Here is a 112,032-nt window from a genome sequence, read left to right on the forward strand (position 1 = left end):
TCAGCTCCCACACTTGAATGTATTCACAATTCCAAATGTGGGAGCTGGCTTGCCTGCGATAGCGTCATCAGCCTCACACAAAACAAGAGGCTACCTCAGTATATGGCGAATTTTCAGCCACTCTCCAGCCCTGCACAATCGGTGCATGAATACCTTCCTCGCGTTCTACCAAAACCTCGGCCCCGCCCTGACAGCGCTGGTCATCACCACCTTCCTGCTGGCCGGTACGGTGAAGGGCGTCATCGGCCTGGGCTTGCCCACTGTAGCCATGGGTATGCTTGGCCTGGCTATGCTGCCGGCGCAGGCTGCGGTATTGCTGATCATTCCTTCGACGGTGACCAACCTCTGGCAACTGTCCTTTGGCGGGCACTTGGGTGCCTTGCTCAAACGCCTGTGGTCGATGCTGTTGCTGATCTTCCTCGGCACCGGGCTGGGCACCTTGTGGCTGGGCATGGGTAGCGGACCTTGGGTGGTGCGTGCCCTGGGCGCGGCTTTACTGGTGTATGCGCTGAGCGGGTTATTCCTGCCAACCTTCAAGGTCGCGCCCCGAACCGAGCGTTGGCTGGGCCCCTTGTGCGGGGTGATCACCGGCATCATTACCTCGGCCACCGGTGTCTTCGTGATCCCGGCGGTGCCGTACCTGCAGGCGCTGGGCTTGAGCCGTGATCAGTTGGTGCAGGCGCTGGGGCTGTCGTTCACCGTGTCGACGTTGGCACTTGCCGCCGGGCTGGCCTGGCGCGGGGCACTGGGCGGCGGTGAAATGGGCGCGTCATTGCTGGCGTTGGTGCCGGCATTGCTGGGGATGTGGCTGGGTCAGGTGGTGCGCCGACGCATCAGTGCGCTGTGGTTCAAACGTGGATTTTTCACCGGCATGGCGTTGCTGGGAGGCCATTTGTTGCTGGCTGGTTAATAATGGCCGTGCCTGTGTCAGCCGACAAATCAAGGACCGCCCGTGAAAGCCCGTTCCGATGAGCTACAGATCTTCGTCAGCGTGATTGAATGCGGCTCGATTTCCGCCGCCGCCGAAAAGGTCGGGCAAACGCCATCGGCAGTCAGCCGTACCTTGTCGCGCCTGGAAGCCAAACTCGACACCACCTTGATCAACCGCACCACGCGGCGCATGGACCTGACCGAAGAGGGCAAGTACTTCTTCGAGCAGGCCAAGCTGATCCTTGCGCAGATGGATGAGCTGGAAGAGCGCCTGTCATCGCGCCAGAAAAAACCGGCCGGCCGCCTGCGTATCAATGCCGCCGTGCCGTTCATGCTGCATGGGGTCGTGCCGTATATCGCCGAATTTCGCAGCCTTTACCCGGATATCCAGTTGGAGCTCAACAGCGATGATTTGATCATCGACCTGCTGGAGCAAAGCACCGACATCGCCATTCGCATCGGCGCCCTTGCCGACTCGACCCTGCATGCGCGTTTCCTGGGCAGCACGCCGCTCCATGTTCTGGCCAGCCCCGGCTACCTCAAGCAATACGGCACGCCGACGACCGTTGCCGAGTTGGCTGATCACACCTTGCTGGGCTTCACCCACACCGAGACCCTCAACCACTGGCCGCTGCGTCACGGCGAAGGTGACCGCTGGCTGATTCAGCCCAGCGTCAGCGCCTCCAGTGGCGAAACCGTGCGCCAGTTAGCGCTGCAGGGGCAGGGCATTTGTTGCCTGTCGAATTTCATGACCGTCGCTGACATCGACGCCGGCCGCCTGGTGCCCATGTTGGAGGTGTTCAACAGCGGTTATCGCCAGCCGATCCACGCGGTGTTCTATCGCAACTCGCAATTGGCGCTACGCATCCAGTGCTTCCTGGACTTTATTCAGGCCAAGCTGGCGCGGTATGCGCGCTGATTCGTGACCTGAGCGCAAGAGTGAATTGGGCCGCACGGGCTTATTCGGCAGCCGTGGGGGCTGGATACTGGGCGCATCACTTACCCAGTCAGGAGCAACCTCCATGAATGTATTCGTTACCGGTGCAGCAGGGTTTATCGGCGGTTCGATCGCCACCGGCCTGGTCAACGCCGGCCATCACGTCACCGGCCTGGTGCGCAGCGCCGAACAAGCCGCTGAACTGACCGCGCTGGGCATCACGCCGGTGGTCGGCACCCTCGACGACGCAGCGGTATTGACCGAGCAGGCGCAGAAGGCCGATGCGGTGATCAACGCCGCCAGCAGCGACCACCGCGGCGCCGTGCAAACTTTGCTGGCCGCCTTGAAAGGCTCGAACAAGCCGTTCCTGCATACCAGCGGTTCGAGCATCGTCGGCGATGCGTCGGGCGGTAAAGCCAGTGAAGTCATCTACTTTGAAGACAACCTGCCTGAGCCGACCGTCGACAAGGCTGCCCGCGTGGCCATCGACAACCTGATCCTCGCGGCGGCCAATGACGGCGTGAATTCGGCGGTGATCTGCAACACCCTGATCTACGGCCACAGCCTGGGCGTGAAGCGTGACAGCGTGCAATTGCCGCGCTTGCTCAAGCAGGCGCGCAAAAGCGGGGTAGTGCGCCATGTGGGCAGCGGGCAAAACATCTGGTCCAATGTGCATATTGAAGATGTGGTCGCCCTGTATCTGCTGGCGCTGACCAAAAACGTCCCGGGTACTTTCTACTTTGTGGAAAGCAGCGAAGCAGCATTCATCGACATGACCACGGCGATTGCCCAAGCGCTGAACCTGGGCGAGCCGCAGGATTGGCCATTGGCCGAGGCTGAGGCCGAGTGGGGGTATGAAATGGCCAACTATGGCTTGGGCTCCAATAGCCGAGTGCGCGGCAAGCACGCTCGTGAGCTGTTGGGTTGGGTGCCCAAGCGTACTTCGGTGGTGGAGTGGATTCGCGACGAGATGGTGTGATGTTTGCTTAGCACCGCAGTGCGGTCATCGCAGGCAAGCCAGCTCCCACACTTGAATGTATTCACAATTCCAAATGTGGGAGCTGGCTTGCCTGCGAAAGGGGCGGCTCGGTACATCAGACCTGACACTTCACTAGCCCCACCCGCCGCAATTCCGTACCATCCCCCGCCTAATTCCCCGCAATTCCCTGGTACTCCATGAACCTCACCCGTCTGCGCGCCGACGCCTTGGCCGGCCTCACCACGTCTTTCGCCTTGCTGCCCGAATGCATCGCCTTTGCGCTGGTGGCTCATCTCAACCCGCTGATGGGCCTCTACGGTGCTTTCATCATTTGCACCCTCACCGCGTTGTTCGGCGGCCGCCCGGGCATGGTCTCGGGCGCCGCCGGTTCGATGGCGGTGGTGATCGTCGCGCTGGTGGTGCAACACGGCGTGGAGTATTTGCTGGCGACGGTACTGCTGGGCGGGTTGATCATGGTCGCTTTCGGCCTGCTGCGCCTGGGCAAGCTGGTGCGCATGGTGCCGCATTCGGTGATGCTCGGCTTCGTCAACGGCCTGGCGATCATCATTGCGCTGGCGCAACTGGAGCATTTCAAGAGCGGTGAAACCTGGCTCAGCGGCACGCCGTTGTACGTGATGACCGGGCTGGTGGCGGCAACCATGGCCATTGTGTATCTGTTGCCTCGTCTGACCCGTGCTGTACCGCCCGCGCTGGTGGCGATTCTCGGTGTGGGCCTGGCGGTGTACCTGCTTGGCCTGCCGACGCGCACCTTGGGCGATATGGCGCACATCGCCGGTGGCTTGCCGACTTTCGCCCTGCCGCAGATCCCCTGGACCCTGGAAACCCTCGGCATCATCGCGCCCTACGCGTTTTTGATGGCGATGGTTGGCCTGTTGGAAACCTTGCTGACCCTCAACCTCACCGACGAAATCACCGAGACCCGTGGTTATCCTGACCGCGAAAGCGTGGCCCTGGGCGCGGCGAATATGGTCTCGGGCCTGTTTGGCGGCATGGGGGGTTGCGCGATGATCGGGCAAACCGTGATCAACCTCAGCTCCGGCGGGCGTGGGCGCTTCTCCGGGGTGTTTGCCGGGGTGATGATTCTATTGTTCATTCTGTTTCTGTCGCCACTGATCGAGCGGATCCCGCTGGCGGCGTTGGTGGGCGTGATGTTCGTGGTGTCGCAACAGACCTTCGCCTGGGCGTCGTTGCGGGTGATCAACAAGGTGCCGCTCAATGATGTGCTGGTGATCATGGCGGTGACGATCATTACGGTGTTCACCGATCTGGCCACCGCCGTACTGTGCGGTATCGTCATCGCCGCGCTGAACTTCGCCTGGCAGCAGGCGCGGGAACTGTACGCCGATGAACACCTGGAGGCCGATGGCAGCAAGCTCTATCGGCTGCATGGCACGTTGTTCTTCGCCTCGACCACGCCGTTTTTGAATCAGTTCGACCCGGCCAACGACCCGGCCCAGGTCACACTGGATTGCCGTCACCTGAGCTTTGTCGACTATTCGGCGATTGCCGCCCTGATGACCCTGCGCGAGCGCTACACCAAGGCTGGCAAGCACCTGCGGGTGCTGCATTTATCCGAGCGCTGCAAAAAACTGCTCAAGCGCGCCAAGGTTCATCACGACTGATTGAGCCCCTGTGGCGAGGGAGCTTGCTCCCGCTGGCGTGCGAAGCGCGCCCAGGATTTTGGGGCCGCTGCGCAGCCCAGCGGGAGCAAGCTCCCTCGCCACAGGGGGAGAGCTGTAGCAGTTACGGGCCGACCAGGTCTTCCAGCTCCTGGGCGCGGGTCTGGGTCATGTCCAGCACGCAGCCTGAGCCGTTTACCTGATCAATCGTGCCGCCGGTGGCGCTGCCTGCGAAGGCGCAGTTGGCGTCGCGGTATTTGATCCACAGGCGCTGCAGGTCTTGCAGTTGCTGTTTGCGCGGCCCTTCCTGGGCGGCGAGGGCGGTCTTGTAGGCGCGGTTCAGGCGGTCGTCCTGCACCTTGGTTTGCCGGGCGTTGCAATTGACCATGTCTGCGGTGGTATTGGCGCTGTCCATGCATTTTTTCAAGGCAGGGTTGTCGGCGGCATAAGCGCTGCTGCACAAGAGCAGGACGCTGGCGGCAATTGTGGTGCGAATCATGAGCGGGTTCCTGGGCAATGGATGCGCATTCTATGACTCAAGGGCAGCGACTGAGTTTCCGCCTTCTCTGATCTTCATGTAAGAACACCCCCCGAATTTTCATCCACCCATGTCGGGCATATCCCCAAGCGACAGCGCTTATCCGTGGGCGAAAATTACTTTCATGAAAATTGAAAATGCTCCTCGGGAATGATTTATGAGTTTCACAACCAATTCGACGTGACCCTTTCCGAGGAGTACCGCATGGCCGCATCACCGGGCTTCGGGCTGTTGGCATACGCTGCCATCGCCATCATTGCATTGATCGTGCTGATCGCACGCTACCGACTCAACCCCTTTATCGTGATTACCCTGGTGTCCATCGGCCTGGCGCTGATGGCCGGGATGCCGGCGGACACCATCATGGGCTCGTACGAGGCGGGTGTCGGCAAGACCCTGGGGCATATCGCCCTGGTGGTGGCGCTGGGCACCATGCTCGGCAAGATGATGGCCGAGTCGGGCGGCGCCGAACAGGTGGCGCGCACGCTGATCAACCGCTTCGGTGAGCGCAATGCCCACTGGGCGATGGTGTGTATTGCGTTTCTGGTGGGGCTGCCGCTGTTTTTCGAGGTCGGCTTTGTACTGCTGGTGCCGATTGCCTTTACCGTGGCGCGACGCGTGGGCGTGTCGATCCTGATGGTTGGGCTGCCGATGGTCGCCGGCCTGTCGGTGGTGCATGCGTTGGTGCCGCCGCACCCGGCGGCGATGATGGCGGTGCTGGCCTATAACGCCTCGGTCGGGCAGACGGTGCTGTATGCGATTTTGATTGGCATCCCCACGGCGATCATTGCCGGGCCCGTCTACGCCAAGTTCATCGTGCCGCACATTCATTTGCCAGCGGAAAACCCGCTGGAGCGCCAGTTCATCGAGCGTGAACCGCGTACGCGCCTGCCCAGCTTTGCACTGACCATAGGCACCATCCTGTTGCCGGTGGTGCTGATGATGATCGGCGGCTGGGCCAACGTGATTTCTACGCCGGGCAGCGGTTTCAACCAGTTCCTGTTGTTTATCGGCAACTCGGTGATCGCCCTGTTGGTGGCGACCCTGGTGAGTTTCTGGACCTTGGGCCTGGCCCAGGGCTTCAACCGCGAGTCGATCCTCAAGTTCACCAACGAATGCCTGGCGCCGACCGCCAGCATTACCTTGCTGGTGGGCGCGGGCGGTGGTTTGAATCGCATCCTGGTGGACGCAGGCGTGACCAATGAAATCCTCGGCCTGGCCCATGCGTTTCACTTGTCGCCGCTGGTAATGGGCTGGCTGTTCGCGGCGTTGATGCGTATCGCCACGGGCTCGGCCACGGTTGCCATGACCACCGCGTCCGGAGTGGTCGCGCCGGTCGCCTTGGGCCTGGGTTATCCACACCCTGAATTGCTGGTGTTGGCGACCGGTGCAGGCTCGGTGATCTTTTCCCACGTGAACGACGGCGGCTTCTGGCTGATCAAGGAATACTTCAATATGACGATCATCCAGACCTTCAAGACCTGGACCGTACTCGAGACCCTGATTTCGCTGGTCGCCTTCGGCCTGACCTACGGTCTGTCCCTTGTGTTATGAGCCTGTAACCCGGAGCCCCCATGGACATCCTCTATCAGATCCGCGCCCGCCAGGACACTTTCAGTGCCGGCGAAGGGCGTATTGCCAAGCTGATGCTTGAGGATGTGGGCTTTGCCGCGTCCGCCAGCCTGGAGGAACTGTCGCAACGGGCTGAGGTGAGTACCGCCACCTTGTCACGCTTCGCCCGCAGCGTGGGCTGCCGTGACTTGCGCGATTTGCGCCTGCAGTTGGCCCAGGCCAACGGCGTGGGCAGCCGCTTCCTGGACCCGGCGGGCAAGCCAGAACAGTCAGCGTTTCATCGGCAGATTCTGGGGGATATCGAGGCGACGTTGCGTCAGCACCTTTCGGGTTTCAATCAGCGCAGCTTTGGCGATGCGGTCAAGCTATTGGGTAAGGCCCGGATGATCCATGCGTTCGGCATGGGCGGGCCGTCGAGCCTGTGCAGCGATGAGTTGCAGGTGCGCCTGGTGCGTCTGGGCTATCCGATTGCCGCCAGCCACGACCCTGTGATGATGCGTGTCACGGCGGCGACCCTGGGGCCCGAACATGCCGTGATCGCCTGCTCACTCACGGGCCTGACCCCGGAGTTACTGGAGGTAGTGACGCTGGCGCGCAACTACGACGCGCGGATCATTGCCATCACCCTTGCCGATTCGCCGCTGGCGCAGTTGGCGGATGTCGTGCTGCCGCTGCAATCGGCGGAAACCAGTTTTATCTACAAGCCCACTGCGGCCCGCTACGGCATGCTGCTGGCTATCGACCTGCTCGCCACCGAGTTGGCGCTGGCCCTGCCGGACGACAACCAGGAACGCCTGCGCCGGATCAAACTGGCGCTGGACGATTACCGCGGCGGCCCTGGTAGCCTGCCGCTTGGAGATTGATATGAAGTACGACACGCTGATTCGCCAGGCGCTGATCATCGATGGCAGTAACACCCCAGGGTATGTCGCCGATGTGGGCGTGCAGGCAGGGCGCATCCGTACGATTGGCGACTTGTCCACAGCCCAGGCCGAGCAGATCATCGACGGCCATGGCCGGGTATTGGCACCGGGTTTTATCGACGTGCACACCCACGACGACACGGTAGTGATTCGCCAGCCGCAGATGCTGCCCAAGCTCAGCCAGGGCGTGACCACGGTGATTGTCGGCAACTGTGGTATCAGCGCTTCGCCGGTCAGTTTGCGCAGCGACCCGCCGGACCCGATGAACTTATTGGGCAACCGTGAGCAGTTCTGTTATCCGCGGTTCAGCGATTATCGCAACGCGGTGCAGGGCGCCCATCCGGCAGTGAACGTCGCGGCATTGATCGGTCACACGGCGCTGCGCAGCAACCATATGGACGACCTGCATCGCACCGCCACACCGTATGAAATCGCGGCCATGCGCGTGCAGTTGCAAGAGAGCCTGGAGGCCGGTGCCCTGGGGTTATCCACAGGCCTGGCCTACGCCAGCGCCTTCAACGCCAAGACCGATGAAGTGCTGCAGCTCGTTGAGGAGCTGACGGCCTACGGCGCGGTGTACACCACGCATTTGCGCAGTGAGTTCGAACCAGTGCTGGAAGCAATGGATGAGGCGTTTCTGATCGGTCGACACGCCAGGGTGCCGGTGATCATTTCCCACCTTAAATGCGCCGGTGCCGGTAACTGGGGGCGCAGCCCGCAGCTGTTGGCGGCCCTGGAAGCAGCGGCAAAAGACCATCCGGTGGGTTGTGATTGCTACCCCTATGCCGCCAGCTCCTCGACCCTGGACCTCAAGCAGGTGACTGACGCGTTTCGCATCACCATCACTTGGTCCACACCGCACCCGCAAATGGGCGGGCGTGATTTGCAGGAGATTGCCGCCGAGTGGGGCGTTTCGCTGATGGATGCCGCCCGCCGTTTGCAACCTGCGGGGGCGGTGTACTACGGCATGGATGAGGCGGATGTGCGGCGCATTCTTGCGCACCCATTGTCGATGGTGGGGTCGGATGGGTTGCCTGAAGATCCGTTTCCTCATCCGCGCTTGTGGGGCGCTTTCCCACGAGTGCTAGGGCATTTCAGCCGGGATGTCGGATTGTTCCCGTTGTACACGGCGATACACAAAATGACCGGGCTGTCGGCGGCGCGTTTCGGCTTGGCCCAAAGAGGAGAAATTCGCGAGGGGCACTGGGCTGACCTGGTGCTCTTCGACCCTGCGCGGGTGCGTGACATGGCGGATTTCAAGACGCCTCAGCGTGCGGCCGAAGGGATTGAGCGTGTGTGGGTAAACGGCGTCTTGAGCTACAGCGAAGGGCAGTCGAACACACGGCGTGCGGGTCGTTTTCTGGCGCGCAGCGGTGATTTGCGCCGAGGTTTTCAGCTTGGTGCGCGGGATGCGATCTGACAGTGCTCGGCCCGATAGCGTGTCTGAATATGGCCAATCAGCGCTTACAAAAAGCTAATTGATTGCAAAGGACGGCTCTCTAGCATGTGCAGGTCTTATTACGGAGAGCCTGTATGAACACTCAGCCTGTAAGCCCCAGCCAACTCGCTAACCGGGCCGGCAACGCCGTCATTTCATCTACCGTCACGCCGCCTGACGCCGCGGTGAATGAGGGCGTCGATGCGATGTCGGCGTTCCCTTTTCCGCGTGACACGATCAAAGGCTGGATCCAGGAAAAAGTCTGGAACCTGACCAATCAATGGATCGACCCCGACAAGGTATACCTGCATCAGTTTTCTCCTGCCAACAGTACCCACACTGGCAGCGCCGTGACCGGGTGGGAACATCGCGGAGTTCCCGAGTCGTCCATGACGCTGACCGATGCCGTGGCCAGTGATTTTTTCTCGGCGGAACGCTACGGCACGGCCGGCAAGGCTCAGGCGCTGGCGCATTTCGTGTCTTCGAATACCAGCCCGTTTTCGTTGCTGGACAGCGAAAGTGTGCCGGATTTTTTCAGCCGGCTGGGCAAGTTCATTTTCGACCGGACGGGGCCGGGATACCTCTACTCGAAAATTCACGATGACGTGCCCAACGCCGTGGAGACCTGGCGTGATCTGGACGCCGCCTATGGCCTGTACCTGGATGGGCCGGGAAGGGGCACCTACGACGCCGGCAACCAACTGCGCATGAAGCCCAGCGAGCTGTTGAACCTGGTGCGTGAGGGGGACCTGCAGAAAAAGGTGATGACCAGGCTGGACAATTTTTGGATGCAGCACGGCGACGAGTGGCGGATGCTGGCCAAGCAACAGTTCGTGATGGAGGCCCGGGCCGCGCGCGCCCTCAACCAACAAGACTCCAGCCAGGGCCTTAGCCCGCAGGCTTATGCCGAGGTGATGAAAGCGGCGGCGTCAGGTGTACCGCTCGAGGGGCCGATGTCCAAGGCCCAGTTACAGGCGCAGACGACGCCGGGTCCGGACACCAGGGTGTTTTGCTTCGATATCAATGGTTATAAGTCCAATGACATCCTGCGCTTCATCTCCAAGAGTGGTACCGAAACCCTCTATGTCCCCGGCGCAAAACCCGCGATCCAGACTTTCAAGGACCGAGCCGCCGTGGACCAGTGGGTGCTCGAACAAAGCAAGGACCCCGCCAAAGCCAAGGTGCTGGAGGAACATTTCTCGCTGCGTGATCGTCAGCAGGGCGTGTTTGGCGCCCTGAGTGCCAACGGCGTGGACGTCACCCTGGCCAAGCTGGGTGCAGGCACCCAGGCAGCGAATGACAGTGTTATCGATACTTTGAATTATCCAATCGGCGGGGACGTGTTTTCCTTCATGGCCAGCCAGACACGCCAACGCATCGACAATGATGCAGACACCGAAATGAAATCCAACGCCGAAGTGCGCAAGGACGACGCACTGGCTCTGTTGCAAGCCGGCAACGCAATATTCTCCATCCCCATGGCCTTGCTCGGGCCTATTGGTCTGGCGCTTGGCGCCGTCTCTTACACGGCACAGGTAGGAATGGAAATCGACCAGGCCGTGGAGGGTGACACTCAGGCCGAGCGCAAGAATGGGCTGCATTCGGCTGTGATGGACGTCGCGACGATGGCTTTTTTTCACGCCCTCGGCAAGGCCGGCCCTTCCACGGCCGATCCCGCTGTCGAGTCCGGCGCTCAACCGACGACGGCGCAAAAGCCGTTTTTCAACTATCGCCGCGTGAACGGGCAGATCGGTGTGCTGATGAGTCCGACCGAACCTGCGCGGCTACCCGAAAAACCAGCAAACGGGTTGAATCCTGCGTGGGACCCATCCATGGAGATTTACCTGCAAGGTGGGGCCAAGCGTCCCTCAGTGCAGCCCCGTTATGAGATCGTCGAGGAGGGCCCGTCTACGGCGAAGAAGCCCAAACTCGAGGACTCGGAAAACGAACTGTCGCAGAATGAGGAGTCGCCGTCTTCGGTGGTTTCCGATGCCACGTCCTCCGGGGATTACGAGCCGTACGACGATAGCAACGTGCTCAAGGTCAATCCGTTCAAGGCCGGCGTCCAGGTGCCTGATGGTGGGTATTTCAACAGTCGAGGCATGATTGAACGTACCGATATACCCAAGTTGTACCGCGTCGAAAAGGCGGATCGCGTAGAGCGTCGCGGTGATCCGGCAAATTATGGTTTTCGGGACTCAAACTTCTTTTCCGGGCCTGCAAAAATGATGGACGGCAATGTCGTGATGGCGTCTCGCTCAAAGGCGGCGGCGATACATTTTGGTGATGCTGCACTCGGCGGCAAGTACCACCTTTACGAAATCGACAGTCGCGGTGTTCCCGTCGTCTCTTTCAACGAAAATATCGAGGTAAACCCGCAGTTCGTCGAGGCTCGCCAGTGTGTGGCGCCTGGCACCATCGAGCGGATGCGCAAGTCGGGCCACTTGAATCAGTTTGAAGAAAGTTCCTATGAGTTCGATGAAGTGCATGTGGACAATAATCAACTGTCGAGCGCAAGGATCAGGGAAATTCACAACCATTGAGCGTGTTCACTTTGAGCGCTTGCTGAGCTAGGGTGGTCGCTCGCCAGCAACGAGCGACCGGCACTTGGAGAGTTAAATGCACTTAGGAAAAGTCACCCCCATCCTGCGGATTTTCGACGAGGCCAAGGCGTTGGAGTTCTACGTCGATTTCCTGGGGTTCAAGGTCGATTGGCAGCATCGCTTCGAGGCGAATTTTCCGTTGTACGTGCAAGTGTCGCTGGGGGAGTGTGTGCTGCACTTATCCGAGCATCATGGCGATGCTTCGCCAGGGGCGGCTGTGCGGGTCCAGGCCCAAGGGGTCGATGCGTATCAGCAGCAATTGCTGGGCAAGGAATACCGGTATGCCAAGCCTGGGGTGGAAGACACGCCGTGGGGGACGCGGGAGATGAGCATCAGAGACCCGTTTGGGAATCGATTGGTGTTTGTTGAGGAGAGCGAGGGCTGATTCTCCCATTGGCCTGTTCGCAGGTAAGGCCCTTGTGGCGAGGGAGCAAGCTCCCTCGCCACCATGGTTGTGGTGCTACACCCGGAAATGACTGACCATCTGCTGCAACTGGCTACCCAGGCGTGCCAGTTCAACACTCGACTTGGCTGTCTCATCACTGGCCGTAGCGGTCTGCTCAGACACGTCACGCACGTTCACGATACTGCGGCTGATCTCTTCCGCCACGGCGCTCTGTTGTTCGGCGGCTGCGGCAATCTGCTGGTTCATCGACTGGATATTCGACACGGTGCGGGTGATGTTTTCCAAGGATACCCCGGCCTTGCGCGTCAGTTCGACGCTGCTGTCGGTGAGGCTGCGGCTGTTGTTCATCACGCTGGCGACTTGTTGGGTGCCGTTCTGTAAGCCGGCCACCAGGCCTTCGATTTCCTCGGTGGACTTCTGTGTACGCTGCGCCAGGCCACGCACTTCGTCGGCGACCACGGCAAAGCCTCGACCAGCTTCCCCGGCACGCGCAGCTTCAATGGCGGCGTTAAGTGCCAGCAGGTTGGTCTGTTCGGCCACGGCCTTGATCACGTCCATCACGCTGCCGATCTTGTTGCTCTCTTGTTGCAGGTGCGTCATGGCGTCGGTGGAGCGCGCCACTTCGGCCGCCAGGCGTTCGATCTGGGCGATGGCTTCAGCCACCACTTTATCGCCTTCGCGGGCCTGGCCGTCAGCGTCGGAAGCGGCTTGGGAAGCCTGTTCGGCATTGCGCGCAACTTCCTGCACGGTGGCGGTCATTTCATGCATGGCGGTGGCGACCTGATCGGTCTCGATCTTCTGGCTGTTCACGCCGGCGCTGGTTTGCTCGGTCACGGCTGACAACTCTTCGGCGGCGCTGGCGATCTGAGTGACGCCGTCGCGAATGCCGCTGATCAGCTCGCGCAGGGTGGTGCCCATGCGCTGGATGCCTTGCTGCAACACGCCCAGTTCGTCGCGACGGGTCACCTGGATATTGTGGCTCAAGTCGCCCGAAGCGATGCGCTCCACCACGGCCAGGGTGTCCTGGATCGGGCGGGTGATCTGGCGGGTGATCACCCACGCGGCAATCACGCCGACCAACAGGGCCAGCAAGGTGCTGATCAGTTGCAGGCTGCGGGCCTGGGTGCTTTCGGCGTCGCGACGTTCCAGTTGGATGTCGTACAGCTTGTCGCTGATCGTCACGATGTCGGCGCCCTGAATGGTCATTTCGGCACGGGCGGTGACAATATTGGCATTGGCCGCCTTGTAGCTCTGCACGGCGCTGCGGTAGGCGCCTAGCGCGGTTTCCAGTGCGGACAATGCGCTTTGCTGGCCAGTACCGAAGGCAACGCTGAGGCCTTTCAAACCGGCGACAGCTTTTTCCAGCTGTGTAGCCGCACGGGCTTCGGTTTCTGCGTTGGGGCTATTGGTATAGCCGCGCACTTCGTAACGAGCCTGCATGAATTCGTTCTTGGCCTGGGTCACGGCCAGGAACTGCGTGAAGCGTTCCGGGCTGTCGGATGACTGCTGCACACTGGTTTCCAGCGCATTGATTTGCGCGTTGGCAATGTCGGCCTTGGCGCCCATGACATCGCGCGCAGCGTTGCCATTGCGGTACGCCTCGCGCATTTTGTTCAGGGACTGGCGGTAAGCGGTAATGACGGCTTTCTGCTCATTGAGCAGCTTGAGGTTTTCCGGGCTCTTGAAGCTGTCGAGCAGCTTCTGTTGCTGGGCGGCGAATGCATCGAGGCTGGTCTGCACGTTCTGCGCCACAGCTTCGTCGCCATTGGCCAGCATGTATTGCAAGCGCACGATACGCAGCTTGGTCAGCGAGGCATTGAGCTGGGTGATGTCGCTCATCCAATTGCTACGGTCGATCAAGCCTCCCAGGCTGGTCCAGCCAGTGAGTGCCAGGATCGAGGTGAGGACCAGCACCAGGCCGAAGCCCAGGCCGAGTTTGAGATTGACGCTGATGTTACCGAACCAGCTGTTCATCGAAAGCTCCTTGAAGAGTGATGTCTGTCTGCTGGACGGTGTGTTTTTGTTTGAGCCAGCCAAGATGTGTAGGGCTGTATCGGCGGGAAAGGATGATTCTGAAATACTTTTATTGTTCGTCGACGAAGGGTCGCCGGCGCGCAACCGCGATGCCGGGGTGGGGCTGATCACGGCCCGCTCATGTGTGCTAGTCTGCGGGCCCTTTTAGTTCTGGGCGGCGCGGGAAACCGTGGCGTCCTACAGCGGAGCCTCTTCATGTCCGAAGTTAATCTGTCCACCGACGAAACCCGCGTCAGCTACGGTATCGGCCGTCAGTTGGGCGACCAACTGCGCGACAACCCGCCACCGGGCGTCAGCCTGGACGCGATCCTGGCCGGCCTGACCGACGCATTCGCAGGCTCGCCAAGCCGTGTTGACCAAGAACAAATGGCGGCCAGCTTCAAGGTGATCCGCGAAATCATGCAAGCCGAAGCCGCTGCCAAGGCCGAAGCTGCAGCGGGCGCTGGCCTGGCTTTCCTGGCGGAAAACGCCAAGCGTGATGGCATCACCACCCTGGCTTCCGGCCTGCAATTTGAAGTGCTGACGGCCGGTACCGGCGCCAAGCCGACCCGTGAAGACCAAGTGCGTACTCACTACCACGGCACCCTGATCGACGGCACTGTGTTCGACAGCTCCTACGAGCGCGGCCAGCCTGCAGAATTCCCGGTGGGTGGCGTGATCGCCGGCTGGACCGAAGCCCTGCAACTGATGAATGCCGGCAGCAAATGGCGCCTCTACGTGCCGAGCGAACTGGCTTACGGCGCTCAAGGCGTTGGCAGCATCCCGCCGCACAGCGTTCTGGTATTCGACGTCGAGCTGCTCGACGTTCTGTAAGGCCTGCTGGTTACCTGTTGGGACGAACGCGTTCGCCCCAACAGGTATTTGCCAGTTTCTTCATGGATGGAACTTGCCATTCAAGTCGGTCGCCGGGCGCAACGCTCGTGCATAGCAGAACAGAAACAGATTCCTCACCACTTCCTTCAGCACACCAGGCTCACTGGAACTCAGGCCATTCACGTCCAGATCGCCTTGGTCCTGCAGCTCGTTCAGCGCTTCTTCCTCAAGCACCGCACAGACTTCACCGGTTTCCCGATGCAGGATTCGCAGGTAAGGGTGGGGGCGATCCAGCCAGGCATCTATCAAATAAGTCATGGTCGTTCTCCTTGATGGGTTTCAATGAGAATAATTCTTATTCGTAGAATAGCAAGCGTCTATTGGCAATTTCTGGGTTTTTCTGAGTGGGTATTGCGTTCGATCAACGCAGAGGGCGAAACGCCATCCCGCGGCGGGCGCGGGATGGAATGCAGCAGGTTCAGACTTTGCGCACGAACTCGGACTTGAGTTTCATCGGGCCGATCCCGTCGATCTTGCAGTCGATATCGTGGTCGCCGTCGCACAGGCGGATGTTCTTGACCTTGGTGCCGACCTTGACCACCAGGGAAGTGCCCTTGACCTTGAGGTCCTTGATCACGGTGATGGTGTCGCCATCCTGCAGGACGTTGCCCACAGAGTCTTTCTTCACGGTCTCATCGCCGACCACTTCGGCCTCGCCGTTGGCGGACCACTCATGGGCGCATTCCGGGCAGACCAGTTGGGCGCCGTCTTCGTAGGTGTATTCGGAATTGCATTTTGGGCAGGGTGGCAACGTGCTCACTAAAGCTCCTAGAAAGTCAGGGATGGCTAAAAGTCGCACATTATATAGGGTTTTAAACGCGGGTGGGGTTGGACTCGTCCTAATGTGGGAGCTGGCTTGCCTGCGATAGCGGCAGTGAATTCACTCCCGTCATCGCAGGCAAGCCAGCTCCCACATTAAACAGCGCGGAATCAGTGAGTACGGGCGACCGCAAACTCACTCAGCTCAACCAGGGCATCCCGGTATTCACTGGCCGGCAGCGCTTCCAGGCATGTGATCGCCCGCGCCACGTAGTCACGCGCCAGTTGCGCGGTGTACTCCAGGGAGCCCGAGGCTTCTACGGCGGCACGGATGGCTTCCAGGTCTTCGATCCCGCCTTTCTGGATCGCCTTGCGCACCAGGGCAGCCTGTTCCGGCGTGCCTTCGCGCATGGTGTAGATCAGCGGCAAGGTCGGCTTGCCCTCGGCCAGGTCGTCACCGACGTTCTTGCCCAGGGTTTCAGCGTCGCCCTTGTAGTCGAGCAGGTCATCCACCAGTTGGAACGCCACGCCCAGGTGATCACCGAACGTGCGCAGGGCCTCGGCCTGTTCGGCGGTGGCGCCACACAGCGCGGCGGCACTGTGGGTAGAGGCTTCGAAGAGCATCGCGGTTTTGCCGCGAATCACTTCCATATAGGTTTCTTCAGTGGTGCTGGCATCGCGGACTTTGGACAGTTGCAACACTTCGCCTTCGGCGATGATGCGTGTGGCCTGTGAAAGAATCTTCATCACGGGCATCGAGCCCAGTTCCACCATCATTTCGAACGAGCGCGAATACAGGAAGTCGCCCACCAACACGCTGGGCGCATTGCCCCACATCGCGTTTGCGGTCTCGCGACCACGGCGCATACCGGACATGTCGACCACGTCGTCATGCAGCAGGGTGGCGGTGTGCAGGAATTCGATCGTGGCGGCCAGTAGGCGCAGGTCATCGCCTTGACGGCCCAGGGCCTTGCCGCACAGCAACACTAATAAAGGACGCAGGCGTTTGCCGCCCGCCGACGTAATGTAGTCGCCAATTTTGGAGACCAGCGGCACTTTAGACGTCAGCTGCTGCTTGATGATGCCGTCGACGGCGCTAAAATCGTCCGCGACCGCGCGGTAGAAAGCTTGGGGTTGCATCAGCGACAGTCGCTCCAGAAGGGTTGCGCGGCATGCTAGGACCCTCACCCCCGGGTGTCAAGGCGCGATAGACGGCCCCTTGCAAGCCTCCCATAGCTTGCGTACAATCGCGCACCCTGAACTTCCTGGGCAGCACCTGCCTTACGCAATTGCATTCGGGACGTCCATCCCATGCAGCCATGCCAGCCAATACCTCTTCTTATAAAGCGCTGGGTGAGCAGGATTATCGGAGAAATACCATGTCGTACGCAGTAATTGTTACTGGTGGCAAGCAATACAAAGTCGCCCCAGGTGAATACCTGAAGATCGAGAAACTGGAAGTCGCTACTGGCGAATCCGTTACTTTTGATCGCGTTCTGTTGGTCGCCAATGGCGATGACGTGAACATCGGCGCTCCAGTTGTTGCTGGCGCTACCGTTGTGGCTGAAGTGATCTCCCAAGGTCGTCACGATAAAGTCCGCATCATCAAGTTCCGTCGTCGTAAGCACCACATGAAGCGTATGGGCCACCGCCAGTGGTACACCGAGATCAAAATCACCGGTATTCAGGCTTAATTTCAGCCTAATTCCTCACTAGGAGAATTGACTCATGGCACACAAAAAAGCTGGTGGTAGTACCCGTAACGGTCGCGACTCAGAAGCCAAACGCCTTGGCGTGAAGATGTATGGCGGCCAGAAAATCATTCCGGGCAACATCATCGTGCGTCAGCGCGGCACCCAATTCCACGCCGGTTACGGTGTTGGCATGGGTAAAGATCACACCCTCTTCGCTAAAATCGAAGGCGTGATCAAGTTCGAAGTAAAGGGCGCGTTCAACCGCCGTTACGTGAGCGTTGTCGCAGCTTAATTGCGAGATCGCTGGAAAAGCCCTGTCTTGCGACGGGGCTTTTTCGTTTGTGGAGTGAGTCTCTTGCAAAGCTGTTTGTGATGAGCTCAGGCGCAGGTTTGCGGTCGCTGATTGAGGTCGCTGCGCTCATTTTTGCAAGAGTCTTATGTCTTGGTTTCTTAAGCTCGTCCATGCGGCGAGAGGCGTTTTGTTATGAAGTTCGTTGATGAAGTTTCCATCCGAGTAAAAGCAGGCGACGGCGGTAACGGTTGCATGAGTTTCCGTCGCGAAAAATTCATCGAAAACGGTGGTCCAAACGGCGGTGACGGCGGTGACGGCGGTTCCATCTACATGATGGCCGACGAAAACCTCAACACCCTGGTCGACTACCGTTACACCCGGCACTTCGATGCCGAGCGTGGCTCCAACGGCGGCAGCACCGACTGCACCGGTAAAAAAGGTGAAGATCTGGTACTGCGCGTACCGGTCGGCACCACGATCATCGACTCTGCGACCCAGGAAGTGATTGGCGACCTGACCAAGGCCGGCCAGAAGCTGATGGTTGTGCAGGGCGGTTGGCACGGTCTGGGTAACACCCGATTCAAGTCCAGTACCAACCGTGCACCGCGCCAGACCACGCCGGGCAAGCCGGGCGAACAGCGCGACCTGAAGCTGGAAATGAAAGTACTGGCGGACGTGGGCCTGCTGGGTCTGCCGAACGCGGGTAAAAGTACCTTCATTCGCTCGGTGTCGGCTGCCAAGCCGAAAGTCGCCGACTACCCGTTCACCACCCTGGTGCCAAACCTGGGCGTGGTCAGCGTCGACCGCTGGAAAAGCTTCGTAGTCGCCGACATTCCTGGCTTGATCGAAGGCGCTTCCGACGGCGCGGGCTTGGGTATTCGCTTCCTCAAGCATTTGTCCCGCACCCGTTTGCTGCTGCACCTCGTCGACATGGCGCCGCTGGATGACACCAGCGCCGCAGACGCCGCCGAAGTCATCGTCAGCGAGCTGACCAAGTTCAGCCCGGCCCTGGCCGAGCGCGATCGCTGGTTGGTACTGAACAAGTGCGACCAGATTCTTGAAGAAGAGCACGAAGAGCGCGTCAAGGAGATCGTTGATCGCCTGGAGTGGGAAGGTCCGGTCTACGTCATCTCGGCCATCGCCAAAGAAGGCACCGAGCGCCTGACCCGCGACATCATGCGTTACCTGGAAGACCGTGCCGACCGCCTGGCGGCCGACCCGGTGTACAAGGCCGAACTCGCCGAACTCGACCAGCAGATCGAAGACGAAGCCCGCGCCCAGTTGCAGGCCCTGGACGACCAGCGTGCTCTGCGCCGCAGCGGCGTGAAGTCGGTCCACGACATCGGCGACGATGATTGGGACGAAGAAGACGTGGATGATGAAGACGGTCCGGAAATCATTTACGTGCGTGACTGATCCGTTGCGATAAACTTGAACGCCGCTCCCTGGAGCGGCGTTTTGGTATCCGGGTATAACGTTATGGGCAGCGCTGGGTCGCGCGGCCCTCACTCTAAGGTTGAAGATGATGCGGAGCAAAGTGACAGGTGCGCAGCGCTGGGTCGTGAAAATCGGCAGTGCGCTGTTGACGGCGGATGGCAAAGGTCTGGATCGCGCAGCCATGAGCGTCTGGGTCGAGCAGATGGTGGCCTTGCATGAAGCAGGCGTTGAGTTGGTGCTGGTGTCGTCCGGAGCGGTTGCCGCCGGGATGAGCCGCCTCGGCTGGACCGCGCGACCCAGCGCGATGCATGAACTGCAAGCCGCTGCCGCCATCGGCCAGATGGGCCTGGTGCAAGCCTGGGAGTCCAGCTTTGCCGAGCACGGCCGCCACACGGCGCAGGTGTTGCTGACCCACGACGACCTGTCCGACCGCAAGCGTTACCTCAACGCCCGCAGCACCTTGCGCGCGCTGGTGGAGCTCAAGGTCATCCCGGTCATCAACGAGAACGACACTGTGGTCACCGACGAAATCCGCTTCGGTGACAACGACACCCTGGCCGCCCTGGTGGCCAACCTGGTAGAGGCTGACCTGTTGGTGATCCTCACCGACCGCGATGGCATGTTCGACGCCGACCCGCGCAACAACCCCGATGCCCAGCTTATCTATGAAGCCCGCGCCGACGACCCGGCGCTGGATGCGGTCGCCGGCAGTGTCGGTGGTGCCCTGGGCCGTGGCGGCATGCAGACCAAACTGCGCGCCGCTCGCCTGGCCGCGCGTTCGGGGGCCCACACCATCATCGTCGGCGGGCGCCTGGAGCGCGTGCTCGATCGCCTCAAGGCCGGTGAGCGCATCGGTACGCTGCTGTCGCCGGAACGCGGCATGCTGGCGGCGCGCAAGCAATGGTTGGCCGGGCACCTGCAAACCCGTGGCACGCTGGTGCTGGATGCGGGGGCCGTATCGGCCTTGTCCCAAGGCAACAAGAGCTTGCTGCCGGTGGGTGTGAAGTTGGTGCAGGGCAGCTTCCGCCGTGGCGAGATGGTGGTGTGCGTTGCGCCAGACGGTCGCGAGATTGCGCGCGGCCTGGCCAATTACAGCGCCCTGGAAGCACAGAAGATTATTGGACAATCTTCCGACGCCATTGTCGGACTCTTGGGCTATATGGCGGAACCGGAACTGGTTCACCGCGACAACCTGATCCTGGTTTAACCATAGGAAATACACGATGCGCGTGATGAAGGGATTGCTCGGCCTGCTGTTGGCCATGCCGCTGCTGGCTTCGGCCGAAGAAGTCGGCCAGGTGTCGACGGTGTTCAAGTTCGTCGGCCCCAACGACCGGATTGTGGTTGAAGCGTTTGACGACCCCAAGGTCGATGGCGTGACCTGCTACTTGTCGCGTGCCAAGACCGGCGGGGTAAAGGGCGGCCTGGGCCTGGCCGAAGACCGTGCCGAAGCCTCGATCGCTTGCCGCCAGGTGGGCCCGATCCACTTCAAGGGTGAGCTCAAGGACGGCGACGAAGTGTTCAAGGAGCGCACCTCGCTGGTATTCAAGACCATGCAGGTGGTGCGTTTCCTCGACAAGAAGCGCAACACCTTGGTGTATCTGGTCTATAGCGACCGTTTGATCGAAGGCAGCCCGCAGAATGCGGTGACGGCAATTCCGATTCTGCCCTGGCCGACCGCTCAGTAACCTGCAGGCGAGTTTTGTCACGGGCGTCTATGATTGCAGCTTTGCCGGTTGTAAGCTCCGAAGGGCTGCAATGCAAAGAACATGGGATATCTGGAGTTCGTCATGAGTGCTTTCCACGATCTGAAACTCAAAGCCCTGGACGGACAAGCGCTACCGCTGGCGCCTTTCAAGGGCCAAGTTGTGCTGGTGGTCAATGTTGCGTCCAAATGTGGTTTGACCCCGCAATATGCGGCGTTGGAGAACCTCTATCAGCAGTACAAGGACCAAGGGTTTACCGTGCTTGGCCTGCCCTGCAACCAGTTTGCCGGTCAGGAACCGGGCAGCGAGGAAGAAATCCGCGAGTTCTGTAGCCGGAACTACGGCGTGACTTTTCCACTGGGCAGCAAGATCGAGGTCAACGGCCCTGATCGGCACCAGTTGTACCGCTTGCTGGCGGGCGAGGGCGCTGAATTCCCCGGGGATATCACCTGGAACTTCGAGAAATTCCTGTTGGGTAAGGATGGCCGTGTACTTGCGCGCTTCTCACCACGCACGCCCCCGGAAGACCCCTCCATCATCCAGGCCATCGAAAAAGCCTTGAGCTGACGTCAGTGAAGGCCTGATCGTTCCTACGCTCTGCGTTGATCGTTGATCGTTCCCACGCTCTGCGTGGGAATGCCACCCTGGGCGCTCCGCGTCCCGCTTTTACTCCTTAATCATTTAGATCAATAGTGCTACTCAGCGCTGCAGGCTCTCCATATTATCCGCATCATAAATTCACTCTCCCGTGGAGCGTTCCATGCCCGTCCAAGCCTTGTTCAAACCCTTCCAGCTCGGTGCATTGCAACTGTCGACCCGCGTGGTCATGGCGCCCATGACCCGCTCGTTCTCCCCTGGCGGCGTACCCAATTCCAAAGTCATTGAGTACTACCGCCGCCGTGCCGCTGCCGGTGTGGGCTTGATCATCACTGAAGGCACCGTGGTCGGGCACCCAGCCTCCAATGGCTACCCCAACGTGCCGCATTTCTACGGTGAAGCCGCCTTGGCTGGCTGGAAGAAAGTGGTCGATGCAGTCCACGCCGAAGGCGGCAAGATTGTTCCGCAGCTGTGGCATGTGGGCAGTGTGCGCCGTATGGGCACTGAGCCTGATGCCAGCGTGCCGGCTTATGGCCCGATGGAAAAGCTCAAGGACGGCAATGTCGTTGTGCACGGCATGACCAAACAGGACATCAAGGACGTGATCAACGCCTTCGCCCAGGCCGCCAAGGATGCCCAGGCCATCGGCATGGACGGCGTGGAAATCCACGGTGCCCACGGCTACCTCGTGGACCAGTTCTTCTGGGAAGGCAGCAACCAGCGCACCGACGAATACGGTGGCAGCCTGGCCAACCGTTCGCGCTTCGCCATTGAGCTGATCCAGGCCACCCGCGCCGCTGTCGGCCCGGACTTTCCGATCATCTTGCGTTTCTCCCAGTGGAAGCAACAGGACTACACCGCGCGCCTGGTGCAAACCCCTGAGGCGTTGGGTGAGTTTCTCAAGCCACTGTCTGACGCTGGCGTGGATATTTTCCACTGCTCCACCCGTCGTTTCTGGGAGCCGGAATTTGAAGGCTCCGACCTTAACCTCGCCGGTTGGACGCGTCAGCTAACCGGTAAGCCAACCATCACGGTAGGCAGCGTGGGCCTGGATGGCGAGTTCCTGCAGTTCATGGTCAACACCGACAAAGTTGCCCAGCCTGCCAGCCTGGAGAAACTCCTGGAGCGCCTGAACAACGATGAGTTCGACCTCGTGGCAGTGGGCCGTGCCTTGCTGGTGGACCCGGATTGGGCGGTGAAGGTGCGCGAAGGGCGCGAGAGTGACATCTTGCCCTTCAGTCGTGAGGCGTTGATGACTCTGGTGTGAGCGGTAAGAGGGCGGGCACCGGTTGGCCGTCCTCGCATACCCCGCGCAACTGGCGCTCGAACTGCTCGATAATCGCCGGCCAGCCCTGACGGCTGGCATGTTGTCGGGCATTCAAGCGCACTCTGCGCAACGTTTCGCGCTCCTCCAGCAGCCAGATGGCCGCGTCGCAAAATGCGTCTTCATCCCCAGGCATCGACAGTGCGCCGCTATAGCCATGGCGCAGATGCTGGCTCGCGGCGGCCTGGTCGTAAGCCACCACGCCCAGGCCAGACGCCATCGCTTCAAGCACCACATTGCCGAAGGTTTCGGTCAGGCTGGGGAACAGGAACAAATCCCCTGAGGCGTAATGCCTTGCCAGCTCTTCGCCGCGCTGCGTTCCGCAGAACACTGCATCGGGCAAATCGTGTTCCATCGACGAGCGCTGGGGGCCATCACCGACCACAATCAGCTTCATCCGCCGCATTGGATAGGCAGCCTGCAAGGCATCAAAGCAGCGCTTGAGCAGCCTCAGGTTCTTCTCTTGGGCCAGGCGTCCCACATGCAGCACGGCAATATCGTGGTTCTCCAACCCCCAATTTTCACGCATGGCGTTATCGCGTTTGGCCGGGTGGAACAATTGGCTGTCGACACCCCGGGATAACATATCCAGACGCTCAAAATGCCGGCGCTCCAGCTCCAGGCGCTGGCTGGCGCTCGGTACCAGGGTCAGGCTCGAGCGGTTATGAAACCAGCGCAGGTAATGGGTGACCACGCGGCTCAACAGGCTCAAGCCATATTGGTTCGAATACTGCTGAAAGTTGGTATGAAAGCCGCTGACTACGCCGATCCCCAGGCGCCTCGCAGCGCGCAGCGCCGAGAGCCCCAGCGGCCCTTCCGTGGCGATATACAGCACATCCGGGCGTTGGCGCGTCCAGCGGCGCAGCAACTTGCGCATTGACGATTGGCCCCATTGCAAGCCTGGATAGCCCGGCAGTGGCCAGCCGCGGCACAGCAGCAGTTCATCGTCGCTGGAGCGGTTTTGGTCGGCACTCTGGCGTGGGCGTACCAGCTCGACCTGATGGCCGCGTGAACGCAAACCCTCGCACAGGCGGCCAAGGGTATTGGCCACCCCGTTGATTTCCGGCGGGAAGGTTTCGGTAATGAGGGTGATGTGAAGCGAGGCTGTCGTCATGACCCACAGTGTCGGCGTGGGCCATGTCGCCATTGTGTCAGTGCGATGATGGATTTATGACTTGGCCGCCGCCGGCTGCGCCATCGCCTCGGCGCCTTGCTCCCGCACCCAGAACAACGTCGCCCCGGCCACCGCCGCTGGCATCATCAACAGGTTGACCACCGGCACCAGCAATACCAGGTAGACAATGCCGCCAAAACTCATGCTCTGCCAGCGTTTCTGGCGCAGCCACGCGAGCATTTCGTTCCAGCCCAGCTTGTGGTTGTCGGCCGGGTAGTCAATGTACTGGATCGCCATCATCCACACGCCAAACAGCAGCCACAACGGTGCCGCGATCAGGTTGACCACCGGGATGAACGACAGGATGAACAGGCCGATGGCACGCGGCAGGAAGTAACCCAGCTTGCGCATCTCCCGCGCCAGGGTTCGCGGGACCATGGCAGCCAGCTCACCCCAACTGAACGGCGGGAAGTCGTCGGTGCCACGTACCACGACCTCGACCTTCTCGGCGAGAAACCCGTTGAACGGCGCGGCGATAATATTGGCGAGCATGGTGAAGGTGAAAAACACCATCAGCACCACCAGCACGACAAACAGCGGCCACAACAGGTAATTCAAAAAGCCTAGCCAGTGGGGCAGCGTCGGCATCAAGCTGTCGACCCACAGGCTGAACTGATGGCCGGCGAAATAGATCAACCCGACGAACAGCACCAGGTTGATCGCCAACGGCAACAGCACAAACAGACGCAGGCCTGGGCTCAACACCAGTTTGAGGCCTTCACGCAGGTATTGCGGGCCGGAAAGAGCAGGGGCGGGCATGGAGTACTCCGAGCAGAATGGCGAACGCGCCGACCTTACCGGCTTTGCACCCGATGTGAAAGCGCGGGCAGGTAGGCGACATCCAGGGTTACAAAGGTGTCGATTAACTTGATTGCACGCATAGAGAACACCTATGAGCTGGATTGTTATTGCGTATTTCCTTAATCTTGCCCCCCTCGATACGCTGCACCCATTATTTTCAGGACCTGGCGAGTCAAAGCCTTCCCCAAGTGCTTCGCCGTCCTTTTTTATTCCCGCCGCCCTGTGGTCCGGGCGGTCGGTAGGAGTGAGTCATGTCTGATACCCGTCATTCCCGAGTGATTATTCTCGGTTCCGGCCCTGCCGGTTACAGCGCCGCTGTCTACGCTGCCCGGGCCAATCTCAAGCCGTTGCTGATCACCGGCATGCAGGCGGGCGGTCAGTTGACCACCACTACTGAAGTCGACAACTGGCCGGGCGATGTCCATGGCTTGACTGGCCCGGTGCTCATGGAACGCATGAAAGAGCACGCCGAGCGCTTTGAAACCGAGATCGTCTTCGACCATATCAACCAGGTCGACTTCTCGAAAAAGCCTTACAGCCTGACCGGTGACAGCGGTGTGTACACCTGCGATGCACTGATCATTGCCACTGGTGCCAGTGCGCGTTACCTGGGCCTGCCGTCGGAAGAAGCGTTCATGGGCAAGGGTGTTTCGGCCTGCGCCACTTGCGATGGTTTCTTCTACCGCAACAAGCCGGTTGCCGTGGTCGGCGGTGGCAACACTGCCGTGGAAGAGGCGCTGTACCTGGCCAACATCGCCAGCACCGTGACCCTGGTTCACCGCCGCGAGACCTTCCGCGCCGAGAAGATCCTGATCGACAAGCTGCACGCCCGTGTCGCTGAAGGCAAGATCATCCTCAAGCTCAACGCCACCCTGGATGAAGTCCTGGGCGACAACATGGGTGTGACCGGTGCCCGTCTGAAAAACAACGACGGCAGTTTCGACGAGCTGAAAGTCGACGGCGTGTTCATCGCTATCGGCCACACTCCGAACACCTCACTGTTCGAAGGCGTACTGGAAGCCAAGGACGGGTACCTGGTGGTGCAGGGCGGCCGTGAAGGCAATGCAACTGCGACCAACATCGAAGGTATCTTCGCTGCCGGCGACGTGGCAGACCACGTTTACCGCCAGGCCATCACCTCGGCCGGCGCCGGTTGCATGGCGGCCCTGGATGCCGAGCGTTACCTCGACGGTTTGAAGGACGCTTCGTTCTAAACCCGTTGACTCAAAAAACCGGCGAAAGCCGGTTTTTTTATGCCTGCGATCTAACCTACACCGCTAAACAAATGTGGGAGCTGGCTTGCCTGCGATAGCGGTGTGATAGTCACCACCGCCATCGCGGGCAAGCCCGGCTCCCACATTGAGCGGGGTTGGTTATTAAATCAGCGGCGAGTCAGAGGCTGTTCAGCAAACTTCACTGCGGCCAGTCCATGGGCAATCAACGCTCGGATATTGCCATGGTCACTGCCCTCAGGCGTCGCCACCACCGACCGGTAATGCTCACCAAACGCCAGCAGTGCTTCCTTATCACTCAACCCTTCCAGCAGCGCCAAACCCAGGGTCTTGCACGACCCTTCATTCTGCCCAGCGGCATTTTCCACACCGCCGTTGATGAAAGCTTGCGGCTGGTAGTCGTAACCCGCCGCGACGAACGCCAAGGTATCGGCAAAGGCGTGTTCGCCGCTGTTGAGGCTGGCGCGCAGGGTGTTCAAATCAGTCATGAGGCTTTCCTTTGGCGAACGCGGCCTGTTGGTCTGCGTTGGCTTCTTGCTGGTATTGGGCTTTCCACTCGGCGTACGGCATGCCGTACACCACTTCACGGGCGTCATCGAGGCTGACCTCGATCTGGCGTTCGTCGGCCTCGGCCTTGTACCACTTGGACAGGCAGTTGCGGCAGAAGCCGGCGAGGTTCATCAGGTCGATATTCTGCACATCCTTGCGGCTGTCCAGGTGGGCCACCAATCGGCGAAAGGCGGCGGCTTCGAGTTCGAGGCGTTGTTGGTCGTTCATAGGGCTCACTTAGTATCAGCGGCTGGCGGCCAGAGTGATCGAAACCGACTCGGCAAAGCGCAGCGCGTGGGGCTTGTCCACTTCGACTTCGGCGTACAGCACCGATTCGTTGCTCATCACCAGGTCCAGCAATTCCTGGGTCAGGCGCTCCAGCAGGGCAAAGCGATTGCCTTCGACGTGAGCGATGATGGCCTTGGTGATGGTGCGGTAGTTCAGGGCGTGGTCGATGTCGTTGTCACGCACGGCTTCCTGGGCGGCATACAGGATGGTCAGGTTGATCAGCACATCCTGCTTGTTGAGGATTTCGTCCTCGTTGATGCCGATAAAGGTGCGCAGGCACAGGTCCTTGACCCGGATACGCGCCATGCCTGGTTGAAGTTGTGGCATTGCTACTTGCTCCGTCCAATCAGTTGCAGGAACTCCATGCGGGTGGTGTTCGACTCGCGAAAGGCGCCGAGCATCACCGAGGTGTTCATGGTTGAATTCTGTTTCTCCACGCCGCGCATCATCATGCACATGTGTTTGGCTTCGATCACCACCGCCACGCCGGCGGCCTGGGTCACATCCTGGATGGCGTCGGCGATTTGCCGCGTGAGGTTCTCCTGGATCTGCAGGCGCCGGGCGAACATGTCGACAATGCGCGCCAGTTTTGACAGGCCCAGCACCTTGCCGGTCGGAATATAGGCCACATGGGCCTTGCCGATGAAGGGCAGCAAGTGATGCTCGCACAACGAGTACAACTCGATGTCCTTGAGGATCACCATCTCGTCATTGTCTGACGCGAACAGCGCGCCGTTGACGATTTCCTCCAGATTCTGCTCATAGCCATGACACAGGTACTGCATGGCCTTGGCGGCACGCTTGGGCGTATCGAGCAGGCCCTCGCGCTGCGGGTCTTCGCCCAGGCCCTTGAGGATCTCGCGGTAGTGGTGGGGCAGGGATAAGGTCATACAACATCCTCGTAAACGGCTTACTTGATATGCCGCCCACCGTTGACGGTCAGGGTGGTACCGGTGACATAGGGATTGTCCAGCAGGTAACGCACGCTCTGGTAGATCACCTCGGGTCCGGGTTCGATGCCCAGGGCCGACTTGGCCAGGACCTTGGCGCGATAGGCCGCGTCATCGCCTTCGTTGAACATCACCATCGCCGGTGCGATACCGTTGACCTTGATCAGCGGCGCGAACTGTGCGGCAAACGATAACGTGAGGCTGTCGAGCCCGGCCTTGGTGGCGCAATAGGCGATGTGCTGCTGGCTGCCCTTGCGCACCACGTCATCGCTGATATGCACGATATCGGCGGGTGTCGAGCGTTGCAGCAAAGGTGAACAATGCAGGTTGATCAGGTACGGCGCAAGCATGTGCACGCTGAACATGTCGATAAAGGCACGGCTTTCGTCGCCCGGGGTTTCGGCGACCCAGGCTGAAGCGTTGTGGATGATTGCTCGCAGGCTTTGAGTATGGGTTTTGACTGCGGCAATGAAAGCCAGCACTCCGGCTTCGCTGGAGAAATCGGCAAACACGCCGATGGCACCGCGCTCACGCAGCGCCTGCACGCCGGGGCGTTCGCTGCGGTAGCTGAACATCACCGCTTGGCCTTCATCCAACAGGCGCTCGGCACAATGCAGGCCGACACGCTGGCCGGCACCGGTGATCAGGATCGGAGCGTTGGTTGCATTCATGGGAGGCTCAAGTCGCTGGCAGGCTCAAACTATACCAGCGCGCCGGCCTCCCTGTACTCAAGCGGCGGCTTCAGTGACTTTGCGAGGGGGCGAAGGGTGCAGCCAGTTCGCCAGCAGATGGGTCGACAGCGGTATAAAGAAATAAACCATCAACGGGGTCAGGGCTGCGGTGCTCACCAGTACGCGGCTGAACAGGTCCAACTCGCTGAGCAGCGGCCCCAGGCCGAAGTTGAACAGCAACGATACCGGGAAAAAAGCCAACCAGATGGCCACCGCCTGTTTCCAGCGTGGCGGGCGGGCACCCGCTGCGCCGAACCAGCCATCGATACCGCTGACACGGTGTTCCGACGGGTTGGCAAATAGCTCGCTGCCACGGCTCAGCCACGCGCTGCGCGAAGCGGAGAACTCCCATGCGTGCAGGGTTTTTTCATCGGCGAAGCGGAAGATGATCTGGAATTCATCATCATGGGGTGGTGGCGCCAGCACGCCGGAGCCCAGGTAACCGGGGAAGTCAGTCGCCAATTGCTCGCCTTCGCGCAGCCAGGCCATCAGTTCTTCGTAGCGACCTTTGGCCACGCGGCGCGCAACCATCAGGGTGACGGGTGAGGTAGACATCGTATATCTCCAAATCAGCAAGTGCGCCGAGCCGGGTAGGCGGCGCACGAACGAAGCTGCGGGGTGGTGCAGCGACGCAAAAGAACAGGCAAGGATTATTCCGGTTTTGCCCAAATACGCCAGAAACTTCGGATGGATCGCCGTAGATCTTGAATCATGCAGTTCAATCGGCGTTAAATAGGATCCAAATTCATACAAGTTTTTTGACTGCTGATGCCTGAAATCACTGCGCCTCTTCGCGAAACGACACCCGACAGCCACACTGACTGCGAGGGCCTGTTTCCGATTCGTGAAGTGGCAAGACTCACAGGCGTGAACCCGGTAACGCTACGTGCCTGGGAGCGTCGCTACGGTTTGATCCAGCCTGTACGCACCGAAAGTGGGCACAGGCTTTACTCAAGCACCGATATCGAAACCGTGCACCGCATCCTCGACTGGATCGAGCGTGGCGTAGCGGTGAGCAAAGTCGGCAAGCTTTTGGCGCGCGACCCACAGCCCAACGAGCCGGCTACAGCGTCACGCAGCGATACCGAGCTGGAGTGGCGCCAATGGCAGGCGCAACTGCGGCAGGCCATCAGTGCCTTTGATGATCGTGAGCTCGACCGGTTGTACGGCCAGATCTTCAGCGTCTATTCGACGACCGTGGTGTTCCAGGACATTTTGGTCCCGCTGTGGCAGCAGTTGTTACGTCACCAAGGCCGCTTTGGCCAAGCCAGCGAGTGGCTGTTCTTCGACAATTTCCTGCGCTCGCGCGTCGCACGGTGCCTGCAAATGGCCTGTGCCTCGCCAGTGCCCAGGGTGTTGCTCTCAGCCATTGCCGGAGAGTGCCGTGAGCTGGAGTTGCTGGTGGCGGGCTTGTTGATGTCGAGCGAGAAACTGGCGGTCAAGGTCCTGGGCGTTGGCCAGCCACTGGATGAGTTGACGCTGATCTGCGAGCGCACTCGACCGCAAGCCCTGGTGCTGTTTTCCAACCATGCCCCTGGCGCAGAGTTGGCGTCACGGCTCAATCGCCTGGCCTTCACCCTCGATTGCCCGTTGTTGCTGGCTGGAGAGGCGTCGGACCTGGCGGGACACAGCCTGGCAGGTTCGTCGATTGGTTGCCTGGGCAATGACGGACGCTGGATGCCGCGCCGCTTACAGCAACTGCTCAGCGGCACCTGGCGTCTCAGGCATGAACGTGAGGATGCACCAGGCGATGCTGGTGCAGGATGAACTGGCGTAACCGTTCGATCTCATCAGCATTGCTTTGGCTCAGGCGGTAGGCGAACAGGCCGCGGGCGGTTACCCGCTCCAGCGTACCGCGCAGGGCGATGCGTTCGTAGCCGGAAGGGCTGAACCACAGGGAAAACGTCTTGGGCGGTTTGACCCGGCCACGCACTTCTACCAGCACCCCTTTGAATGACACTTCGTGCACCCACAGCGCGCTGGAGTAGCCCTTGATGTTTTCCAGCGCCACCGGCGTTTCAAGCGCCAGGCGCCACGGGCGGATCATCGGCCCATCTTCAAAAATGCTCGGTACGCCCAAGCGTAAATGCACAGCATGAAACTCATCTTCCACCAAGTGCAACGGGAAGGTGAGTTGCTGGTTGTCGAACTGCGCCTGGATGGTGACCTGGTCGTGAGCCGCTAGCCGCGTGAGCAGATCGCGAATCTGTGCGCCGCCATTAACCGTCAGGCTCGACCATGCATCCCGCAGGTTGAGCTGCGGGTTGTGTGTCATGTCCTGGATAAAATCCAGCTCGTCCTGCGTCAATAGCGTGTCGCGTTGCATTGATCTGGCTCAAGGCTGAGGCATTAAAAAGCCATTATCGCTCTAAAGACCGCATTTTTTACAGTTTGTTAAATCCACTCGTCGCCTTGAGTGCGGCGAGCTCGCTCTTGAGCTCGGCCAACTGAGCTTCCAGTTGGGCGACACGCTGTTGTGCCTTGACTTGAGTGGTGACGTCTTTCTGCACACCGACGAAATAGGTTTGCTTGTCGACCTCGTTGTACACGGTCGAAAGCGATAGCTCGTTCCAGAAAGGCGTGCCGTCCTTACGGTAGTTACGCAGGATCTCTCGGCAGGTGCCGCCGCTGTCGAGTGCATCACGAATGGCGATCAAGGCCGGTTGGTCGCGGTCGCCCGCCTGCAGGAAGCGGCAGTCCTGATAGAGGATCTCGTCCAGCGTGTAGCCAGTCATCCTTTCGAAGGCCGGGTTGACGTAGATCAGTGGTTTCTCCCGGCCTTCGCGCTCGGCAACAACGATTCCGTCGTTGGACGCATTGACGACCATTTGCAGCAGTTTGGCGTTAATCATAGAGCGGTCCATGGCCTGGTTTTGACCTTGCCAGTTTATGGCAAGTCTGGAATGTTGCACGGTGCGCACTGAAATATTGGCACGGGCTGCTAATATCCCACGCTTTCACTCAACTACAGGATCAGATTGATGAAAGTCGCCATCCTCTCCGGCTCGGTCTACGGTACGGCTGAAGAAGTCGCTCGCCACGCGGAAGAAATCCTCAAGGACGCAGGTTTCAACGCCTGGCACAACGCGCGTGCCACGCTGGCAGACGTGCAGGCCTTTGCTCCCGATGCATTCCTGGCAGTGACCTCGACCACCGGCATGGGCGAGCTGCCCGACAATCTGCAGCCTCTGTACTCAACCATCCGCGACCAACTGCCCGCCGCCTGGCGCGGCCTGCCGGGAGCGGTCATCGGCCTGGGCGACGCCAGCTATGGCGATACCTTCTGTGGCGGCGGTGAACAAATGCGCGAATTGTTCGCCGAACTGGGCATCCGCGAAGTGCAGCCGATGCTGCGCCTGGACGCCAGCGAAAGCGTCACCCCGGAAGCTGACGCCGAGCCTTGGCTGGCCGATTTGATCACCGCGCTGCGCGGTTGAACCCCAGGGAGCGCCGTTATTGACGGCGCTTGTTTGACACGTATTTGTACTATTCTCTTGACTGACTCGCTCAGTCATCAAGCTGGCTGCCAAGGAAACTCCTTGCGCCTCGGCGTCTGACTAGACTGGCTCTCACTTTAGACACCATAAGAAGTGCGCCAAGGAGGTCATTGCCATGAGCCTAGCCCCTGCACCATCGCCACAAAACGTCAAAGCCCAGGTCAGCGCCGCCGAATGGCAAACCCGCGTGGACCTCGCGGCCTGCTATCGCCTGGTGGCCATGCACGGCTGGGATGACCTGATCTTCACGCATATTTCGGCCAAGGTGCCGGGCACTGAAGATTTCCTGATCAACCCCTATGGGCTGATGTTCCATGAGATCACCGCGTCGAGCCTGGTCAAGGTTGACCAGGCCGGCAATAAGCAAATGGACAGCCCCTACGAGATCAACCCTGCGGGCTACACCATCCACAGCGCCATCCACGAAGTGCGCCACGACGTGACCTGCGTGCTGCACACCCACACCGCTGCCGGCGTGGCGGTGTGTGCGCAAAAGCAGGGTGTATTGCCCATCAGCCAGCAATCGCTGTTTGTGCTCTCCAGCCTGGGCTATCACGCCTATGAAGGCGTGGCGCTCAATCATGAGGAAAAGGCCCGGTTGCAAGCGGATCTGGGTCCGAACAATTTCCTGATGCTGCACAACCACGGCCTGCTGACCTGCGCCGGCACCATCGCCGACACCTTCCTGATGATGTTTACCTTCCAGCGCGCCTGCGAGATTCAGGTACTGGCCCAAAGCGGCGGCACTGAGTTGATCGCCATCGAGCCGCAGATTCTCGCCGGTGCCAAGGCGATGGTGGCAGCTGTCACAAAAAGCGCCCAAGGTATGGGCGGTGCTCTGGCCTGGCCGGCACTGCTGCGCAAATTGGATAATCAGGACCCCGGGTATAAAAGCTGATGCCACTCGCCGAGATACCGCTCAGAGCCTGGCGCAAGCGCGGCCAGGACTTCGTCTTTCGTGGCCACACCGTGCGCTATTGGGTGGCCGGGCAGGGCGAGCCGTTGCTGCTGATTCATGGTTTCCCCACGGCCAGTTGGGACTGGCACTACCTGTGGCAACCCCTGGCCCAGCGCAACCTGGTGATTGCCTGCGACATGCTCGGCTTTGGCGACTCGGCCAAACCCTTGGACCACGACTATTGCCTGTTGGAACAGGCCGATCTGCAACAGGCGCTGCTTGAGCACCTGCGCGTAGAGCAGCCGGTGCATGTGTTGGCTCATGACTACGGCGACAGTGTCGCCCAGGAATTATTGGCTCGGCATTACGAGGGCCGGTTCCAGATGGCGAGTTGTGTATTTCTCAACGGCGGGCTGTTTCCGGAAACCCATCGGCCGGCGCTGGTGCAAAAGCTGCTGCTCAGCCCGTTGGGCTGGATGATCGGTCGGGCCTTTGGGCGCAATGCCTTGGCCAGCAGTTTCAACCAGATCTTCGGCCCCCAGACGCGGCCCAGTGAAAGCGTGCTGGATGATTTCTGGAGTTTGATCAGTTGCAACGACGGCCCGCGTATCCTGCACAAACTGATCGCCTACATCCCCCAGCGCCGTCGTCTGCGCGAGCGCTGGCTCACGGCCATGCAGCGAGGCGAAGTGCCGCTGCGGGTGATCGACGGCGAAGTAGACCCGATTTCCGGGGCCCATATGGTCGAGCGCTATCGCCAACTGGTGCCCCAGCCCGACACGATAAGGCTGGCCAATATCGGCCATTACCCCCAGATCGAGGCGCCGGTCCAAGTGCTCAAGCATTACCAGGCGTTTCGTGAGCGCATCAGCCAGCCTTCACCGCGCGCGGCCTATTCCTGAGCCTGCGCATCATCCCGCTGCCTTATCAAGCACCATTCAGCCCTGGCCGTCTTTATTGTGACCAAAGGCTGCTTGCGTGACACTCTGCCTATTCCCATTGTCGCCAGCGGAGTTCGGTATGAGTGAGTCAGTGCAGTTCCAGGATAAGGTGGTGATCGTCACCGGCGCCGGTGGTGGCTTGGGCCAGGCCCATGCGCTGCTGTTCGCCAGGCACGGGGCCAAAGTGCTGGTCAACGACCTGGGGGGGTCAACCCAAGGCGAGGGCGCCAACGCCTCGGCGGCCGACCGGGTGGTGGCGCAGATCCGCGCGGCGGGCGGCATTGCGGAAGCCAACCATGACTCCGTCACCGACGGCGACAAGATCGTACAGAACGCACTGGATGTCTTCGGCCGGGTCGACGTGGTGGTCAACAACGCCGGCATCCTGCGCGACAAGACCTTCCATAAAATGGATGACAGCGACTGGGACCTGGTTTACCGGGTGCACGTCGAAGGCGCCTACAAAGTCACCCGCGCCGCCTGGCCGCATTTGCGCGAGCAGGGTTATGGCCGGGTGATCTTCACGGCGTCGACGTCCGGTATCTACGGCAACTTCGGCCAGTCCAACTACGGCATGGCCAAGTTGGGCCTGTATGGCTTGACGCGTACCCTGGCGCTGGAAGGGCGTAAGAACAACATCCTGGTCAACGCGATTGCCCCCACCGGTGGCACACGCATGACCGAAGGGCTGATCCCGCCGCAGGTGTTCGAGCGCCTCAAGCCGGAACTGGTCAGCCCACTGGTGGTGTACCTGGGCAGTGACGCCTGTGAGGAAACCGCAGGCTTGTTTGAAGTGGGTGGCGGCTGGATCGGCAAGACCCGTTGGGAGCGCAGCCTGGGTGTGGGTTTTGATCCCGAGGCCGGTTTTTCGCCGGAGGATGTGGCCGCGCACTGGCAGCAGATCTGCGATTTCGAAGGGGCTGCGCACCCCAAGGACAATATTGAGGCGCTGAAGGAAATGATGGCCAACTTGCAGAAGTTCAGCCTCTGATCATTGCCGGTAAATCAATGAATCCCACGGGGCGTCGATGACGCCCCGTTTTATTGCAGGCATAAAAAAGGCCGCCGCATAGGCAGCGGCCGAAGTAAGACGTTGGATCAAGGAGCGACAAATCAACGTCAGTGAACACCGGGAACAGACTGATTACAGGATCAATCCGTTATAAATCAGCTTTTCTCCCCAATGCGGGAGCGGGCCGTTTGCCCTGAAAGCCAGGTAAGAATAATCGGTTGTAACAGAATGAGTAATAGCAGTTCGGGACAAGGACTGTTACCAAATCGACAATAATTGCCCGGCACCATCGATGCCTCTGATAAGCCTTCATCCATCGCATGCATGGCCCGGTCCAGCGCCCGGCCAGAGAACCCCGTCATCCTTTCGAGCGACAACACGAATACCTCCTTGGTGCGCTTATCGCCCCTCAAGGGCGGCAGTAGGGTGGAGCCTTCTGTCACTCACCGGGGAAGACGCATGACAAAAACAATAATGCGCGCCATCTTCACGCCACAGGCGCTGGCCACTGCGGTTGCGCTGGGCTGCTGTGCCCAGGCGCAGGCTGTTTCGTTCAACATCGGCGAGATCGAAGGGCAATTCGACTCCTCGCTGTCGGTCGGCGCCAGCTGGGGCATGCGCGATGCCGACAAAAGCCTGGTCGGCACGGTCAATGGCGGGACGGGCCAGGCGTCCACCGGAGATGACGGGCGCCTCAACTTCAAGAAGGGCGAGACCTTCTCCAAGATCTTCAAGGGGCTGCACGACCTTGAGTTGAAGTACGGCGACACCGGGGTATTCGTGCGTGGCAAGTATTGGTACGACTTCGAGCTCAAGGACGAAGACCGCGAGTTCAAGCCCATCAGCGACCACAACCGCAAGGAAGGCGCCAAGTCCAGCGGTGCGCAGATCCTCGATGCCTTCGTCTACCACAACTACTCCCTGGGCGACCTGCCCGGCACCGTGCGCGCCGGCAAGCAGGTGGTCAGTTGGGGCGAAAGTACCTTCATCGGTAACTCCATCAACAGCATCAACCCGATCGACGTGTCGGCGTTCCGCAGGCCCGGTGCCGAGATCAAGGAAGGCTTGATCCCGGTGAACATGCTGTTTGCCTCCCAGAGCCTGACCAATCAACTGACCGTGGAAGGTTTTTATCAACTGGAATGGGATCAGACGGTGCTCGACAACTGCGGCACCTTTTTCGGCGGGGACGTAGCGGCGGATGGCTGCACCAATAACTACACCGTGGGCAGCCCGGCGATCCGACCGCTGCAACCGGTGGCGGCTGCCTTTGGCCAAGGGTTTGGCGTGACCAATGAAGGCGTGATTGTGCGGCGTGCCGGTGACCGCGATGCGCGTGACTCCGGCCAGTTCGGCGCGGCCCTGCGTTGGCTGGGTGATGACACTGAATACGGCCTGTACTTCATGAACTACCACAGTCGCACACCGACCGTCGGCACCCTGACCGCCAATACCAACCTGGCCACCATCGGGCGCATCATCAACACCGCCAACGCCCTGGCGCCCGGTTCCGGGGGCGGTTTGGCGCAAAGCACCATGCTCGGCCGCGGCCAGTACTACCTGGATTACCCGGAAGACATCCGCCTGTTCGGCGCCAGTTTCTCCACCACCTTGCCCACGGGCACGGCGTGGACCGGCGAAATCAGCTATCGGCCCAATGCGCCGGTGCAGCTCAACACCACCGACCTGACCCTGGCCCTGGTCAACCCCATTGCGGGCCAACTCGCCTCACCCATCCGCAGCAATTTCGGCGATGACAACAAAGGCTATCGCCGCAAGGAAATCACCCAGATTCAGAGCACCATGACCCAGTTCTTCGACCAGGTACTGGGCGCCGAGCGCCTGACCCTGGTGGGCGAAGCCGCGGTGGTGCACGTCGCCGGCCTGGAAGACAAAACCAAACTGCGTTACGGCCGAGACTCGGTGTACGGCGCCTACGGTTTTCAAGGTGACACCGACGGTTTTGTCACCTCCACCTCCTGGGGCTACCGGGCGCGGGCGATCCTTGACTACAACAACGCCATTGCCGGTGTGAACCTCAAGCCCAACCTGTCCTGGTCCCATGACGTCGCGGGCTACGGCCCCAACGGCCTGTTCAACAAAGGCGCCAAGGCCATCAGCGTCGGCGTGGATGCGGACTATCGCAGCACCTACACCGCAAGCCTGAGCTACACCGACTTTTTTGGCGGTGACTACAACACCCTGACCGACCGCGACTTCCTCGCCCTCAGCTTCGGCGTGAACTTCTGATCTGGCTTAAAAGAAGGACAAGACCCTATGCGTAAGATGATTGCAGTGTTGGCCCTGAGCGTATTGGCCGCCAACGTAATGGCGGCGGTATCGCCCGAAGAAGCAGCCAAGCTCGGCACTTCCCTGACCCCGGTCGGCGCCGAAAAAGCCGGCAATGCCGATGGCTCGATCCCCGCCTGGACCGGTGGCATCCCCAAAAACGCCGGCACGGTGGACAGCAAGGGCTTCCTCTCCGACCCCTTCGCTAACGAAAAACCGCTGTTCGTGATCACCGCCGCCACGGTGGACAAGTACAAGGACAAACTCTCCGACGGCCAGGTGGCGATGTTCAAGCGCTACCCCGAGACCTACAAGATCCCGGTGTACCCCAGCCACCGCACGGTCAACTTGCCGGCGGACATTTACGAGTCGATCAAGCGAAGCGCCCTGAATGTGAAGGCGATCAACGATGGCAACGGCCTGGAGAACTTCACCGGCAACCGTTACTACGCGTTCCCTATCCCCAAGAATGGCGTCGAGGTGCTGTGGAATCACATCACCCGTTACCACGGCGGCAACCTGCGGCGCATCATCACCCAGGCCACGCCCCAGACCAATGGCAGCTACACGCCGATCCGTTTCGAAGAAGAAGTAGCGGTGCCGCAAGCTATCCCGGATATCGACCCGGCCAAGGCCGCCAACGTGCTCAGCTATTTCAAGCAGTCGGTCACCGCGCCGGCGCGGCTGGCGGGCAACGTGCTGCTGGTGCATGAAACCCTCGACCAGGTGAAGGAACCGCGCCTGGCCTGGATCTACAACGCCGGCCAGCGCCGTGTGCGGCGTGCACCGCAGGTGTCTTACGACGGCCCGGGTACCGCCTCCGACGGCCTGCGCACTACCGACAACTTCGACATGTTCTCCGGCGCACCCGACCGTTATGACTGGAAACTGGTGGGCAAGAAGGAGATGTACATCCCTTACAACAGCTACAAGCTCGATTCGCCGAGCCTCAAGTACGACGACATCATCAAGGCCGGCCATATCAACCAGGACCTGACCCGTTACGAGTTGCACCGCGTGTGGGAAGTGGTCGGCACCGTCAAGCCCAGCGAGCGGCACATCTATGCCAAACGCCATATGTTCATCGACGAAGACAGCTGGCAAGTCGCCCTGGTGGACCACTACGACGGCCGCGGCCAACTGTGGCGCGTTGCCGAAGGCCATGCGCAGTTCTATTACGACCACCAGGTGCCGGCCTACACCGTGGAAACCCTGTACGACCTGATTGCAGGGCGCTACATCGCGCTGGGCATGAAGAACGAGGAGAAGAGCAGCTTCGTGTTCGGCTTCGCGGCCAAGGCGGCGGACTACACCCCGGCTGCACTGAGATCGGAGGGCGTTCGCTGATTCCACACTGAAATGAGGTTGAAAATGTGGGAGCTGGCTTGCCTGCGATAGCGGTGGGCCAGGCCGCTCATCGATTGCTGTCGCACCGCCATCGCAGCATAGATATCTACACAACTTTGTAGGCTGTAGCAGCAGACGGTAACTACGATGCGAAGCGAGTCACCCTTGATCTTGATCTGTTTTTGATCTTGATCTTAGGCGCCCCGTTAAACCACGCTGGCGGATTACGGGCACACCGAGCCAAAGCGAGGTGCCGAGTGGTGGGGCAAGAGCCCTTTTGGTTACTTTTGGCTGGGCCGGCATTCCGGGCTCTTTTCCAAAAGTGACCCGCTGTAAAAGCGGAACCCTAAGTGGCCGTTACCGCAGGAATGGATATGTACACGGTCCAACTGTGTTGACTGTCAGGCCGTCTTCGCAGGCAAGCCAGCTCCCACATTTGGACTGCGGCGCGTCAGGTATATAAGCGTCGGCTGTCAGTCCGTCACGGGAGCAAGCTCCCTCGCCACAGGTCCAGCGTCGCACCAAAGTTGTGTAGATACCTATGGCCATCGCAGGCAAGCCAGCTCCAACACTGAAGGGCGTATACCTTGGTTTTTATGGTCTTCAATCAACCCGCTGAATACTTCTTCAACAACCGCCAACCACAGGTCTAGGGTGACGCAACAATAAAAACAGCAGGATGCAGCAATGACCGCCATGACCCGCTGCCTGGACCGTCCTGGATTTATGCCACGGCTGTCCGCCCACCATGCGTTGCGTGCGCGGCTGACTGTGCCTCTGCTGACGGCGCAGGCGCGGGTAAGGTTGCTGTGCGCACCGGGAGGCAGTGGCAAGAGCGCGTTGCTCGCCGAGTGTGCGCTGCAGGCGCCGAAGGGCTGTCAGGTGGTGTGGATGCCACTCAACGGTGCCGCGCTCAGCCCCTTGGAATTCTGCGCACGGCTGGCGCAGCAGCTTGGCTTGCCGTTTGTGGATGAAGCCACGTTATTGCTCGACTTGGGCCGTTGGCCACACACCACGTGGTTGTTTCTGGATGATTTCTGTCGCTCGCCTGCGCCTGAGCTGGATGCGCTGCTGGACCGTTTGCTCGCCGCTGGCAGCCCGCAGTTGACCTGGTGGCTGGGCGCGCGACGGCGCCCGTTGTGCAATTGGCCACGCCTGTTGCTCGACGATGAGTTGCTGGAGTGCAGCGAGTTGTTTTTCAGCGCTGAGGAAGTCGAGCAACTGCTCGCCCCGGGGCATAGCGTCGACAGCGTGATGCAGTTCAGCGCCGGTTGGTGCGCCGGTGTGCGTATCGCCTTGTTGGGCGACGGCCACCCCGACAAGACCCTGCTCGATTACCTGCAGCATGAGCTGTTCAACACCTTGTCGGCACCATTGGCTGAGGCCTGGCGCGTGTTGGCCCATCTGCCGCGCTTCAACCTGAACCTGTGTGAGTACTTGTTCGGTGGTGGTGACGGCGCTGAGCATTTGCGCGAATTGCAGGCACTGGGTGCGTTTATCCAGCCCTGGGAAGACACTAGCGACTGGCTCCACATTTTCCCACCGTTGGCGCGACTGCTGCGCGACGAACCCTGGCCGGCCAAACGCTCCTGGCACCGACGCGCGTGCCAATGGTTCAGCGCCGAGGGTGACTGCCAGGCCGCGTTCGAGCAGGCGTTGCTGGCGCAGGAATATGAAGTGGCGGTGAGCCTGTTGCAGCACTTCAGTTTCGAGGATTTGTTTCGCCAGCAGAACGCCGTGTTGCTGTTGCGCCTGCATGAACAGCAGGGCGATGAATTGATGTTGGGGTCGGCGCAACTGGTGGGGCTGCTCACGGCCGCGTTGTTGTTTGCCGGGCGCTTCGAACAGGCGGCCTTGTGCATCGACCAACTGGCCCGGTTCGCCCCGCAACCGACGCCCGCCGCGCAGCGCTATCTGCTGGCGCGCTGGCAGGCGCAGTGGGGCTGGTTGCTGCATTTGAGCGGCGACGCCGAACGCTCCCGCGAGCACTTTCTCGAAGCCCTGCAAGCGTTGCCCGACAGCGCCTGGACATCGCGCCTGATGTGCCTCTCGGGCCTGACCCAGCAAGCCTTGCTGCGCGGTGAGTTGGAGGCCGCCCAACGCTTGAACCGTGAAGCGCTGTGCCTGGCCCGGGTCCACGGTTCGCTGGTATTGGAGGCCCTGCTGGAGTTGGACCACGCCCAATTGCTGGAGCAGCGTGGCGCGCCGTACCGGGCGCAAAGCCTGTTGGAAACGGTGCAAGCGATGTTGGCCGGGCAACGGCTCAACGCCGGGCCGTTGGTGGGGCGTATTGTTCTGCGCCGCGGGCATCTGGCCTTGCGTCAGGGCCAGGACGGCCTGGCCGCCGAATGTTTCGAGGCCGGCTTGAGCATGTGCCTGCAGAGCCAGGACAAGCGCGTTCTGTACGGCTTTCTGGGCCTGGCGCTATTGGCGGCCAATCGTGGCGACTACGCGCAGGCCTTCATTCAATTACGCGACGCCGAACGCCTGATGCAGCAGCGCCATGTGCCCGACACGGTGTACCGTGCGGTACTGCTGTTGGTCAGTGGGCACTTCTGGTTGCAGCAAGGCCGCGCCGAATTGACGGTGCAAGCCGTGCGCCGGGTGTTGCGCCACTTTCGCGGGCCTTGCGCCAAGCAGGCACCGCCGGCCACCTTGGAGCTGATCCCGCGCCTGGAATATTTGCTGGTACTGGCCGAGGTCAAGCTGGGCTGTGCCGAGCAACCTATCGCACGGCTCAATGCCTTGCTCGACACCTCACGGCAACGCGGCATGCTTTGCCTGGAAACCGAATTGCACCTGGTGCTGGGTGAAGTGACCTGGCAGCTTGGCGACCCGGCGTTGGCGCGTCGGTCGCTGCAAGCTGGCTTGGCGCTGGCAGAGCGTTGCCAGGTGCAGCAGGCGGTCCGCGAGTTGCGTTTACGCGCCCCGGGACTTTTGAGTGAGCTGGGCCTGGAGCCCCAGGCCGCGCCTGCCGGGGCGGCGCAGAACCCGCTGAGCCAGCGTGAGCTGGAGGTGCTGCAACTGATCGCCCTGGGCAACTCCAACCTGGAAATCGCTGATCGCCTGTATATCTCCCTGCATACCGTCAAGACGCATGCGCGGCGTATCCACAGCAAACTCGGGGTAGAGCGACGCACCCAGGCGGTGGCCAAGGCGAAGACGTTGGGCTTGATGGTCTAGGCGCAGAATGCTTGGCGGTATTGGCCCGGCGTGGCGCCCATGGCGTGGCGAAAGCGCTGGTTGAAATGACTGGCGCTGGAAAAACCGCACAGCAAGGCCAGCTCACTGATCGGCAAAACGCTGCTGCGCAGCAGGTTTTTCGCTCGCGCCAGACGCCGTGCCAGCAGGTATTGATGGGGCGGCACGCCGAAGCTTTGGCGGAACATTCGGGCGAAATGGTATTCGGACAGCGCGCACATGGCGGCCAACTGGCCGAGGCTGATGGCGTCTTCCATATGTTGATCGATGTACTCCACCAACCGCCGCCGTTGGTGCGCGGCCAACCCGCCTTTCAAGCGCAAGCCTTCGCGGGCGCCGACCTGGTTGAGCAAGGTATGGCTGAGCAGTTCGTGGGCCAGGCTGCTGGTCAGCAGGCGCTCGCCGGGCTCGTGCCAGTTGAGGCTGACCAACTGGTGAAAACGCCTGGCCTGGAACGGGTCTTCAAGGAAGGTGCCCTCACGCAAGTGCAGCTCCCGTGGCTCACGGTCCAGCAGGGTGACGCAGCCGAGGGCAAATTGTTCCGGGCTGAAATACAGGTGGGCCAGGCGAATATCGCCATTGATTACCCAGGCCGACTGATGCTCGGCCGGCAGGATGCACAGTTTGTCGGGGCCGCCCTTGAGGCCAGGCTGATCACGCCGAAAGGTGCCTGTGCCACCGCCGATGTAGCAGGACAAGGTGTGATGGCTGGGAGCCTGGTAATCCTGGGCGTCATGGTGGTTGCTCCACACAGCCGCAGCCAACCCGTCACCGAGCTCGGCGCAGGCTTGCAGGCGTGCGTGGGGCGAGCGGTTGAGGGCTTGGAAGACGTGCAGCGTTTGCAGCTCTGGCATGGTGTGTTCTCCGACACCCTGCATCCTACGCTCCACGGCTGGCGCTGTGAGCCCATCGCCCGACAAAAGCGCAAGAATGTGCAAGAGCCTGCAAGGGGTTGAAGGCCACACTGTGGCTCAATCGACGGAGCCGGCTATGAATCTTTTCCTGTATCTACTCACGGTGCTCATCTGGGGCACCACTTGGATCGCCCTCAAATGGCAGTTGGGCGTGGTCGCGATTCCTGTGTCGATTGTCTATCGCTTCGGCCTGGCCGCTCTGGTGCTGTTCGTGCTGTTGCTGCTCAGCCGCAAGTTGCAGGTGATGAACCGGCGCGGGCACATGATCTGCCTGGCGCAGGGGCTGTGCCTGTTCTGCGTCAACTTCATGTGCTTTCTCACCGCCAGCCAATGGATCCCCAGTGGCCTGGTGGCGGTGGTGTTCTCCACGGCGACCTTGTGGAACGCGCTCAATGCCCGGGTGTTTTTCGGCCAGCGGGTGGCGCGTAACGTGCTGATGGGCGGGGCGCTTGGGTTGTTGGGGCTGGGCTTTTTATTCTGGCCAGAGCTGGTTGGGCATACCGCCAGCCCGCAAACCTTGTTGGGCCTGGGCTTGGCCCTGCTGGGCACCCTGTGCTTCTCGGCGGGCAACCTGTTATCGAGCCTGCAACAGAAGGCCGGGCTCAAGCCGCTGACCACCAACGCCTGGGGCATGGCCTATGGGGCGGCGATGCTGGCGACCTATTGCGCAGTACGTGGTATTCCCTTCGAGATGGACTGGAGTGCGCGGTATATCGGCGCGCTGTGGTACCTGGTAATCCCAGGCTCGGTGATTGGTTTTACCGCGTACCTCACCCTGGTGGGCCGCATGGGGCCGGAGAAAGCGGCGTATTGCACGGTGCTGTTTCCGGTGGTGGCGCTGAATGTGTCGGCCGTGGCCGAGGGTTACCAGTGGACGGCGCCGGCGTTGATGGGGCTAGTGCTGGTGATGCTGGGGAATGTGCTGGTGTTTCGTAAGGCCCGTGCGCTCGATTGTTCCCACGCTCTGCGTGGGAATACCGCTCGGGACGCTCCGCGTCCGCTCTCGAGGCCATGATGCGGAGCGTCGGGTGAGGCATTCCCACGCGGAGCGTGGGAACGATCACCGATCACTTGAGGCCTAGCCGCTTGGCCATGCGCCCCAGGTTGGCGCGGTCCAGGCCCAGTTCGCGGGCGGCGCTGGCCCAGTTGTGCTGATGGCGTTCCAGGCAGGCGCTGATGAGTTGGCGCTGGTAATGCTCGGTGGCCTGGCGCAGGTCGCCGCTGACCACCGGGAGGGCAGGGGCCGGTGCCTCTTCGGCCGCAGCCGCAGTCACGTCGGGCAAGTCCAGGTCCAGGGCGCTCAGGCTGAGAATCTTGGGGCGCTCGCGGCAGTTGCCCAGGGCTTTCAACGCGCTGCGTCCGATCAAGTGCTCCAGCTCGCGCACATTGCCGGGCCAGTTGTAGGCCGTTAGGGCCGCCTGGGCATCTCCGGTCAGGCGCAGGCTGCCCAGGCCCATGCGTGAGCGGTTCTGTTCGAGGAAGAACCCCGCCAATAGCAGCACATCACGCCCGCGCTCGCGCAGCGCTGGCACTTGCAGTGGGTAGACGCTCAAACGGTGGTAGAAGTCGGCACGGTAGCGGCCATTGCGCACCTCTTCGGCAAGGTCGCGGTTGGTGGCAGCAACCAGGCGCACATCCACCTGGTGCTCCTTGTCCGACCCCAGGCGCTGCAACTGGCCGCTTTGCAGCACGCGCAGCAACTTGGCCTGCACGGTCAACGACAACTCACCCACTTCATCCAGGAACAAGGTACCGCCATTGGCCAGTTCGAACTTGCCCCGGCGCTCGTTCGACGCGCCAGTAAAGGCGCCGCGCACATGCCCGAACAGTTCGCTCTCTACCAAGGTCTCGGGCAGGGCGGCGCAGTTGAGGCTGATCAGCGGTTTGTCGGCGCGGGAGGAGGCGGCGTGGATCGCCTGGGCCACCAATTCCTTGCCGACCCCGGTTTCGCCGGTAATCAGCACGGTCAAGTCACTGCCGCCGACCAGGTTGATTTCCTCGACCAGGCGCTTGTGCGCTTTGCTCTGGCCGATCATTTCCTTGGGCTGCTGGCCACTGGCCTGGCGATAGATCTCGGCGCGCTGGTGCTCGTCTTCGGCCCGCAGCGCCAGGCGCTCGATGCGTTCAGCCACGTTGACGGTGGCCGCGGCGAGGCTGGCGAAGGCTTGCAGGGCGTCCAGCTCGACCCGTTCAAAGCGCTCGGTATCGAGGGCGTCCAGGGTCAGCAGCCCCCAGGGCTGGTCGTCGATAAACAGCGGGCAGCCCATGCAGTCGTGGACTTCCAACTGGCCGTGCAAACCGGCGACCAAGCCGTCATAGGGGTCGGGCAATTGGCTGTCACTGTCGAAGCGGGTAGGGCCGGGGCTGCTCAGCAGGATCTCGAAGCGCGGATGTTCGCTGACCTTGAAGCGTCGCCCCAAGGTATCGGCGCTCAAGCCGTCCACGGCCAGCGGCACCAACCACTCGCCGTCCAGGCGTAACAACGCGGCGGCGTCGCAGGGCAGCAGTGCACGCATGGCTTGCAGCAGGCGCCGGTAGCGCTCGCCTTCGGGCAAGTCCCGGGACAGGTCAGCGACCAGCGGCAGCAAGGTGGTGAGCAGGGGTTGTGCAGTCATAATAACTCCTTGTAGTCCTTATGACTATAAAGTGTAGGAGGTCATACTGACTACAAAATATTTAACTTGTTGAAAATAAAGGATTTATAAGTTGGCATGATTACTGACTGTTATAAGGCAATCAGTAAGAAGACCCAGGAGTCTCCCATGCTTAGTGCCCAAGACCGTGCAATCATCAAATCTACCGTGCCCCTGCTGGAAAGCGGCGGCGAAGCGCTGATTACGCATTTCTATCGCATGATGCTGTCCGAGTATCCCGAAGTCCGCCCACTGTTCAACCAGGCCCACCAGGCCAGTGGTGACCAGCCTCGCGCCCTGGCCAATGGCGTGCTGATGTACGCGCGGCATATCGACCAGTTGGACCAACTGGGCGACCTGGTGGCCAAGATCATCAACAAACACGTGGCGTTGCAGATTCTGCCGGAGCATTACCCCATTGTTGGCGCCTGCCTGCTGCGGGCTATTTCCGAAGTGCTGGGCAGCGAGATTGCCACCCCCGAGGTCATGAGCGCCTGGGGCGCGGCCTACGGCCAGTTGGCGGACATTCTGATCGGCGCCGAAGCGGCCATCTACGACGAAAAAGCCCAGGCGCCCGGCGGCTGGCGGGGGGCGCGGGCGTTCCTGTTGGTCAAGCGCGTGGAGGAGAGCGACGAGATCATCTCCTTCTACTTCGCGCCGGTGGACAACGGCCCGATCCTGGCCGCAGCGCCCGGCCAGTACATCGGCCTGAAACTGGTGCTCGATGGCGAGGAAGTGCGTCGCAACTATTCCCTGTCGGCCCTCACCGACACCGGGCTGTACCGCATCAGCGTCAAGCGCGAAGCGGGCGGGCGGGTCTCCAATTACCTGCACGACCAGATGCATGTCGGCGCGACCATTGACCTGTTCCCGCCGTCGGGCGAGTTCACCCTGGCCGCCAGTGATAAACCGCTGGTGCTGATCAGCGGCGGGGTAGGCATTACGCCCACGCTGCCGATGCTCGAAGCCGCCCTGGCAACCGAGCGCCCGGTGCATTTCATCCATTGTGCCCGTAACGGCGGGGTGCATGCGTTCCGTGACTGGGTGGACACCCTGGCGGCCAAGCATCCGCAGCTCAAGCGTTTCTACTGCTACGCCGAGGATGACGGCATCAGCCCGGCGGCAGACAAGGTCGGGATGCTCAACCAGGAGCAACTGGCGGCCTGGTTGCCTGAGCAGCGTGATATTGATGCTTACTTCTTGGGCCCCAAGGGCTTCATGGCGGCGATCAAGCGGCATCTCAAGGCGCTGGGTGTGCCGGAGAAGCAGGCGCGCTATGAGTTCTTTGGCCCGGCGGCGGCGTTGGAATAGAATTTGGCCAATTGACCCTATCGGCATTATCGCGGGCAAGCCCGGCTCCCACAGAGGATCGCATTCCAATGTGGGAGCCGGGCTTGCCCGCGATGGCGTCCGCACAATCACTACATTTGCCACGATTAATCCGCTGTTAACCCCCCTCTGTTTTAACCACTGCCTGTGTGTAAACTTGTTGCCATCAGGCACAACCATAATCAGAGAAAGGGAAAGACGGGGATGATTGACGACATGCGTTTAGGCAGGGAGCGGCGCTTTCTGGTGTTGCTGGGCATCATCTGCCTGGCGCTGATTGGCGGGGCGCTGTACATGCAAGTGGTACTGGGCGAAGCACCGTGCCCGCTGTGCATTCTGCAACGCTACGCCTTGCTGCTGATTGCGCTCTTCGCGTTCATCGGCGCGGCCATGCGCACCAAGGGCGCGCTGACATTCTTCGAAGGGTTGGTGGTGCTCAGCGCCTTGGGTGGCGTGGCTGCGGCCGGCCACCATGTGTACACCCAGTTCTTTCCCCAGGTCAGTTGCGGCATCGATGTGTTGCAGCCGATCGTTGACGACCTGCCCCTGGCCAAGGTGTTTCCCCTGGGCTTCCAGGTCGACGGCTTTTGCAGCACCCCCTACCCACCGGTCCTCGGCCTGTCCCTGGCCCAATGGGCGCTGGTTGCATTCGTGCTGACGGCGATCCTGGTGCCCCTGTGCATCTATCGCAACCGTCATCCCAAAGCCTGAACCGCCGCGCCTGCCGAACGCTCCGTTGCTTCTGAATGAAGGCGGAGCGTTTTTGTTTTGTAGGGATTTGTGAAAGCACCGTGACGAGGGGCAACGGAAGGTGCGCGCAGCATGCGACATGTTGTCACATGAACGTTGTCGCAGGACGTTTCTGACCCGCCAAATCGGCCCTTGGATTTGCACCCCACGTACAAATTGTGCTGTCAGTTCGTGGTTCCCACGGCGGCCCGACTCGTGTGCGGCCCCAATCCCTGAAGCATCTATGAATGCCTTGTTTTATGGGCACTTGGATACCCTTGGCATGCCCTTACAGGCCGTAAGGGAAGTGGCACTGTGCCCAATAACACGGCAATTTTTGTGGTTTTTGTTGAGAATCGAACGCGATAAGATCGCGAATCTTTGCAACTTTGGTGAAGGATTGTTGCTGGAATCGATAAAAATTATTTCTCTATAAGACATGGTTTATACATCGCTAGCTAACTACAATCGCCCGCACTGAATGTCCGGTGCTGTTCAATATTTGAGCATTGGAGCGGTCGAGGAGCAGATGGAAGGCTCAATGCGACCCCAGGTTCCGGCAGCCTTTCAACTATCCGCACCAAATGGAATTGGTCTGTAACAAGGCCTTTAGCCACGAAATCGAATAAGAACTCACTGCAGGTCCGTGAAACGTACAGTCATGACGTGTCGGGCAGGCTCTTATTCAATCGAAGAGAAATGCCAACCCTTGGCAGGGTGAAGTGTTGGCGATCAAAACCCAACTGCATTGCGCAAGCTGCTTTAGAGGTCGTGAGATGAGTAAAAACAGGTACCCCCGATTACTAGGCTTTTTGCCGCTGCTTGGCATGATGTTAATGCTGGGAGGCTGCAAGTGGACCTTGCTCGACCCAAAAGGACAGGTCGGTCTGGATGAACGAAACCTGATCATCACCGCTACCCTGCTGATGCTGCTGGTTGTGGTGCCTGTGATCGTGATGACCTTCGCCTTCGCCTGGAAATACCGCGCGTCCAACACCAGCGCCACCTATGCGCCGAAGTGGTCGCACTCCACCAAGATCGAGATCGCGGTGTGGTTGGTTCCGATCCTCATCATCATCGCCCTGGGTTACGTCACCTATAAGTCGACCCACGCGCTGGACCCGTATCGTCCGCTGGAGTCCGACGTCAAACCTGTGAACATCCAGGTGGTCGCGCTGGATTGGAAGTGGCTGTTCATCTACCCGGACCTGGGTATCGCCACTGTCAACGAGATCCGCTTCCCGGAGCACACCCCGCTTAATTTCCGGATCACCTCCGACGCCGTGATGAACTCGTTCTTCATCCCTGCACTGGGTGGCCAGATCTACGCGATGGCAGGCATGCAGACCCGCCTGCACCTGATCGCCAACCAGAAAGCTGAAATGGAAGGCATCTCCGCCAACTACAGCGGCGCTGGCTTCACCGGCATGAAATTCAAAGCGATCTCGACAAGCCAGGAAGATTTCGACGCCTGGGTAGCTGCAGTCAAGGCCGCACCTAAACAGCTTGATCAAGCTGAATACGACGCTCTGACCAAACCGAGCCAGAACAACCCTGTCGCCTTGTACTCCGCGTATGAGCCGGACCTGTTTCAGAAAATCGTCGACAAGTACGAAGGTATGAAGCCAGGCAAGCCGGTCAAGCACGAGAAGAAAGAAGTGGCCGTGGTTGAAGGTTCTGATACGGGCGCGCATTCAACTGCTGGGGCAGAGGAGTAAACGATGTTTGGTAAATTAAGTTGGGACGCGGTCCCATTCCACGAGCCGATCGTAATGGTGACTATCGCCATGATCGCGCTGGGTGGTTTGGCGCTGGTTGCGGGTATCACCTATTTCAAGAAGTGGTCCTACCTGTGGACCGAGTGGTTGACCTCGGTCGACCACAAGAAAATCGGCGTCATGTACGTCATCGTTGCCATGGTCATGCTGCTGCGTGGTTTTGCCGACGCCATCATGATGCGTACCCAGTTGGCCATGGCCACCGAGGGTTCGCCTGGCTACCTGCCACCTGAACACTATGACCAGATCTTCACCGCCCACGGTGTGATCATGATCATCTTCATGGCGATGCCTTTCTTCACCGGCTTGATGAACCTTGCCTTGCCGCTGCAGATTGGTGCGCGTGACGTTGCCTACCCGTTCCTGAACTCCCTGAGCTTCTGGCTGCTGGTGTCCGGCGTGGTGCTGATCAACGTTTCCCTGGGCGTCGGCGAATTCGCCAAGACCGGTTGGGTTGCGTATCCGCCATTGTCGGGGCTGCAATACAGTCCGGGCGTGGGTGTGGACTACTACATCTGGGCGCTACAGTTATCAGGGCTCGGGACGACATTGACGGGGGTCAACTTCCTGGCCACCGTCCTGAAAATGCGCGCCCCTGGCATGAAACTGATGGACATGCCGATCTTCACCTGGACCTGCACCTGGGCAAACGTGCTGATCGTGGCTTCGTTCCCGATCCTGGCCGCTACCATGGCGCTGCTGTCGCTTGACCGTTACCTGGATTTCCACATTTTCACCAATGAACTTGGTGGCAATCCAATGATGTACGTGAACCTGTTCTGGGCATGGGGTCACCCTGAGGTGTACATCCTGATCCTGCCAGCGTTCGGTATTTTCTCCGAAGTGATCTCGACCTTTACCGGCAAGCGCCTGTTCGGTCACCACTCGATGGTCTACGCCTCTGGCGCGATCTCCGTACTGGGCTTCATGGTGTGGCTGCACCACTTCTTCACCATGGGTTCGGGGGCCAGCGTCAACGCCTTCTTCGGCCTGGCGACGATGCTGATTTCCATCCCGACGGGGGTGAAGCTATTCAACTGGCTGTTCACCATCTACCACGGTCGTCTGCGCATGACCAGCCAGGTCCTGTGGACCCTGGGCTTCATGGTGACCTTCGCCATCGGCGGCATGACCGGCGTACTGCTGGCCATCCCGGGTGCTGACTTCGTGCTGCACAACAGCCTGTTCGTGATCGCCCACTTCCACAACGTGATCATCGGTGGTGCTGTATTCGGCTACATCGCTGGTTTCAGCTTCTACTTCCCGAAAGCGTTCGGCTTCAAGCTGCACGAAGGCTGGGGCAAGGCTGCGTTCTGGTTCTGGATCTCGGGCTTCTTCGTCGCGTTCATGCCGCTCTATGCACTGGGCTTCATGGGCATGACCCGTCGTCTGAACGCCACCACCAACCCTGAGTGGGTACCGTACCTGTACGTTGCCATGTTCGGTGCGGTGATGATCGCTGTGGGTATCGCCTGCCAGCTGATCCAGCTGTACGTCAGCGTGCGTGATCGCAAGCAGAACATGTGCGAATCCGGTGACCCATGGAACGGCCACACCCTGGAATGGTCGACCTCGTCGCCACCACCGTTCTACAACTTCGCCGTGATCCCTACTGCGAACACCATTGATGCGTTCACCGAAGCCAAGGAAGACGGTACTGCGTACCAGAAGCCCAAGCACTACGAGCCGATCCACATGCCAAACAACACCGCCACTGGCGTGGTGATGGGTGCGCTGTTGACCGTGTTCGGTTTCGCGATGATCTGGCACATCTGGTGGCTGGCAATCGCGAGCCTGGTGGGCACTATCGGTTACTTCATCATTCACGCTGCCCGTGATGATCAAGGCTACATGGTGCCGGTCGAAACGATCGAACGCATCGAAGCCGAGCAGCACGCTCGCCTGGTAGCCGAGAAGAAGATCCCGGCCAACCGTGTAGAAACCTCGTTGGAACAGGCTTAAACCATGTCGAACTTAGTGACCAATGCTGGACACGCCCATGTCGATGACCATGGGCACGATGACCACCACCACGACTCGGGGCCGATAACCGTCTACGGTTTCTGGCTCTACCTGATGACCGACTGCATCTTGTTTGCGTCGATCTTCGCGGTGTACGCGGTACTGGTAAACAACGTAGCGGGTGGCCCGTCGGGCCACGACATCTTCGAACTGCCTTACGTGCTCGGCGAAACCGCCTTGCTGTTGTTCAGTTCGATCACCTACGGCTTCGCCATGTTGGCCTTCTACAAGGGCAACAAGAAGGGCGTACTGAGCTGGCTGGGCCTGACCTTCCTGTTCGGCCTGGGCTTCATCGGCATGGAGATCAACGAGTTCCACCTGCTGATCTCCGAAGGCTACGGCCCGCACCGTTCCGGTTTCCTGTCGGCGTTCTTCACGCTGGTCGGCACCCACGGTCTGCACGTATCCGCTGGCCTGCTGTGGATGGCAGTGATGATGTATCAGGTCAATAAGCACGGCCTGACCAACACCAACAAGACCCGCCTGAGCTGCCTGAGCCTGTTCTGGCACTTCCTGGACGTGGTCTGGATCTGCGTATTCACCGTCGTTTACTTGATGGGGACTCTGTAATGGCTAATGCACACTCCCATGACAGCCACGATTCAAGCCACGGCAGCGTAAAGTCGTACGCCATCGGCTTCATCCTGTCGGTCATCCTGACCCTGATCCCGTTCGGCCTGGTGATGTACCCAACCTTGCCGAAGTCGATCACCTTGATGATCGTCCTGGCGTTCGCGGTGATTCAGGTTCTGGTTCACCTGGTGTACTTCCTGCACCTGGACCGCTCCAAAGAGCAGCGCGAGAACGTGATCGCGTTTGTGTTCGCAGGCCTGGTGATCGTTCTGCTGGTTGGTCTGTCGCTGTGGATCATGTTCAGCATCCACACCTACATGATGGCGAAGTGAGGTAAGACCCGATGTCGCTTAAGCACTTTATCCAAATCACCAAACCGGGGATCATTTTCGGTAACGTGCTTTCTGTGGCGGGCGGTTTCTTCCTGGCCTCCAAGGGACATGTCGATCTGGCCATCTTCCTGGCTGCAATGATCGGTACGTCCCTGGTGGTTGCTTCCGGTTGCGTATTCAACAACTGCATCGACCGTGACATCGACATCAAGATGGAGCGCACCAAGAATCGCGTGCTGGTCCAGGGCCTCATCTCCCTGAAGCTGGCACTGATCTATGCGACCGTCCTGGGTGTTGCCGGTGTGGCCCTGTTGTACAAGGTGGCCAACCCGTTGGCGGCGCTGTTTGCCGTGATCGGTTTTGTCATCTACGTCGGCCTCTACAGCCTGTACCTCAAGCGCAAGTCGGTTCACGGCACGCTAGTGGGCAGTCTGTCGGGGGCAATGCCGCCGGTGATTGGTTATGTAGCTGTGACCAATAGCTTCGACATGGCCGCGCTGACGCTGCTGGTGATGTTCAGCCTGTGGCAGATGCCGCATTCCTACGCCATCGCGATTTTCCGCTTCAATGACTACCTGGCTGCGTCGATTCCGGTATTGCCGGTCAAGCGTGGCATCCAGGTGGCCAAGAAACACATCCTGCTCTACATCCTGGCCTTCCTCGTGGCGACCTTGATGTTGACCTTCAGTGGCTACGCCGGCATGAGCTACCTCGCCGTCGCCGCCGCGATGGGCATGTACTGGTTGTACATGGCCTGGACCGGCTACAAGGCGGTGGATGACACCGTCTGGGCGCGCAAGCTGTTCGTGTTCTCGATCTTCACCATCACCGCGCTCAGCGTAATGATGTCCCTGGATTTCCAAGTGCCGAAAGAGCTGTTGCTGACCTACGCCCACTGAGTGGTCTTGCAGTAAAAAAGCCCCGCCTTCGAAAGTCGCGCGGGGTTTTTTATTGAGCGCTGCGCTAAACCGGATACGCTGCGTTATCGTTGACGTTTTTCGCGAGCGAGCTCGCTCCTACCTCCCAATTCTACAAATGCAGGAAGCAATGCAATGAGTAAAAAAGCCGTGATGGTCTTCAGTGGCGGGCAGGATTCGACCACCTGTCTGATCCAGGCCCTGCCGCTGTATGACGAAGTGCACTGCATTACCTTTGATTACGGCCAGCGCCATGTGGCAGAAATCGAAGTGGCCCAGAAGCTGGCCAAGCAGTTGGGGGCCACTGTGCACAAAGTGATGGATGTGTCCCTGCTCAATGAGCTGGCGATCAGCAGCCTGACGCGCGACAACATCCCGGTGCCGACCGTGAACAGCTCGGGTGAAAGCCTGCCGAGCACCTTTGTGCCGGGGCGCAACATCCTGTTCCTGACCCTGGCTGCGATCTATGCCTATCAAGTGAAGGCCGAGACCGTCATTACCGGTGTGTGCGAAACCGACTTCTCAGGCTACCCCGATTGCCGGGATGAGTTTGTCAAAGCACTCAACCAGGCCCTCAAGCTGGGCATGGAATACGACGTGCGCCTCGACACCCCGTTGATGTGGCTGAACAAGGCCGAAACCTGGGCCCTGGCCGACTACCACGGGCAACTGGAGCTGGTGCGCGAGCAGACGCTGACTTGCTACAACGGCATCATCGGTACCGGCTGTGGCGAGTGTGACGCGTGCAACCTGCGCGCTCGGGGCTTGAATGACTACCTGCAGAACACGACACCTGTCATGCAGAGCCTCAAGCACAAGTTGAAACTGAAATAACCCTTGCAGGAGCGAGCTTGCTCGCGAAAAACCTGAGAGCGCCGCGTTCCACCAGATGCGCTGCGTGATCGTTGACGTTCTTCGCGAGCAAGCTCGCGCCTACAGGATTATTGATAGCGCTTGAACAATGAACGTGCCCCGTAGGCCGGCAGGATGTTGAAGAACGCAAAGCCGACTTTGATCGCGATCTGTACATAGATCATGCTGAGGATGTCGCTGGTCTGCATCGCCCCGTAGAAGGCGATAAAGCAGAACAGGAAGCTGTCGATAATCACCGCAAAGAACGTACTGAGGAATATCCGCAGGTATAGATACCTGGAGTTGGTCAGCTCCTTGATCTTGCACAGCAAGTAGGAATTTATATTCTCCGACACCAGGAACGAGACCGAAGAGGCCACCAGCACCGACGACACTTGCAGGATCACGTCGGTATAAGGCCCATCCAGCTTCCAGCCCGGTAGCCCTGGCAGGAACGTGGAGCCATACAGCAGGATGATGATCATCGCGTTGCTGGCAAACGCAAACAGAATGGCTCGCCTGGCCAGGCGCAAGCCAAAATTCTCGTTGAGCAAGTCCACGATCAAGAAGGTCAGCGGGTACAGGAACGTGCCCGGCGTGACGATGATGCCCAACGACTCCAGGTAAATCGGTTTGGTCGCGGCAATGCTGGTGAAGATATAGAAGGTGAACAGCAGCAAGTTCAGGATGATGTAGATCATCCAGGAGTTTTCATTGCGGTCGTTTATATCGTAGGCGGTCAGCGTTCCGCCTTGGGAGTAGAACTTCTTGTACAGGTTCTTGATTTCCATCTTGTTGAAGTTGTCCATCATTTCACTGCTGAGCACTTCACTCAGCTTGATCTTGAGGACCTTGCCCGTGGCGATCACCATGATCACCGCCAGGCGCTTGTCGTTTTCAAAGCCCAGCAACTTGTATTTGCTGTTTTCCACGGCGCCCTCAGACGTTGTCATTGAAGCGCTCCTCAAGGATGTCGCCGATGACACACAAACGCTCTGAGTTCCCGCAGGGTTCGAGGGTGATGAACAGCTTCTTGGTGGCGCGGTCGTACACCAGTTTTTCTTTATCGTCGCTCGACGAGCCTTTCTGCACGATCAGCAAGTCCCCCGGTTCATTGAGGCCGGGAATCCCGTGCTCCAGGCGCACGCCGATCAGGTTGCAGGCGCTGCCAAAGTAGTAGGTCAGCGGATGAAGCGTGGCCAGCTCACCGATGCGCTTGCCCAGGCTTTGCATGAGCAGGCTTTCCTTGAGCACAGGCACTGCCGCCGGGTTCTTGTTACCCAGTGGGGAAACATTGCTCTCGATGACTTCCTTGGCTTCAAAACTGATCGTCTCGATTTCTTCGTAGGAGACGCCAAAGAAGTCAGAGATCTTGCGTATCGTCGACTGCTGTACGTTAACGACCTTGCCTTCCAGGATGTTATAGATGGTGGTCCTGGTCAGGCCGGCGGCACTGCTTAACGAAAGCTGGGTTTCGCCACGACTCTTGATCAAGTACTTGATGTTGCTCTTCAAGTGCTCGGTTTTTTCCCGTCTGTGTATCAAGTGCTCACCACTTCCATTTAGTCATCAGTCCATGCCGGCAGAACCCGTTCTTGAGGGTTCGCGGCAGTGAAAGTGTTGCATGCGCCCGCTACAACAATAAAGTACTGAGTGCAGGGATACGCCTCGGTGGTAAATCAGGCAACGGCTTTCTCGTCATACTCTTCTGAACGGCCAGCGCGAATCCCTCGCGCCTCTACAAGGAGTAGTCACCATGGTGCGTGTCAGTCGTCGATCCCTTCTCGCCCTGGGCGCGGCCCTGCCTGTGTTGGGGCAGCTCAATTGGGCGCTTGCCAGCCCGGCGCCGACGAAATCTGACAAGGTACTACTCAATTACAACGAAAGCCCCTACGGCCCTTCAGACGCGGCTCGCCAGGCGATGCAGCGCGCGATTGCAGCCTCCGGGCGTTACCCTTACCCGGACATGTATGCATTGGCCGCGTTGTTTGCCGAGCAACAGGGCATCGCCGAAGAAAACATCGGGGTATTTGCCGGCTCGATGGCTGCCCTGCGTTACGCGGTGCTGGCGTTCGCCAGCCAGACCCGCGGCCTGGTGATGGCCACGCCGTCCTACGAAGTACCGCGCCAGGCGGCCGAATCGATCAAGGCGCCGGTGCATGAAGTTAACCTCGACGCCCAGCATGCCCACGATGTGCACGCCATGCTCGCCGCGGACCCACAGGCCGGCATGCTGTACCTGTGCAACCCCAACAACCCGACCGGTACGCTCACCTCGACCGAGGCTATCCGCCACGCTCTGGTGAATAAACCCAAGGGCAGCGTGCTGGTTGTGGACGAGGCTTATATCGACTTCTGCGACGCCCCCAGTTGCGTAAGTTGGGTCAGGGAACACCACGACCTGCTGGTACTGCGTACCTTCTCGAAGATCTATGGCATGGCCGGTGCGCGCCTGGGCCTGGCGATCGGCCACCCGGCGCTACTGGAGCGGTTGGCCGTGTTCGGCGGCGACAACGTCCCGGCCGGCGCCAGCTTGCTGGCCGCCCGTGCGAGCCTGGAAGACGCGCAACTGGTGGGCCAACGCAGAGCGCTCAATGCCAGGTTGCGCGATGAGACGATCGCCTGGCTCAAGGGCCGAGGCTTTACCTGCACCTTTTCCCACAGCAACTGCTTCATGATCGACGTGAAGCGCCCGGCAGAGCAGGTGATTGAGCAGTTGGCGGCACGGAATGTACTGGTCGGGCGGGTGTGGAAGGACTGGCCGCAGTGGGTGCGGGTGACGGTGGGCAATGAGCAGGAGATGGAGCGCTTTCGCGAGGCGTTCGCGGCGCAGGTCTAGCCCCTGGGTTTGCATCCGTTGCCTGGACAGGTAAGCCAGGCATGCTGCATGCTCGACCGGGTTGAATGATCAAGGAAGACACCTGTGCGACCTAATGGCCAACCCGATAAAAAATCGCCCATGCTGCCCGAGGATATGCGCCGCTTGCTCGATACCGAGCTGAGCCGCCGTGGCCTGGGACACTTCGAGGTCTACCAGTGTGGGCCGACGCTGGACCAAGCGCAGATTGTGTCCAATTACCCCGAGGCCATGGAGCCTTCCGACACGGCCGACGATTTCTACCGGCGTGGCGAGCTGGTTTCATTGACCCGTACGCGGATCAAACCATTTTTCTGGAGTGATGAACACCTGCTGGCCGTGGCCGATGAGGCGGTGCCGGTGCCGGGCCCCTACAAACCCGTTGGCGAGGGCGCCAGTTTTATCGTGCATGGCAATCGCGGCTTCTACTCGGTGCTCAATCTGTGCAGCTTCGGCGAACATCGGCAATTTCGCGAGACCGTGCTGGCCCATCAAAGTGAACTGCAGATGCTGTTGGTCTCGATGTACGACGAGGCCCTGGAAGATCACGCGGCGCCTGTCGAACAACAGACGGTGCTGACCCCAAGGGAAACCGAAGTATTGTCCTGGGTCAGCCTGGGCAAGACCTACAACGAAGTGGCACTCCTGACGTCGATGACCTCCCATACGGTCAAGTTTCATATGAAGAATATCTTCGGCAAATTGCAGGTCAGCAACGGCAAATCAGCAATCGGCAAGGCCCTGCAATTGGGCTATATCCGCCACCCGGCCTGAGGCCGCAATCACCGCCTACCTGTCCAAATGGGTAGCTTGTTCGCCGCACAGTGCTGCATTAGTTTGCCCAGCTATGGAGTTTGGCGCCGGACACACCGGCGCCGCCATTGCGAAAGGACATCCGGATGAGCCGCTCTGCAGCTTTGCTCCACACCTGTGCCAGCGTGCTGCGCTGATGGGTACTTTTCACGCCTTGCGCGGCCTTAATGCGCGGTTGCAAGCATTGTTCATGATCACGCTGGTGTTCCGCACGGGCACCCTGGCGTTTCCTTTTTACGCGGCGTACCTGATTCATCAACACGCGATATCGGCAGGTACGGCAGGCCTGTTGGTCGGCGTGTATGGCGCGGGCGCCCTGTGTACCGACCTGATCATCGGCGCCGTGATCAAGCGGTTTTCGGCCAACCGGGTCATTCTCGGTTCGTTGTTGTTCAACGCGGTGTTGCTGCTGGTCATTCCCTCGGTGGATAACCTGCTCGCGCTGTTCCTGTTGTCGTTTCTCTGGGGGGCCTGTTACGAAGCCTTCACACCGGCCGCGTTCTCCGAGACTGTGGCTCACAGTAATCTTGAGTCACGCAAAGTGGCGTTTTCCTGCAACCGATTGGCGATCAACATCGGCATGGCCATCGGGCCGCTACTGGGCAGCTTGATCTTCCTCAGCAATGCCGACGCGGTCTTCTACATCAATGCCGTGCTGTCCCTGCTGGCCTTCGCCGCCTGCCTGCGGTTTGGTCGGTCTCGGCAGGCCACCCAAGGCGTACCTGTCGCCGTCAAAGGCGAGGGCTTGCCCGAGGTGGCGGCTCATGAGCGTTCGCGACTGCTGGTGATCCTGTTGGCAGCGCTGCCGGTGCACGTGGCTTACGCATTACCGCCGACTTTTCTGTCGGCGTACATCATCAACTACACCCAATTGCCGGCCTATTACGTGGGCATCATCTTTTTTATCAATGCGTTGCTAGTGATTGTGTTTGAAGTGCCGATCAACCTGCGCATGGCGCACTTGTCGAGCAGTCGCTCGCTGATCATTGGCCTGTTGCTGGCAGGCTGCGGTTTCTTCTTGATGGGCTTTGGTCAGGTCGGCGCGCTGTTGGTGCTTGCTACGGTGTTGTGGAGCCTGGGCGAGATGATTGTGTTCCCCGCGATCACCCACTACGTCAGCAGCATTTCCAGCCGCGACAGCGTGGGCCGCAACCTTGGCTACTACTCGGCGGGCGTCAACATCGGCGTGATGATCGCGCCCTCGTTGGCGTTCATGTTGCTGGCCCGGCCAACCTTGCCGTCACCGTGGCTGCTGGCAGGCTGTGTGTTGCTGCTGTTCGCAATCGCCGTGGGGATGATGAAAAGCTCGGCGGTGTTGTGGAATAAAGAGGCGTAGACGGCAACCGGCGCTGCGCCTTGCACGCGCGCCTGGTTGCGTCAGTACTTACTGGGCGGCGATGGCGTAGCCGTCAAAGGCGCTTTGCTGTTGCAGCGCGGTCACGATGCTCTTGCGCGTGACCGGTTGCTCGGCGCCGCTGTTGTCGATGAAGGTTTCGCTCGCAAGTTCCGCCTCGCTGCCTTCGCCCACAAAGGTGAACCCCAGGAACTCCAGCGCTTCGCGGTCCACATTGAGCTTGGAGCGCGGCGTGCGCAGCGGCAAGGTGACGCTGATGCCATCCTTGCTGATCACAAACACTTCGGTGTCTTTCTTGGCGCGTGCAGCCTTGCCCTTGCCGGCGCTCGGGTTGCTGATGGCCTGGTGCGACTGGTTAAGCACTTTGAGGGCCAGGCCATAGACCAATTCCTGGAACTCGGGATCGTCCTTGAAGCTGGACAGGATGCGGCTGATCGAGAACTGGCTGCTCAGGTGTTCCAGGGCGGCGTTGTCTGCGGCTTCGGCGTCTTTCAATTGTTTGAGCTGGCCCATCAGGTCATAGGCTTTGTCATCGTCGAAGGCATCGTGGGCCTGGCGGATGGCAACGCGTAGCTCGCGGATCTGGTCGCTTTCCTTGGAGGTGTGAAACGCGTCCAGCACCATCTCGCTGATGATCTTGGCGGCTGGCACATGCTGTGAAAGATTGATGGCGTTTTCGTATTCGGCTTTGGCGTACAGGGCGACTACGGATTCTTCGGCGGATTTTTCGGTGTAGGAATCAGACATTAAAATTTCACTGCGTAGTATGCGGAGAGACAAAAAAACGTCGGGCATTTTCAGCGGGTGAGGGGATCAGGTCAAGGCAGCCCGCTATTCGTCCAGCTGTGTGAGGCACGCCTGGAAGATATCCAGGCCTTCCTCCAACACCGCAGGTTCAATGGTCAGCGGGGCCAGCAAGCGCACGATGTGCCGCGACTTGCCGCTGGGCATCAGCAGCAAGCCAGCCTCTCGCGCCAGCTCCAGCAGTTGCGCCAGTTGCTTGGGAGCGGGTGTGCCGTCGGCATGGGCCAGTTCAATGCCCCGCATGGCGCCGACACCGGTGAGGCGGCCCAGGTAGGGCGACAGTTGCTGCGCGCGCCAGGCTTCATAGCGACCCACAATCGCGGCCTCCTGCGCGACGCCCCAGGCGTGCAGGTTTTTGTCGCTCATCACCTCAAGGGTCGCCAGCGCCGCCGCGCAGGCGACGGGGTTACCGGAGTAGGTGCCGCCCAGGCCGCCTTTGGGCAGGTTGTCCATCAGCGCCTTGCGCCCGACCACCGCCCCCAGCGGCATGCCGCCGGCGATGCTTTTGCCGAGCAGTAGCAGGTCCGGCTCGATGCCCAGGCGAGAGAAGGCGAAACGCTGTCCGGTGCGGCCAAAACCCGACTGGATTTCATCGATGATCAGCAGGATGTTGTGCTGGTCGCAGAAGCGTCGCAAGGCTTGGGCAAACTCAGTGTCCAAGGCTAGAAAACCGCCTTCGCCCTGCACCGGCTCGATGATGAAGCAGGCCACATCGTTTATGTCGATTTCCACGCTGAACAGACGCTCCATCGCCTTCAGCGCGTCGGCGCAGGTCATGCCGTTATCGGTACTGGGGTAGGGCAGGTGATACACAGGGCCGGGCAGTAAGCCGACCTTCTGCTTGTAGGGCGCGACCTTGCCATTGAGGTTGAGGGTTGCCAGGGTGCGCCCATGGAAGGCACCGTCGAAGGCGATCACCGCCGTGCGACCAGTGGCACCACGGGCGATCTTCAAAGCGTTCTCTGCCGCTTCTGCACCGCTGTTGGTGAGCATGCCGCTGACGGGGTAACCCACCGTGATAAAGGCGCTGAGGCGTTGCATCAACTCGATGTAGGGCGTATGCGGTGCGGCGTTGAACGCGTAATGGGTGAGCCGGGCCGCTTGCTCGCAAATGGCCGCCACCACGGCCGGGTGGCAATGGCCCAGGTTGAGCACGCCGATACCCCCGACAAAGTCGATGTAACGCTTGCCTGCAGTGTCCCAGACCTCGGCGTTTTTACCGTGACTGAGGCTGATGGGGTGAACGATGGAAATCGACTGGCTGATGCTAGCGTGACTCATGGCTCTGGGACTCGGCAGTGGTGGGCGCAGCGCTATCTAAGCCGCGCGCCCGGCCTTGCCGCAAACGAAATAAAGTCGCCGTGTCATTCCACCTTGGAAGGAGCTGCGACTATTCCGACACCCCATCCTTGCCCGCCGCCTTGGATCGGTACAAGGCTTGATCGGCCCGCGCCATCAGCGCAGCCGGGGACTCGCCCATGCGCCGCTCCACCACGCCCAGGCTCAGGGTAAGGTTCAAGGCGCCCACGGGGGCCGCCTCCTTGATTTTATGGCGAATCCTTTCGGCCAACTCTTTGGCCTCGTCCAGGCTGCTTTTGGGCAGCACCACCATAAACTCATCGCCGCCCCAGCGCGCCAGCAAGTCGCTTTTGCGTACGCAGGCTTCCAGATGTTCCACTACCCGTATCAGGGTCTGGTCGCCGACGCCATGGCCGTATTGGTCATTGATCGGCTTGAAGTCATCGACATCCATGGCCACCAGTGCCAGGGGCAGGCGGAAGCGTTCGGCGCGGTCGCATTCCTCCAGCAGCACTTTTTCCAGGCGGTACCGGTTGGCGATGCGCGTCAGGGCGTCCCGCTCGGCCAAAGAGCGGTTTTCGTCCAGTTGTAATTGCAGTTGCTGGTTGACGCGCGACAACTCAAGCGTGCGCTCCGCGACCAGCGCTTCCAGAGACTGGTTGCGCTTTTGCAACTGTTCGATGGAGCATTTGCGCGTATGGATATCGCGGTGTGCGCCGACCATGCGCGCCACTGAACCGTCGGGGTTGCGGGCAATGACGTAGCCGCGGTCCTCGATCCAGAGGTACGTACCGTCTTTTTTGCGACAACGGTATTCGGCCCGGTAATGAGCGGCGCGTAGGCTGATGTAGTCATCGAACACCGTCATCACGCGAGGGTAATCCTCGGGGTGGATCACGTTCTCCCAGGTGAAGACGCTGTTTTCCAGGGAGTGGTGGGAGTAGCCAAGCATTTCGTACCAGCCGGGATTGCGGTAGACGAAGCCGGTATTGGCATTCCAGTCCCAGATGCCATCACTGACCAACTCCATGATGGCGTGCAACAGGTCGACGTTAAGGTCGGAAACCTCATGGCGTAGCGGTTCTTTGCCGGATGTATCGTCCATCTGCACGCTTCCTGCGGGGGCTGGCGCCCAAGGCCAGTCATGGTTGACGCCGATACTCCGTGGCTGGCGCTACTGTACATCGGCGCTTGCGCGCTTTGAATAGGGCAGGTGTGCTGCTTTTGACGAGTGGCGAAACGCTATTTTTCTGGCGCCATCATCTTTGTTCGAGGCTTCCCATCCGCGTTGTGCTGGTAAATGGCTTGCGGTTGGCCCTGCTCATTGAAAAACACCTGGCCAATGCCCGCCGAGTTCCACAGCCGCTCACCCGCTTCGGCGTGCTCTGGAATATAGGGCACCACCTGCATGGTGCGGCGGCGGGTAAACCAGTTAAGCGGCGAACGCGGGGAGTAGAGCCAGCGGTTGAGGCGGTCGAACCATTCCAGCAGGCGCGGCGGGAACTCGTTCTTGATGCCGCTGCTGGTGATTTGCCAGATATTGGGGCCGCCGTTGCGGTGGCGGATCAGCACTTGGTAGACAAACGAGTAATGCACATCACCGGAAAGGATCACGTAGTTACCCGGCGTGCGCGAGTGGCGGAAGATATTCAAAATCACTTGGGCAGCGCCGCGGTGGGCCATCCAGTTCTCGGCGTCCACCAGCAGTGGGAAGCCACACCAGCTGAAAACCTTCTGCACCGTCTCGATCAGCTTGACGCCAAAGACCGGCGCGGGCGAGACAATGATGGCTGACGGGTGGTCCAGTAGCGCTTGTTGCAGTTCGCTCAAGGCTTCCCAGTCCAGCAGGCCGGAAGGTTGCTTGAGGGTGAACTCGCTGCGCCAGCGTCGGGTGCGGGTGTCGAGTACCACCAGCGCCGGGGTGGTGGGCAATACGTAGTGCCACTGCTGGAATTTCAGCAGTGTGGTGACTAGCTCATCCTGCTGTGTGGCGTCCAGGTGGTTGTCTTGCGCCTGGTTGGCAAGTGCCTGGGTTTGGCTCACCAGTTCGCCAAACACCTTGGGCTGGTTGCCCCAGCCCTGGCATAAAAGATAGGCCATCAACGCATTACCGATGATGCGTTTGGAGAAGGGATGGCCGTAGGCAGTTTCTTCCCATTGGGCGCTGAGGTTCCAGTCGTCGGTGATGTCGTGATCATCAAAGATCATCAGGGTCGAGAGGTGGGCGAATACCCGGGCGACCCCTGGAAGGCCACTGCGAAATTGATCGATCTGTATCTGTTCGCGGGCATAACGCTGCTGTTCTTGCGCGCTCAGTTGCGGCGGTTGGGGGGAGATCAGTGTCCACGGTGTGGGCGACCAGGCCAGCAGGTACATGGCGATCACTTCGGCAAAGGTCACCAGGTGATTATCGGCGGTGCTGCTGGTGAAAATCGGTTTCTTCACGCCGCCGAAAAAGCGCTCACGCAAGGTCTCGTTACTGTCCAGCGCGGGGAGCAGGTCGGCGCGATGGTAATAGCTGGCGCGATGCCCGTAGAGGGCGGCACTGTCGTCAACCACGGCCCCTTCCAGGTATTCGTCGAACAGGCCCAGGCGCGCGATTAATTCATGAATTGCCCGCAGCATGGGCCCCGCGACGTCGTCGGCGTAGACCTGGTCGCCGCTCATCATCAGCAAGGCGGGGCGTTGTGCCACGGTGGGAGCTTGCGCCAGCAGACGATCAATGCACAGCAACCCGTCATCAGCGCGATGGTGAGGCTTGCGGCAGGAGCCGTGGACCAGTTGGTGGATGCGCCCATGCACGACGAAATCGGGCAGCGTGGCGCCTGCGTACAGCAGATGGGGTGCCCACTGGGCTATTCCGCAGCCGTCAATAAACAGGTCATAGTGGATGTTTACATCCAGAGGCAGGGCGTCAGTCAGGGGCACATCGATCAAGTGGATAAACGAATGGCGCCCGACGGGAACGATCTGACAATGTGCATGAAGGTGAATATCCAGCGTTGATCCCTGAGCGTGCTGCAGCCTCATAACCAGCTTCAGTTCCCGGCTCGCCACCAGCCATAGCACCACACGCTTTGGTTCCAGGCGGCGCAGCAACGGGCCGGCAAGTACGGGGGGAAGTGACTGCAGTTCAGGCATGACGCGATCGGCTCACTAACAAGACAAGCACTCAGTATAACGCTGAAAATGTCGGCATTTCGTCAACGAACGTCAGACAGTAATATGTTGTGGCTATTAATGAATAAGCAGCGCCCTGGGCGCTACTTATTTAGTAGTTGCGCTTAAGTAAGTTTACTCAAAGAACATGGCCTTTGCCGAGACTGTCCAAGCCACCACCATTACGTCTGCCGCCTCTGTCTGCGGTGACCCCATTGTCATTAATCGAATTATCGGGAGCGATTTGATCGAGGCTTCGTTTCGAGCGTGAGTTGACCTTCTCGCTGGCTTGGGTGTCTTGGTCGGGGGCGGATTGGGAAATGTAAGTATTGACGGGATTAAAGCCGGTAGAATTGAACACGGTAACGCCTCACTATTAATGGCATGGTTTACATGGCATGTTCTTCCCTGTAACAGTGCTCGGCGTAAGTTAGTGGAGTTCGGTGTTTTTTGCGAGGTGTTCTATGTTTCTGTTTGTGATGGCTGAGTTGGTTTTATTGTTGAATTTTGGTTGTTTTATTTTGAAACTTTTTTAAAGAAATGCAATGTTGTATGAGTATATGTTTGGTTTTCCGTCCTCGGTTATGGGGCAGCAGGGGCAATATGGTTGCCCCTGCCGGCAAATGGCTCAGTTGTTTGCCTCAATCGTCACCTTCGGTACGGTAAATCGAAACTCGCTGCCCTGACCCTGCTTGCTCTCGGCTTCGATCCTGCCGCCATGCGCCTTAACGATGCCTTGGGTGATATACAGCCCCAGCCCGCTGCCGGTGGGGTTGTTTTCAGTCTGGGTCCAATAGCGATCGAACACATGGGGCAAATCGTCCGGCGCAATGCCCTCACCGGAGTCGCGCACCGAAAATACAATCTCCTCGCCGGCGCTCATGGCGCTGATGCCGATGTTGCCCTGGCGCGGAGTGAACTTGATCGCATTGCCGATCAGGTTCGACAGCACCTGGAACAAGCGCTCCGGGTCGGCCTTGATTTGCAGGCCAGGCTCGACATTGAACGACAGGTCGATGCCCTTTTCCGAGGCCAAGGGCGCCAGCAGCGAATACGCCTCTTCAAAAATCTGGCTGACGTCCAGCGCCACCGGCTTGACCACATAGCGCCCGGCTTCGATTTTCGAGGTGTCGAGCAAGTCTTCCAGCAACACGTTCATGCGCCCGGCAGCCTGTTGCATGGTGTCAATGGCGGAAGATATGCGCCGTGAAGTGTGGGGACCATCGGAGCTGAAGGCTTTTTGCATCATGCCGCAGAGCATGGAGATGACGGTCATGGGGTTGCGCAGGTCGTGGGAAACCACCGCGACCAGCTCGTCCCGCGCACGCACCGCTTGTTGCTCGCGCAGCACTTGGCGGGACAGGTCGTTCTCCAGGGCCGAGCGGCGCAAATCGTTGGCGGCAAACAGGTCGCCATGGCTCCACTTGGTGGAGATACCAGCCATTTCCACTTTCCAGATTTCAAACGAGGTGCGTGGGCGAAGGCGCATGCCCGCGTCGCAGGTTTCCAGATTCAGCGGCTTCTGCGGGTCGCCACTCCAGTGGATGTTCTCTTTGACTTCCGGGCGAAACCACAGCACCCCGTTATCCACAGGCTTGGGCAAGCTCATGGCGAGCACGCCGCTGGCCACGCTCTGGTATTCGGCGGCCGGCGGATAAACCGAGGCCAGGTTATGGCTGGAAAATACCGGTGCGCCGTCGCCCTGCAACCACTTGTGCAGCGCGCGTATCTGCGCCGGTTCCGGGCAGTTGCCGTAGCGGTGTAATTGCTTGTCTTCGATGATCGCCACGCCGCCGGAGAGGGTCAGGTCCATCAGCAGTCGGCCTTGCTGGGCCAAGCCGTCGAATACGTTATTGGCAGAGGCTTTCATCGCCCGATCCAGCAGCGCCAGCGCTTCGACTTTCTCGTCGCGCTGGCGGCTCAGCTCCAGGGCCTCCATGGCACTGATCTGCAATGACAGCACCTGGCCGATGGTCTGGCAGGCCATGCGCAGGTCGTTGGGCACCAGCAGCGGCTCACGGTTGCCGCAACTGATCAGGCCCCAGAGTTTGTCGCCCTTCATCAGTGAAATACTCATGGACGACAACACGCCCATGTTCTGCATGTACTGGCAGTGAATCGGCGACACGCTGCGCAGGGTGGCGAAGCTCAGGTCCAGAGGCTGCCCGGTGTCCGGGCGCAATTTGGGCACCAGCGGTACCGGTTCGTAGGATGCATTCGGGATGATCCGTAGCCAGTTGGTGCGATACAGTTCGCGAGCCTGCTCGGGGATGTCGGACGCGGGGAAGAACAGCCCGTTGAACAATTCCATGGACGGCGCCGAGGCCTCGGCGATCACCTGACCATGGCCTTCCTCTTCGAAGCGATAGATGAGCACCCGGTCATAACCGGTCATGGCCTGGATTTCGTTGACGGTGATGGCGTAGAGCGCCTCCAAGGTCTTTGCCGATTGCAGGCGGTGCAGCATCTTGCCCAGGTCGCTGGTGCGGCCACTGTGCGCTCGGGGTTTGAAATCCTTGAGCCGTGGTTCGAATTCCAGCACTAACACGCCCTGATGGCGATGCAACAGGCCTTCGAACTGCTCACCCTTGAAGGTTATCAGCAGGGGCGGCGAGTCCAGGAATGCGCTGTCCTCGGCCATGGTTTGCACGGCCTGGGCGTACTCCTCGCCAATCAATCTGTGCAACGGTTGATCCAACAGCGCCTCGGGGGCGTGGCCGAACAACGTACCGACGTTGGCACTTACCTGAATGATGTTCAGGCCAGGTTCCGACAAGGTCAGCAGCACGCCGTGGGGCTGGATGGCCCCCGGAAAACGAATGGGTTCGTCGGCGCAGTTGGCAAGCAGCTCTTCAAAATCTTCGGGTTTCATAGCAATACCTCCTGGCTGTCGAGCCATTGCTCAAAGCCGCTGAATGTCGAGCGGGCCGCCATCACCGCGCGCACGGCGGCATCTGTATCCAGTGGCTGACGGCCCAGATAATCGAGGAAATCTTTCCAGCGCCGTCCGGTCTCGGCGCCGTATACATTGAGAAAGGCACCGCCGTTGTCGGCGTTCACATCCAGGCGCAGGGCTATTTCCCGGCGCAGCACTTGGCCGCCCAGGGTGGCGCCTTCCAGCACATACAGGGCGCCGAGGCACGCAGCTGGTGTGTCTAATACGGGGAGCTGGGTACAGCGAGGCAGGGCATGGATGGCGTGCTCAGTCAGGCCGAGCGCGTGCAGGTCATGGACCAGGGTTGGCGTTTTCACACGCAACGCAGACTCATATCCGTCGGGAATCAAACCGCTGTCATACAGCGCCGCTTCCATTGGCTGATAAAAGCCGTGGTACGCCTGCAGCAAGCGCCGATACCACTGGGCATCCAGGCGCTCGGAAAAAAACGGCAGGCGCTGTTCCAACGCCACATGCAGCAGGCCCGTGCCCGTGCGCAACGTTTCCAACAAGGAGGGCGCACTAACGTCATGGGCCTGTGAATGCATTCAATGAGCTCGAACTGTGGGCCTGTCGGCCATGAATGACGCGTGAAAATGGGCGACGATTCTACACGACTCATTGTCGTCAGCTGAACGCAGAAGCGAAAAGGCTGACCATCGGATCAGAAAAGTCGCTCCCTGCACCTTACATGACCGCAGAACTAGCCCTCAAGTTCGGTTGAAATGATATCGCGCTGCTATCAATCCCGGGACTGGCCCTAGTGCGTCAATGCTGTCTGCACGCACTCAAGCAAGTGGTCGGTACTCCAGGGCTTGGGCAGAAACCGCACGGAACTGCCCAGCTCGGCGGCGATTTTCGTATTACCTGAGGTCAGCACTACCTGTACTTCAGGCCACCGGTGGGCGACGACACGGCTCAAGTCATAACCATTGAGCAAGCCGGGCATTTGAATATCACTGACAATCAAATCCACCGGGTCATCGCCGCGCTCCAGGTAAATCATCCCTTCGTCTGCCGATGCAAACGATGTCACCACCGCACCAAAGTCTTCCAGCACATCCACCATCAACGCCCGAATGATCTCGTCGTCTTCCAATACCAAAATCGATGGCTGAGCCATGATCCTTACTCCACCATCAGGGGTTCAGTAAGGTGGAGTAGGGGTTGGGTATATAGGTTCGATTGGATGTTTTTTAAACGATGGGTGGTCATTTGGCTGCTTGTGAGCCATGGGCACGACAATCCGTTAAGGTGAACGCCACCCTGCCATCCAAGGAATGCCATGTTCGACCGTAACCCACTCGTGCCTGAACTGATCGTCACCCGCCTTGGCGCGAGCCTGGCGTTCTGGATCGAACAGTTAGGTTTCGCTATTGCCTATCAGCGCGCAGAAGAAGGCTTTGCCTACCTCGACCTTAACGGCGCGCAAATCATGCTCGAACAATACGGCCCCGAGGCCGGCCAGTGGCTTACCGCACCGTTGCAGCCCCCATTCGGGCGCGGCATCAACCTGCAAATCGATGTGCCCGCCGTAGCACCCATCCTGCAACGCTTGGCGCAGATCGGCTGGCCCTTGTTCCGCGATGTAGAGGACGCCTGGTACCGAGCCGGTGACGTGGAGGCCGGGCAGCGCCAGTTCATCGTGCAAGACCCGGACGGGTATCTGGTGCGTCTGGTGCAGCGGCTGGGAGAAAGGCCGGTCGAACAGGCATAATCCAAGGCAACAGCCGATAGGGAGACGTGAATGAAGTATGTGTTATTGACCCTCGCCCTGACCGTTATCGCCGCACCCGCGTTCGCTGCGGGCGATGCCGAGGCGGGCGGCAAACTCTTCACCAAGACCTGCGGCGGCTGCCACAGCATTGGTGAGGGGGCGCGGGGTGGTTTTGGCCCGGAACTGAACGGCATCATCGGCCGGCCTGCCGGTACCACTCAGGACTATCAGTATTCGGATGCGATGAAGAACTCGGGCGTGGTGTGGACGCGGGAAAAACTGGCGGCCTACATTGAAGACCCGAAATCGGTGGTCAGTGGCACGCGGATGATCTTCTGGGGGATCAGTGACCAGGAGAAGATTGAAAATATCCTGGCGTATTTGGAGACATTCCAGCCCAAGTGAGATGCCCAGGCTGGCACGCATCACCGTCCTCTGTCCTCTGTAGGAGCGAGCTTGCTCGCGAAAAGCTCACAGGCGTCGCATTCATTCAGGAAGCACGCGTGATCGTTGACGTTTTCGCGAGCAAGCTCGCTCCTACAAAAAAGCCTTGCTGAACCCGCGACGCAAGGTCCGGGTAAAAGGGTCGCGAGTTCAGCCAAGCACTCCCATAGCATCTTGGCATCGCGGGGTAGGTGCTCTGAAAAAATATCCCAATCAGAAAACTCAAGCGTATCAGGCATTTCTACCAAGCCGGTGATGGCGTCCCAAAAAGCATCCCAGTTTTGGCGATACCAGTTGGGAAAGTTGAGTGAAGTGCACAGCGTGGCGTGAAGTTCTTTGTGGTTCTGGATGCGGCTAAGGTCAATTTTGATGAGGGAGGAACGGGTCACTTGTGCACCATTTGCTTTTTCATCTGCTATAGCTCAGGCTGAATTCTTTGAGTCATTACTCGTTTGAAACTTCGTAATCAAATGCGATGAAGTAGTCACTTTCTGAAAGAGCAATTTCATGAGAAAAGCGCGGCTGTATCACTGATAGCCATTCCCTGCGCAATTCAAACATGCCGTTATTGACTTCCGCTGCGCTCAACAACCCGAGCGTGGAAATCACCGAATAGTCATCTCCGCAGTCCGCTGAACTTTCCGTTCCTCTTAGCCTCTCTGTGGTTCTGTCGAACCATTCCAACCTTATTTTTAGTCCCATGTAGTCCTCACAAATATTTTTTGATGTTTCGTTTTTTGATCGGCCCTTTTAGCTGCTCGCCGCTTATGTGGTTGAACGCACCTATATGGCTCCCATCACTTGCTAGATAAACCTCCAGCTTCCCGTGCTGAGAGTCCCATTCATAGATCTTCCGACCTTTTTCCTCAATCCAGCGTTCTCTCAGCCCGGCGCCTCCTTGTCTGGGAGTCTTGGGTTTTGCTTTTATCAGTTTTTCAAAGCCAGTTATTTGTTCAGTGTTAGGCGCTTTGTGGTACTTGTGATCCCCAGCCTTGGCACCTACCACCACATACAGCGGCCGAACCCCCGACTCCGCCGGAAACACCAGAATAAAATCCCGATAGTCCGGTGGGTAAATAGGGTTAACCAGAATCTGCGCCGCCGTTCCCGTCGGTGGGTAGATCCAGATCACCGGTGCTTGCGGCGCAGCCTCCAATGCCGGAATACCTAAGGTGTCATTTGGATCAACGGAGGGCGTCCAGATCAGCTCTACGCCATTATTCAAATCTGCTACTAACTGGCCACTGCGGTTTTGAAATTGCACCACATCAATCATCTGCCAATCGGCATTGTTACCTGTGTAAAACCCATACCCCTTGAGCGTGCCGTCGTCGCGTTGCTCGATATGCAGCCGCATCTGCGAACGCGCTCGTTGCAGCGAACGCAATTGTTCCTCGTTGTAGAGCGCGCTATCACTTAGATCCGACGGCCAAGCCAGCGCTACCAACCCTGTCAACAGGCTACCAGCGACGGATGCGCTGACTGTGGCCGCCGATTCCAAAAACGCTGTACGCAATGCCAACTGCCCTAAGCCGGCTGGCAGTGCACTGCCGCTGATCTTGCGCAAGGCAACCGCGCCTCGGGCGTCCACTTCGCGCCCGCCCAACAGACTTAAATGGCTGTACTCCTTGATCAGTTCCAGTGGAACAAAACCGGTGGGGCTCGAGTAATGGGCGATACCGTCAGGCAGTTGGCATGGCTTGATGAAGACGCAGCCGGGAGGTTTGGCTGGTGTAGGTGGCGGGGCAGGGGATGGCTCGAAAAAATCGACAGTAGGCGAATACGGCATACGCGACGGTTGCCGGGTGAGGATTCGTCGCTTGAGTAACGCTTGTTCGGTGGGTGGATAAAAGCGTTCTGACATGACCGATTCACTTCCTTGCGCGAGGGAGTGAGCCTATGAGGGGGAGTCAGGAACCGATATCAGCTCAATTTTCAGTTGATGTGGGAAAAGTTGACTGGTACGTGAGTCGCCGCATTGTTTCGAATATTGCGATTTTCGTTTGTTTCGTTTAGCGTTGACCTCAACTGAATTGCGCAAGACCGGAGTTGCATCATGACCATCAACAACCTTCCAAAAACGATCCTTCCGCTGGAAAAAGAAGTCGAGGCGGCAGTGCAAGGCCAGCGTGAATTAGCGTCCCTATTGTCGACCAAATTTGAAACCCAGCGCATCGACATCTTCGACAAAGAAGATAAGCCACACAGGCTTGTACTCCCAACCTCCGCACTGCGCCTGCTGGTCGATATTCTGGGCGAATTGGCGCTCGGCAATGCCGTCAAGGTAGTGCCGGTTCATGCCGAGTTGACCTCGCAGGAGGCGGCCGACCTGCTTAATGTGTCACGCCCGCATTTGGTCAAAATGCTCGAGGACGGCGCTATCCCTTTTACAAAAACGGGTCGACATCGGCGAGTCCGCTTTTCGGATTTGATGGCGTTCAAGCAACGGCGTGACGAGCAAAGCCAAGAGGCAATGGAAGCGCTGGTTCAACAGGCCCAGGAGTTGGGAATGGGGTATGACGGATGAGGTGTTCGCCCTTTACTGCGGTATACGACGCTTGTGTTCTCTATCCTGCGGCACTTAGGGACTTACTCATGTGGCTTGGTTTGTCTGGTTTGTATCGAGCGCGATGGACTGCCCAGATTCAGGATGAGTGGAAGCGCAACGTACTCAAGAACCGACCCGATCTTACGGCGGCTCAGGTGGACTGCACGTCGGCGCTTATGGACATTGCGATACCTGACGCTCTGGTGACCGGATATGAGGACCTGTGTTCGAGTTTGGATTTACCAGATCCGGATGACCGGCATGTGTTGGCAGCGGCCATTCGAAGTAAAGCTGAGGTTATCGTGACCTTCAATTTGAAAGACTTTCCACCGCATGTATTGGCTGCCTATGACATTGAACCGATGCATCCGGATGACTTTATTTCGGATCTCTGGGATTTGGATCAGGCGGCAGTGTTGGGAGCAGCGCAGAAGCAGAGGAGGGCGTTGAAGAAGCCCGCGATGGAGGCGGGAAGCTATCTCGAAATGTTGATGCGGCAGGGCTTGGTGCAGACTAGCAAGGCAATGGGACCTTATGAAATGATGCTGTGAGCAGGATGAGCCCGGTGTACGTCAGTTGAACCACAATAAAAAAGACCTTGAAACGCCAATGTCTTTTTTATGCCTGTGGATCAACTCAGCAGGTGCTTGGAAATCAGCCGCGAGATTTCCACGATCGAGGTCTTGCCAGTGAATTCGAACTTCACCTTCCCCAACGACGAAAAGTAAATCTCCAACTCCGAATCAAGATCAAACGTCCCGGACGTTTCCACCGAGTACGCCACGATGTTTTTGTACGGCAATGAGGTGAAGTCCTTCTTGCTGCCGGTAATTCCCTGCACGTTCACCGCGATGATGCGTTTGGTGGTGAACACGACGCCGTCGCGCATGGCCTTGTAGGCGTCGACCACTTCTTCGCCGTCCAGCAGCAGGGCCGCTACGCGCTCGGCGTATTCGTCGTTTTGCTTGAGCTTGAAAAAGCCTTTGTTGTTGAAGTCGATCATGTGCCTGTCCTGGGTAGGTGGTGCCGCCGGTGTATGACGTTTTGCTTGCGGATCTGTATCTAACGCCTGGGCCTTCAAGCCCCTAGCATGACGCTCAACACGACCGCGTCGGCGAAGGATTTCACGCTGGCAGCTTAAAAAACCAGGAGCCAATCCATGCCTGATATGTCCAGCTTGCTCGCCTACGGCCTGATTTCACTCGGCATGGTACTGACACCGGGGCCGAACATGATCTACCTCATTTCCCGCTCCATCTGCCAGGGGCGCACGGCCGGGTTGATTTCCCTGGGCGGGGTGGCGCTGGGGTTTGTGGTGTATATGGTGTGCGCGGCGCTGGGTATCACGGCGTTGGTGATGGCGGTGCCGTTTGCCTACGACGCGCTGCGGCTCGGCGGGGCGCTGTATCTGATGTACCTGGCCTGGCAGGCGGTCAAGCCGGGTGGGCGTTCGCCATTCCAGGTGCGCGACTTGCCCAAGGACAGCCCGCGCAAGTTGGTTACCATGGGGCTGGTCACCAACCTGCTCAATCCCAAAGTGGCGGTGATGTATTTGTCGTTGCTGCCCCAGTTCATCGACCCGAACGGTCATGGCAGTGTGCTGGTGCAATCCCTGGCGCTGGGCTCCCTGCAGATTCTTATCAGCGTGAGCGTCAACGCGGTGATTGCCTGCATGGCGGGTTCCATCGCGGTGTTCTTCGTCACCCGGCCTGGTTGGCAGGTGCTGCAGCGCTGGCTGATGGGGTCGGTATTGATGGGCTTGGCGGTGCGGATGGCGGTGGAAGGGCGCAAGTAAGTCCACGTCACAGGATGGCTTTCAGGTAATCCTTGAGTGCGTGGAGCGGGGCGTCGAGTATTTCCAGGGTCGGTGCTTCGCGCACGTTCGTTGCGAGCCGCTGCAACTCGCGACCCATGACGGTATCGGCGCCACCCAGGGTGTCGAGTGCCAGAGACAGGCATTCATCGAGCTTCACTTGGATCTCGGCCAGGTTTCCCTGGCGCACCAACAACCCGAACACCTCGCGATCATAGCCCTCCATCACGGGATCATCGCGCAGCAACGGGCTGCCGTCGTCAGTCTCATGCACCAGCTTCAATGCAAACAACGCAACCGCTTCAAGCGTCAACTCCATGGTCCCGCTTCCTCCACTGCCACGCCTGGCACTTTTTTGCAGGCGAAAAAAAAGACCTTGAATTTCAAGGTCTTTCTTTAAGATGGTGCCCCGAGGGAGACTCGAACTCCCACTCCTTTCGAAAACGGATTTTGAATCCGCCGCGTCTACCAATTCCGCCATCAGGGCTCAATGGCGGCGAAGTATAGAGATGAGATTACCGTTGGTCAATCACGTTTCATGGTCTATTTTCACTATTTCCGCTAGACTTCCCGGCCCTGCTAGACGAACCCCATCATGCGCGTTGCTGACTTTACTTTTGAGCTCCCTGATTCGCTGATCGCTCGCCACCCTTTGGCCGAGCGTCGCGCCAGTCGACTGCTGACCCTGGACGGGGTCAGCGGTGCCCTCGCACACCGTCAATTCACTGATTTGCTTGAGCATTTGCGCCCAGGCGATCTGATGGTTTTCAACAATACCCGGGTGATTCCGGCGCGGCTGTTTGGCCAGAAAGCATCCGGCGGCAAGCTGGAAATCCTGGTGGAGCGGGTGCTGGACAGCCACCGCGTGCTCGCCCATGTGCGCTCCAGCAAATCGCCCAAACCGGGGTCGAGCATCTTGATTGAGGGCGGTGGCGAAGCCGAGATGGTCGCGCGCCACGATGCCTTGTTCGAGCTCAAGTTTGCCGAAGAAGTGTTGCCGTTGTTGGAGCGCGTCGGCCATATGCCGTTGCCTCCTTATATAGACCGCCCCGATGAAGACGCGGACCGCGAGCGCTATCAGACCGTGTACTCACAGCGCCTCGGCGCCGTCGCCGCCCCGACTGCCGGGCTGCATTTCGACCAGCCATTGCTGGATGCGATTGCCGCCAAGGGCGTCGACACGGCCTATGTGACCCTGCACGTGGGGGCCGGTACGTTTCAGCCGGTGCGTGTGGATAACATCGAAGACCACCATATGCACAGCGAGTGGCTGGAAGTCAGCCAGGACGTGGTGGATGCGGTGGCGGCGTGCAAGGCGCGTGGCGGTCGAGTGGTTGCCGTGGGCACCACCAGTGTGCGTTCGCTGGAGAGTGCAGCGCGTGATGGCGTGCTCAAGCCGTTCAGTGGCGACACCGATATCTTCATTTTTCCAGGGCGACCTTTTCATGTGGTCGATTGCCTGGTCACCAACTTCCATTTGCCGGAATCCACGCTGTTGATGCTGGTGTCGGCATTTGCCGGTTACCCGGAAACCATGGCTGCCTACCAGGCCGCCATTGCTAACGAGTACCGTTTTTTCAGCTACGGTGATGCGATGTTTATCACCCGTAACCCGGCGCCGCGCGGCCCTGAGGACAACTTATGAGTCGTATGTCGTTTGAATTGCTCGCTACGGACGGCAAAGCCCGTCGCGGCCGCCTGACCTTCCCGCGCGGCACTGTGGAGACCCCGGCCTTCATGCCGGTCGGCACCTACGGCACCGTCAAAGGCATGTTGCCCCGCGACATCGTCGCCACCGGTGCCGAGATTATCCTCGGCAATACCTTCCACCTGTGGCTGCGCCCGGGCACGGAAGTGATCAAGAAGCATGGCGACCTGCATGACTTCATGAAGTGGCAAGGCCCGATCCTTACCGACTCCGGTGGTTTCCAGGTGTTCAGCCTGGGCGCCATGCGCAAGATCAAGGAAGAGGGCGTGACCTTCGCCTCGCCGGTCGACGGCGCCAAGGTGTTCATGGGCCCGGAAGAGTCGATGCAGGTGCAGCGTGACCTGGGCTCGGACATCGTGATGATTTTCGACGAGTGCACACCGTACCCGGCCGATGAAGACGTGGCGCGTATCTCCATGGAGCTGTCGCTGCGTTGGGCCCAGCGTTCGAAGAACGCCCATGGCAATAACACGGCGGCGCTGTTCGGTATTGTCCAGGGCGGCATGCATGAAAGCCTGCGCAAACGCTCGCTGGAAGGCCTCGACAAGATCGGCTTCGACGGCCTGGCCATCGGCGGTCTGTCGGTGGGCGAGCCCAAGCACGAAATGATCAAGGTGCTCGATTACCTGCCAGGCCTGATGCCCGCAGACAAACCTCGTTACCTTATGGGCGTTGGCAAACCGGAAGATCTCGTAGAGGGTGTGCGCCGCGGTGTGGACATGTTCGATTGCGTGATGCCAACCCGTAATGCCCGCAATGGGCATCTGTTCATCGATACAGGCGTGCTGAAGATCCGTAACGCGTTCCATCGCCATGATGATTCGCCGCTGGATCCTACCTGTGACTGCTACACCTGCCAGAACTTCTCCCGTGCTTATCTGCACCATCTGGACAAGTGTGGGGAAATGCTGGGTAGCATGTTGAATACCATCCACAATTTGCGTCATTACCAAGTCCTGATGGCTGGTTTGCGCGAGGCTATTCAACAGGGTACATTGGCCGCCTTCGTCGATGCCTTCTATGCCAAGCGTGGCCTCCCTGTGCCGCCCTTGGACTGAGTTTTCCGACCCTAAGATTCACTATTTGCAACTGGAGTGCTAAATGAGCTTTTTTATCTCTAACGCCATGGCTGACGCCGCTGCGCCTGCTGCTGCCGGCCCTATGGGCGGTGGTTTCGAGTGGATTTTCCTGGTCGGCTTCCTGGTCATTTTCTACCTGATGATCTGGCGTCCACAGGCCAAGCGCGCCAAAGAGCAGAAAAACCTGCTGGGCAGCCTGCAAAAAGGCGACGAAGTCGTGACCACTGGCGGTATCGCCGGCAAGATCACCAAGGTTTCCGATGCTTTCGTGGTACTGGAAGTCTCCGACACCGTGGAAATGAAGTTCCAGAAGGGCGCCATCGCCGCCACGCTGCCTAAAGGCACGCTCAAAGCGATCTAAGTAACAACCTTTACCAATCGACGGGGCGCGCAAGGCGCCCCGCGTTATAAGCGGGCGGCGTGATGCTGAACAAATACCCTCTGTGGAAATACGTACTGATCCTGGCGGTGCTGGCGATCGGTTTTATTTATTCCGCTCCCAATCTCTATCCTGATGACCCGGCGATCCAGATCTCTGGCGCCAGCACTTCGCTGCAGGTCAATCAGGCTGATCTGGACCGTGCGAGCAAAGCGCTCAACGACGCGGGCATCCAGGTTAAAGCGGCAACCTTGGCGGCTGGTTCCAAAGGCGGCTTGTTGCGCCTGACCAAGCAAGAAGACCAATTGCCGGCCAAGGATGTCGTACGCAAGGCCATGGGTGACGACTACGTTGTCGCGCTCAACCTGGCCCAGACCACGCCACAATGGCTGCGCAGCATTGGCGCGCACCCGATGAAGCTGGGTCTGGACTTGTCCGGTGGTGTGCACTTCCTGCTGGAAGTCGACATGGACAAGGCCCTGGACGCACGTCTGAAGGTCTACGAAGGCGACGTGAAGAGCCTGCTGCGCAAAGAGAAGCTGCGTTATCGCAGCCTGCCGCAGCTCAACGGCGCCATCCAGCTGGGCTTTGCTGACGAAGCATCCCGCGAACAGGCCCGTGCGCTGATCCGCAAGAACTTCAATGACTTCGACATCGTACCGGCCGACCTCAATGGTCAAGCGGTGCTGCGTCTGGCGATGAGCCCGGCCAAGATCGCTGAAATCCGCGAATACTCCATCAAGCAGAACCTGACCACGGTCCGTAACCGCGTCAACGAGCTGGGTGTCGCCGAGCCGATCGTGCAGCGCCAGGGCGCCAACCGCATCGTGGTTGAGCTGCCAGGCGTACAGGACACCGCTGAAGCCAAGCGTATCCTCGGCAAGACCGCCAACCTGGAGTTCCGTCTCGCGGCAGACCCAGGCGCTACGCGTGCCACTTCCGAAGAATTCGAATTCCGCGAAGGCAACCGCCCTCCAGCGCTGATCGAGCGTGGCTTGATCATCACCGGTGACCAGGTGACCGACGCCAAGGCCGGTTTCGGCGAGCACGGCACGCCTGAAGTGAACATCCGTCTGGATGGCCACGGTGGCGAACTGATGAGCCGCTCCACGCGCAGCAACGTCGGTCGCAGCATGGCGGTGATCTTCATCGAGCAGCGCCCGGTGACCACCTACACCAAGCAGATGGTCAATGGCGTCGAGAAAGACGTGCCAGTGCAAACCTTCAAGGAAGAGAAAAAGATCATCAGCCTGGCGACCATCCAGTCGCCGCTGGGTGCTCAGTTCCGTATCACTGGCCTGAACGGCCAGGGCGAGTCTTCCGAGCTGGCGTTGCTGCTGCGTGCCGGTGGCCTGGCGGCACCGATGTACTTCGCTGAAGAACGTACCATCGGCCCGAGCCTGGGTGCCGACAACATCACCAAGGGTGTCGATGCGGCGCTGTGGGGTATGTTGTTCGTGTCGCTGTTCATCATCGCCATCTACCGCTTCTTTGGTGTGATCGCCACTGTCGCCCTCGCGGGCAACATGGTGATGCTGCTGGCCTTGATGTCGTTGCTGGGCGCCACACTGACCCTGCCAGGTATCGCCGGTATCGTACTCACCATGGGTATGGCGGTGGACGCCAACGTGCTGATCTTCTCGCGGATTCGTGAAGAGATCGCCGCCGGCATGACCGTACAGCGTGCAATCAACGAAGGCTTCGGCCGGGCATTTACCGCGATCCTCGACTCCAACCTGACCACCTTGTTGGTCGGCGGGATTCTCTTCGCCATGGGCACGGGCCCGGTGAAAGGCTTTGCGGTGACCATGTCCCTCGGGATCTTTACCTCGATGTTCACGGCCATCATGGTGACCCGCGCAATGGTCAACCTGATCTTTGGCGGGCGTGACTTCAAGAAGTTGTGGATTTAAGGGGCTGCCATGTTACGTACAATCAACTTCATGGGCGTTCGCAACGTTGCGTTCGGCGTCACCGTGCTCCTTACCGTTCTGGCGTTGTTCAGCTGGTTCCATAAGGGCCTGAACTACGGCCTGGACTTCACCGGCGGTACGCTCATCGAGCTGACCTACGAGAAGCCGGCCGACGTTACCCTGGTGCGCAGCGAGCTGGTCAAGGCCGGCTATCACGAAGCCGTTGTGCAGAGCTTCGGCGCCACCACAGACCTGTTGGTGCGCATGCCTGGCGAAGACCCGCAACTGGGTCACCAGGTAGCCGAGGCCTTGCAAAAGGTGGGTGGCGACAACCCGGCATCGGTCAAGCGCGTCGAGTTCGTCGGCCCGCAAGTGGGTGAAGAGCTGCGCGACCAGGGCGGCCTCGGCATGCTGATGGCGCTGGTCGGCATCATGATCTACCTGGCTTTCCGCTTTCAGTGGAAGTTCGGTGTCGGCGCCATTGTGTCGCTGATCCACGACGTGGTCGTGACCGTGGGTATCCTGGCCTACTTCCAGATCACCTTCGACCTGACCGTACTGGCGGCTGTGCTGGCGATCATTGGTTACTCGCTCAACGACACCATTGTGGTCTTCGACCGGGTTCGTGAGAACTTCCGCGTGCTGCGCAAGGCGACGTTGATCGAGAACATCAACATCTCCACCACGCAGACCCTGCTGCGGACCATGGCGACGTCGATCTCCACCTTGCTGGCGATTGCTGCGTTGATGATCTTCGGTGGCGACAACCTGTGGGGCTTCTCCCTGGCGCTGTTTATCGGCGTTCTGGCGGGTACCTACTCGTCGATCTACATCGCCAACGTGGTGCTGATCTGGCTGAACCTCAACAGCGAAGACTTGATCCCTCCTGCCGCTACCGACAAGGAGGTCGACGACCGTCCTTGATGGGCGTTTGTTGATCCGCTGTTACAAGAAAGGCGCGAGTATTGAACTCGCGCCTTTTTTTTTGCTCCAAGGCTGGGTATAGCGCGGATCTTTCGGTCCGCTTGTGATGGTCAGGAGGTTCATGTGAACAAGTCGTTGCTGGTTGGTGCGGTATTGGGTGCTGTCGGTGTGACTGCCGGAGGCGCTGTTGCCACCTACAGCCTGGTAAAAAGCGGCCCTGAGTATGCGCAAGTACTGGCGGTGCAGCCGGTTAAAACCCAGATCAAAACCCCGCGTGAGGTCTGCAAGGACGTCACTGTGACCCGGCAACGTCCGGTGCAGGACCAACATCAGATCGCCGGTACCGTGGTGGGTGCCCTTGCGGGTGGCCTGCTGGGCAACCAGATTGGTGGCGGTAACGGTAAGAAGCTGGCCACCGTGGCCGGTGCGGTCGGTGGTGGCTACGCCGGTAACAAGGTTCAGGAAGGTATGCAGAACCGCGATACCTACACCACTACGCAAACTCGCTGTAACACCGTTAACGACATCAGTGACAAGGTGGTCGGATATGACGTGCGTTACAACCTGGACGGCAAGGAAGGTACCGTGCGTATGGAGCGCGACCCTGGCAGCCAGATCCCGGTGGATAAGGAAGGTCGTCTGATCCTGGGTCAGAACCAGCAGTAATCCCCAGGTCTGGTTTCGATCCAAGTGTGGGAGCTGGCTTGTCTGCGATAGCGGTGGGTCAGTAACTAATCAGTTGGCTGGCAGCCCGCCATCGCAGGCAAGCCAGCTCCCAGATTGGATTGTATTGAATCAGTTGGAATTGGTTTTTTGCTAAATCCCACGCATAAAAAAAGCACCCCGCGGGGTGCTTTTTTGTGCTCGCTCGCTTAGCGCTTCAGCGAAGCCGGCAGGTGCGGCTGGATCGCCGTCAGTACTGCCTTGAAGCATTTGGTGTTGCCAGCCACGACGTGGCCTTTCTCCAGGAAGTCATGACCACCGGTGAAGTCGCTCACCAGGCCGCCTGCTTCCTGAATCAGCAGGGCGCCTGCTGCCATGTCCCACTCGGACAGGCCCGACTCCCAGAACGCATCAAAGCGACCGGCGGCTACATACGCCAGGTCCAAGCTGGCTGCACCGGCACGGCGGATGCCGGCGGTCTGGCCAACCAGGGCGCGGAACATGCCCAGGTAGTTCTCCAGGTTGTCCATCTGGTCGTCACGGAACGGGAAGCCGGTACCCAGCAGGGCGCCTTCCAGGCTGGTGCGGCCGCTGACACGCAGGCGGCGGCCGTTCAGTTGGGCGCCACGGCCACGGCTGGCGGTGAATTCTTCCTGGCGAACCGGGTCCAGCACAACGGCGTGTTCCAGGCGGCCACGGTATTTGCAGGCGATGCTCACGGCAAAGTGCGGGATGCCGCGCAGGAAGTTGGTGGTGCCATCCAGTGGGTCGATGATCCACAGGTAGTCTTCACCTTCGCCACTGCCTTTGTGCAGGCCGGTTTCTTCACCGAGGATGCCGTGGGTAGGGTAGGCCTTGCGCAGGGCGTCGATGATTTTCTGTTCGGCGGCGCGATCCACCTCGGATACATAATCCTTGGCGTCTTTTTCGTCGACCTTGATGGTATCCAGGCGCTCGATGGAGCGGAAGATCAATTCACTGGCGCTGCGGGCGGCGCGCAGCGCGATATTCAGCATGGGCTGCATGGATAGGTCACCTAAGGTTGTTAAAGAAAGCCGAGCATTCTAGCAGAAACTTTCCTCAGGTGAAGGACGACGTTCGCTTTCATGGCATAACCTTAGGCGGTTCTGTAAGATTTGCTCCCCTTTCCTGTGTCCGCGAGCGCCTCCCTTGCTGCAAAACATTCGTGTCGTCTTGGTCAATACCAGTCATCCCGGCAACATCGGCGGGGTGGCGCGAGCCATGAAAAACATGGGGCTGACGCGCCTGGTGCTGGTCGAACCGCGGGTATTCCCGCACCACGAGGCTGATGCCCGTGCGTCCGGCGCCAATGACTTGCTTGAAAATGCCCAAGTGGTCGCCACCTTGGAGGATGCCTTGGTCGGCTGCAATCTGGTGCTCGGCACCAGCGCCCGTGATCGTCGTATCCCTTGGCCGCTGCTGGATCCGCGTGAATGCGGCACCAAAATGGTGGAAGAGGCTGCTGGCGGTGCTGAAATCGCCTTGGTATTCGGCCGTGAAGACTCCGGCCTGACCAACGAAGAGCTGCAGCGATGTCATTACCACGTGCATATTCCCTCAGACCCTGAGTTCAGCTCGCTGAACCTCGGGGCTGCGGTGCAGGTGCTGACTTATGAAGTGCGCATGGCCTGGCTGGCCGCTGCTGGCCAGCCGAGCAAAATGGAAAAGGAAGAGGTTGCATCGACCAAAAGTGGCGAGTTGGCCACCATGGACGAGCTGGAGCGGTTCTATGAGCACTTGGAGCAAACCCTGGTCGCCATCGAATTCCTCGACCCTGAAAAGCCACGGCACTTGATGGCGCGCCTGCGTCGTTTGTACGGCCGCAGCTCGGTGAGCCGGGCTGAAATGAACATATTGCGTGGCATCCTCACGGAAACCCAGAAAGCGGCCCGTGGTGAGCTTCTTGAGCGGAAGGATTAAAAATGTTCGAGCGTTTGCGAGAAGATATCCAAAGTGTTTTCCACCGTGACCCGGCGGCGCGCAACGCCTTTGAAGTGCTGACCTGCTACCCGGGCATGCACGCGATCTGGATCCACCGCTTGTCCGGCGCCCTGTGGGGCATGGGCTGGAAGTGGCTGGCGCGGCTGGTATCGAACTTTGGGCGTTGGTTGACCGGTATTGAGATCCATCCGGGTGCCAAGGTAGGTCGTCGGTTCTTTATCGACCACGGCATGGGTATTGTGATTGGCGAGACGGCCGAGATCGGCGATGACGTCACCCTCTATCAAGGTGTGACGCTCGGCGGCACCACCTGGAACAAGGGTAAGCGCCACCCAACGCTGGGCGATGGCGTGGTAGTAGGGGCGGGCGCCAAGGTGCTCGGGCCGTTTACCGTGGGTGCCGGCGCCAAGGTTGGCTCCAACGCGGTAGTGACCAAGGCTGTGCCGCCGGGTGCTACGGTTGTGGGTATTCCTGGCCGCATCATCGTCAAGCCGCAAGTCGGTGATGAGCAAGAGGCCAAGCGCAAGGCGATGGCGGAGAAGATTGGTTTCGATGCCTATGGCGTCAGTGAAAATATGCCCGACCCGGTGGCTCGTGCGATTGGTCAATTGCTTGATCATTTGCAGGCGGTGGACGGCAAGCTGGAGGGTATGTGCGGGGCGCTGAAGGAGTTGGGCAGCCCGTACTGTGCCAAAGACTTGCCTGAACTGCGTGAGGAAGATTTTGCTGAAATCAAGGACGAAGCCGCTACCACCAAGGCAGGCTGAACGCGGCCTCTTGTGGGAGTTGGCTTGCCTGCGATTGCGGTGGGCCAGCAACCTATAAGCAAGCTGATAGACAGCTATCGCAAGTAAGCCAGCCCCCACATTTGATCTCCATTGGCTCGGTGGTCTTGCAGCAGGCCTGGTTGCGCTGTTCGATCCCACCCCATCCTGCTATGATTCGCGCGCCCTTTTTTTACGGGTAATCCTGACTAAAGTACTAGGTCTTATAGTTGACTTAAATACTCGGGAATCGCATACTTGCTCCCATTCTGAAACACCTTGGTACTTGTCCATGAGACTGACTACAAAAGGCCGATACGCGGTGACCGCCATGCTCGACTTGGCCTTGCACGCGCAAACTGGGCCGGTGTCCCTGGCCGATATCTCCGAGCGCCAAGGCATTTCCCTGTCCTATCTCGAGCAGTTGTTCGCCAAATTGCGCCGTAGCAATCTGGTTTCCAGCGTTCGCGGTCCGGGTGGCGGCTATCAGCTGTCCCGCGACATGCAGGGTATTCAGGTGGCCCAGGTGATCGACGCGGTCAACGAATCCGTCGATGCCACCAAATGCCAGGGTTTGGGTGACTGCCATGCCGGCGACACCTGCCTGACACACCACTTGTGGTGTGACTTGAGCCTGCAGATCCATGAGTTTTTGAGTGGTATCAGCTTGGCTGATCTTGTGACTCGCCGTGAGGTGCAAGAAGTAGCCCAGCGTCAGGACCAGCGCCGTTGCAACACCAAGGCGCCGCGTCTGGACAAGATCGAAGCGTCCGCCGTCGAGTGACAGCCGAAGAGCTAACGGCACGCCAGCCAGCCTGATTTAGGAGAAAGTCCATGAAATTGCCGATTTACCTTGATTACTCAGCGACCACCCCGGTTGATCCGCGTGTCGCGCAAAAAATGAGCGAATGCCTGCTGGTCGACGGAAACTTCGGCAACCCGGCCTCCCGTTCCCACGTATTCGGCTGGAAAGCCGAGGAAGCGGTCGAGAACGCTCGTCGCCAGGTCGCTGACCTGGTCAATGCCGACCCGCGCGAAATCGTCTGGACCTCCGGTGCCACCGAGTCCGACAACCTGGCTATCAAGGGCGCGGCGCATTTCTACGCGACCAAAGGCAAACACCTGATCACCACCAAGATTGAGCACAAGGCTGTCCTGGACACCATGCGCCAACTGGAGCGTGAAGGTTTCGAGGTCACCTACCTTGAGCCAACCACCGACGGTATCGTCACCCCGGCGATGATCGAAGCTGCGATGCGTGAAGACACCATCCTGGTTTCGGTGATCCACGTGAACAACGAAATCGGCACGATCAACGACATCGCCGCCATCGGCGAGCTGACCCGCTCCAAGGGTGTGTTGCTGCACGTCGACGCTGCTCAGTCCACCGGCAAGGTCGATATCGACCTGTCCAAGCTGAAAGTCGACCTGATGTCGTTCTCGGCCCACAAGACTTACGGCCCTAAAGGCATCGGCGCGCTGTACGTGAGCCGCAAGCCTCGCGTGCGCATCGAAGCCACCATGCACGGCGGCGGTCACGAGCGCGGCATGCGTTCGGGCACCCTGGCGACCCACCAGATCGTCGGCATGGGCGAAGCTTTCCGTGTAGCCAAGGAAGACATGGCTGCCGAAAACGTGCGCATCAAGGCCCTGAGCGATCGCTTCTACAAGCAGGTCGAAAATCTTGAAGAGTTGTACATCAACGGCAGCATGACCGCCCGTGTACCGCACAACCTGAATTTGAGCTTCAACTACGTTGAAGGCGAGTCGCTGATCATGGCGCTCAAGGACCTGGCGGTATCGTCCGGTTCGGCCTGCACCTCGGCGTCCCTTGAGCCTTCGTACGTACTGCGCGCCCTGGGCCGCAACGACGAACTGGCCCACAGCTCTATCCGCTTTACGTTCGGCCGCTTCACCACTGAAGAGCAAGTCGACTACGCCGCGCAGAAGGTCTGCGAAGCCGTCAACAAGCTACGCGTTCTGTCGCCACTGTGGGACATGTACAAAGACGGTGTCGATATTTCCAAGATCGAGTGGGCGGCACACTAACTATAGAAGCCGCCACCCAAGCTCTGTAGGAACGTGGCGGAAAACGCAGGCGTTTCTACAGGGTTCCAGAGCGGCCCTGATGAGTGAGGATTCAGTACCATGGCTTACAGCGAAAAGGTCATCGACCACTACGAAAACCCGCGCAACGTCGGCAAGATGAACGCGGAAGATCCAGATGTCGGCACCGGCATGGTCGGCGCCCCGGCGTGCGGCGATGTGATGCGCCTGCAGATCAAGGTCAACGATGCTGGCGTTATCGAAGACGCCAAATTCAAGACTTACGGCTGCGGTTCGGCCATCGCCTCCAGCTCCCTGGCGACCGAATGGATGAAAGGCAAGACCCTGGATGAGGCTGTCACTATCAGCAATACCCAGTTGGCCGAAGAACTGGCGTTGCCGCCGGTGAAAATCCACTGCTCCGTACTCGCTGAAGATGCCATCAAGGCAGCCGTTCGCGACTACAAGCAGAAGAAAGGCTTGATCTAAGCATTTGGCGACGAGTAAGGAGTCAACGATGGCTATCAGCATGACAGAAGCGGCTGCGCAGCACATTCGCCGCTCCCTGAATGGGCGCGGTAAAGGTGAGGGGATTCGTCTGGGTGTACGCACCACGGGCTGTTCCGGCCTTGCCTACGTGCTGGAGTTTGTCGACGAGGTGGTTGAAGAGGATCAGGTGTTCGAAAGTCACGGCGAGAAAGTGATCATCGACCCCAAGAGCCTGACCTACCTGGACGGCACCGAACTCGATTTCGTCAAGGAAGGGTTGAACGAAGGCTTCAAGTTCAACAACCCTAACGTGCGCGGTGAATGTGGCTGCGGCGAAAGCTTCAACATCTGAGGCTACTCGTGGGTACTCCTTGTCATTTCGCTTTATTCGAGCTGCAGCCGAGCTTTCGGCTGGACCTTGAGCAGCTCGCCACGCGCTACCGTGAATTGGCGCGTGGGGTGCATCCAGACCGCTTCGCTGACGCTTCCGAGCGTGAGCAGCGCTTGGCCCTTGAGCAATCGGCCAGCCTCAACGAAGCCTATCAGACGCTCAAAAGCCCCGCGAAACGCGCGCGTTACCTGCTCGCCCTGAACGGTGGCGAGTTGCCGTTGGAAGTTACGGTGCACGATCCGGACTTCCTCATGCAGCAGATGCAGTGGCGCGAAGAGCTCGAAGACTTGCAGGACGAAGCCGATATAGCCGGTGTTGCGGTCTTCAAGCGTCGTCTGAAAACCGCCCAGGATGAGCTCAACGAAAGCTTCGCAGCCTGTTGGGATGATGCGGCGCAACGCGAACAGGCCGAACGCCTGATGCGGCGCATGCAGTTTCTCGACAAGCTCACCTACGAAGTGCGCCAGCTAGAAGAGCGCCTCGACGATTAACCCAGTGCTGCCCGTGATGCACGCCTGATAGACAGATAAGACCTGATTACCATGGCTCTACTGCAAATCGCCGAACCCGGCCAAAGCCCTCAACCGCACCAGCGTCGCCTGGCGGTCGGGATTGACCTGGGCACCACCAATTCCCTGGTTGCTGCCTTGCGCAGCGGCCTGTCCGAACCGCTGCCCGACGCCGATGGGCAGGTGATCCTGCCGTCTGCCGTGCGTTATCACGCCGACCGCACTGAAGTGGGCGAATCGGCCAAGCTCGCCGCGTCCGCAGACCCCTTGAACACGGTGTTGTCGGTCAAGCGCTTGATGGGTCGTGGGTTGTCCGACGTCAAGCAATTGGGTGACCAATTGCCGTACCGCTTTGTCGGCGGCGAGTCCCATATGCCGTTCATCGACACTGTCCAAGGGCCCAAGAGCCCGGTGGAAGTGTCGGCCGATATCCTCAAGGTGCTGCGCCAGCGTGCGGAAAACACCTTGGGTGGTGAGCTGGTAGGGGCGGTTATCACCGTGCCGGCGTATTTCGATGACGCCCAGCGTCAAGCCACCAAGGACGCGGCGAAGCTGGCCGGCCTGAATGTGCTGCGCCTGCTCAACGAACCGACCGCTGCGGCTGTGGCCTATGGCCTGGATCAGCACGCTGAAGGCCTGGTCGCTATTTATGATCTGGGCGGCGGTACCTTCGATATTTCGATCCTGCGCCTGACCGGCGGTGTGTTTGAAGTGCTCGCGACCGGCGGCGACAGCGCTCTGGGCGGCGATGATTTCGATCACGCCATCGCTGGCTGGATCATCAGCAGTGCCGGCTTGTCGGCCGACCTGGACCCAGGCGCGCAGCGCAACCTGCTGCAAACTGCCTGTGCGGCCAAAGAGGCGCTGACTGACGCTGCTTCTGTTGATGTTTGCTACGGTAACTGGTCGGCGCCACTGACTCGCGAAGCCTTTGATACGCTGATCGAGCCGATGGTTGCCCGCAGCCTCAAAGCCTGCCGTCGTGCTGTGCGTGATTCCGGTATCGAGTTGGAAGACGTTGGCGCAGTGGTCATGGTAGGTGGTTCCACCCGCGTGCCGCGCGTGCGTGAAGCGGTAGCCGAAGCCTTTGGGCGCCAACCACTGACCGAAATCGACCCGGATCAAGTCGTCGCCATCGGCGCTGCCATCCAGGCCGATACCCTGGCTGGTAACAAACGTGATGGCGGCGAATTGCTTTTGCTCGACGTGATCCCATTGTCCCTGGGCCTGGAAACCATGGGCGGCCTGATGGAGAAGGTGATCCCGCGCAACACCACCATCCCCGTTGCTCGCGCCCAGGATTTCACTACATACAAAGATGGCCAGACGGCCATGATGATTCATGTGCTGCAAGGTGAGCGTGAGCTGATCAGCGACTGCCGCTCCCTGGCGCGTTTTGAATTGCGTGGCATCCCGGCCATGGTGGCGGGCGCGGCGAAAATTCGCGTGACCTTCCAGGTCGATGCCGATGGCCTGCTCAGTGTCGCTGCGCGCGAACTGGCGTCTGGCGTTGAAGCCAGCATCCAGGTCAAGCCGTCCTACGGCCTCACCGATGGCGAAATCGCCAAGATGCTCAAGGATTCGTTCCAGTATGCCGGTGACGACAAGGTCGCCCGCGTATTGCGCGAGCAACAAGTGGATGCCCAGCGCCTGCTCGAAGCGGTGCAGGGCGCCCTTGAAGCCGACGGCGAGCGCTTGCTGGATGCCGAAGAACGCATGGTCATTGACCTGCAGATGCAGGAACTGGCCGAACTGATGAAAGGCAACGATGGTTACGCCATCGAGCAACAGACCAAGCGCCTGTCGCAAGTGACTGATGCCTTTGCCGCCCGCCGTATGGATCAGACGGTTAAAGCCGCGCTGGCGGGCCGCAACCTGAATGAAATTGAGGAATAACTGATGCCGCAGGTCACTTTTCTACCGCACGCCGAACATTGCCCTGAGGGCATGGTCGTGGAGGCTGAGACCGGCAAGTCCCTGCTAGACGTCGCCCATGACAACCACATCGAGATCGAAAGTGCCTGTGGCGGCGTCAATGCCTGCACCACCTGTCACTGCATCATTCGTAAAGGTTTCGACAGCCTAAATGAGGCTGACGACCTGGAAGAAGACTATCTTGATCGGGCGTGGGGCCTGGAGCCGACGTCGCGCCTGAGTTGTCAGGCGAAAGTGGGGACTGAAGACCTCACCGTCGAAATCCCGAAATATTCGCTCAACCATGCAGCCGAAGCGCCGCATTGATTCAAGGAAATGTCATGAGCCTGAAATGGGTTGATGTACAAGAAATCGCTATACAACTTGCTGAAGCTCATCCTGAGGTCAATCCTCTTACCGTGAACTTCGTCAAGCTGCGCGACCTCGTAATGGCACTGCCGGATTTTGACGACATCCCTGACCGGGGTGGCGAAAAGGTCCTTGAGGCGATTCAAGGCCTGTGGATCGAAGAAGCAGACTGAGCCGCCTTTTTACGCAGTTAGGCAATACCCAATAACCCGCGTATAATTCGCGGGTTTAATTTTTCGTAAATTACCGTTTCTGGAGTTACACCATGGCTGTTCAACGTACTTTCTCCATCATCAAGCCTGACGCTGTTGCAAAAAACGTCATCGGCGAGATCACCACTCGTTTCGAAAAAGCCGGCCTGAAGGTTGTAGCTTCGAAACTCAAGCAACTGTCCAAGGCTGAAGCTGAAGGCTTCTACGCTGAGCACAGCGCTCGTGGCTTCTTCGGCGACCTGGTTGCCTTCATGATCTCCGGTCCTGTTGTTGTCCAGGTTCTGGAAGGCGAAAACGCTATCGCTCTGAACCGTGAGCTGATGGGCGCTACCAACCCTAAAGAAGCTGCTGCTGGCACCATCCGTGCTGACTTCGCTGAATCCATCGACGCCAACGCTGTTCACGGCTCGGACTCCGAAGCTGCTGCTGCTCGCGAAATCTCGTACTTTTTCGCTGCTACTGAAGTAACCGCTCGCTAAGCATCGGCTTAAAGAGTGAGGGTGAATCCATGACTACATCGACTGTTAAAACCAACCTGCTGGGTCTGACTCAGCCGGAAATGGAGAAATTCTTCGACTCAATCGGGGAGAAGCGTTTCCGTGCCGGTCAGGTAATGAAGTGGATTCACCACTTTGGCGTCGACGATTTCGACGCCATGACGAACGTCAGCAAGGCCCTGCGCGACAAGCTCAAGGCCATTGCCGAGGTGCGTGGTCCCGAAGTGGTCAGCGAGGACATTTCCAGCGACGGTACCCGTAAGTGGGTAGTGCGCGTGGCGTCCGGCAGCTGTGTCGAGACCGTGTACATTCCCCAGGGCAAACGTGGCACTTTGTGCGTTTCGTCCCAGGCAGGCTGTGCCCTGGACTGCAGTTTCTGCTCCACCGGCAAGCAAGGCTTCAATAGCAACCTCACCGCCGCCGAAGTCATCGGCCAGGTGTGGATTGCTAACAAATCCTTTGGCAGCGTCCCGGCGACCGTCGACCGTGCCATCACCAACGTGGTGATGATGGGCATGGGGGAGCCGCTGCTGAACTTCGACAACGTGATTGCGGCCATGCACCTTATGATGGACGACCTGGGCTACGGCATCTCCAAGCGCCGTGTGACCCTGTCGACCTCCGGCGTGGTACCGATGATCGATGAGCTGGCCAAGCACATCGACGTCTCCCTCGCGTTGTCGCTGCACGCACCTAATGACGCATTGCGTAACCAATTGGTGCCGATCAACAAGAAATATCCGCTTAAGATGCTGCTCGAATCGTGCCAGCGTTATATGGCGACCCTGGGTGAGAAGCGTGTGCTGACCATTGAGTACACCATGCTCAAGGACGTCAACGACAAGCTGGAGCACGCGGTCGAGATGATCGAATTGCTCAAGGACACCCCGTGCAAGATCAACTTGATCCCGTTCAACCCGTTTCCTCATTCTGGCTACGAGCGGCCGAGCAACAACGCCATCCGTCGTTTTCAGGATCAACTGCACCAGGCCGGCTATAACGTCACTGTGCGAACCACTCGTGGTGAAGACATCGATGCCGCGTGTGGCCAATTGGTAGGGCAGGTGATGGACCGCACCCGCCGCAGTGAACGTTATATCGCCGTGCGCGAACTTAACGCCGCTGAAGATTTGCCGCAAATCGCTGTGAATCGAATCTGAGAGAGGATCTCTATGCCCTTGCGCCTTGCGCTGCTTTTACTGTTTACCGGCCTCGTGGCCGGTTGCGTTTCATCGGGTCATGACAGCCCGTTGCGCACTGATAAAGGCCGTGATGAGGCGCGAGTTGCCTATGTGCAACTGGGTTTGGGGTATCTGCGCCAAGGCATGAGCGAGCAGGCCAAGGTGCCGTTGAAAAAGGCCCTTGAGCTGGACGCCGATGATGCCGATGCCAACGCCGCGCTGGCTTTGGTGTTTCAGGCTCAGGCCGAGCCCGAGCTGGCCGACCGCTATTTCCACAAGGCCCTGGCCTCCCGCCCTGCCGATCCGCGGCTGCTGAACAACTACGGCAGTTTCCTGTTCGAGCAGCAACGGTACGACCTGGCGTCACGTTATTTTCAGCAAGCCGCCGCCGATACCCTCTACCCGCAGCGTTCGCGGGTGTTCGAGAACCTCGGTGTGACCTCGATGCGCCTCGGTCAGCGCGACAGCGCTCGCCAGCAGTTGGAAAAAGCCCTGCACCTGAACAGTCGCCAGCCACGGGCATTGCTCGAAATGGCTGAGTTGTCTTACGAAGATAGGCATTATGTGCCAGCACGTGACTATTACGAGCGTTTTAGCCTGCTCAGCGGGCAAAATGCACGTAGTCTATTGCTCGGTGTGCGCCTGGCGACGGTTCATGAAGAACACGACACGGCCGCACGTTTTGGCCAGCAACTCGAACGACTCTATCCCGGTACGCCGGAATATCAGCAATACCTGTCGGAGCAATGATGAAAGCCGCGCACCCGGAAGATGTAGCAGCTAATCGCGTCAACCCAGGCGAAACCTTGCGCCAGGCCCGCGAAAGCAATGGTTGGTCGCTGGCTGAAGTGGCCCTCAAGCTCAATTTGACCAGTACCTCGTTGGCCAATCTGGAAGCCGGCGCGTTCGACAAGCTGCCTGGGCACACTTTTGCCCGCGGCTATATCCGCGCTTATGCAAAATTGCTGGGTATCGACCAGGCCGTGCTGGTCCAGGAGTTCGACCAGTTCACCGGCACCGATGCCCAGGGCAGTAATGTCCATGGGTTGGGGCGCATCGAAGAGCCTACGCGCGTTTCCCATACCATTTTGCGGATTGTCAGCCTGTTGTTGCTGATTGCCGTGGTCGGCGGCGGTTTTGTCTGGTGGCAAGACCAGACCTCCCAGCGCAACAAAGACCTGACCAGCAACGCCATGGAACATGTCGAAGTCGAAAGCGCCGACGGCACCACCCAGATTCACCCCCTGGACGAGCCGGAAGACCAGGCCGTGGTAGAGGGGCAAGCTGCGCCGCAAGCGCCGGCCACTGCCGAACAACCCGCGCCAGACGCCGGCACGACCCCTGCTGCGGTACCGGCTCCGGCTGTTCCGACCGCTCCGGCCGCACCCGTGGCCCAGGCTCCGGCGGTTCCGACGCCTGCACCTGCGACCCCTGCGCCAGCCGCACCCGCAGCGCCGGCGATGTCGCCTCCCACCACCCCGGCATTGATCGCCGGTGATGGGCGCGTACAAATTACCTTCATCGCTGACTGCTGGACGCAGGTCACCGATGGCAACGGCAAAGTGCTGTTTAGCGGTTTGAAGCGTAAGGGAGATACGCTTGACCAGGGCGGCAAGCCTCCTTTGACGCTGCGTCTGGGCTTTGCCCGTGGCGCGCAAGTGGCCTACAACGGCCAGCCTGTAGACGTGGCGCCGTTCACCAGTGGCGAGACTGCTCGCCTCAAGTTGGGACAATAGTCATGCACGGCGAATCTCCAATCAAACGTCGCGTATCGCGCAAGATCTGGGTCGGCTCGGTGCCGGTGGGTGGCGACGCCCCCATTGCAGTGCAGAGCATGACCAACAGTGACACCAACGATGTGGCTGCCACCGTTGCCCAGATCAATCGTCTGGAAGCGGCTGGCGTGGACATCGTACGGGTGTCCGTTCCGGACATGGACGCAGCCGAGGCCTTTGGTCGTATCAAGCAGTTGGTCAAGGTCCCACTGGTTGCCGATATTCACTTCGACTACAAGATCGCGTTGCGCGTGGCCGAACTGGGTGTGGACTGCCTGCGTATCAACCCCGGCAACATCGGGCGTGAAGACCGCGTGCGTGCCGTGGTGGACGCTGCCCGTGATCGCGGTATTCCGATCCGCATCGGCGTCAACGCCGGCTCCCTGGAAAAAGACCTGCAAAAGAAATACGGCGAGCCCACTCCGGCGGCGCTGGTTGAGTCGGCACTGCGCCACGTTGAACACCTTGAACGCCTGAACTTCCAGGACTTCAAGGTCAGCGTAAAGGCCTCGGACGTGTTCATGGCCGTAGAAGCCTATCGCCTGCTGGCCAAGGAAATCGTGCAACCGCTGCACCTGGGTATCACTGAAGCGGGCGGTTTGCGCTCAGGCACAGTGAAATCTGCTGTGGGTCTCGGTATGCTACTCGCCGAAGGGATTGGCGATACTATCCGCATCTCCCTGGCGGCAGACCCCGTAGAGGAAGTGAAGGTCGGCTACGACATTCTCAAGTCCCTACGTTTGCGTTCCCGTGGTATCAACTTCATCGCCTGCCCGAGCTGCTCGCGGCAGAACTTCGACGTGGTGAAAACCATGAACGACCTGGAGTTGCGCCTGGAAGACCTGCTGGTGCCGCTGGATGTCGCAGTGATCGGTTGTGTGGTCAACGGGCCGGGTGAGGCCAAAGAGGCCCACGTGGGCCTGACGGGTGGCACACCGAACCTGATTTACATCGACGGCAAACCGTCGCAGAAGCTAACGAATGACAATCTGGTGGATGAGCTGGAAAAGCTGATCCGCGAGAAAGCGGCCGAGAAGGTCGCCGCTGACGCAGCGCTGATCGCTCGCGGCTGATTGAACGAATTTAAGGATCTGATGTGAGCAAGTCTCTGCAAGCCATTCGTGGCATGAACGACATCCTGCCGGAGCAGACGCCACTGTGGCGCTACTTCGAAAGCACTGTCGCGCGCCTGCTGGATAACTACGGTTACAAGCAGATCCGCATGCCGATCGTCGAGTTCACCGAGCTGTTCAAGCGCTCCATCGGTGAAGTGACCGACATCGTCGAAAAAGAGATGTACACCTTTGAAGACCGTAACGGCGACTCCCTGACCCTGCGCCCGGAAGGCACTGCCGCGTGCGTTCGCGCCGTACTGGAACATGGCATCACTGGTGGTGGCCAGACCCAGAAGCTGTGGTACATCGGCCCGATGTTCCGCCACGAGCGCCCGCAGAAAGGCCGTTACCGCCAGTTCCACCAGATCGGCTGCGAAGTGTTCAACCTGGACGGGCCGGACATCGACGCCGAGCTGATCGTGCTGACCTGGCGCCTGTGGGGCCAACTGGGCATCCGCGATGCGGTCAAGCTTGAACTCAACAGCCTGGGCACCAGCGAGTCCCGGGGTCGCTATCGCGAAGCCCTGGTCGAGTACCTGTCGGCCCACCTGGACAAGCTGGACGAAGACAGCCAACGCCGTCTGAAAACCAACCCGTTGCGCGTCCTGGATACCAAGAACGCCGACACCCAGGCCGTGCTGGTCGATGCGCCGAAAATGGCTGATTACCTGGACGACGAGTCCCGGGTGCATTTCGAGGGCCTCAAGGCGCGTCTGGATGCAGCCGGTATTCCCTACGTGATCAACCCCAAGCTGGTGCGTGGCCTCGACTACTACAGCAAGACCGTGTTCGAGTGGGTCACCGACAAGCTCGGCGCCCAGGGCACCGTGTGCGCCGGTGGTCGCTACGACGGCCTGGTCGAGCAAATGGGCGGCAAGCCGACCACGGGCGTAGGCTTTGCCATGGGCATCGAGCGGCTGATCCTGCTACTGGAAACCCTGGAGCAGGTCCCGGAAGAAATTTCCCGTCAGGTGGACGTGTACCTGTGCGCCTTCGGCGAGGCTGCCGAACTGGCGGCCCTGGCCTTGAGCGAAAAAGTACGTGACCAGTTGCCCAACCTGCGCCTGCAGATCAATGCCGGCGCTGGTAGCTTCAAGAGCCAGTTCAAGAAGGCCGACAAGAGCGGTGCGCTTTACGCACTGATCCTCGGCGATGACGAGCTGGCCCAGCAAGTGGTAGGTTTCAAACCCCTGCGTGGCCAGGGTGAACAACAGAACATTGCCTTTGATGCGCTCGCTGCGCACTTGGCCACCTGCGTCGTGCAGGGTTGAAGCTGTCGAACAGCCGAATTTAGCGATTAAGGAGTATTGGGGTGTCGAGTACTGATGATGAGCAACTGGCCGAGTTCAAGGACTGGTGGCAGCGTAACGGCAAGCCCCTGGTCACTGGCGGCCTGCTGGCTTTAGTGGTGGTGTTCGGCTGGCAAGCCTGGACCAAGTATCAGGCCAACCAATCCCAGGGCGCTTCGATCGTTTATCAGCAATTGCTGGAAACTACCCTGACGCCGGACGGCAAGCCTGACCCTGCGCAGGTGGCAGACCTGGCCGGCAAGCTGAAAAACGAATTCGGCGGTAGCACCTACGCCCAATACGGCAGCCTGTTCGTCGCTAAAGTCGCGGTCGATACCGGCAAGCTGGATGACGCCGCCACCGAGCTGAAGGCCATTGCCGACAAGCCGACCAACCCGACCCTGGGTGAAATCGCACGTCAGCGCCTGGCACAGGTATTGGCGGCGCAGAACAAGGCTGACGAAGCACTCAAACTGCTCGACGGCGATGCTGACAAGGCATTCGTGGCCACTCGCGAAGAGCTCAAGGGCGACCTGTTGGTCCAATTGGGTCGTACCGACGAAGCCCATGCTGCGTACCAAAAAGCCAAGGCGGCGCTGTCTGATGAAGCGGCGGTCGGTGGCTTACAAATCAAGCTCGACGACTTGGCCAAAGGGGATGCGTGACGTGATCCGTTGGAAACATGCAGCATTGCTGGCTCTGGCCGTTTTGGCCGCGGGTTGCAGCAGCAACAGCAAAAAAGAACTGCCTCCTGCCGAGCTGACCAGCTTCAAGGAAGAAGTGGTCCTGCAAAAACAATGGAGCCAATCCATTGGTGATGGGCAGGGCGACCTCTACAACCTGTTGCAGCCCGCGATTGACGGCGACAACATCGTGGCTACTGATTCCACTGGCGTCGTGGTTGCCATGGATCGCATGAACGGCGACGTCAAGTGGAAGAAAGACCTCGAACTGCCGGTTTCCGGCGGTGTGGGCGTCGGCTACGGCATGGTGCTGATCGGTACTCTCAAGGGTGACGTGGTCGCGCTGGACTCCAGCACCGGTGAAGAGAAGTGGCGCGCTCGCGTGACCAGTGAAGTGCTCTCGGCGCCGGCGACCAACGGCGATATCGTCGTGGTGCAAACCCAGGACGACCGCGTGATCGGCCTGGAAGCCTCCACCGGGGACCAACGCTGGTTGTACGACAGCACCCCTGCGGTGTTGACCCTGCGCGGTACCAGTGGTCCGATTGTGACCAACAACCTGGCCGTTGCTGGCCTGTCGACCGGTAAAGTGGTTGCCCTGAATACCCAGAACGGCGTGCCGGCCTGGGAAACTCGTGTGGCCATCCCGCAAGGTCGTTCCGAACTGGATCGCGTTGTAGACATCGACGGCGGCTTGCTGCTGTCGGGTGAAACCCTCTACGTCGCCACCTACCAGGGGCGTGTTGCCGCGCTGGACCTGCAAAGCGGTCGCATCAACTGGCAGCGTGATGCCTCCAGCTATGCGGGTGTCGCCCAAGGGTTTGGCAGCGTCTATGTGAGCCTAGCATCCGGCACCGTTGAAAGTGTGGATGAGCGTTCCACCACTGCACTGTGGAGCAATGACTCCCTGGCTCGCCGTCAACTGTCGGCACCGGAAGTCTTTTCCAGCTACGTAGCGGTGGGTGACTTCGAAGGTTACCTGCACCTGCTGAGCCAAGTGGATGGTCGCTTTGTTGGTCGCCAGCGTATCGACAGCGACGGCCTGCGTGCGCGTCCGCTGGTGGTGGGTAACATGCTTTATGTGTATGGCAACGGCGGCAAGCTGGAAGCCCTGACCATCAAGTAAAGGTTTGACTATGCTTGGGGTAACCCCCAGGCGGCCCTGTTTCAATGCCTGTTGCTGTAGGAGCGAGCTTGCTCGCGAAGGACGTCAACGATAACGCGGGTTTTCTGCATAAACGCGTCGTTCTCGGTTTTTTCGCGAGCAAGCTCGCTCCTACAGTGGCGGGGGCAGAAGCAGGGCATGTGGCATGTTAAATGCCGCCCCGAGCACCAGCCGCTGCCCTGCAGCGGCTTTTGTATTTTCTGAAATAACGAAGTGGAGAGCCGCATGGTTCCCGTAATCGCCCTGGTGGGCCGACCTAACGTCGGCAAGTCCACCTTGTTCAACCGCCTGACCAGGACTCGCGACGCCATTGTCGGCGACTTGTCCGGTCTGACCCGTGATCGCCAATACGGTGAGGCAAAGTGGCAAGGGCGCTCCTACATTATTGTCGACACCGGTGGTATCTCCGGTGACGAGCATGGCATGGACGAAAAGATGGCCGAGCAGTCGTTGCTCGCTATCGAAGAAGCCGATGTGGTGCTGTTCCTGGTGGACGCCCGCGCGGGCTATACCGCCGCTGACCAGATGATTGGCGAGCACCTGCGCAAGCGCAACAAGCGTTCCTATCTGGTCGCCAACAAGATCGACAACATCGATCCTGAGGCCGCCCGTGCCGAATTCAGCCCGATGGGCCTGGGCGATGCGATTCCGGTCGCCGGTGCTCACGGCCGCGGCATCACCCAGATGCTGGAAATCGCCCTGCGCGACTTCCCAAAGGATGATGTCGAGGAAGAAGAGGGCGAGGAAGAGATCGTCGCTGAAGGCGAGGAAGCCAAGCGCATTCCTGGCCCGAGCGAAAAAGACGGTATCAAGATCGCTATCATCGGCCGCCCGAACGTCGGCAAGTCGACCCTGGTCAACCGTATGCTCGGTGAAGACCGCGTTATCGTCTACGACCAACCCGGTACCACTCGCGACAGCATCTACATCCCGTTCGAACGCAACGAGGAAAAGTACACGCTGATCGACACCGCCGGTGTGCGCAAGCGCGGCAAGATCCACGAAGAAGTTGAAAAGTTCTCGGTGGTCAAAACCCTGCAGGCGATCAAAGACGCCAACGTGGTGATCTTCGTGATGGACGCCCGCGAAGGCGTGGTGGACCACGACCTCAACTTGCTGGGCTTTGCCCTGGAAGCCGGTCGTGCCCTGGTCATCGCGATCAACAAGTGGGACGGCATGACGCCGAGCGAGCGCGATTTCGTCAAGATCGAGCTGCAGCGTCGGTTGTTCTTCGTCGAGTTCGCCGATATCCACTTTATCTCGGCACTGCACGGCACCGGCGTGGGCAACCTCTACGCGTCCGTACAGAACTCGTTCAAGTCTGCGGTCACCCGCTGGCCGACCAACCGTCTCACCCAGATCCTTGAAGACGCGGTGGGCGAGCACGCACCACCGATGGTCAACAACCGCCGGATCAAACTGCGTTACGCCCACTTGGGTGGTGCCAACCCGCCGATTATCGTGATCCACGGTAACCAGATCGAGAAGGTGCCCAAGTCCTATGTGCGTTACCTGGAAAACACCTACCGCCGTGTCTTGAAACTGGTCGGTACGCCGATCCGTATCGAGTTCAAGGGTGGCGAGAACCCATACGAAGGCAACAAGAACACGCTGACTGACCGTCAGGTGAACAAGAAGCGTCGTTTGATGACTCACCACAAGAAGGCCGACAAGAAGCGCCGTGATAAAAAATAACGGCAGTTTCGAGTTGTAAGCTACAAGCTGCAAGAGAGGGCTCCTTTGGAGCCTTTTTTGTGCCTGACGGTTTGCCCCTTGACCTGCTTGCAGCTTGCAGCTTAAAACTTGCAGCTCACCCGAAGGGGGCTCCCATGATCAGCAGTAAGCTGCCAAACGTCGGCACGACCATTTTCACCACCATGTCGCAACTCGCCGCCGAAACCGGCGCGCTCAATCTGTCCCAGGGTTTTCCCGATTTCAATGGTCCGCAGGGTTTGCTCGATGCAGTGGGTAAGCACATCGCCCTCGGTCATAACCAGTACGCCCCCATGACAGGCCTGCCGGTGCTGCGTCAGCAAGTGGCGGCCAAGATCGCCCGCAGCTATGGCGTCACGGTGAATGCCGACACTGAAGTGACCATCACGCCAGGCGCCACCGAGGCGATTTTTTGCGCCATTCAGGCGGTGATTCGCAGCGGTGATGAAGTCATCGTGTTCGACCCCAGCTATGACAGCTACGAGCCTTCGGTTGAACTGGCCGGTGGCCGCTGCGTGCATGTGCAACTGAGCCTGCAAGGCTTCGCCCTGGACTTCGAGAAACTCAAGGCTGCGCTTTCACCGCGTACGCGCATGATCATCCTCAATAGCCCGCACAACCCCACCGGTGCATTGATCAGCCGTGTCGAGCTGGACCAGTTGGCCGAACTGATCCGCGACCGCGATATCTACCTGGTCAGCGATGAGGTCTACGAGCACCTGGTATTCGACGGTGTGCCCCACGTCAGCGTATTGGCCCATCAGGAACTGTATCAGCGCGCATTCGTGGTCAGCTCATTCGGCAAGACCTATCACGTCACAGGCTGGAAGACCGGCTACGTGGTCGCGCCACCGGCCCTCAGCGCCGAACTGCGCAAGGTGCATCAATATGTCAACTTCTGCGGCGTCACCCCTTTGCAGTACGCTTTGGCGGACTTCATGGCCGAACACCCGGAACATGTCGAAGAACTGCCGGCCTTCTATCAGGCCAAGCGGGACCTTTTCTGCGACCTGTTGGCGCCATCGCGCTTGAGCTTTACCCGGGTGACCGGCACTTACTTCCAACTGGTGGATTACTCGCAGATACGCCCAGACCTGGATGACGTCGCCATGTCCCTGTGGATGACCCGCGAACATGGCGTGGCGACCATTCCGGTTTCGGTGTTCTACCAGCACCCACCCCAAGGCCAGCGCCTGGTGCGCCTGTGCTTTGCCAAACGCGAGGAGACGTTGCGACAAGCGGCGGAAAAACTATGCGTGATCTGAGTGTACTGCCCAATCTGAACATTGCCCTGGTGCAGACGAGCCTGGCCTGGCATGACCGGCATGCCAATTTCGAACACTTCGAGTTGCTGCTGGAGCAGGCCAAAGGCGCCGACTTGATCGTGCTGCCAGAGATGTTCACCACCGGTTTTTCGATGGAATCAGAAGCTCTCGCCGAGCCGGAAAACGGCCCCACCCATCATTGGCTCCAGGCCCAGGCGGCAAAGTATCAGGCCGTGATTACCGGCAGTGTGATCATCCAGGCCGCCGATGGCAGCCACCGCAACCGTCTGCTGTGGGCGCGGCCGGATGGTGAGGTGTTGCATTACGACAAGCGCCACCTGTTCCGCATGGCCGGTGAACATGACCACTACACCCCAGGTGAACGTCAGGTGCAGTTCGAGTTGAAGGGTTGGCGCATTCGCCCGCTGATCTGCTATGACCTGCGCTTCCCGGTGTGGAGCCGCGACGCCCAGGATACGGACCTGCTGCTGTACACCGCCAACTGGCCGGGCGCTCGGCGTCAGCATTGGAATCGGCTGTTGCCGGCGCGGGCCATTGAGAACCTGTGTTACGTGGCGGCGGTGAACCGGGTGGGCACCGACGGCAAGGGGTTTGCCTACACCGGCGATAGCCAGGTGTTGGATTTCCAGGGTGAAACCTTGCTGAGTGCAGGGGAAGCGGACGGGGTGTTCCAGGTGATCCTGGATGCGGCGGAGCTGGCGGCTTACCGTACACGATTCCCGGCGAATCTGGATGCCGATAGCTTTCAGTTAGTCTAAGGCTCTTAGATTGTTCCCACGCTCTGCGTGGGAACGCCTCTTGGGACGCTCTGCGTACCGCTTCTAAGGGCGGACGCAGAGCGTCCAGGGCTGCATTCCCACGCAGAGCGTGGGAACGATCAGGCCCCTGGATTCTCACCCAGGGGCCTTTTGCATTACGGCAATGCTTACGCCGCTTTGGCTTCCAACTGGCTCAACGAACGGTTCAGCGCACTGAACAGCGCCTTGAAGCTGGCGGTAGTGATGTTTTCATCGATCCCCACACCATGCACCGGGCGTTCGCCGTTCACGCGCAGTTCAATATAGGCCGCCGCCTTGGCATTGGTACCCGCACCAATCGCGTGCTCGTTGTAGTCCATGATCTCCACGCCAATCGGCAGGCCGGCCACCAAGGCTTCCAGCGCACCGTTGCCTTTGCCTTTCCAGTGCAGGTTGGTTTCGCCCTGACCCTTGCCGGAAACTTCGACCTCGACAAAGCTGTTGCCGTTTTCTTCCTGCAAGCGATGGCTGACCAACGCATACGGCGTGTTGGCTTGCAGGTATTCACGCTGCAGCAAGGCGTAGATCTGTGGCGCGGTCATCTCCAGGCCCACGCGGTCGGTTTCGGCCTGCACCACCTGGCTGAACTCGATCTGCATGCGACGCGGCAAGCTGATGTCGTATTCCTGCTCCAGCAGGTAGGCGATACCGCCTTTGCCCGACTGGCTGTTCACGCGGATCACCGCCTCGTAGCTGCGGCCAATATCGGCTGGGTCGATCGGCAAGTACGGCACTTCCCACAGCGCATCGTCTTTCTGCTGGGAGAAACCTTTGCGGATCGCGTCCTGGTGGGAACCGGAGAATGCGGTATGCACCAGGTCGCCGACATACGGGTGACGTGGGTGCACCTGGATCTGGTTGCATTCCTCGACCACTTTGCGCACGCCGTCAATGTCCGAGAAGTCCAACTGCGGGTCCAGGCCCTGGGTGTACATGTTCAGTGCCACGGTGACCAAGTCGACGTTACCGGTGCGCTCGCCGTTGCCGAACAGGCAGCCTTCCACACGGTCGGCGCCGGCCATCAGGCCCAACTCGGTGGCCGCCACGCCAGTGCCACGGTCGTTGTGGGTGTGCAGGCTGATGATCACGCTGTCGCGACGGTTGATATGGCGACCGAACCACTCGATCTGGTCGGCATAGATATTCGGCGTGGCGCACTCGACGGTGGCTGGCAGGTTGAGGATCATCTTGTGCTCAGGCGTCGGGTTCCACACCTCGATCACCGCGTCGCAGACTTCCTTGGCGAACTCCAGCTCAGTGGCGCTGAAGGTCTCTGGGGAATATTCGAAGGTCCACTGGGTTTCCGGCTGCTGGGCGGCGTATTTGACGAACAGCTTGGCGGCGTTGACCGCGATGGCCTTGATGCCGTCCTTGTCCTGGTTGAACACGATGCGGCGGAACGACGGCGAGGTGGCATTGTACAAGTGCACAATGGCTTTCTTCGCGCCGCGCAGGGATTCGAAGGTGCGTGCGATCAAGTCTTCACGGCCCTGGGTCAGCACCTGGATGGTGGTGTCCTCGGGGATGTGGTTGTCTTCGATCAGGGTGCGCACGAAGTCGAAGTCGGTTTGCGACGCGGCCGGGAACGAGGCTTCGATTTCCTTCACGCCAACGGCCACCAGGGTCTTCCAGAAGCGCAGCTTTTTCACCGCGTCCATCGGCTCGATCAGCGACTGGTTGCCATCACGCAGGTCGGAGCTGCACCAGATAGGCGCTTGGGTGATGGTCTTCGACGGCCAGGTACGGTCCGGAATGTCGATGGTGGGGAACGCGCGGTATTTCGAAGACGGGTCTTTGAGCATGCTCATCGGGAAATCCTTGGTTGTAGGGGCCGAGAAAAGGCGGCCTGCCGTGGAACTGTTATTGGGGATAAAACTGAGGGCGAGGCAGATCGATTCAGCCTGGCAGTCGTGCGCTGACAAGGCACAGGCTGCGGTGCTGGCGGAGCTGAATGAGGGTATGAGAGGTTTTCATAAGCCCAACCCTAACCGTGGCCAAGTGAGATGGCAAGGTGGTCAGGAAAAATTGATAGATTTTCTGTATAAAACAAGCTTTATGAATATTTATTGCTAACAGTGTCTTGTTTTCTTCACATTGTTGCGCTGCTGTAGGTGGTGGCGCAATTTTGGTGATGAGGTTTTCCCGTGGCGCCGCATGCGGCAGTGAAGGGCTCACCATCGCGCAAACAACGCACGACGGTGATTACTCAAATGACTTTATGGAAGATCTGATAATCCCCTGCCGTATGGCTATTCGTGACGTTGGCCCCGGGATCCCTTGGTATTGACGGGCCGCTGATGGCAACACTCTTGTTGAATGTTTTGTCCGGGTACACGCCTATGCCCACCCCTCCAGTGAGTTCCGCCAGACCTGGAACGTTTCGGGCCGTGTTCATATGGGCCCGGCCTACCAAGGCGAGTACTTTTTCGCCCGGCTTGCGTGTTTCCAAGATACGGGTCGCGAAGTAATTGAATTCCTGCAGGCGCGTAATGCCTTCGTCGTTGTCCCCAACGTACTTATAGAAATCGGGCATATCCGATCGGCGGGTCAAGTAGTGGTGCTCTAGGGATTTGACGGTGATTCCATTGTCATTGGCAAGTTGAACCAGTTCCGAGAGCGTGGGAGACGCGCCTTGAGGACGGTGGGCCCCCATGCCCACATCCATGAGCTGGCCCGCGGCATTGGTTTCGACATTCTCAAGGTAAAGTGTGGTAACCCCAGACTCTTTGAGGGCCTGCATATTCTCTTTGAGCATCTGGAAACTGGCGATTTCGTTATGGCGCTCGCCCAGTACCACCACATCAGTGATTTCGTAGGCCTTACGCAACAGGTCGGCCGGCGAGGTGCCGGGTGCGAGCTCCAGCCGGGGCGGGCGCGGCGGCATCTGGCCTTGAGTGAGCATGTTCTTGTAGAAGTTATACAAATCCCGCCTGAACCAATACCTGGCCACAGGCAAGGTTTTAGCGGTGAAGTCGGCTTCGATCAGCCGCCCTCTGTTGAGGCTGAAATACTCGGCGTCTGGTAACGCTGGTCGGGCAGGGGCCTCGGCGCCTGTCGTCGAAGCTCCCGGTGTCGGCGTGGGGGCTCCACCGGGCAGTTGATTCAGGCGCCATTCACCGTTGCCCGCATGTTGTACAGAGGCGACGATTCTGCTGCTTTTGGGCGCAGTTGCTGGGACGTTCGGGTCGATGATATTGACCCAGCCACTGCGAGCGTGAAAGGCTGAATCGATCTGATAAACCCTGCTCACGCGGGTACCGTCGGTAAATCGGATGAACCACTCGTCGCCAACGTTATAGGTACCGTCACTCCTTAGCGTCCGGCCGTTGATCATATCGCCAGGCCTGGCGTACGCACTCAAGTCGCGCTCGGGAATGACGGCGTCGTTGGGCGTGCGTGAGCCAGCGATAGTGTTGCCGGTGCTGGCTAAGGGTCGTGCCGGCACTGGGCTGACGGGCGCAGGCAGTGCTCTTGGCCCTGGGCGCGGGGTAATCGCGCCTGTCGCCGTCGACGACTTGAATACCGGGCGTAGGGGGGCCGCGCGAACATTAGAGATACCCGCCGCAGACAGGGTGAAATCACTGTAGATCGCCCGTCCCAGGCCGGGTCTTTTGATCAGGTGCGGCAACACTCTGCTGTTGGCGCGCAGTGCGCTGATGCCGGCTTTGCCCAGACGAAAACCCGCAGACACGCCTTTGCCAGCCACTGGTATCAGGTCGGTAAAGATCAATGCCACTTCAATGCCGAACTCGATTTTGTTCTTGAGCGATTGCCGTGCGACCTCCGCACTGCTTACGGACTGGTGATCCGCTCGGTCGATCGCCATCTGTACGTGTTGCTTGTACAGATGGTCTTGGAAATCACCTTTTATGGGCTCAAGGCGAGTGGCGCCTCCCAGCAGCTTGATCGACGAGACCGCCAGCTCGGGGGACATCAATTTCGTTGGGCTGTACGCAGCTTCTTTAAGCGCTCCCCTGAACTGATCGACCTCATCTTTACTGACGGGTGATTTTCTTTGCGCGATATAGGTTGCCCACTCTTTTTTCTCCAGGAGGGTGTCGAGGGCCTTGTGGTCCGCGACTTCGCGATAAGTAATGCCGTCGGGAGCCTTGGGGGTGTACAGCACCAGCGATGGATCTGTCTGGTTGCCGATCACCATCACGCCCTGCACCGCTAGCCCCCTGTGGAGCAGGCTGTTGGCGACGATGGTTTTCCCATCGACTTGAGGGCGGGTGGCCGGGTCTGGGTGAGTCAGTACCGCATCCGCCCACTGCGCCGCGCGTTTATGGATGTTGTCGCTGGCCAGTTCCGTATAGGCGTCGGGGCTGAGTTCTGCCAGAAACGCCTCTTTGTCCATCGCGTCTGCCAGATGAGCTTTCCACGCTGTGCGCAAGTGCACAGCACTCCCCGATTGGGCATCTGGGGCCATTTCCTGTTTGAGTAGTTTGGTGTATTCGCCCCCGACATCGGCGGTATTGACCAGTGCCTTGAGATCGTCGGTATCCAGGGTAACCGGCTTGCCGCTCAGGTCTCGCACAGGCTTGCCGTGCTTGTCGCGCAGAGGCAAGGTCATTTTCTCATCGGTGTATACACCTCTTTCGACGGCAGGGAAGCCACTGGGATTCTTCAGCGCCAAGTCGGTCAGGGACACCGCGTCTTGTTTCGAATAGAGGGGTTGGCCAGTCCCTCTCCCGCCGTGGATGGCGGTGCGGGTGTGGACCTGCACCATGAGTTGATCCGCATCGATTTCTGCTGCCGGGTATCGCTGTTTTATGGCTGCATTCAGGCGGTCACGGGCGAAGGTGTTCAGCGCCGGGATTTTTTCAAGCAGGGGCGTCAGCGCATCCAGGCTCCGTTCCTGCGCCTTGTCCAAGTGCAAAAACAAGGCTTCTTGAAAGGGGCTTAGATTCTTCAACCATTCGGGTTGGAGTTTGTCGGTCAGTTTGGCGTCCCGGGCCAGCATGGCGTTGGTGCCATCGGTGAGGTACGACCAGTCGGCCGCATTATCGATACCTTCCAATGTGGCACTGTCGAGAAGGGGGTTGACGGTTTTGCCTGGCGCCAATGCTGTGCTCAGGTGGGTATTAATGTCTGCCCGCTGGCGTTTGAGCATCCAGGGGATGGATTGCGCCAACACATCCCCGGCCGATGGCTCGACACTGGACATCAGATCTTTTCCGGTAATAGGGTCGGGCCTGTTTTGCAGAGCCGGGGGCAGGCCTTGCAGGAGCAACTTGGCCTCGACACCGCCCTGGTCCAGGCGGCTGGCCAAAGCCTGGCGCGCCTGGGCCGGGGTTGCGAATTCCTCGAAACCTTCGCTGGGCGTGTACATCACGACGGGGCCATTGTCATCGTTGAGCGCAAGTGCGCGCCCATTCGGCCAGGTGGGCGGCGTAGCATAGGAGCCGTCTTTTCGGGTGATGAGAAAGGCCCCTGGCAGCATCGCGCCATGTTCCGTTTGGTCATCCACAGTGACGGGGTACACCCCTAAGCGATCACCGTCGGTGAAGCGTTTTTCCCGGTCTTGCAGGGTGGGGTAGCGCAACGCGGAGTCGATCAGGCCTTTGCCGGTCGCGCTCAGGGTGCCATCGCTCAGGCGCAGTGAGGCGAGGATCGACAGCTGTTTTTTGTGCAGGAACAACAGTTGCTCTTGCGGCGACATCTGGAGCGTCGGCTGATTTTCCACCGGCCGCGGTGTGCTCCAGTATTCTTCAAGCGCCTGCGGGTATTGCGTGGCAATGCTGCGAGCAATGGATTGCAGCGTGCCTTCGGTAAAGGCCGGTACCGCCATGTCGGCAATGGTTCGTCGATAAGTGAATTCAGTGCTTATGCCTCGCTCCGGGCGCATCAACGCATTCGGGTTGGCCTGGATGTCGCGGATCATCCTGGCCAGTGCAGCCGTCAGGGGCTCTGAAGAGGCCAGTGATTCGCGTCCATCGCCCACTCTGTAGCGATTGAAACTGAACATGTCCGGATTCAGCGGCCTGATCGCGGGGAAGGCCTCCTCAAGTTGCGACTGTACAAAGGCCTTGAAGCCGGGTTGCTGGCTATGCAGGCGTTGCTTGTCTTCGGTCAGCAACGCGTGTTCAGCGGTGAACTGTGTTTCATTGCTGGGTTTGAAATGCTTCACCAACTGCGGGTATCGCATTTTCGCCGGGGTTATACCTGACGAGGCGGGAGTAGGCGGGTCATCGGGGGCGTAATTGGCGGCGGCGGGCAAGGGGGCTGATGCAGGTTGTTGCAGAGTTGCGGGTGGTGTAGGCGGGCTGGTCGGGGGGGTACCGGGTGAGGCGTGAGATGAGGGCAAGAGGTTTTGCGAATGTCGCTCTGACAGTGCTGGGGTAAGTGACATGGAAAGAGTCTCATGGGAATTGGATCTCCAATGCTCAGGTCCTGCTCATTACGTCCGTGTAAATCGCTGGTTGAGTGAGTCTCGGGTGTCGGATGGTTCATCGCAAAAGTGTAAGAAGATCACAATGCATTGCAGCGAACCTCCGGCAGATCAGGCGCCAGCGCAGGAAATCACTGACGCCCCTCACGGCCACGGTATTCAGGGTTGAAACGCGCCGATAAAAATCGCCGGATCTACCCGTGCATCATTCAGGCTGACGTTCCAGTGCATATGCGGCCCGGTGGCCCGGCCTGTCGAGCCGACTTTGCCGACTACCGCACCGCGCACCAGTGGCTGACCCACCTTCACATCGATCTTCGACATATGGCAGAACATGCTGATAAAGCCCTGGCCATGGTCGACAAACACGGTATTGCCGTTGAAGAAGTAATTGCCGACCAGAATCACCTTGCCATTGGCGGGTGTCTTGATCGGTGTGCCGGCCGGTACGGCGAAATCCAGGCCCGAATGCGGGTTGCGTTCCTCACCGTTGAAGAAGCGGCGCACCCCGAATTTGCTCGAAAGCGGCCCGTTCACCGGTTTATCCAGCACCAGGTTGCTAGGCAGGTTCGGGCTGAAGCTGCGGTAAGCCTTGAGCTGCACTGCCAGTTCGCCTTCGATGCGCTTGAGCTGGGCCGGGTCAGGGTTGACCTGGCTCTTGTTCTTCAAAGTAATGCGCTGTTCCGGATACTTCTTGTAACCGACGATAAACGGCAGGTTGCGCCCCCCGCTGCTGATGCGCTCGTTGCCAGGCTTGACCGTTAACGGGATACCGACAATCGCCAGCCAGTTGTCCTGCTCCTTGACCACCAGCACCGGCTTGCCCTGGTAGGTGGCTTTCGGCGCCGTGGCCGAAGGGCCCAGTTCGACGACGGCCACGCCGCCTGGCACCGGTTTGTTCAGGGTTCGCGTGATGTAACTGTCGGCGTGGGCGTTAAATGTGAGGCACAACAGCATCAACAGGCTCAGTAGGCGTGGCATCGATCAATCCAATAATGAAAGGGTGACGGGTGTCAGGTGGTTGTCTTCCACCCGCACTTGCAATTGGCCTTCACCCAGGCGCGCGGTGAGGCGCTGGCCGGTGTGGGTTTGTGCGGCATTGCGAATCGCCTGGCCGCGCTCGTCCAACAGGATGCTGTAGCCGCGGCCCAGGGTCGCCAGAGGGCTGACCACCTGCAATGTCTGCACTTGGCTCTGCAGTTGCAGACGCCGAGCCTTGAGACCTTCACGCATGGCGCGGGGCAGGCGTTCGGCGAGGCTGTCCAGGCGCTGGCGCAAGAGTGCCAGTTGACGGCCGGGGTGCTGGCCGGCGAGGCGGGTTTCCAGGCGGATCAAGCGCTCGCGACGGGTATTGAGGCTACGCTCAAAGGCGCGGCGCAAGCGCATGTCCAGGTCATCCAGGCGCTGGGCCTGCTGGCGCAAGCGCTCGCCCGGGTGACGCAGGCGCCGGGCCATGCCTTCCAGGCGCAGGCGGCTGTGGCTCAGGCGGTTGCGCATCAGCATCACCAGGCGGCGCTGCAGGTTTTCCACTTGACGCACCAGATGGCTGGCGTCGGGAGCCAGCAACTCGGCGGCGGCGGAGGGAGTAGGGGCGCGGACGTCCGCCACGAAGTCGCTGATGGACACATCGGTTTCATGACCAACGGCACTGACGATAGGGGTAACGCAAGCATCAATTGCGCGGGCCACCGCCTCTTCGTTGAAGCACCACAAGTCTTCCAGGGAGCCACCGCCACGGGCCAGGATCAGCGCGTCGAAACCCCGGGCGTCGGCGAGTTTCAGCGCCCGCACGATCTGCGGGATTGCTTCGCGGCCTTGCACGGCGGTAGGGATCAGGGTCAGTTCAACATTCGGCGCGCGGCGGCGGAACACGCTGATGATGTCGCGAATCACCGCGCCGGTGGGCGAGCTGATAATGCCGATGCGCCGAGGATGCACCGGCAGCGCCACTTTGCGTTCGGCACTGAACAGGCCTTCGGCGCTCAGCTTTTCCTTCAGTGCATCGAAGGCAAGGCGTAGCGCACCATCACCGGCCGGCTCCACGGTATCGAGGATCAGTTGGTAATCGCCGCGGCCCTCGAACAACGAGACCTTACCGCGCACCTTCACCGCCAGGCCATCCTTCAACGCCTGACGTACCCGCGCCGCGTTATTGCGAAACAGCGCGCAACGCACCTGGGCGCCACTGTCCTTTAGCGTGAAATACACATGGCCGGAGGCCGGGCGGGCGAGGTTGGAGATCTCGCCTTCCACCCAGATATTGGTGAACACGTCTTCCAGCAACACCCGCGCGCGGCCGTTGAGTTGGCTGACAGTCAGGACTTCGCGGTCCAGGCCCAAGCGGGCAAAAGGATCTTTAATCATGGGCGGCAGTTTATAGGCATTCGTGCAGGGTTTGACAGAATTGCTCCACCAGCGCGTTCGGCGCTTGCGCGCAGGCCAGGGCTACCGTGCTGTGGCAGTCCGGATCGGCCAGGGGCAAAAATTGCACGTTGGGCGGGGCGATGTCCCGCATGGATTTTGGTAACAGGGCAATCCCGAAACCGGCCTGGATCAATTGCAACTGCGTGGTCTTGCGCGACATTACCCGCGCCGCCTTGGGGAAAAAACCTGTACGCATGCACAATTCAGCCGACAGATAGCTCAGCCCGCCGCGCTGAGGGTGGGGGATTGAAATAAACGCCTCATCCTTGAGTTGCATTAACTCGACCGCTGCGTTGCCGCGTGCCAAGGGATGACCCGCAGGCACTGCCAGCGCCAACGGCTCGGTGTACCAAGGCACCACGCGCACGCCTTCGCGCTGGCGCAACACCGGCAACCGCAGCAGGCCGACGTCCAGGCGGCCCTCGGCGATTTCCTCCAGTTGGGCTTCGGAGGAGAGTTTGACGATATCCATCGACACACCCGGGCAGCGCTCCAACCACGTGCTGATGCCTTGCAGTAACGCGCCGCTCATCGGCACGGTGCTCGAATGGCTCAGGCGCAAGGTGCCGAGTTGGCCCTGGCCCACTTGTGTCGCCAGGTCGCTGGCCTTGAGCAACTCACTCAGCAGGTTGCGCGCCCGTGGGTAGAAGGCTTCGCCGGCGGCCGTCAGCCTTGGCTGGCGTGCAGTGCGTTCGAACAGTGGGGTTTGCAGTTGAGATTCAAGCTCCTTGATCTGCCGGCTCAAGGCTGATTGCGCCACGAACAGGCGCTCGGCGGCAGCACTGAAGCTACCGCTGTCGGCGATTTCGACGAAATAACGCAGTTGCCGGGTGGAGATCAAGAGTCATGCCTTTTTGAGATGAGTAGTGAGCCTGGAAGATATTAGTCGCAACCCTTGCCGATGGCTAAAGTGAACGGCATCTCAATAGAAGGAATAAGTCATGAGCCCCGTTGAGCTGATGAGCCAGTGGACTTTCGGCGGTATTGATTGGCTGGTGATCGGCCTGGGCGTGACGGTGGCTTATATCGTGTTCGGCATTGCCGGTTTCGGCACGGCGCTGGTGGCGGGGCCCATCCTGATTTTATTCATGCCGCTGTCGAAGATCATCCCGTTGCTGGTGCTTCTGGACTTTGTCGCGGCGTTTGGCGGCCTGCTGCAAACGCGGCGCGATGTGAACAAGCCGGAACTGTTGCGGTTGCTGCCCTGCATGGCTATCGGCTGCACCCTGGGCGTAGTGTTTTTGCTCAACCTGCATTCGGACCTGTTGCTGCTATTGATGGGGCTGTTTATCAGTGCCTACGCGATTTACAGCCTGGCGGTGAACGCAAGGCCGACTCAGCTGGCGGCGGGCTGGTCGATTCCCATGGGCACCGTTGGCGGCCTGTTTGGGGCGCTATTCGGCAGTGGCGGCTTCTTATATGCGATTTACCTGAACAGCCGTTTGCCCAAGGACGCGGCGCGGGCTACGCAAAGCGCGCTGATCAGTTGCAGCACGGTGGTGCGTTTGAGTCTGTTCCTGATTGCCGGGGTGTATGCAGATTTGCCGTTATTGATGTTGGCGGTTTGCCTGTTGCCGGCGATGGCCCTGGGGTTGTGGTGTGGGCGCAGGCTGACGATGCGGCTGTCCCGTGAGGCGTTCGTGCGGTTGGTGACCTGGCTGGTATTGGCCAGCGGTATTGCGTTGATCGGACGGTATTTGAGTACTTGACCTGATTTTTTCAGGGATTAAGCTGCCGTCCTCCCGGGCGTCATCGCGGGCAAGCCCGGCTCCCACATTGGAATGCGATCACCTGTGGGAGCCGGGCTTGCCCGCGATGGCGCCAATAGCCACACCGCAGGACTCCCATGAACTCCCAAAGCATCCTTGTCCCGAAAATCTCCACCTTGCCGGTCCACGAACCCCGCGCCCGGGCGATTGTGCGCTGGCTGGTGCGCAAGAACATCATCAAGGAAGAGCTCACCACTTGCGGGCGTACCGGCAACCGCATGGGCTACGCCCTGGCCGATGGTGCCCGCGCGGTGGTGCTGCACCCCGAAGCGCTGCCGTTCAACGAGCCGGTCAATGGCCTGGAGATCATCTACAAGCGTTGCATCTACACGCCGGCCAAGGGGTTCCTCGAAGAAGCGGGCTGCCCGGAGTGCCTCAAGGAAGTCGGCGAGGCGCTGTTTGAAAGCCTGGAAGACTGGATGCCTGGCCACACCGATAACTTCACCTGCCCGCTATGTGGGCATGAAGACGACATCAATGGCTTTCTGTTCCTGCAGGAATGCGGGTTTTCCAACCTGGGATTCATTTTCAACAACTGGGCGGAGGCGGGCTTCAAACAGAGCTTTATCGACGAGTTTGCCGATTGGCTCGATCAAAAAATGAGCTGGGTCAAAGTCGAACTGTAACTTTTTGCCGAACACGATCGTTCCCACGCTCCCGCGTGGGCAACGCCGCATGGGACGCTCCGCGTCCCGTTGTTGTCGGAGATTTTGAATCCTGCCCCAAGGCGACGCGGAGCGTCACCAGAGGCATTCCCACGCGGAGCATGGGAATGATCGGGGCGATGAAATTACCCATCTATCAGTATTACCAAGTTTGTCAGAGTTTTACATTGAGCCCGGCAGGGTGCATGTATATAATGGCGCGCTTCCATTTTCCCGCTCGGGAGCCCCCGCGATGCTGCGTATCAGCCAAGAAGCTCTGACATTCGACGACATTCTCCTAGTGCCCGGTTATTCCGAGGTGCTTCCTAACGAAGTCAGTCTCAAGACCCGCCTAACCCGTGGCATCGAGCTGAATATTCCCCTGGTTTCCGCTGCCATGGACACCGTCACCGAAGCCCGTCTGGCCATTGCCATGGCTCAGGAAGGCGGCATCGGCATCATCCACAAGAACATGACCATCGAGCAGCAAGCTGCCGAAGTGCGCAAGGTCAAGCGTTACGAAGCCGGTGTGGTGAAAGATCCGATCACCATCGAAGCTGACGCCAC

Annotated in this window: 113 protein-coding genes, 1 tRNA gene and 1 pseudogene (1 of these 115 running past the window's edge); 74 read left to right on the forward strand and 41 right to left on the reverse strand. The window is 59.6% G+C overall.

Annotated elements, in window-relative coordinates:
* Positions 1-145: 145 nt before the first annotated feature.
* The 4 genes from OC445_RS12030 (at position 146) to OC445_RS12045 (ending at position 4,489) form a co-directional block, all read left to right on the forward strand.
* Entirely contained in the window at positions 146-910 is a 765-nt protein-coding gene (locus tag OC445_RS12030; protein WP_054896987.1) for a sulfite exporter TauE/SafE family protein, read from the forward strand.
* 42 nt (positions 911-952) lie between these two features.
* Positions 953-1,849, forward strand: coding sequence for a LysR family transcriptional regulator (locus OC445_RS12035; protein ID WP_057975038.1), 897 nt, complete (start codon positions 953-955; stop codon positions 1,847-1,849).
* Positions 1,850-1,952: 103 nt separating this feature from the next.
* Positions 1,953-2,846 (forward strand): NAD-dependent epimerase/dehydratase family protein, encoded by an 894-nt coding sequence (locus OC445_RS12040; RefSeq protein WP_198791557.1) that lies wholly within the window; start codon positions 1,953-1,955, stop codon positions 2,844-2,846.
* A 197-nt stretch (positions 2,847-3,043) separates the two neighbouring features.
* Positions 3,044-4,489 (forward strand): SulP family inorganic anion transporter, encoded by a 1,446-nt coding sequence (locus tag OC445_RS12045; RefSeq protein ID WP_089042347.1) that lies wholly within the window; start codon positions 3,044-3,046, stop codon positions 4,487-4,489.
* 121 nt (positions 4,490-4,610) lie between these two features.
* On the opposite strand, the gene OC445_RS12050 is transcribed toward OC445_RS12045, so the two are convergent.
* A complete protein-coding gene (locus OC445_RS12050) occupies positions 4,611-4,985 on the reverse strand; it encodes a lysozyme inhibitor LprI family protein (RefSeq protein ID WP_060765099.1) in 375 nt (124 codons plus the stop codon).
* 243 nt (positions 4,986-5,228) lie between these two features.
* On the opposite strand from OC445_RS12050, the gene OC445_RS12055 reads away from it, so the two are divergent.
* The 5 genes from OC445_RS12055 to OC445_RS12075 all read left to right on the forward strand — a co-directional run bounded on the left by OC445_RS12055 (position 5,229) and on the right by OC445_RS12075 (position 11,945).
* A complete protein-coding gene (locus OC445_RS12055) occupies positions 5,229-6,578 on the forward strand; it encodes a gluconate:H+ symporter (protein ID WP_233097383.1) in 1,350 nt (449 codons plus the stop codon).
* 20 nt (positions 6,579-6,598) lie between these two features.
* Complete coding sequence (locus OC445_RS12060) at positions 6,599-7,459, forward strand: MurR/RpiR family transcriptional regulator (protein ID WP_186527653.1); 861 nt, start codon at positions 6,599-6,601, stop codon at positions 7,457-7,459.
* 1 nt (position 7,460) lies between these two features.
* A complete protein-coding gene (locus OC445_RS12065; protein ID WP_054921533.1) occupies positions 7,461-8,939 on the forward strand; it encodes an N-acyl-D-amino-acid deacylase family protein in 1,479 nt (492 codons plus the stop codon).
* A gap of 113 nt (positions 8,940-9,052) precedes the next feature.
* The gene (locus tag OC445_RS12070; RefSeq protein ID WP_262020168.1) at positions 9,053-11,500 is read left to right on the forward strand and encodes a dermonecrotic toxin domain-containing protein; all 2,448 of its coding nucleotides are present in this window, start codon (positions 9,053-9,055) and stop codon (positions 11,498-11,500) included.
* Between the two features lie 76 nt (positions 11,501-11,576).
* Complete coding sequence (locus OC445_RS12075; RefSeq protein WP_054896979.1) at positions 11,577-11,945, forward strand: glyoxalase superfamily protein; 369 nt, start codon at positions 11,577-11,579, stop codon at positions 11,943-11,945.
* Positions 11,946-12,020: 75 nt separating this feature from the next.
* On the opposite strand, the gene OC445_RS27110 is transcribed toward OC445_RS12075, so the two are convergent.
* On the reverse strand, positions 12,021-12,884 hold the full coding sequence (locus tag OC445_RS27110; RefSeq protein ID WP_370706066.1) for a methyl-accepting chemotaxis protein: 864 nt from the start codon (positions 12,882-12,884) through the stop codon (positions 12,021-12,023).
* Between the two features lie 39 nt (positions 12,885-12,923).
* A pseudogene (locus tag OC445_RS27115) lies at positions 12,924-13,940 on the reverse strand (methyl-accepting chemotaxis protein); the annotation flags it as partial.
* Positions 13,941-14,195: 255 nt separating this feature from the next.
* On the opposite strand from OC445_RS27115, the gene OC445_RS12085 reads away from it, so the two are divergent.
* On the forward strand, positions 14,196-14,813 hold the full coding sequence (locus OC445_RS12085; RefSeq protein WP_034128752.1) for an FKBP-type peptidyl-prolyl cis-trans isomerase: 618 nt from the start codon (positions 14,196-14,198) through the stop codon (positions 14,811-14,813).
* 60 nt (positions 14,814-14,873) lie between these two features.
* Here OC445_RS12085 and OC445_RS12090 read toward each other — a convergent pair whose 3' ends face one another.
* The 3 genes from OC445_RS12090 to OC445_RS12100 all read right to left on the reverse strand — a co-directional run bounded on the left by OC445_RS12090 (position 14,874) and on the right by OC445_RS12100 (position 16,772).
* Positions 14,874-15,131 carry a hypothetical protein gene (locus OC445_RS12090; protein ID WP_005791321.1) on the reverse strand — a complete coding sequence of 86 codons (258 nt, stop codon included), beginning with the start codon at positions 15,129-15,131 and terminating at the stop codon, positions 14,874-14,876.
* 160 nt (positions 15,132-15,291) lie between these two features.
* Positions 15,292-15,633 carry a zinc ribbon domain-containing protein YjdM gene (locus tag OC445_RS12095; protein ID WP_034128750.1) on the reverse strand — a complete coding sequence of 114 codons (342 nt, stop codon included), beginning with the start codon at positions 15,631-15,633 and terminating at the stop codon, positions 15,292-15,294.
* 170 nt (positions 15,634-15,803) lie between these two features.
* Positions 15,804-16,772: a polyprenyl synthetase family protein gene (locus tag OC445_RS12100; protein WP_003194086.1), complete on the reverse strand. Its 969-nt coding sequence runs from the start codon at positions 16,770-16,772 to the stop codon at positions 15,804-15,806.
* Positions 16,773-17,011: 239 nt separating this feature from the next.
* Here OC445_RS12100 and rplU point away from each other — a divergent pair, with 239 nt between their 5' ends.
* The 7 genes from rplU (at position 17,012) to OC445_RS12135 (ending at position 22,625) form a co-directional block, all read left to right on the forward strand.
* A complete protein-coding gene (rplU, locus tag OC445_RS12105) occupies positions 17,012-17,326 on the forward strand; it encodes a 50S ribosomal protein L21 (RefSeq protein ID WP_007950961.1) in 315 nt (104 codons plus the stop codon).
* Positions 17,327-17,360: 34 nt separating this feature from the next.
* Complete coding sequence (gene rpmA / locus OC445_RS12110) at positions 17,361-17,618, forward strand: 50S ribosomal protein L27 (RefSeq protein WP_003176049.1); 258 nt, start codon at positions 17,361-17,363, stop codon at positions 17,616-17,618.
* A gap of 192 nt (positions 17,619-17,810) precedes the next feature.
* Complete coding sequence (gene cgtA / locus OC445_RS12115) at positions 17,811-19,034, forward strand: Obg family GTPase CgtA (protein ID WP_003194084.1); 1,224 nt, start codon at positions 17,811-17,813, stop codon at positions 19,032-19,034.
* A gap of 109 nt (positions 19,035-19,143) precedes the next feature.
* Positions 19,144-20,262: a glutamate 5-kinase gene (gene proB, locus OC445_RS12120; protein ID WP_019817476.1), complete on the forward strand. Its 1,119-nt coding sequence runs from the start codon at positions 19,144-19,146 to the stop codon at positions 20,260-20,262.
* Positions 20,263-20,278: 16 nt separating this feature from the next.
* Positions 20,279-20,743 carry a CreA family protein gene (locus tag OC445_RS12125; RefSeq protein ID WP_003194082.1) on the forward strand — a complete coding sequence of 155 codons (465 nt, stop codon included), beginning with the start codon at positions 20,279-20,281 and terminating at the stop codon, positions 20,741-20,743.
* A gap of 102 nt (positions 20,744-20,845) precedes the next feature.
* Entirely contained in the window at positions 20,846-21,328 is a 483-nt protein-coding gene (locus OC445_RS12130) for a glutathione peroxidase (protein WP_198791553.1), read from the forward strand.
* A 193-nt stretch (positions 21,329-21,521) separates the two neighbouring features.
* Positions 21,522-22,625 carry an NADH:flavin oxidoreductase gene (locus tag OC445_RS12135; RefSeq protein WP_034128747.1) on the forward strand — a complete coding sequence of 368 codons (1,104 nt, stop codon included), beginning with the start codon at positions 21,522-21,524 and terminating at the stop codon, positions 22,623-22,625.
* Here the strand turns inward: OC445_RS12135 and OC445_RS12140 are convergent.
* Together OC445_RS12140 and cysZ are read right to left on the reverse strand one after the other, a co-directional pair.
* Complete coding sequence (locus OC445_RS12140; RefSeq protein WP_034128746.1) at positions 22,594-23,796, reverse strand: glycosyltransferase family 4 protein; 1,203 nt, start codon at positions 23,794-23,796, stop codon at positions 22,594-22,596. The genes OC445_RS12135 and OC445_RS12140 overlap by 32 nt on opposite strands.
* Positions 23,797-23,850: 54 nt before the next feature.
* Entirely contained in the window at positions 23,851-24,615 is a 765-nt protein-coding gene (gene cysZ / locus OC445_RS12145; protein ID WP_198791552.1) for a sulfate transporter CysZ, read from the reverse strand.
* A 293-nt stretch (positions 24,616-24,908) separates the two neighbouring features.
* Here cysZ and trxB point away from each other — a divergent pair, with 293 nt between their 5' ends.
* Positions 24,909-25,871, forward strand: a complete 963-nt coding sequence (gene trxB, locus OC445_RS12150) for a thioredoxin-disulfide reductase (protein ID WP_010206474.1) — start codon at positions 24,909-24,911, stop codon at positions 25,869-25,871.
* Between the two features lie 167 nt (positions 25,872-26,038).
* On the opposite strand, the gene OC445_RS12155 is transcribed toward trxB, so the two are convergent.
* The 6 genes from OC445_RS12155 to OC445_RS12180 are packed head-to-tail and all read right to left on the reverse strand — an operon-like array spanning position 26,039 to position 28,962.
* The gene (locus tag OC445_RS12155; protein ID WP_054896975.1) at positions 26,039-26,377 is read right to left on the reverse strand and encodes a HopJ type III effector protein; all 339 of its coding nucleotides are present in this window, start codon (positions 26,375-26,377) and stop codon (positions 26,039-26,041) included.
* Positions 26,370-26,666 (reverse strand): DUF1244 domain-containing protein, encoded by a 297-nt coding sequence (locus tag OC445_RS12160; protein WP_032879544.1) that lies wholly within the window; start codon positions 26,664-26,666, stop codon positions 26,370-26,372. The genes OC445_RS12155 and OC445_RS12160 overlap by 8 nt, the downstream gene beginning before the upstream one ends.
* Before the next feature lie 15 nt (positions 26,667-26,681).
* The gene (folX, locus tag OC445_RS12165) at positions 26,682-27,053 is read right to left on the reverse strand and encodes a dihydroneopterin triphosphate 2'-epimerase (RefSeq protein WP_003194073.1); all 372 of its coding nucleotides are present in this window, start codon (positions 27,051-27,053) and stop codon (positions 26,682-26,684) included.
* A 2-nt stretch (positions 27,054-27,055) separates the two neighbouring features.
* The gene (gene folE, locus OC445_RS12170; RefSeq protein WP_003194072.1) at positions 27,056-27,616 is read right to left on the reverse strand and encodes a GTP cyclohydrolase I FolE; all 561 of its coding nucleotides are present in this window, start codon (positions 27,614-27,616) and stop codon (positions 27,056-27,058) included.
* 20 nt (positions 27,617-27,636) lie between these two features.
* A complete protein-coding gene (folM, locus tag OC445_RS12175) occupies positions 27,637-28,347 on the reverse strand; it encodes a dihydromonapterin reductase (RefSeq protein ID WP_054921547.1) in 711 nt (236 codons plus the stop codon).
* A gap of 57 nt (positions 28,348-28,404) precedes the next feature.
* Entirely contained in the window at positions 28,405-28,962 is a 558-nt protein-coding gene (locus tag OC445_RS12180) for a hypothetical protein (protein WP_054896973.1), read from the reverse strand.
* A gap of 213 nt (positions 28,963-29,175) precedes the next feature.
* Here OC445_RS12180 and OC445_RS12185 point away from each other — a divergent pair, with 213 nt between their 5' ends.
* A complete protein-coding gene (locus tag OC445_RS12185; RefSeq protein WP_127881027.1) occupies positions 29,176-30,174 on the forward strand; it encodes a MerR family transcriptional regulator in 999 nt (332 codons plus the stop codon).
* Here the strand turns inward: OC445_RS12185 and OC445_RS12190 are convergent.
* Both OC445_RS12190 and OC445_RS12195 read right to left on the reverse strand, forming a co-directional pair.
* Positions 30,128-30,733, reverse strand: a complete 606-nt coding sequence (locus tag OC445_RS12190; protein ID WP_198791551.1) for a hypothetical protein — start codon at positions 30,731-30,733, stop codon at positions 30,128-30,130. The two genes, OC445_RS12185 and OC445_RS12190, sit on opposite strands and share 47 nt — an antisense overlap.
* Before the next feature lie 58 nt (positions 30,734-30,791).
* Positions 30,792-31,259 (reverse strand): PAS domain-containing protein, encoded by a 468-nt coding sequence (locus tag OC445_RS12195; RefSeq protein ID WP_054896971.1) that lies wholly within the window; start codon positions 31,257-31,259, stop codon positions 30,792-30,794.
* Positions 31,260-31,388: 129 nt separating this feature from the next.
* Here OC445_RS12195 and OC445_RS12200 point away from each other — a divergent pair, with 129 nt between their 5' ends.
* The 4 genes from OC445_RS12200 (at position 31,389) to OC445_RS12215 (ending at position 34,734) form a co-directional block, all read left to right on the forward strand.
* A complete protein-coding gene (locus OC445_RS12200; protein WP_014719876.1) occupies positions 31,389-31,844 on the forward strand; it encodes a flavodoxin in 456 nt (151 codons plus the stop codon).
* Positions 31,845-32,019: 175 nt separating this feature from the next.
* A complete protein-coding gene (locus tag OC445_RS12205; RefSeq protein WP_054896970.1) occupies positions 32,020-32,802 on the forward strand; it encodes a class II aldolase/adducin family protein in 783 nt (260 codons plus the stop codon).
* On the forward strand, positions 32,802-33,704 hold the full coding sequence (locus OC445_RS12210) for an alpha/beta fold hydrolase (protein ID WP_054921550.1): 903 nt from the start codon (positions 32,802-32,804) through the stop codon (positions 33,702-33,704). The genes OC445_RS12205 and OC445_RS12210 overlap by 1 nt, the downstream gene beginning before the upstream one ends.
* Before the next feature lie 118 nt (positions 33,705-33,822).
* Entirely contained in the window at positions 33,823-34,734 is a 912-nt protein-coding gene (locus OC445_RS12215; protein ID WP_034128734.1) for an SDR family oxidoreductase, read from the forward strand.
* 176 nt (positions 34,735-34,910) lie between these two features.
* Here OC445_RS12215 and OC445_RS12220 read toward each other — a convergent pair whose 3' ends face one another.
* Positions 34,911-35,135, reverse strand: coding sequence for a hypothetical protein (locus OC445_RS12220; RefSeq protein WP_138763960.1), 225 nt, complete (start codon positions 35,133-35,135; stop codon positions 34,911-34,913).
* Between the two features lie 79 nt (positions 35,136-35,214).
* Between OC445_RS12220 and OC445_RS12225 the strand changes: the two genes are divergently transcribed.
* From OC445_RS12225 to OC445_RS12235, 3 genes are all read left to right on the forward strand, one after another.
* Positions 35,215-37,005: a DUF1302 domain-containing protein gene (locus tag OC445_RS12225; RefSeq protein WP_014719872.1), complete on the forward strand. Its 1,791-nt coding sequence runs from the start codon at positions 35,215-35,217 to the stop codon at positions 37,003-37,005.
* A gap of 27 nt (positions 37,006-37,032) precedes the next feature.
* Positions 37,033-38,391, forward strand: coding sequence for a DUF1329 domain-containing protein (locus tag OC445_RS12230; RefSeq protein WP_054896968.1), 1,359 nt, complete (start codon positions 37,033-37,035; stop codon positions 38,389-38,391).
* Between the two features lie 687 nt (positions 38,392-39,078).
* Positions 39,079-41,574, forward strand: a complete 2,496-nt coding sequence (locus OC445_RS12235) for a LuxR C-terminal-related transcriptional regulator (protein ID WP_057975049.1) — start codon at positions 39,079-39,081, stop codon at positions 41,572-41,574.
* Here OC445_RS12235 and OC445_RS12240 read toward each other — a convergent pair.
* The gene (locus tag OC445_RS12240) at positions 41,571-42,446 is read right to left on the reverse strand and encodes a helix-turn-helix domain-containing protein (RefSeq protein ID WP_057975162.1); all 876 of its coding nucleotides are present in this window, start codon (positions 42,444-42,446) and stop codon (positions 41,571-41,573) included. The two genes, OC445_RS12235 and OC445_RS12240, sit on opposite strands and share 4 nt — an antisense overlap.
* Before the next feature lie 136 nt (positions 42,447-42,582).
* Here OC445_RS12240 and OC445_RS12245 point away from each other — a divergent pair, with 136 nt between their 5' ends.
* The gene (locus OC445_RS12245) at positions 42,583-43,521 is read left to right on the forward strand and encodes a DMT family transporter (RefSeq protein WP_096143355.1); all 939 of its coding nucleotides are present in this window, start codon (positions 42,583-42,585) and stop codon (positions 43,519-43,521) included.
* A 52-nt stretch (positions 43,522-43,573) separates the two neighbouring features.
* Here OC445_RS12245 and norR read toward each other — a convergent pair whose 3' ends face one another.
* Positions 43,574-45,121 carry a nitric oxide reductase transcriptional regulator NorR gene (norR, locus tag OC445_RS12250; protein ID WP_054921562.1) on the reverse strand — a complete coding sequence of 516 codons (1,548 nt, stop codon included), beginning with the start codon at positions 45,119-45,121 and terminating at the stop codon, positions 43,574-43,576.
* Between the two features lie 147 nt (positions 45,122-45,268).
* Between norR and hmpA the strand changes: the two genes are divergently transcribed.
* From hmpA to queC, 8 genes are all read left to right on the forward strand, one after another.
* Positions 45,269-46,450 (forward strand): NO-inducible flavohemoprotein, encoded by a 1,182-nt coding sequence (hmpA, locus tag OC445_RS12255; RefSeq protein WP_054896963.1) that lies wholly within the window; start codon positions 45,269-45,271, stop codon positions 46,448-46,450.
* A 222-nt stretch (positions 46,451-46,672) separates the two neighbouring features.
* Positions 46,673-47,179: a disulfide bond formation protein B gene (locus tag OC445_RS12260; RefSeq protein ID WP_047711744.1), complete on the forward strand. Its 507-nt coding sequence runs from the start codon at positions 46,673-46,675 to the stop codon at positions 47,177-47,179.
* A gap of 794 nt (positions 47,180-47,973) precedes the next feature.
* Positions 47,974-48,915, forward strand: a complete 942-nt coding sequence (gene cyoA, locus OC445_RS12265; RefSeq protein WP_054896962.1) for a ubiquinol oxidase subunit II — start codon at positions 47,974-47,976, stop codon at positions 48,913-48,915.
* Positions 48,916-48,918: 3 nt separating this feature from the next.
* Positions 48,919-50,937, forward strand: a complete 2,019-nt coding sequence (gene cyoB, locus OC445_RS12270) for a cytochrome o ubiquinol oxidase subunit I (protein ID WP_003194053.1) — start codon at positions 48,919-48,921, stop codon at positions 50,935-50,937.
* Between the two features lie 3 nt (positions 50,938-50,940).
* A complete protein-coding gene (locus tag OC445_RS12275) occupies positions 50,941-51,567 on the forward strand; it encodes a cytochrome o ubiquinol oxidase subunit III (RefSeq protein ID WP_003194052.1) in 627 nt (208 codons plus the stop codon).
* Positions 51,567-51,902, forward strand: coding sequence for a cytochrome o ubiquinol oxidase subunit IV (gene cyoD / locus OC445_RS12280; RefSeq protein ID WP_003194051.1), 336 nt, complete (start codon positions 51,567-51,569; stop codon positions 51,900-51,902). Before OC445_RS12275 ends, cyoD begins: the two co-directional genes overlap by 1 nt.
* Before the next feature lie 11 nt (positions 51,903-51,913).
* On the forward strand, positions 51,914-52,801 hold the full coding sequence (gene cyoE / locus OC445_RS12285; RefSeq protein ID WP_003194050.1) for a heme o synthase: 888 nt from the start codon (positions 51,914-51,916) through the stop codon (positions 52,799-52,801).
* A gap of 153 nt (positions 52,802-52,954) precedes the next feature.
* Positions 52,955-53,653 carry a 7-cyano-7-deazaguanine synthase QueC gene (queC, locus tag OC445_RS12290; RefSeq protein ID WP_054896961.1) on the forward strand — a complete coding sequence of 233 codons (699 nt, stop codon included), beginning with the start codon at positions 52,955-52,957 and terminating at the stop codon, positions 53,651-53,653.
* 107 nt (positions 53,654-53,760) lie between these two features.
* Here the strand turns inward: queC and OC445_RS12300 are convergent, their stop codons facing one another.
* Positions 53,761-54,624, reverse strand: a complete 864-nt coding sequence (locus OC445_RS12300) for a queuosine precursor transporter (RefSeq protein ID WP_014719862.1) — start codon at positions 54,622-54,624, stop codon at positions 53,761-53,763.
* Positions 54,611-55,216: a helix-turn-helix transcriptional regulator gene (locus OC445_RS12305; RefSeq protein ID WP_080757657.1), complete on the reverse strand. Its 606-nt coding sequence runs from the start codon at positions 55,214-55,216 to the stop codon at positions 54,611-54,613. The genes OC445_RS12300 and OC445_RS12305 overlap by 14 nt, the downstream gene beginning before the upstream one ends.
* A 211-nt stretch (positions 55,217-55,427) precedes the next feature.
* On the opposite strand from OC445_RS12305, the gene OC445_RS12310 reads away from it, so the two are divergent.
* The 3 genes from OC445_RS12310 to OC445_RS12320 all read left to right on the forward strand — a co-directional run bounded on the left by OC445_RS12310 (position 55,428) and on the right by OC445_RS12320 (position 58,677).
* Positions 55,428-56,510 (forward strand): pyridoxal phosphate-dependent aminotransferase, encoded by a 1,083-nt coding sequence (locus OC445_RS12310; RefSeq protein ID WP_072447240.1) that lies wholly within the window; start codon positions 55,428-55,430, stop codon positions 56,508-56,510.
* A gap of 120 nt (positions 56,511-56,630) precedes the next feature.
* Complete coding sequence (locus tag OC445_RS12315) at positions 56,631-57,302, forward strand: helix-turn-helix transcriptional regulator (RefSeq protein WP_219857398.1); 672 nt, start codon at positions 56,631-56,633, stop codon at positions 57,300-57,302.
* 175 nt (positions 57,303-57,477) lie between these two features.
* Positions 57,478-58,677, forward strand: a complete 1,200-nt coding sequence (locus OC445_RS12320) for an MFS transporter (protein WP_169918863.1) — start codon at positions 57,478-57,480, stop codon at positions 58,675-58,677.
* A 48-nt stretch (positions 58,678-58,725) separates the two neighbouring features.
* Here OC445_RS12320 and OC445_RS12325 read toward each other — a convergent pair whose 3' ends face one another.
* From OC445_RS12325 to OC445_RS12360, 8 genes are all read right to left on the reverse strand, one after another.
* Positions 58,726-59,442: a hypothetical protein gene (locus OC445_RS12325; RefSeq protein ID WP_034128720.1), complete on the reverse strand. Its 717-nt coding sequence runs from the start codon at positions 59,440-59,442 to the stop codon at positions 58,726-58,728.
* An 84-nt stretch (positions 59,443-59,526) separates the two neighbouring features.
* Positions 59,527-60,780 carry an aspartate aminotransferase family protein gene (locus OC445_RS12330; RefSeq protein WP_054896958.1) on the reverse strand — a complete coding sequence of 418 codons (1,254 nt, stop codon included), beginning with the start codon at positions 60,778-60,780 and terminating at the stop codon, positions 59,527-59,529.
* A 109-nt stretch (positions 60,781-60,889) separates the two neighbouring features.
* Positions 60,890-61,903 carry a sensor domain-containing diguanylate cyclase gene (locus OC445_RS12335; RefSeq protein ID WP_054896957.1) on the reverse strand — a complete coding sequence of 338 codons (1,014 nt, stop codon included), beginning with the start codon at positions 61,901-61,903 and terminating at the stop codon, positions 60,890-60,892.
* 137 nt (positions 61,904-62,040) lie between these two features.
* Entirely contained in the window at positions 62,041-63,939 is a 1,899-nt protein-coding gene (locus tag OC445_RS12340) for an alkaline phosphatase D family protein (protein WP_054922001.1), read from the reverse strand.
* A gap of 157 nt (positions 63,940-64,096) precedes the next feature.
* Positions 64,097-64,318: a hypothetical protein gene (locus OC445_RS12345; protein ID WP_125919832.1), complete on the reverse strand. Its 222-nt coding sequence runs from the start codon at positions 64,316-64,318 to the stop codon at positions 64,097-64,099.
* 267 nt (positions 64,319-64,585) lie between these two features.
* Positions 64,586-66,829 (reverse strand): ATP-binding protein, encoded by a 2,244-nt coding sequence (locus OC445_RS12350; protein WP_057975057.1) that lies wholly within the window; start codon positions 66,827-66,829, stop codon positions 64,586-64,588.
* A complete protein-coding gene (locus tag OC445_RS12355) occupies positions 66,826-67,440 on the reverse strand; it encodes a biliverdin-producing heme oxygenase (protein WP_054922006.1) in 615 nt (204 codons plus the stop codon). Before OC445_RS12355 ends, OC445_RS12350 begins: the two co-directional genes overlap by 4 nt.
* A gap of 212 nt (positions 67,441-67,652) precedes the next feature.
* Positions 67,653-68,015: a response regulator gene (locus OC445_RS12360; protein WP_003194033.1), complete on the reverse strand. Its 363-nt coding sequence runs from the start codon at positions 68,013-68,015 to the stop codon at positions 67,653-67,655.
* A 162-nt stretch (positions 68,016-68,177) separates the two neighbouring features.
* On the opposite strand from OC445_RS12360, the gene OC445_RS12365 reads away from it, so the two are divergent.
* Positions 68,178-68,609, forward strand: coding sequence for a bleomycin resistance protein (locus OC445_RS12365; protein ID WP_054897818.1), 432 nt, complete (start codon positions 68,178-68,180; stop codon positions 68,607-68,609).
* A 30-nt stretch (positions 68,610-68,639) separates the two neighbouring features.
* A complete protein-coding gene (locus tag OC445_RS12370; protein WP_034128041.1) occupies positions 68,640-69,014 on the forward strand; it encodes a c-type cytochrome in 375 nt (124 codons plus the stop codon).
* 20 nt (positions 69,015-69,034) lie between these two features.
* Here OC445_RS12370 and OC445_RS12375 read toward each other — a convergent pair whose 3' ends face one another.
* Genes OC445_RS12375 through OC445_RS12385 form a run of 3 tightly spaced genes read right to left on the reverse strand, consistent with a single transcriptional unit; the run spans position 69,035 to position 70,917 of the window.
* Entirely contained in the window at positions 69,035-69,442 is a 408-nt protein-coding gene (locus OC445_RS12375; protein WP_309595830.1) for a barstar family protein, read from the reverse strand.
* A gap of 55 nt (positions 69,443-69,497) precedes the next feature.
* Positions 69,498-69,755, reverse strand: coding sequence for a colicin E3-like toxin immunity protein (locus tag OC445_RS12380; protein WP_082430498.1), 258 nt, complete (start codon positions 69,753-69,755; stop codon positions 69,498-69,500).
* Positions 69,756-69,762: 7 nt separating this feature from the next.
* Positions 69,763-70,917 carry an S-type pyocin domain-containing protein gene (locus OC445_RS12385; RefSeq protein WP_054922009.1) on the reverse strand — a complete coding sequence of 385 codons (1,155 nt, stop codon included), beginning with the start codon at positions 70,915-70,917 and terminating at the stop codon, positions 69,763-69,765.
* A 192-nt stretch (positions 70,918-71,109) separates the two neighbouring features.
* On the opposite strand from OC445_RS12385, the gene OC445_RS12390 reads away from it, so the two are divergent.
* Positions 71,110-71,580: a helix-turn-helix domain-containing protein gene (locus OC445_RS12390; protein WP_054922011.1), complete on the forward strand. Its 471-nt coding sequence runs from the start codon at positions 71,110-71,112 to the stop codon at positions 71,578-71,580.
* A complete protein-coding gene (locus OC445_RS12395) occupies positions 71,577-72,152 on the forward strand; it encodes a PIN domain-containing protein (RefSeq protein WP_054922014.1) in 576 nt (191 codons plus the stop codon). The genes OC445_RS12390 and OC445_RS12395 overlap by 4 nt, the downstream gene beginning before the upstream one ends.
* Positions 72,153-72,232: 80 nt before the next feature.
* Here the strand turns inward: OC445_RS12395 and OC445_RS12400 are convergent, their stop codons facing one another.
* Positions 72,233-72,604 (reverse strand): PH domain-containing protein, encoded by a 372-nt coding sequence (locus OC445_RS12400; protein ID WP_019817496.1) that lies wholly within the window; start codon positions 72,602-72,604, stop codon positions 72,233-72,235.
* A gap of 156 nt (positions 72,605-72,760) precedes the next feature.
* Here OC445_RS12400 and OC445_RS12405 point away from each other — a divergent pair, with 156 nt between their 5' ends.
* Positions 72,761-73,396 carry a LysE family translocator gene (locus OC445_RS12405; RefSeq protein WP_054897816.1) on the forward strand — a complete coding sequence of 212 codons (636 nt, stop codon included), beginning with the start codon at positions 72,761-72,763 and terminating at the stop codon, positions 73,394-73,396.
* Positions 73,397-73,403: 7 nt separating this feature from the next.
* On the opposite strand, the gene OC445_RS12410 is transcribed toward OC445_RS12405, so the two are convergent.
* A complete protein-coding gene (locus OC445_RS12410; protein WP_054897815.1) occupies positions 73,404-73,733 on the reverse strand; it encodes a hypothetical protein in 330 nt (109 codons plus the stop codon).
* A gap of 83 nt (positions 73,734-73,816) precedes the next feature.
* Positions 73,817-73,901: transfer RNA gene (locus tag OC445_RS12415), tRNA-Leu, on the reverse strand.
* Between the two features lie 108 nt (positions 73,902-74,009).
* On the opposite strand from OC445_RS12415, the gene queA reads away from it, so the two are divergent.
* From queA to OC445_RS12445, 6 genes are all read left to right on the forward strand, one after another.
* Positions 74,010-75,059 carry a tRNA preQ1(34) S-adenosylmethionine ribosyltransferase-isomerase QueA gene (gene queA, locus OC445_RS12420; RefSeq protein WP_034128030.1) on the forward strand — a complete coding sequence of 350 codons (1,050 nt, stop codon included), beginning with the start codon at positions 74,010-74,012 and terminating at the stop codon, positions 75,057-75,059.
* A 5-nt stretch (positions 75,060-75,064) separates the two neighbouring features.
* Positions 75,065-76,180 (forward strand): tRNA guanosine(34) transglycosylase Tgt, encoded by a 1,116-nt coding sequence (gene tgt, locus OC445_RS12425; RefSeq protein ID WP_175550971.1) that lies wholly within the window; start codon positions 75,065-75,067, stop codon positions 76,178-76,180.
* 43 nt (positions 76,181-76,223) lie between these two features.
* A complete protein-coding gene (gene yajC / locus OC445_RS12430; protein WP_003175975.1) occupies positions 76,224-76,562 on the forward strand; it encodes a preprotein translocase subunit YajC in 339 nt (112 codons plus the stop codon).
* A 62-nt stretch (positions 76,563-76,624) separates the two neighbouring features.
* Positions 76,625-78,493: a protein translocase subunit SecD gene (secD, locus tag OC445_RS12435; protein WP_262020169.1), complete on the forward strand. Its 1,869-nt coding sequence runs from the start codon at positions 76,625-76,627 to the stop codon at positions 78,491-78,493.
* Positions 78,494-78,502: 9 nt separating this feature from the next.
* On the forward strand, positions 78,503-79,417 hold the full coding sequence (secF, locus tag OC445_RS12440; protein ID WP_003194024.1) for a protein translocase subunit SecF: 915 nt from the start codon (positions 78,503-78,505) through the stop codon (positions 79,415-79,417).
* A 123-nt stretch (positions 79,418-79,540) separates the two neighbouring features.
* Positions 79,541-80,083 (forward strand): glycine zipper 2TM domain-containing protein, encoded by a 543-nt coding sequence (locus tag OC445_RS12445; protein WP_003194023.1) that lies wholly within the window; start codon positions 79,541-79,543, stop codon positions 80,081-80,083.
* A gap of 206 nt (positions 80,084-80,289) precedes the next feature.
* On the opposite strand, the gene suhB is transcribed toward OC445_RS12445, so the two are convergent.
* Positions 80,290-81,105, reverse strand: coding sequence for an inositol-phosphate phosphatase (gene suhB, locus OC445_RS12450; RefSeq protein WP_005791195.1), 816 nt, complete (start codon positions 81,103-81,105; stop codon positions 80,290-80,292).
* A gap of 145 nt (positions 81,106-81,250) precedes the next feature.
* Here suhB and trmJ point away from each other — a divergent pair, with 145 nt between their 5' ends.
* From trmJ to OC445_RS12555, 21 genes are all read left to right on the forward strand, one after another.
* Positions 81,251-82,021, forward strand: coding sequence for a tRNA (cytosine(32)/uridine(32)-2'-O)-methyltransferase TrmJ (trmJ, locus tag OC445_RS12455; protein ID WP_054922019.1), 771 nt, complete (start codon positions 81,251-81,253; stop codon positions 82,019-82,021).
* A gap of 2 nt (positions 82,022-82,023) precedes the next feature.
* Positions 82,024-82,809, forward strand: coding sequence for a serine O-acetyltransferase (cysE, locus tag OC445_RS12460; RefSeq protein WP_262020170.1), 786 nt, complete (start codon positions 82,024-82,026; stop codon positions 82,807-82,809).
* 289 nt (positions 82,810-83,098) lie between these two features.
* Complete coding sequence (gene iscR, locus OC445_RS12465; RefSeq protein WP_003194020.1) at positions 83,099-83,590, forward strand: Fe-S cluster assembly transcriptional regulator IscR; 492 nt, start codon at positions 83,099-83,101, stop codon at positions 83,588-83,590.
* 50 nt (positions 83,591-83,640) lie between these two features.
* Entirely contained in the window at positions 83,641-84,855 is a 1,215-nt protein-coding gene (locus OC445_RS12470; protein WP_003194019.1) for an IscS subfamily cysteine desulfurase, read from the forward strand.
* A gap of 99 nt (positions 84,856-84,954) precedes the next feature.
* The gene (iscU, locus tag OC445_RS12475; RefSeq protein WP_003175965.1) at positions 84,955-85,341 is read left to right on the forward strand and encodes a Fe-S cluster assembly scaffold IscU; all 387 of its coding nucleotides are present in this window, start codon (positions 84,955-84,957) and stop codon (positions 85,339-85,341) included.
* A gap of 28 nt (positions 85,342-85,369) precedes the next feature.
* The gene (gene iscA, locus OC445_RS12480) at positions 85,370-85,693 is read left to right on the forward strand and encodes an iron-sulfur cluster assembly protein IscA (RefSeq protein WP_003209680.1); all 324 of its coding nucleotides are present in this window, start codon (positions 85,370-85,372) and stop codon (positions 85,691-85,693) included.
* Positions 85,694-85,701: 8 nt separating this feature from the next.
* Positions 85,702-86,223: a co-chaperone HscB gene (hscB, locus tag OC445_RS12485; RefSeq protein ID WP_034128027.1), complete on the forward strand. Its 522-nt coding sequence runs from the start codon at positions 85,702-85,704 to the stop codon at positions 86,221-86,223.
* 51 nt (positions 86,224-86,274) lie between these two features.
* Positions 86,275-88,137: a Fe-S protein assembly chaperone HscA gene (gene hscA / locus OC445_RS12490; RefSeq protein ID WP_034128026.1), complete on the forward strand. Its 1,863-nt coding sequence runs from the start codon at positions 86,275-86,277 to the stop codon at positions 88,135-88,137.
* Positions 88,138-88,140: 3 nt separating this feature from the next.
* Entirely contained in the window at positions 88,141-88,482 is a 342-nt protein-coding gene (fdx, locus tag OC445_RS12495) for an ISC system 2Fe-2S type ferredoxin (RefSeq protein ID WP_032895388.1), read from the forward strand.
* A gap of 14 nt (positions 88,483-88,496) precedes the next feature.
* Positions 88,497-88,697 (forward strand): Fe-S cluster assembly protein IscX, encoded by a 201-nt coding sequence (iscX, locus tag OC445_RS12500; protein WP_034128025.1) that lies wholly within the window; start codon positions 88,497-88,499, stop codon positions 88,695-88,697.
* Between the two features lie 92 nt (positions 88,698-88,789).
* Entirely contained in the window at positions 88,790-89,215 is a 426-nt protein-coding gene (gene ndk, locus OC445_RS12505) for a nucleoside-diphosphate kinase (protein ID WP_003175956.1), read from the forward strand.
* A 29-nt stretch (positions 89,216-89,244) separates the two neighbouring features.
* Entirely contained in the window at positions 89,245-90,393 is a 1,149-nt protein-coding gene (gene rlmN / locus OC445_RS12510; RefSeq protein WP_003194014.1) for a 23S rRNA (adenine(2503)-C(2))-methyltransferase RlmN, read from the forward strand.
* A 12-nt stretch (positions 90,394-90,405) separates the two neighbouring features.
* Positions 90,406-91,164: a type IV pilus biogenesis/stability protein PilW gene (pilW, locus tag OC445_RS12515; protein ID WP_034128024.1), complete on the forward strand. Its 759-nt coding sequence runs from the start codon at positions 90,406-90,408 to the stop codon at positions 91,162-91,164.
* Complete coding sequence (locus OC445_RS12520) at positions 91,164-92,150, forward strand: helix-turn-helix domain-containing protein (protein ID WP_198791541.1); 987 nt, start codon at positions 91,164-91,166, stop codon at positions 92,148-92,150. Before pilW ends, OC445_RS12520 begins: the two co-directional genes overlap by 1 nt.
* A 2-nt stretch (positions 92,151-92,152) precedes the next feature.
* The gene (gene ispG, locus OC445_RS12525; RefSeq protein WP_003175952.1) at positions 92,153-93,262 is read left to right on the forward strand and encodes a flavodoxin-dependent (E)-4-hydroxy-3-methylbut-2-enyl-diphosphate synthase; all 1,110 of its coding nucleotides are present in this window, start codon (positions 92,153-92,155) and stop codon (positions 93,260-93,262) included.
* Positions 93,263-93,285: 23 nt separating this feature from the next.
* Positions 93,286-94,575 carry a histidine--tRNA ligase gene (hisS, locus tag OC445_RS12530; RefSeq protein ID WP_034128022.1) on the forward strand — a complete coding sequence of 430 codons (1,290 nt, stop codon included), beginning with the start codon at positions 93,286-93,288 and terminating at the stop codon, positions 94,573-94,575.
* Positions 94,576-94,616: 41 nt separating this feature from the next.
* Positions 94,617-95,258 carry a YfgM family protein gene (locus OC445_RS12535; RefSeq protein WP_003194010.1) on the forward strand — a complete coding sequence of 214 codons (642 nt, stop codon included), beginning with the start codon at positions 94,617-94,619 and terminating at the stop codon, positions 95,256-95,258.
* Positions 95,251-96,402 (forward strand): outer membrane protein assembly factor BamB, encoded by a 1,152-nt coding sequence (gene bamB / locus OC445_RS12540; protein ID WP_198791540.1) that lies wholly within the window; start codon positions 95,251-95,253, stop codon positions 96,400-96,402. The genes OC445_RS12535 and bamB overlap by 8 nt, the downstream gene beginning before the upstream one ends.
* 264 nt (positions 96,403-96,666) lie before the next feature.
* The gene (gene der, locus OC445_RS12545; RefSeq protein ID WP_016977675.1) at positions 96,667-98,136 is read left to right on the forward strand and encodes a ribosome biogenesis GTPase Der; all 1,470 of its coding nucleotides are present in this window, start codon (positions 96,667-96,669) and stop codon (positions 98,134-98,136) included.
* 134 nt (positions 98,137-98,270) lie between these two features.
* Positions 98,271-99,419, forward strand: a complete 1,149-nt coding sequence (locus OC445_RS12550; RefSeq protein WP_186527705.1) for a pyridoxal phosphate-dependent aminotransferase — start codon at positions 98,271-98,273, stop codon at positions 99,417-99,419.
* Complete coding sequence (locus tag OC445_RS12555; RefSeq protein WP_054897810.1) at positions 99,407-100,198, forward strand: amidohydrolase; 792 nt, start codon at positions 99,407-99,409, stop codon at positions 100,196-100,198. The genes OC445_RS12550 and OC445_RS12555 overlap by 13 nt, the downstream gene beginning before the upstream one ends.
* Before the next feature lie 167 nt (positions 100,199-100,365).
* On the opposite strand, the gene leuA is transcribed toward OC445_RS12555, so the two are convergent.
* On the reverse strand, positions 100,366-102,045 hold the full coding sequence (leuA, locus tag OC445_RS12560; RefSeq protein WP_014719812.1) for a 2-isopropylmalate synthase: 1,680 nt from the start codon (positions 102,043-102,045) through the stop codon (positions 100,366-100,368).
* Between the two features lie 43 nt (positions 102,046-102,088).
* Here leuA and OC445_RS12565 point away from each other — a divergent pair, with 43 nt between their 5' ends.
* Positions 102,089-102,310: a hypothetical protein gene (locus OC445_RS12565; RefSeq protein WP_253249889.1), complete on the forward strand. Its 222-nt coding sequence runs from the start codon at positions 102,089-102,091 to the stop codon at positions 102,308-102,310.
* Positions 102,311-102,443: 133 nt separating this feature from the next.
* Here OC445_RS12565 and OC445_RS12570 read toward each other — a convergent pair whose 3' ends face one another.
* The 4 genes from OC445_RS12570 to OC445_RS12585 form a co-directional block, all read right to left on the reverse strand.
* The gene (locus OC445_RS12570) at positions 102,444-106,367 is read right to left on the reverse strand and encodes a membrane-targeted effector domain-containing toxin (RefSeq protein WP_262020171.1); all 3,924 of its coding nucleotides are present in this window, start codon (positions 106,365-106,367) and stop codon (positions 102,444-102,446) included.
* 420 nt (positions 106,368-106,787) lie between these two features.
* On the reverse strand, positions 106,788-107,609 hold the full coding sequence (locus OC445_RS12575) for a M23 family metallopeptidase (protein WP_057975063.1): 822 nt from the start codon (positions 107,607-107,609) through the stop codon (positions 106,788-106,790).
* A gap of 3 nt (positions 107,610-107,612) precedes the next feature.
* Complete coding sequence (gene xseA / locus OC445_RS12580; RefSeq protein ID WP_054918293.1) at positions 107,613-108,992, reverse strand: exodeoxyribonuclease VII large subunit; 1,380 nt, start codon at positions 108,990-108,992, stop codon at positions 107,613-107,615.
* Between the two features lie 10 nt (positions 108,993-109,002).
* A complete protein-coding gene (locus OC445_RS12585) occupies positions 109,003-109,893 on the reverse strand; it encodes a LysR family transcriptional regulator (RefSeq protein ID WP_198791538.1) in 891 nt (296 codons plus the stop codon).
* A 100-nt stretch (positions 109,894-109,993) separates the two neighbouring features.
* Here OC445_RS12585 and OC445_RS12590 point away from each other — a divergent pair, with 100 nt between their 5' ends.
* The 3 genes from OC445_RS12590 to guaB form a co-directional block, all read left to right on the forward strand.
* Positions 109,994-110,761, forward strand: coding sequence for a sulfite exporter TauE/SafE family protein (locus tag OC445_RS12590; RefSeq protein WP_198791537.1), 768 nt, complete (start codon positions 109,994-109,996; stop codon positions 110,759-110,761).
* A 137-nt stretch (positions 110,762-110,898) separates the two neighbouring features.
* Positions 110,899-111,447 carry a hypothetical protein gene (locus OC445_RS12595; protein ID WP_005791157.1) on the forward strand — a complete coding sequence of 183 codons (549 nt, stop codon included), beginning with the start codon at positions 110,899-110,901 and terminating at the stop codon, positions 111,445-111,447.
* A gap of 271 nt (positions 111,448-111,718) precedes the next feature.
* Positions 111,719-112,032, forward strand: the 5' portion of a protein-coding gene (gene guaB / locus OC445_RS12600) for an IMP dehydrogenase (RefSeq protein ID WP_034128014.1). The gene runs 1,156 nt beyond the window's last position; the window shows 314 of its 1,470 coding nt (coding positions 1-314); the start codon lies at positions 111,719-111,721; its stop codon lies off the right edge, out of view.

The organism is Pseudomonas sp. Pse35, from assembly GCF_024519715.1.
Lineage (GTDB): Bacteria > Pseudomonadota > Gammaproteobacteria > Pseudomonadales > Pseudomonadaceae > Aquipseudomonas > Aquipseudomonas paracarnis.

Excerpts from the sequence above, each read along its gene's own strand:
- OC445_RS12030 (WP_054896987.1), top strand. The coding sequence starts at position 146 with ATGAATACCTTCCTCGCGTTCTACCAAAACCTCGGCCCCGCCCTGACA.
- OC445_RS12040 (WP_198791557.1), top strand. The coding sequence starts at position 1,953 with ATGAATGTATTCGTTACCGGTGCAGCAGGGTTTATCGGCGGTTCGATC.
- OC445_RS12045 (WP_089042347.1), top strand. The coding sequence starts at position 3,044 with ATGAACCTCACCCGTCTGCGCGCCGACGCCTTGGCCGGCCTCACCACG.
- OC445_RS12050 (WP_060765099.1), bottom strand. The coding sequence starts at position 4,985 with ATGATTCGCACCACAATTGCCGCCAGCGTCCTGCTCTTGTGCAGCAGC.
- OC445_RS12055 (WP_233097383.1), top strand. The coding sequence starts at position 5,229 with ATGGCCGCATCACCGGGCTTCGGGCTGTTGGCATACGCTGCCATCGCC.
- OC445_RS12060 (WP_186527653.1), top strand. The coding sequence starts at position 6,599 with ATGGACATCCTCTATCAGATCCGCGCCCGCCAGGACACTTTCAGTGCC.
- OC445_RS12065 (WP_054921533.1), top strand. The coding sequence starts at position 7,461 with ATGAAGTACGACACGCTGATTCGCCAGGCGCTGATCATCGATGGCAGT.
- OC445_RS12070 (WP_262020168.1), top strand. The coding sequence starts at position 9,053 with ATGAACACTCAGCCTGTAAGCCCCAGCCAACTCGCTAACCGGGCCGGC.
- OC445_RS12075 (WP_054896979.1), top strand. The coding sequence starts at position 11,577 with ATGCACTTAGGAAAAGTCACCCCCATCCTGCGGATTTTCGACGAGGCC.
- OC445_RS27110 (WP_370706066.1), bottom strand. The coding sequence starts at position 12,884 with ATGGGCACCACCCTGCGCGAGCTGATCAGCGGCATTCGCGACGGCGTC.
- OC445_RS12085 (WP_034128752.1), top strand. The coding sequence starts at position 14,196 with ATGTCCGAAGTTAATCTGTCCACCGACGAAACCCGCGTCAGCTACGGT.
- OC445_RS12090 (WP_005791321.1), bottom strand. The coding sequence starts at position 15,131 with ATGACTTATTTGATAGATGCCTGGCTGGATCGCCCCCACCCTTACCTG.
- OC445_RS12100 (WP_003194086.1), bottom strand. The coding sequence starts at position 16,772 with ATGCAACCCCAAGCTTTCTACCGCGCGGTCGCGGACGATTTTAGCGCC.
- rplU (WP_007950961.1), top strand. The coding sequence starts at position 17,012 with ATGTCGTACGCAGTAATTGTTACTGGTGGCAAGCAATACAAAGTCGCC.
- rpmA (WP_003176049.1), top strand. The coding sequence starts at position 17,361 with ATGGCACACAAAAAAGCTGGTGGTAGTACCCGTAACGGTCGCGACTCA.
- cgtA (WP_003194084.1), top strand. The coding sequence starts at position 17,811 with ATGAAGTTCGTTGATGAAGTTTCCATCCGAGTAAAAGCAGGCGACGGC.
- proB (WP_019817476.1), top strand. The coding sequence starts at position 19,144 with ATGCGGAGCAAAGTGACAGGTGCGCAGCGCTGGGTCGTGAAAATCGGC.
- OC445_RS12125 (WP_003194082.1), top strand. The coding sequence starts at position 20,279 with ATGCGCGTGATGAAGGGATTGCTCGGCCTGCTGTTGGCCATGCCGCTG.
- OC445_RS12130 (WP_198791553.1), top strand. The coding sequence starts at position 20,846 with ATGAGTGCTTTCCACGATCTGAAACTCAAAGCCCTGGACGGACAAGCG.
- OC445_RS12135 (WP_034128747.1), top strand. The coding sequence starts at position 21,522 with ATGCCCGTCCAAGCCTTGTTCAAACCCTTCCAGCTCGGTGCATTGCAA.
- OC445_RS12140 (WP_034128746.1), bottom strand. The coding sequence starts at position 23,796 with ATGACGACAGCCTCGCTTCACATCACCCTCATTACCGAAACCTTCCCG.
- cysZ (WP_198791552.1), bottom strand. The coding sequence starts at position 24,615 with ATGCCCGCCCCTGCTCTTTCCGGCCCGCAATACCTGCGTGAAGGCCTC.
- trxB (WP_010206474.1), top strand. The coding sequence starts at position 24,909 with ATGTCTGATACCCGTCATTCCCGAGTGATTATTCTCGGTTCCGGCCCT.
- OC445_RS12155 (WP_054896975.1), bottom strand. The coding sequence starts at position 26,377 with ATGACTGATTTGAACACCCTGCGCGCCAGCCTCAACAGCGGCGAACAC.
- OC445_RS12160 (WP_032879544.1), bottom strand. The coding sequence starts at position 26,666 with ATGAACGACCAACAACGCCTCGAACTCGAAGCCGCCGCCTTTCGCCGA.
- folX (WP_003194073.1), bottom strand. The coding sequence starts at position 27,053 with ATGCCACAACTTCAACCAGGCATGGCGCGTATCCGGGTCAAGGACCTG.
- folE (WP_003194072.1), bottom strand. The coding sequence starts at position 27,616 with ATGACCTTATCCCTGCCCCACCACTACCGCGAGATCCTCAAGGGCCTG.
- folM (WP_054921547.1), bottom strand. The coding sequence starts at position 28,347 with ATGAATGCAACCAACGCTCCGATCCTGATCACCGGTGCCGGCCAGCGT.
- OC445_RS12180 (WP_054896973.1), bottom strand. The coding sequence starts at position 28,962 with ATGTCTACCTCACCCGTCACCCTGATGGTTGCGCGCCGCGTGGCCAAA.
- OC445_RS12185 (WP_127881027.1), top strand. The coding sequence starts at position 29,176 with ATGCCTGAAATCACTGCGCCTCTTCGCGAAACGACACCCGACAGCCAC.
- OC445_RS12190 (WP_198791551.1), bottom strand. The coding sequence starts at position 30,733 with ATGCAACGCGACACGCTATTGACGCAGGACGAGCTGGATTTTATCCAG.
- OC445_RS12195 (WP_054896971.1), bottom strand. The coding sequence starts at position 31,259 with ATGATTAACGCCAAACTGCTGCAAATGGTCGTCAATGCGTCCAACGAC.
- OC445_RS12200 (WP_014719876.1), top strand. The coding sequence starts at position 31,389 with ATGAAAGTCGCCATCCTCTCCGGCTCGGTCTACGGTACGGCTGAAGAA.
- OC445_RS12205 (WP_054896970.1), top strand. The coding sequence starts at position 32,020 with ATGAGCCTAGCCCCTGCACCATCGCCACAAAACGTCAAAGCCCAGGTC.
- OC445_RS12210 (WP_054921550.1), top strand. The coding sequence starts at position 32,802 with ATGCCACTCGCCGAGATACCGCTCAGAGCCTGGCGCAAGCGCGGCCAG.
- OC445_RS12215 (WP_034128734.1), top strand. The coding sequence starts at position 33,823 with ATGAGTGAGTCAGTGCAGTTCCAGGATAAGGTGGTGATCGTCACCGGC.
- OC445_RS12225 (WP_014719872.1), top strand. The coding sequence starts at position 35,215 with ATGACAAAAACAATAATGCGCGCCATCTTCACGCCACAGGCGCTGGCC.
- OC445_RS12230 (WP_054896968.1), top strand. The coding sequence starts at position 37,033 with ATGCGTAAGATGATTGCAGTGTTGGCCCTGAGCGTATTGGCCGCCAAC.
- OC445_RS12235 (WP_057975049.1), top strand. The coding sequence starts at position 39,079 with ATGACCGCCATGACCCGCTGCCTGGACCGTCCTGGATTTATGCCACGG.
- OC445_RS12240 (WP_057975162.1), bottom strand. The coding sequence starts at position 42,446 with ATGCCAGAGCTGCAAACGCTGCACGTCTTCCAAGCCCTCAACCGCTCG.
- OC445_RS12245 (WP_096143355.1), top strand. The coding sequence starts at position 42,583 with ATGAATCTTTTCCTGTATCTACTCACGGTGCTCATCTGGGGCACCACT.
- norR (WP_054921562.1), bottom strand. The coding sequence starts at position 45,121 with ATGACTGCACAACCCCTGCTCACCACCTTGCTGCCGCTGGTCGCTGAC.
- hmpA (WP_054896963.1), top strand. The coding sequence starts at position 45,269 with ATGCTTAGTGCCCAAGACCGTGCAATCATCAAATCTACCGTGCCCCTG.
- OC445_RS12260 (WP_047711744.1), top strand. The coding sequence starts at position 46,673 with ATGATTGACGACATGCGTTTAGGCAGGGAGCGGCGCTTTCTGGTGTTG.
- cyoA (WP_054896962.1), top strand. The coding sequence starts at position 47,974 with ATGAGTAAAAACAGGTACCCCCGATTACTAGGCTTTTTGCCGCTGCTT.
- cyoB (WP_003194053.1), top strand. The coding sequence starts at position 48,919 with ATGTTTGGTAAATTAAGTTGGGACGCGGTCCCATTCCACGAGCCGATC.
- OC445_RS12275 (WP_003194052.1), top strand. The coding sequence starts at position 50,941 with ATGTCGAACTTAGTGACCAATGCTGGACACGCCCATGTCGATGACCAT.
- cyoD (WP_003194051.1), top strand. The coding sequence starts at position 51,567 with ATGGCTAATGCACACTCCCATGACAGCCACGATTCAAGCCACGGCAGC.
- cyoE (WP_003194050.1), top strand. The coding sequence starts at position 51,914 with ATGTCGCTTAAGCACTTTATCCAAATCACCAAACCGGGGATCATTTTC.
- queC (WP_054896961.1), top strand. The coding sequence starts at position 52,955 with ATGAGTAAAAAAGCCGTGATGGTCTTCAGTGGCGGGCAGGATTCGACC.
- OC445_RS12300 (WP_014719862.1), bottom strand. The coding sequence starts at position 54,624 with ATGACAACGTCTGAGGGCGCCGTGGAAAACAGCAAATACAAGTTGCTG.
- OC445_RS12310 (WP_072447240.1), top strand. The coding sequence starts at position 55,428 with ATGGTGCGTGTCAGTCGTCGATCCCTTCTCGCCCTGGGCGCGGCCCTG.
- OC445_RS12315 (WP_219857398.1), top strand. The coding sequence starts at position 56,631 with ATGCTGCCCGAGGATATGCGCCGCTTGCTCGATACCGAGCTGAGCCGC.
- OC445_RS12320 (WP_169918863.1), top strand. The coding sequence starts at position 57,478 with ATGGGTACTTTTCACGCCTTGCGCGGCCTTAATGCGCGGTTGCAAGCA.
- OC445_RS12325 (WP_034128720.1), bottom strand. The coding sequence starts at position 59,442 with ATGTCTGATTCCTACACCGAAAAATCCGCCGAAGAATCCGTAGTCGCC.
- OC445_RS12330 (WP_054896958.1), bottom strand. The coding sequence starts at position 60,780 with ATGAGTCACGCTAGCATCAGCCAGTCGATTTCCATCGTTCACCCCATC.
- OC445_RS12335 (WP_054896957.1), bottom strand. The coding sequence starts at position 61,903 with ATGGACGATACATCCGGCAAAGAACCGCTACGCCATGAGGTTTCCGAC.
- OC445_RS12340 (WP_054922001.1), bottom strand. The coding sequence starts at position 63,939 with ATGCCTGAACTGCAGTCACTTCCCCCCGTACTTGCCGGCCCGTTGCTG.
- OC445_RS12350 (WP_057975057.1), bottom strand. The coding sequence starts at position 66,829 with ATGAAACCCGAAGATTTTGAAGAGCTGCTTGCCAACTGCGCCGACGAA.
- OC445_RS12355 (WP_054922006.1), bottom strand. The coding sequence starts at position 67,440 with ATGCATTCACAGGCCCATGACGTTAGTGCGCCCTCCTTGTTGGAAACG.
- OC445_RS12360 (WP_003194033.1), bottom strand. The coding sequence starts at position 68,015 with ATGGCTCAGCCATCGATTTTGGTATTGGAAGACGACGAGATCATTCGG.
- OC445_RS12365 (WP_054897818.1), top strand. The coding sequence starts at position 68,178 with ATGTTCGACCGTAACCCACTCGTGCCTGAACTGATCGTCACCCGCCTT.
- OC445_RS12370 (WP_034128041.1), top strand. The coding sequence starts at position 68,640 with ATGAAGTATGTGTTATTGACCCTCGCCCTGACCGTTATCGCCGCACCC.
- OC445_RS12380 (WP_082430498.1), bottom strand. The coding sequence starts at position 69,755 with ATGGGACTAAAAATAAGGTTGGAATGGTTCGACAGAACCACAGAGAGG.
- OC445_RS12385 (WP_054922009.1), bottom strand. The coding sequence starts at position 70,917 with ATGTCAGAACGCTTTTATCCACCCACCGAACAAGCGTTACTCAAGCGA.
- OC445_RS12390 (WP_054922011.1), top strand. The coding sequence starts at position 71,110 with ATGACCATCAACAACCTTCCAAAAACGATCCTTCCGCTGGAAAAAGAA.
- OC445_RS12395 (WP_054922014.1), top strand. The coding sequence starts at position 71,577 with ATGAGGTGTTCGCCCTTTACTGCGGTATACGACGCTTGTGTTCTCTAT.
- OC445_RS12400 (WP_019817496.1), bottom strand. The coding sequence starts at position 72,604 with ATGATCGACTTCAACAACAAAGGCTTTTTCAAGCTCAAGCAAAACGAC.
- OC445_RS12405 (WP_054897816.1), top strand. The coding sequence starts at position 72,761 with ATGCCTGATATGTCCAGCTTGCTCGCCTACGGCCTGATTTCACTCGGC.
- OC445_RS12410 (WP_054897815.1), bottom strand. The coding sequence starts at position 73,733 with ATGGAGTTGACGCTTGAAGCGGTTGCGTTGTTTGCATTGAAGCTGGTG.
- queA (WP_034128030.1), top strand. The coding sequence starts at position 74,010 with ATGCGCGTTGCTGACTTTACTTTTGAGCTCCCTGATTCGCTGATCGCT.
- tgt (WP_175550971.1), top strand. The coding sequence starts at position 75,065 with ATGTCGTTTGAATTGCTCGCTACGGACGGCAAAGCCCGTCGCGGCCGC.
- yajC (WP_003175975.1), top strand. The coding sequence starts at position 76,224 with ATGAGCTTTTTTATCTCTAACGCCATGGCTGACGCCGCTGCGCCTGCT.
- secD (WP_262020169.1), top strand. The coding sequence starts at position 76,625 with ATGCTGAACAAATACCCTCTGTGGAAATACGTACTGATCCTGGCGGTG.
- secF (WP_003194024.1), top strand. The coding sequence starts at position 78,503 with ATGTTACGTACAATCAACTTCATGGGCGTTCGCAACGTTGCGTTCGGC.
- suhB (WP_005791195.1), bottom strand. The coding sequence starts at position 81,105 with ATGCAGCCCATGCTGAATATCGCGCTGCGCGCCGCCCGCAGCGCCAGT.
- cysE (WP_262020170.1), top strand. The coding sequence starts at position 82,024 with ATGTTCGAGCGTTTGCGAGAAGATATCCAAAGTGTTTTCCACCGTGAC.
- iscR (WP_003194020.1), top strand. The coding sequence starts at position 83,099 with ATGAGACTGACTACAAAAGGCCGATACGCGGTGACCGCCATGCTCGAC.
- OC445_RS12470 (WP_003194019.1), top strand. The coding sequence starts at position 83,641 with ATGAAATTGCCGATTTACCTTGATTACTCAGCGACCACCCCGGTTGAT.
- iscU (WP_003175965.1), top strand. The coding sequence starts at position 84,955 with ATGGCTTACAGCGAAAAGGTCATCGACCACTACGAAAACCCGCGCAAC.
- iscA (WP_003209680.1), top strand. The coding sequence starts at position 85,370 with ATGGCTATCAGCATGACAGAAGCGGCTGCGCAGCACATTCGCCGCTCC.
- hscA (WP_034128026.1), top strand. The coding sequence starts at position 86,275 with ATGGCTCTACTGCAAATCGCCGAACCCGGCCAAAGCCCTCAACCGCAC.
- fdx (WP_032895388.1), top strand. The coding sequence starts at position 88,141 with ATGCCGCAGGTCACTTTTCTACCGCACGCCGAACATTGCCCTGAGGGC.
- iscX (WP_034128025.1), top strand. The coding sequence starts at position 88,497 with ATGAGCCTGAAATGGGTTGATGTACAAGAAATCGCTATACAACTTGCT.
- ndk (WP_003175956.1), top strand. The coding sequence starts at position 88,790 with ATGGCTGTTCAACGTACTTTCTCCATCATCAAGCCTGACGCTGTTGCA.
- rlmN (WP_003194014.1), top strand. The coding sequence starts at position 89,245 with ATGACTACATCGACTGTTAAAACCAACCTGCTGGGTCTGACTCAGCCG.
- pilW (WP_034128024.1), top strand. The coding sequence starts at position 90,406 with ATGCCCTTGCGCCTTGCGCTGCTTTTACTGTTTACCGGCCTCGTGGCC.
- OC445_RS12520 (WP_198791541.1), top strand. The coding sequence starts at position 91,164 with ATGAAAGCCGCGCACCCGGAAGATGTAGCAGCTAATCGCGTCAACCCA.
- ispG (WP_003175952.1), top strand. The coding sequence starts at position 92,153 with ATGCACGGCGAATCTCCAATCAAACGTCGCGTATCGCGCAAGATCTGG.
- bamB (WP_198791540.1), top strand. The coding sequence starts at position 95,251 with ATGCGTGACGTGATCCGTTGGAAACATGCAGCATTGCTGGCTCTGGCC.
- der (WP_016977675.1), top strand. The coding sequence starts at position 96,667 with ATGGTTCCCGTAATCGCCCTGGTGGGCCGACCTAACGTCGGCAAGTCC.
- OC445_RS12550 (WP_186527705.1), top strand. The coding sequence starts at position 98,271 with ATGATCAGCAGTAAGCTGCCAAACGTCGGCACGACCATTTTCACCACC.
- OC445_RS12555 (WP_054897810.1), top strand. The coding sequence starts at position 99,407 with ATGCGTGATCTGAGTGTACTGCCCAATCTGAACATTGCCCTGGTGCAG.
- leuA (WP_014719812.1), bottom strand. The coding sequence starts at position 102,045 with ATGAGCATGCTCAAAGACCCGTCTTCGAAATACCGCGCGTTCCCCACC.
- OC445_RS12575 (WP_057975063.1), bottom strand. The coding sequence starts at position 107,609 with ATGCCACGCCTACTGAGCCTGTTGATGCTGTTGTGCCTCACATTTAAC.
- xseA (WP_054918293.1), bottom strand. The coding sequence starts at position 108,992 with ATGATTAAAGATCCTTTTGCCCGCTTGGGCCTGGACCGCGAAGTCCTG.
- OC445_RS12590 (WP_198791537.1), top strand. The coding sequence starts at position 109,994 with ATGAGCCCCGTTGAGCTGATGAGCCAGTGGACTTTCGGCGGTATTGAT.
- OC445_RS12595 (WP_005791157.1), top strand. The coding sequence starts at position 110,899 with ATGAACTCCCAAAGCATCCTTGTCCCGAAAATCTCCACCTTGCCGGTC.